Genomic DNA, 100,081 nt, shown 5'->3' with positions numbered 1-100,081 from the left:
TCGCGATGGAAGAGAAGCTGCGCTTCGCCATCCGTGAAGGCGGCCGGACCGTCGGCTCGGGCGTGGTGTCGAAAATTCTTAAATAAGAATTTTCGACCGGTGAGCGGCAGGTGAATTGGCGAAGCCAGATCACCGGGAGCTCACACGGCTGCATATAGGGCGCGGCCCCGGCCGCCCCTCCCGAGACCGGCACGCAAGAGCCGGGCGAGGGTTCAAGAAATACGGGTTCGACGAAGGGGCAGGGTGGTCCTGCCTCTTCCTCTCAACTCAAACGCCGAAGAAGGCTGAATTGACATGTCAGGTCAAACCATTCGCATCCGGCTGAAGGCATTCGATTACCGCGTCCTGGATTCCAGCACGCAGGAAATCGTCAACACGGCGAAGCGCACCGGCGCAACCGTCCGTGGCCCGATCCCGCTGCCGAACAAGATCGAGAAGTTCACGGTTCTCCGTGGGCCGCACATCGACAAGAAATCCCGCGATCAGTTCGAGATCCGGACGCACAAGCGCCTGCTCGACATCGTGGATCCGACCCCGCAGACGGTGGACGCGCTGATGAAGCTCGACCTCGCCGCCGGCGTGGATGTCGAGATCAAGGTTTAAGGAGGGTCACCAGATGCTCCGTTCCGGTATCATCGCCAAGAAGGTGGGCATGACCCGCCTGTTCATGGAAGACGGCCGCCAGGTGCCCGTCACCGTGCTGCAACTCGACGGTCTTCAGGTGCTCGCACAGCGCACCGCCGACAAGGATGGCTATTCGGCAGTTCAGCTCGGCGCCGGCGCTGCCAAAGCCAAGCGGACCTCCAAGGCCATGCGCGGCCACTTCGCAGCCGCGAAGGTGGAACCCAAGCGCAAGGTCGCCGAGTTCCGCGTGGACGCCGACAACCTGATCGCCGTCGGTGAGGAAATCACCGCCGACCATTACTTCGAAGGCCAGTTCGTGGATGTCTCCGGCACCTCGATCGGTAAGGGCTTTGCCGGTGGCATGAAGCGCCACAACTTCGGCGGGCTGCGCGCCTCGCACGGTGTCTCGATCTCTCACCGGTCGCATGGTTCGACCGGTCAGTGTCAGGATCCGGGCAAGGTCTTCAAAGGCAAGAAGATGGCCGGCCACATGGGTGCCGTTCGTGTCACCACGCAGAACCTGCAGGTTGTGCGCACCGACAGCGAGCGCGGCCTGATCATGGTCAAGGGCGCCGTTCCGGGTTCCAAGGGTGGCTGGGTCACGGTGAAAGACGCCGTGAAGAAGCCGTTCCCCGAGAACGCGATCCTGCCCGCCGCTCTGAAATCCGCAGCCGAAGAGGCCCGCAAGGCCGCTGAAGCCGCAGCTGCCGAAGCCGCAGCCGCCGAGGAAGAAGCACGCAAGGCCGCCGAGGCCGAAGCTGCTGCAGCCGAGGAAGCCGCGCTGAAGGCCGCTGAAGCGGAAATCGCAGCCGACAAAGAAGGTGATGCCGGCGACGCCGCAGCACCCGAGAAGAAGGAAGGCGAGGAATGAAACTCGACGTGATCAATCTGGACGGCGGCAAAGCCGGGTCCGTCGATCTCGGCGACGAGATCTTCGGCCTCGAACCCCGCGCCGACATCCTGCACCGCGTTGTGCGGTGGCAGCGTGCCAAGGCACAGGCCGGCACCCACTCCACGCTGGGTCGCTCGGACGTGTCCTACTCGACCAAGAAGATCTATCGCCAGAAGGGCACCGGCGGCGCACGCCACGGCTCCAAGAAGGCACCGATCTTCCGTCACGGCGGCACCTACAAGGGTCCGGTTCCGCGCAGCCACGCCCACGACCTGCCCAAGAAGTTCCGGGCACTGGGTCTGAAGCACGCGCTGTCGGCCAAGGCCAAGGAAGGCGCACTCGTGATCATCGAGTCCGCGGAATCCGAAGGCAAGACCGCAGCCCTGGCCAAGCAGATCAAGGATCTGGGCTGGAAGCGCGCGCTGATCATCGACGGCGCATCGGTGAACGAGGGCTTTGCCCGCGCCGCCGCCAACATCGAGGGTCTCGATGTGCTTCCGTCGATGGGCGCCAACGTCTATGACATCCTCAAGCGTGACACGCTCGTGATCACGAAGGCGGGTGTCGAAGCACTGGAGGCTCGACTGAAATGAGTGCCAAGGCAGAACATTACGACGTGATCCGCAAGCCGGTCATCACCGAGAAGGCAACCATGGCGTCCGAAACGAACGCCGTCGTCTTCGAAGTGGCGATCGACGCGAACAAGCCGCAGATCAAGGAAGCCGTAGAGGCGCTCTTTGGTGTCAAGGTGAAGGCCGTGAACACGACCATCACCAAGGGCAAGGTCAAGCGGTTCCGCGGTCAGCTCGGCTCGCGCAAGGACGTCAAGAAGGCCTACGTGACGCTCGAAGAGGGCAACACGATCGACGTGTCGACCGGCCTCTGAGCGGGCGGCGGGTGCTCCCCGCGCTAAAGAAATCGTAAAGCCCCGGCGGGAAACGGCCGGGGCTTTTCTTTGTCTTCCGGTCCGCCCGGTTTAGGATGGGTGCAAGCTCACACCGCGACAGGGGACGACCCATGGCGAAACACCGCATCTACACGACGAGCTTCGGCAGCGTCTATCCGCACTACGTCAACAAGGTCGAACGCAAGGGCCGCAGCAAGGACGAGCTGCACGAGGTGATCGGCTGGCTGACCGGCTATGACGAGCCCGGGCTGGAGCGCGTGATCGGAGACGGTACGGATTTCGAGACCTTCTTCGACGAGGCGCCGGGGATGAACCCCAGGCGGTCCGAGATCAAGGGCGTGATCTGCGGTGTCCGCGTCGAGGAGATCGAAGAGCCGGTGATGCGCGAGATCCGCTATCTCGACAAGCTGGTGGACGAGCTGGCGCGCGGCAAGAAGATGGAGAAGATCCTGCGAGACTAGGCCGGGGCCGATCCCGGCTGCGCCTTCGGCGGACCCTGTGCGCGTCGGTGCGCCGGTGTGGTCTTGGGCCCGCGCGCCAACCGGCGATGACGCCTGCCAAGAAATGGGGCCGTAGGGACGTCGGGTGTCCCGAATTGCGATCCGCAATGCTCCGTCTCCGGATGCCCCAGGACGCCGCTATGCTCAGAGGCTCTCGGCGTAGGACTTGTAGTTGTTCAGGATCGCCTGCCAGCCGTCGCGCTGCATCTCGATCGGGTGCTCGGTCTCCGGATCGAAGCGGGTGCTCACGAGGGTCCCGTCAGCCTCTGGCGCGAAGGTTGTCGTGACCTGCCGACCGTTCTCCATCGTCGAGGTGAAGCTCTCGCCCGTCTCGACGGCGTCATAGATCATGACGAGGTCGAAACCAAAGCTGCCGTCCTTCGCCTCCATACGGGCCTTGTAGGTCCCGCCCACTCTCAGATCATTGCTCGCCGAGGGACAGCACCAGTCGTCCGAGGCAAAGTTCCAGCGGGTGATGTGTTTGGGGCGCGTATACGCCTCCCACGCAGTGTCCGGAGAGGCGTTGACGAAGGCGGTTACGGTGATCTGTTCGGGCGGCACGGGCGGATCCTTTGCTGCGGTTGAGGTCGTCTGCCCGGTGTGCATCTGATCGGCGAGCGGGCACGGTTCGGGCCGTGACCCGTCGTGCGCCGGAGATTTGCGGTGTCCGTCCGACTTGTCAAAGGATATGAGGTGTTTGCCAACGGGTGGGCCGACTTTGGCGCACGCGCTCCGCAGTGCCTCGTCTGGGGGGCGGTGCGCAAGCGCCGGCAAGGATTGATCCGTCCGCGCTGGCGGCTGAATGACCATGTCCCGGTCGGTCTGGGCCCTTGACCTCGTTCGCCGGCTGCCCTAAACGACCCCATCCGCAAAGCCCCGGATTCGTCCGGGGCTCTGCTTTTGGCGCGGCGGTGCGTGCAAGCACACACCCTACCGCACCACTCCACCGGGGACCTTCGGGGCCCTTCATACCGGTCACCTACGGGGGGCCACACCACATAGGCCGAGGCCGTCCGCAAGGACGGAAGAGGCCATCTGCTAAACGGAAGACAGAAAGCATGGCACTCAAGTCGTACAAGCCGACGACGCCGGGCCAGCGCGGGCTGGTGCTGATCGACCGTTCGGAGCTGTACAAAGGACGTCCCGTCAAGGCCCTCACCCAGGGTCTGACCAAGTCGGGCGGCCGGAACAACACCGGACGGATCACGATGCGCCGCACGGGCGGCGGGGCGAAACGCCTCTATCGGATCGTCGATTTCAAACGCAACAAGCGTGACGTCGAAGCCGTCGTCGTTCGGATCGAATATGACCCGAACCGCACCGCCTTCATCGCGCTGATCCAGTACACCGACGGCGAACAGGCCTACATCCTCGCCCCCCAGCGTCTCGGCGTGGGCGACAAGGTCATCTCCGCCGCCAAGGCCGACATCAAGCCGGGCAACGCGATGCCGTTCTCGGGCCTGCCGATCGGTACCATCGTTCACAACGTCGAACTGAAGCCCGGCAAGGGTGGCCAGATCGCACGCGCCGCGGGCACCTACGCTCAGTTCGTCGGCCGTGACGGCGGCTACGCCCAGATCCGCCTCAGCTCCGGCGAACTGCGTCTCGTGCGTCAGGAATGCATGGCCACCGTCGGTGCCGTGTCGAACCCCGACAACTCGAACCAGAACTACGGCAAGGCCGGTCGCATGCGGCACAAGGGCATCCGCCCGAGCGTCCGCGGCGTCGTCATGAACCCGATCGACCACCCCCACGGCGGTGGTGAAGGCCGGACCTCCGGTGGTCGTCACCCGGTTACCCCCTGGGGCAAGCCGACCAAGGGTGCCAAGACCCGCGATCGCAACAAGGCGTCGTCCAAGCTCATCATCCGCTCGCGTCACGCCAAGAAGAAGGGCCGTTAATTCATGAGCCGCTCAGTCTGGAAGGGCCCCTTCGTCGACGCCTACGTGCTGAAAAAAGCCGAGGCCGTCCGCGAGTCGGGCCGCAATGAAGTCATCAAGATCTGGTCGCGTCGTTCGACGATCCTGCCGCAGTTCGTGGGTCTCACGTTCGGCGTCTACAACGGCCAGAAGCATATCCCCGTCAACGTCAGCGAAGACATGATCGGTCAGAAGTTCGGTGAATATTCGCCGACCCGGACCTACTACGGTCATGCCGCCGACAAGAAAGCGAAGCGGAAGTAAGTCATGGGCAAGGAAAAGAACCCCCGCCGCGTGGCCGACAACGAAGCTATGGCGAAACTTCGCATGCTTCGCACCAGCCCGCAGAAACTGAACCTCGTCGCGCAACTGATCCGCGGCAAGAAGGTCGAAAAGGCCCTGTCGGACCTGACCTTCTCGAAAAAGCGGATCGCCGAGGACGTGAAGAAATGCCTTCAGTCCGCGATTGCCAACGCCGAGAACAACCACAACCTCGACGTCGATGAGCTGATCGTGGCCGAGGCCTATGTTGGCAAGAACCTCATCATGAAGCGTGGTCGTCCGCGGGCACGTGGCCGCTATGGCAAGATCATGAAGCCGTTTTCGGAGCTGACCATCAAGGTCCGCCAAGTCGAGGAGCAAGCCTGATGGGTCAGAAAGTCAATCCGATCGGCATGCGCCTGCAGGTGAACCGCACCTGGGACAGCCGCTGGTACGCCGATACGAAGGATTACGGCGATCTTCTGCTCGAAGACGTCAAGATCCGTGAGTTCATCAAGGAAGAGTGCAAGCAGGCGGGCGTTGCCCGGATCATCATCGAACGGCCGCACAAGAAGTGCCGGGTGACGATCCACACCGCACGTCCGGGTGTCATCATCGGCAAGAAAGGCGCCGATATCGAGACCCTGCGCAAGAAGCTGGCCCGCATGACGGACAGCGAACTGCACCTCAACATCGTCGAAGTCCGCAAGCCCGAGATGGATGCGCAGCTGGTGGCCGAGTCCATCGCGCAGCAGCTCGAGCGCCGGGTGTCCTTCCGCCGCGCCATGAAGCGTGGCGTGCAGAACGCCATGCGCATGGGGGCCCTCGGCATCCGCGTGAACGTCGCCGGCCGTCTGGGCGGTGCCGAGATCGCACGGACCGAATGGTACCGCGAGGGCCGCGTGCCCCTGCACACCCTGCGTGCCGACATCGACTATGCCCTGGCCGAAGCCATGACGCCCTACGGGATCATCGGGATCAAGGTCTGGATCTTCAAAGGCGAGATCATGGAACATGATCCGCAGGCACGCGATCGTCGCGCGCAGGAGATCCAGGACGGTCCCGCCCCGCGCGGCGCCGGTGGCGGCCGCCGCGGCGACCGGTAAGGAGTCAGAAAAATGCTTCAACCGAAACGCACAAAGTTCCGGAAACAGTTCAAGGGTCGCATCCATGGTGAGGCCAAGGGCGGTTCCGATCTGAACTTCGGCACCTACGGCCTCAAGGCCACGCAACCCGAGCGCGTCACCGCGCGTCAGATTGAGGCAGCACGCCGCGCCCTGACCCGCCACATGAAGCGTCAGGGCCGTGTCTGGATCCGTATCTTCCCGGACACCCCGGTCACCTCCAAGCCGACCGAGGTTCGGATGGGTAAAGGTAAGGGTTCCGTGGATTACTGGGCCTGCAAGGTGAAACCCGGCCGCGTCATGTTCGAGATCGACGGCGTGGGCGAGGACATCGCGCGTGAAGCGCTGCGTCTGGCGTCCATGAAACTGCCGATCAAGACCCGCATCGTGGTTCGCGAAGACTGGTAAGTCTTTCCTGAGTGCGCGGCAGTCGCTTTTGCCTGCAAAAGCGATGAGAGCGGCACCCGGTGGAGGTCTCCCGTCAATTCCGCAGGAATTGATGGAGCTAGGGGGAGGCGATTGGCACCGCCAATTGCTGCCCCGCACAGCCGAGGTCTTCACGACGTCTAGAATTAGCGATAGGGCGGGGTTCAACCCCGCCCTACGCCGTTTCAGCCCCCCGGACCCCGCCATGCCCGAGATCACCAATCTCTTCGTCACCCCCCTCTACCGCGCCGCCCTGTCCGAGCACGGCCCCAAAATCGACGCCGAGGAACTGGCCAACTCCTGCTATTCCATCGCCGAGGACGACGAGGCCGGCCAGGAATGGTGCGAAGAGAACGGCTATCCCGGCTACACCTCCTATGCCTCGCTGACGGACCTCCCCTGGCGCTTCCCGATCTTCGCCGACCTCGTGGCCTCGCTCGACAAGCATGTCGCCGCCTTCGCCGAGGAACTGGAGTTCGACCTCGGCGACAAGGAGCTGAAGCTCGAGGATCTCTGGATCAACATCCTGCCCGAGGGCGGCACCCATGCCAGCCACATCCACCCGCATTCGGTGATCTCGGGCACCACCTATGTCCTGATGCCCGAAGGGGCAGGGGCCCTGAAGCTGGAAGACCCCCGCCTGCCGATGATGATGGCCGCCCCCCCGCGACGCCGCAAAGCGCGTGAGGAACTGCGGACGTTCCACTACGTCGCGCCCAAGGTCGGGGACGTGCTGCTCTGGGAAAGCTGGCTGCGGCACGAGGTGCCGATGAACATGGCCGAGGACGAGCGGATTTCGGTGAGCTTCAACTATGGGTGGGGGTAATGAAAACAGGCGAATAGCAGAAGGAACTATGCCAGAACCCACAATTATGTTTTCCTGACCATTGAATTGGGAGGGCAATAATATGTTTAAGATATTTCTGGCCGCGGTGCTTTCGACCGGCTTTCTGGCAGGAATGACGGATGCTCAGGTGCTTTCGGACAATGGACAGCCCCTGAAATACGGCGCGCGTTCGGTGCCGCGCGGGCTCGACCTGTGCAACGATTACCTGTCGCCGCGCAATTATGCGGGGGAGCCATATCGGATCGTCGAAAAGGACCGGATCGTGACCCGGCACGAGGGCATGGACTTTTGCGCCCCTGCTGGCACCCCGGTCATCGCGCCGGTATCGGGGGCGATCATCTGGAGCGTTCAGGATCATCCGCTTCGGGGTGGTCAGGTCCTGATCAAGACCGATTTCCGGGTCCGCCTGAAAGCGGGATCGAATGAAAGCCGTCCGGTCTATATCGGGCTGGTTCACATGACGCCGAAACGCGGGCTGGCGCGGGGGCAGCGCGTGCGCGCAGGCGATCCGATCGGCGTGGTGCAGGCGGCTGGCCTGCCGGAGATCGGTTCGCGTTCGCATATTCACTACACCGCCCGGATCTGCGAGTCCCACACCTGCCATATCGATCCGAACATGTTCTGGAACGACGGTCCGGGCAGGGTATCATGCCTGGGCGGGGCGTTGCCCAAGGGCAAGATCGTCGCGCCCTATCGCTGCTGAAGGCCGCGCAGCTCGAAGGCCGTTCCGGTATGGTATGATCCGCCTTGCGGGCCAGCGGGCCGGGAGGGCTTGATACCCCCTTGCCAACCCCCCGGATCCCCCCTATACGGCCCCCTCATCACTGACCTCCGCCGGAATCAGGGTGACCCGTCGCGCGCATCGCGCGGACAAGGGGCCTTCCGGCGATGTTGAAAAAGGAACATAGAGCATGAGCGCTCAAGAGCTCCGGGACAAGACCCCGGATCAGCTCCGCGAGGAGCTGACCAACCTGAAGAAAGAGCAGTTCAACCTGCGCTTTCAGCAGGCCACCGGCCAACTGGAAAACCCCGCACGCATGCGCGCCGCGCGCCGCCAGGCCGCCCGCGTCCTGACCGTGCTGAACCAAAAAGCCAAAGCGGCTTCGGAATAAGGGGAACCCAGATGCCCAAACGTATCCTGCAAGGCACCGTCACTTCGGACGCCAACGCACAGACTGTTACCGTGTCGGTCGAACGTCGCTTCACCCACCCGGTTCTCAAGAAGACCGTCCGTAAGTCCAAGAAGTACCGGGCCCACGACGAGAACAACACCTTCAAGGTGGGCGACGCCGTCCGTATCCAGGAATGCGCGCCGAAGTCCAAGACGAAACGCTGGGAAGTGATCGCCGAATAAGGCACACGACCCGGTTCAATCGAAACCCTGGGGGGCTGAACAAGAACAACCCCCAAAGGTCGGGAGAAACCACATGATCCAGATGCAGACCAATCTGGATGTCGCTGACAACTCCGGCGCTCGCCGGGTGCAGTGCATCAAGGTCCTGGGTGGTTCCAAGCGTAAATACGCTTCGGTGGGCGACATCATCGTCGTCTCCGTCAAGGAAGCCATCCCGCGCGGCCGCGTGAAGAAGGGGGACGTCCGCAAGGCCGTCGTCGTTCGCACCGCGAAGGAAGTCCGCCGCGAAGACGGCACCGCGATCCGCTTCGATCGCAACGCAGCCGTCATCCTGAACAACAACAACGAGCCGGTCGGCACCCGTATCTTCGGGCCGGTGGTTCGTGAGCTGCGCGCGAAGAACTTCATGAAGATCATCTCGCTCGCGCCGGAGGTGCTGTAATGGCTGCGAAACTCCGCAAAGGTGACAAGGTCGTCGTCCTGTCCGGCAAGGACAAGGGCAAGACCGGCGAGATCGAAAGCGTCGATCCGAAGGGCGGCAAGGCCGTCGTCGGCGGCGTGAACATGGCGATCCGCCACACCCGTCAGAGCCAGACCGCACAGGGCGGCCGCATCCCCAAGGCGATGCCGATCGACCTGTCGAACCTCGCCATCGTCGATGGCAACGGCAAGGCGTCCCGCGTCGGCTTCCGCATGGAAGACGGCAAGAAGGTCCGCTTCGCCAAGACCACGGGAGACGCGATCTGATGCTCGACGCTGCCAACTACACCCCGCGCCTCAAGAAAGCGTATGCGGAGACCGTCCGCGCCGCGCTGAAAGAGGAATTCGGCTACACCAACGACATGCAGATCCCGCGTCTGGACAAGATCGTCCTGAACATCGGCTGCGGTGCAGAAGCCGTCCGCGACAGCAAGAAGGCCAAATCGGCTCAGGAAGACCTGACGTCGATCGCCGGCCAGAAAGCCGTCATCACCAAGGCCAAGAAGTCCATCGCAGGCTTCCGCGTGCGTGAAGAGATGCCGCTCGGCGCCAAGGTCACGCTCCGCGGCGACCGGATGTACGACTTCCTGGACCGCATGATCACCGTGGCGATGCCCCGTATCCGCGACTTCCGCGGCGTGCCGGGTTCCTCCTTCGACGGCCGTGGCAACTACGCCATGGGCATCAAGGAACACATCGTTTTCCCCGAGATCAACTTCGACAAGGTCGACGAGGTCTGGGGGATGGACGTCATCATCTGCACAAACGCCAAGACGGATGCAGAGGCGAAGTCGCTGCTCAAGCACTTCAACATGCCGTTCAACAGCTGATCGCGCCGAGGAGATACGACCAATGGCCAAAAAATCCATGATCGAGCGCGAAAAGAAGCGTGAGCGGCTGGTGAAACAGTATGCCGCGAAGCGTGAAGCGCTGAAGGAAATCATCAACGACCAGTCGAAGCCGATGGAAGAGCGTTTCCGCGCCACCCTGAAGCTGGCCGAGCTGCCCCGCAACTCGTCCGCGACCCGTCTTCACAACCGCTGCCAGCTGACCGGCCGCCCCCACGCTTACTACCGTAAGCTCAAGGTGTCCCGGATCATGCTGCGGGAGCTTGGCTCGAACGGCCAGATCCCCGGCCTCGTGAAATCGAGCTGGTAAGGAGGGCATAGATATGAACGATCCTATCGGCGATATGCTCACCCGGATCCGCAACGCGCAGCTGCGCGGCAAGTCCACCGTCTCCACCCCGGCGTCCAAGCTGCGGGCATGGGTCCTGGACGTGCTGGCGGACGAAGGCTACATCCGCGGCTACGAAAAGGGGACCGGCAAAGACGGTCACCCGACGCTGGAAATCAGCCTGAAATACTTCGACGGCACCCCCGTCATTCGCGAAGTGAAGCGGGTCTCCAAACCCGGTCGCCGCGTTTACATGGGCGTCAAGGACATCCCGCAGGTCCGTCAGGGCCTGGGTGTGTCGATTGTCAGCACGCCGAAGGGCGTGATGTCTGATGCAGCAGCCCGCGCCGCCAATGTTGGTGGCGAGGTCATCTGCACGGTGTTCTAAGGAGAAGACGATGTCTCGTATTGGGAAAAAACCGGTCGAGCTGCCGTCGGGCGTTACTGCGTCCCTCTCCGGCCAGACCATCGAGGTGAAGGGGCCGAAAGCGACCCACAGCTTCACCGCGACCGACGACGTGACGATCGCGATCGAGGACAATGCCGTGACGGTGACCCCGCGCGGCAAGTCCAAGCGCGCGCTCCAGCAGTGGGGCATGTCCCGCACGATGGTTGCGAACCTCGTTCAGGGCGTCACCACCGGCTTCAAGCGCGAGCTTGAAATCCAGGGCGTCGGCTACCGTGCCGCGGCCCAGGGTCAGACCCTGAAGCTGAACCTCGGCTACAGCCATGACGTCGACTTCCCGGTTCCGGCAGGGGTCACCGTGACCACGCCGAAGCCGACCGAAGTGATCATCGAAGGCACCGATCCGCAGCTGGTCGGCCAGGTTGCCGCCAACATCCGCGAGTGGCGTGCGCCCGAGCCGTACAAAGGCAAGGGCATCCGTTACAAGGGCGAGTTCATCTTCCGTAAGGAAGGCAAGAAGAAGTAAGGACCAGACAGATGGCACTTTCCAAAAGGGAACTGTTCCTGAAGCGCCGCGTGCGGGTCCGGAACAAGCTTCGCAAGGTGAATGCAGGCCGCGTGCGGCTCTCCGTCCACCGCTCGAACAAGAACATCAGCGCTCAGCTGATCGACGATGTGAACGGCGTCACGATCGCCTCGGCCTCCTCGCTGGAGAAGGACCTGGGCGTTGTCGGCAAGAACAACATCGAAGCGGCGACCAAGGTCGGCGCGGCGATTGCCGAGCGCGCCAAGAAGGCTGGTGTGGAAGAAGCGTACTTCGACCGCGGTGGCTTCCTGTTCCACGGCAAGGTGAAGGCTCTGGCCGACGCCGCGCGCGAGGGCGGGCTCCGCATCTGACGGGCCGGTGCGTGCACAGCACGCACCCTACCGCAGCTCCGTAGGGTGCGTGCTTGTCACGCACCTTGCGCAACCCGAGGGCGCGACACGCGCCCCGATGATCCGGGAGGTTCCGCCGCTGGCGGAGGGCCTCACCAAGGATCGACCCAACCGGGCGCCACCGCCCATGTCGAGAAGGAGAGCCAATGGCTCGTGAAGACAACCGCCGGGACCGTCGCGACCGCGACGAAGCACCCGAATTCGCCGATCGCCTCGTCGCGATCAACCGCGTGTCCAAGACCGTCAAGGGTGGTAAGCGCTTCGGCTTCGCAGCCCTCGTCGTCGTGGGCGACCAGAAGGGCCGTGTCGGCTTCGGCAAGGGCAAGGCCAAGGAAGTCCCCGAGGCGATCCGCAAGGCAACGGAACAGGCCAAGCGCCAGATGATCCGTGTTCCGCTGCGCGAAGGCCGCACCCTGCACCACGACGTCGAAGGCCGTCATGGCGCCGGCAAGGTCGTGATGCGCACCGCACCGCACGGCACCGGGATCATCGCCGGTGGTCCGATGCGCGCCGTGTTCGAAATGCTGGGCGTGCACGACGTGGTCGCCAAGTCGATCGGCTCGCAGAACCCCTACAACATGATCCGCGCCACCCTGGAAGGCCTGCAGAAGCAGTACTCCCCGCGCACCGTCGCTCAGCGCCGGGGCAAGAAAGTGGCCGACATCCTTCCCAAGCGTGACGAGGCTCCGGCCGAGTCTTCGCAGGTTGCCGAGGAGGCCTGATAGATGGCTACGATCGTCGTGAAACAGATCGGTTCGCCGATCCGTCGCCCCGCCAAGCAGCGCCAGACGCTGATCGGCCTGGGCCTGAACAAGATGCACAAGACCCGCGAGCTCGAGGATACGCCCTCGGTCCGCGGCATGGTCGCCAAGATTCCGCACCTGGTCGAGATCATCGAGGAAAAGGCGTAAGCCTTTTTTCGGAAACGGATTGATGAACGCCCCCGGTGAAAATCGGGGGTTTTTCTTTACCCGTGGCCTGCGAGGCAATCTCGTTAACACGGTTAGTTCCGGGACATCGTGAGTTAATCCCTTTCCATCCTTCTGACCGCAATTTCTGTCGTCGCCTCGCCCAGCCTGGCCGCGGTCAGGGCCGCCCCACAGGTGATCGCTGGTCCAGAGGCGACGGGGCACGGTGGCGGTTGCCGCAAGTCCTCACCCCGAGGGCAGTGCTGTCACATGGAGAAACCTGTGGGCAAGGTGCATTGCCACTAGCCCGTCGATCGTCCCGGCGTGCCCTCTGACGGGTCCAGCCGTCCGATCACCGGGCATCCCAGCGTCGCCTTCAGCGCGTCCACCAGTTCCTCCACCGTCTCGGTCGTGACGTAGAGCCCGCCCGTCCGCTCGGCGAGGCAGCGTGCCACGCTCCGGTCATGGGCGGAGTTCTCCTGCTCCGGGTTGTTCCAGGTCCAGAAGTCGACCTCGACCCGAAATCCGATCACGTGCACCGTCAGGTCGGCCGCGTCCCGCGCCAGCGCATCGCCGAGCGCGCAGGGGCGTCCGCCACAGGTCTCATTGCCATCCGTCACAAGCACGACGACCCCCGGCTGCGTGCGGTAGCCCAGCGTTTCGGCTGCGACCGTCACGGAGGCGGCCAGCGGAGTCAGCCCGCCGGGCGCGAGGGCGTCGATCGCGGTAATGATCGGGGGGGCGGCATCGGCGCGCGGGACAAAGTGCCGGGTGATCCCCGAACAGCTGTCCACGCCCTCCGGGCCATAGGTGACGAGCCCGACGCGGCGGTAGGCCGCGATATCCGGCATGGCCCGTCGCACCGCCTCGCGCGCTTCGTCGATGCGGGTCAGGGCGGAGGCCTCGAACCCGATCTCGGCCATCGAGGCGGAGCCGTCGAAGACCAGCATCGCATCGACCGAACAATCACTTGCAGAGAGGGGAGAGGCAAATTGTCCTGCCAGCGCCATCGCGGCGGTCAGTCCGATCAGGCGGCGGACACGTGGCAGGGCAGGGGGGGCGGGCGCGGTCATGTCGCCATGACACACCGCGCCCGCACCAAAAGCAATCGTCAGCCGATCATGCGGCGCGGGCGTTCGCCTTGCCACGGTTGGGACGCGACCGGCGCGGCTTGTGCTTGGCGGGTGCGCCGCCCGGCGCCGCGCTGGCCGACTGGCCCGGCTTGCCGCCGCCACGACGGCCCGGCTTGCCGCGTCCGCCGCCACCGGCGCCGCCACGGTTTCCGCCCGGCTTGCCGCCGCCACGGCCCTGACGCTTGGGCTCCTCGCCCGGCTGCGGCTCCCACGGGGTGCCGCCGGCCACGGGGATCTCGCGGCCCATCACCTTCTGGATGTCGCGCAGTTCCGACATCTCGGCCGGTGCGCAATAGGCGATGGCCGTGCCGTCACGGCCCGCACGCGCGGTCCGGCCGATGCGGTGGACGTAGTTGTCCGGCACGTTCGGCAGGTCGTAGTTGTAGACGTAGCGGACATCGGGAATGTCGATCCCGCGCGCGGCGACGTCGGTGGCCACCAGCACCTTGATCTCGCCGTCCTTGAAGGCCTTCAGCGCCCGGTCCCGCTGGCCCTGGCTCTTGTTGCCGTGGATCGACGCCGCGCCGAAGCCCGCGTTGACCAGCGACTTCATCAGTCGCTCGGCCCCGTGCTTGGTGCGGGCAAAGACCAGCGCGGCCTCTTGCGTGTGTTCGCCCAGATGCTCGATCAGCAGGCCGGACTTCGCGGCCTGCGCCACGAAGTGCACGTGCTGGTCGATCTTGTCGGCAGGCTTGCCCGGCGGGTTGGTCTCGATCCGGACCGGGTTGGTCAGGTAGTCGCGCGACAGATCGGCCATCAGCTTGGGCATGGTGGCCGAGAACAGCATCGTCTGCCGTTCCTTGGGCAGCAGCGGCGCGATCCGGCGCAGGGCGTGGATGAAGCCCATGTCCAGCATCTGGTCGGCCTCGTCGAGCACGAGGAAAACGGTTTCGTCCAGCCGCACGGCATTGCGGTCGATCAGGTCGATCAGCCGTCCGGGCGTGGCGACCAGCACGTCGGTGCCGCGCTGCATCCGCTGGACCTGCGCGTTGATCGACCCGCCGCCGACGATCAGCTCGATCCGGACCGAGGTGCCCTTGGCGAACCCGCGCAGGCTGTCGAGGATCTGCTTGGCCAGTTCCCGCGTGGGGGCGAGGATCAGGCTGCGCGCGCTGCGCGGCGCGGGCTTGCCCTCGGCGCGCATCAGCGCGGTCAGGATGGGCAGGCCGAAGGCCGCGGTCTTGCCGGTGCCGGTCTGGGCCAGGCCCATGACATCGCGGCCGTTCATCGCGTGCGGGATCGCCTGGCGCTGGATGGGGGTGGGGTCGGTGATGCCAAGCTCGGTGAGGTTGGCGGAGAGGCGGGACGGAAGTCCCAGCATGTCGAAATCCAAAATACGTCCTTGCTGCGGATGACATTTGCCATCCGCGAAAAGCGGGCAGGCCCCGTCCGGGGGCCATGCGTCACGCTCGGGTTCAACCCTGAACGGGCCTGCGGGCCGAATGCCGCGCCAGCCGTCCGGGCGTCTGACCCCCCGCGTGATGTGGGAACCATGTTAGAGTGGGGCCGTGTTCCGCGCTCTCGGGCGGAAAGGCTGCTCACGCGGCAGCGACGGCTCGGGCGGCATATGCGCGCAGATGGCGCTCCTGTCAATGGTTCTGCCCACCTGTCCGCCATGCGCTCCGCGCAGAGGTGCAGATTGTCTCCAGCTTCATCTTGCCCCAAATATGCCCGCCGGAGGCTGCGCTGACAGGGGTCGATCCCCTGTCAGCGCACTCCACGGGCGACGCCTTCAGGCGGCGCTTGATCCCGCAGGCCACAGAGTCTATACGCCCCCGGTGGCCCGGCACGGGCCCGACTCATCAACCAAGAAACGCCGTGTCCGCCCAATACGCTTCGGGGGCGGTTCCGGCTCAGGAGAAGCGACATGAAACTCAACGAACTGCGCGACAATCCCGGCGCGGCCCCCAAGAAAAAGCGCGTGGCGCGCGGCCCCGGCTCCGGCAAGGGCAAGACCGCCGGTCGCGGTATCAAGGGTCAGAAATCCCGTTCGGGCGTGGCGATCGCCGGCTACGAGGGCGGTCAGATGCCGCTCTACCAGCGTCTGCCCAAGCGTGGCTTCAACAAGCCGAACAAGAAACACTTCGCCGTCATCAACCTCGGCATCATCGCGAAATTCGTCGAAGCGGGCAAGCTCGACGGGAAATCCGCGATCACCGAGGACGCGCTGGTCGCCTCCGGCGCCATCCGCCGCAAGCTGGACGGCATCCGGGTTCTGGCCAAGGGTGACATCGGCACCGCGCTGAACATCGAAGTGACCGGCGCCTCCAAAGCGGCCATCGACGCCGTCGAAAAGGCGGGCGGTTCGCTCAAGGTCACGAACGCCGCGGCCGAATAACAGGTTGTGGGCGCCCGCACGGGCGCTTACATAGCCTTCAGTTTTCCATAAACGCCGCCGGACCGGGAAACGGACCCGGCGGCGTTTCCGCTTCGAAAGAGACATCAGCGCAATGGTATCTGCAGCAGAACAGATGGCGGCCAACACCAGCTGGGCCGCGCTCGGCAAGGCCACCGAACTGCGCCAACGCATCTTCTTCACAATCCTGCTCCTCATCGTCTACCGCCTCGGGACCTTCATTCCGGTCCCCGGCATCGACGGCGCGGCGCTGCGCGAGTTCATGGAAGGCGCGGCGTCCGGGCTGGGCGGCATCCTCACCATGTTCACGGGCGGTGCGCTCGGGCGGATGGGGATCTTCGCGCTCGGGATCATGCCCTACATCTCGGCCTCGATCATCGTGCAGCTTCTCGCCTCCATGGTTCCGTCGATGGAGCAGCTCAAGAAAGAGGGCGAGCAGGGCCGCAAGAAGATGAACCAGTACACCCGCTACGGCACCGTGGCGCTGGCGACGATGCAGGCCTACGGCCTTGCCGTGTCGCTGGAGGCGGGCGATCTGGTCACCGATCCCGGCATGTTCTTCCGCATGTCCTGCCTGATCACGCTGGTCGGCGGCACCATGTTCCTGATGTGGCTGGGTGAACAGATCACCGCACGCGGCGTCGGCAACGGCATCTCGCTGATCATCTTCGTCGGCATCATCGCCGAAATCCCCGCAGCGCTCGCGCAGTTCTTCAGCCAGGGCCGGTCCGGCGCGATCAGCCCGGTGGTCATCGTCGGCGTCATGATCATGGTGGTCGCCGTGATCGCGCTGGTGGTGTTCATGGAACGCGCGCTGCGCAAGATCCACATCCAGTATCCCCGCCGCCAGGTCGGGATGAAGGTCTATGACGGCGGCTCCAGCCACCTGCCGGTCAAGGTCAACCCGGCGGGCGTGATCCCGGCGATCTTCGCCTCGTCGCTGCTGCTGCTGCCGGTCACGATCTCGACCTTCTCGGGTCAGCAGACCGGGCCGATCATGTCCACGATCCTCGCCTATTTCGGTCCGGGACAGCCGCTCTACCTGCTGTTCTTCACCGGCATGATCGTGTTCTTCGCCTACTTCTACACGCACAACGTGGCGTTCAAGACCGAAGACGTGGCGGACAACCTCAAGAACCAGAACGGCTTTGTCCCCGGTATCCGTCCGGGCAAGCGGACGGCGGAATACCTCGAATACGTGGTGAACCGCATCCTCGTCCTCGGCTCCTTCTACCTCGCCATGGTCTGCATGCTGCCCGAGGTCCTGCGCAGCCAGCTGGCGATCCCGTTCTACTTCGGCGGCACCTCGGTGCTGATCGTGGTCTCGGTGACCATGGACACGATCGAACAGGTCCATTCGCATCTTCAGGCCCACCAGTATGAAAGCCTGATCGAGAAATCGCGTCTGCGCGGCAAGGGCAAACGCCGCGCTCGGAAAGGAACGGCTCGCAGATGAACATCATCCTTCTCGGACCGCCGGGTGCCGGCAAAGGCACCCAGGCCCGTACGCTCGTGGACAAGCGGGACATGATCCAGCTGTCGACCGGCGACATGCTCCGCGAGGCGCGGACCTCGGGCACCGAGATGGGCCAGAAGGTCGCCGAGGTGATGGATTCCGGCGGGCTCGTGACCGACGAGATCGTCATCGGCCTGATCCGCGAAAAGCTCGAGGGCGACAAGCAGGGCGGCTTCATCTTCGACGGTTTCCCCCGGACGCTGCCGCAGGCCGACGCGCTGGCGGACCTGCTGGCCGAGAAGGGCGAAACGCTGGATGCCGTGATCGAGATGCAGGTGGATGACGCCGCACTCGTCAGCCGCATCGCGGGCCGCGCGACCTGCGGGTCCTGCGGCGAGGTCTATAACGACGTGACCAAGCCGATCCCTGCGGATGGCGTCTGCCCCGTCTGCGGCGGCAAGGAATTCAAGCGCCGGGCCGACGACAACGAGGAAAGCCTCAAGGTCCGGCTGATGGAATACTACAAGAAGACCTCTCCGCTGATCGGCTATTACTATGCCAAGGGTCAGCTCGCCTCGGTCAACGGCCTGGCCGAGATCGACGAGGTCGAAGGCGCGATTGCGCGGGTTCTGGACAAAACCTGAATCTGCCCTTGACCATCAGGGCAAATCTCCATAGTCAGCCCTATCCCGAACCCCGGCGGCGATTCCCATTGCCGCCGGGGTCCGTTTGGACCACCAAAATTCGACAGGATCCCCGGCACGCCGCCCGTGATCCGATGTTGTGAAAAAAGGTTCTGGAGCTACGGAACCGCAACCAAAGGAAAGTGACACGTGGCACGTATCGCCGGCGTTAACATCCCGACCGCCAAGAGGGTTCCGATTGCCCTCACCTACATCACCGGAATTGGCCACACCTCGGCCAAGGCAATCTGCGACGCCGTCGGCATCGAGCAGACCCGCCGGGTGAACGAACTCTCCGACGCGGAAGTCCTCTCCATCCGCGAGCACATCGACGCGAACTACACCGTCGAAGGCGACCTGCGCCGCGAGACCCAGATGAACATCAAGCGCCTGATGGACCTCGGCTGCTACCGCGGCCTGCGTCATCGCCGCAACCTCCCTGTCCGCGGTCAGCGGACTCACACCAACGCTCGCACGCGCAAAGGCCCCGCAAAGGCCATCGCCGGCAAGAAGAAGTAAGGGGAGAACGGACCAATGGCACGCGATACCCGCCGCGCGAGCGGCAAGAAGAAGGTCTCCAAGAACATCGCCGCTGGCGTTGCTCATGTGAACTCTTCGTTCAACAACACCAAGATCCTGATCTCCGACGTGCAGGGCAACGCGATCTCGTGGTCGTCCGCCGGCACCATGGGCTTCAAGGGCTCGCGCAAGTCGACCCCCTATGCCGCGCAGATGGCCGCCGAAGACGCGGGCCGCAAGGCACAGGAACACGGCGTCAAGACGCTGGAAGTCGAAGTTCAGGGCCCCGGTTCGGGCCGTGAATCGGCGCTCCGCGCGCTGGCCGCTGTCGGCTTCAACATCACGTCGATCCGCGACGTGACGCCGATCGCCCACAACGGCTGCCGCCCGCCGAAACGGCGCCGCGTCTGACCCCGGTCAACGGCTTTCGGGAGGCTGCGCCAAGGCGCGGCCTCCCATACGTCATTCAACCTCGGGCGTCTGATCCTTTGGACATGGGGACCGGACAGGAATTGAGGAGACACGCATGATCCACAAGAACTGGGCCGAACTGATCAAGCCGACGCAGCTTGAAGTGAAGCCGGGCAACGATCCGCACAAACAGGCCACCGTCATCGCAGAACCGCTCGAGCGCGGCTTTGGCCTGACGCTGGGCAACGCGCTGCGCCGCGTGCTGATGTCCTCGCTCCAGGGCGGGGCAATCACGAGCGTGCAGATCGACAACGTCCTGCACGAGTTCTCGTCCGTCGCGGGCGTCCGTGAAGACGTGACCGACATCGTCCTGAACCTCAAGGGTATCGCGATCCGCATGGACGTCGAGGGGCCGAAGCGCCTTTCGGTCAATGCAAAGGGTCCGGGCGTCGTGACCGGTGCCGACATCGCCGAAACCGCCGGTATCGAGATCCTGAACAAGGATCACGTGATCTGCCACCTCGACGAAGGCGCGGACCTGTTCATGGAACTGACCGTGAACACCGGCAAGGGCTATGTCGCCGCCGACAAGAACAAGCCCGAGGACGCACCGATCGGCCTGATCCCGATCGACGCGATCTATTCGCCGATCCGCAAGGTCTCCTACGACGTCCAGCCAACCCGCGAAGGTCAGGTTCTGGACTACGACAAGCTGACCATGAAGATCGAAACCGACGGCTCACTGACGCCGGATGACGCCGTGGCCTATGCCGCGCGCATCCTGCAGGACCAGCTGTCGATCTTCGTCAACTTCGAAGAGCCGGAATCGGCGTCCCGCCAGGACGACGACGACGGGCTGGAGTTCAACCCGCTCCTCCTCAAGAAGGTGGACGAGCTGGAACTGTCGGTCCGTTCGGCGAACTGCCTGAAGAACGACAACATCGTCTATATCGGCGACCTGATCCAGAAAACCGAAGCCGAGATGCTGCGCACCCCGAACTTCGGCCGCAAGTCGCTGAACGAGATCAAGGAAGTGCTGTCCGGCATGGGCCTGCACCTCGGCATGGATGTCGAGGACTGGCCGCCCGACAACATCGAGGATCTGGCGAAGAAGTTCGAAGACCAGTTCTGAGAAATGGAGGGTGCGTGAGATCACGCACCCTGCCGCAACGATGGGTCGCGCGGTGCGTGCTTGCCACGCACCGCGCGACCCCAAGGAGAGCCGGGAGACACGCATCCCCGGCCGGACAAAGCAAAAACGCCCGTAGAGGGCACATATTGGAGAAACGAAAATGCGTCACGCACGTGGCTATCGCCGCCTGAACCGCACCCATGAGCACCGCAAGGCCCTGTGGGCCAACATGGCCGGCTCGCTCATCGAACACGAACAGATCAAGACGACCCTGCCCAAGGCAAAAGAACTGCGTCCGATCGTCGAAAAGCTGATCACCCTCGGCAAGCGCGGCGATCTGCATGCCCGCCGTCAGGCCGCATCGCAGCTCAAGCAGGACGCCTACGTGGCGAAACTGTTCGACATCCTCGGCCCGCGCTACAAGGACCGTCAGGGTGGCTACATCCGCATCATGAAAGCCGGCTTCCGCTACGGCGACATGGCGCCGATGGCGATCATCGAATTCGTCGACCGTGACGTCGACGCGAAAGGCGCAGGCGACAAGGCCCGCGTCGCCGCCGAAGAGTCGCTGGAAGACTGATAGAAGAATCCCCAAGGGGACAGTGATGGCCTCCGCCCCGGAAAGGGCGGGGGCCTTTTCTTTGCGCTCACGCGATCGTGGCGGCTGTGCGCGGGTGCGCCGGACCATCCGCTTGCATTCCCGTCCGCCGCTCCGCATATCCGTTTGCACCATGCAGATGCTCAGACCTCTCGCCCCCGTCCTCGCCCTGATCCTCGCCGCGACCGGCCCCGGCGCGGCGCTGGCGCAGACCGCCGTCCCGGAAAGCAAGGCCCAGATCGCGCTGAGTTTTGCGCCCGTGGTCAAGCATGCGGCGCCCGCCGTGGTGAACATCTACGCCAGCCGCGTTGTGGAATCGCAGCGCTCGGCCTTTGCCGAGGATCCGTTCTTCCGCGATTTCTTCCGCAATTACGGCCCCGCGCGACCACAGGTGCAGAACTCGCTCGGGTCCGGCGTGATCCTGTCCGGCGACGGGATCGTGGTGTCGAACTACCACGTAGTCGGACAAGCCGACGACATCCGCGTCGTGCTGCAGGACCGGCGCGAATACCGGGCCGACATCCTGCTGGCGGATGCCGAGGCCGACCTTGCCATCCTCAAGCTGCGCGATGTCGGCGACCTGCCGCACCTCGACGTGCGCGACAGCGACGGGGTCGAGGTGGGCGAGCTGGTGCTGGCCATCGGCAACCCCTTCGGCGTGGGCCAGACCGTCAGCAGCGGCATCGTCTCGGGCCTTGCCCGGTCCGGCACCGCCACGGGCAACGCGCGCGGCTACTTCATCCAGACCGACGCGCCGATCAATCCCGGCAACTCGGGCGGGGCGCTGGTCGATCTGAACGGCGACCTGATCGGCATCAACACCTCGATCCTGACCAAGTCCGGCGGGTCGAACGGGATCGGCTTCGCCATCCCGTCCTCGCTCGTCCGCCAGTTCGTGAAACAGGCGCGCAACGGCGAGACCTCGTTCCGCCGCCCATGGGCCGGTCTGAACGGTCAGCCGGTGGATGCCGCCATGGCCGAGGGGCTTGGGCTGGACCGCCCCGGCGGCATCGTGATTTCCGACCTGCACCCCGAGAGCGCGTTTCACCGCGCCGGGGTCGAGGCGGGGGACGTGGTGCTCGAGGTCGGCGGCCAGCCTGTGAACACGGCGGCCGAGATGGTCTATCGCATGTCGGTGGCGGGCGAGGGCTCGGACGTCGGCGTCAGGGTCGTCCAGCGCGGCGAGGTCCGCGACCTGACCGTCCGCCTGAGCGAGCCGCCCGACACGCCCGCGCGCAACGCGCTGACCACCGGCGACCGGTCGCCCATTCCGGGTCTCGGGCTGTCGGGCATCAACCCGGCGGTTCTGGCGGAATACGGCCTGCCGCTGACGGCTGCGGGGGCGGTCGTGACCGATCCCGGCCCCATCGGCCTGCGTGCCGGGTTGCGGCGGGGCGACGTGATCACGGGCGTGAACGGCACCGAGATCACGGCCAGCAGTGACGCCGACGAGGCGCTGGCGGCCACGGGCCGCTGGCTGACCATCGACCTGCAGCGCGGGCTGGAGCGGATGTCGCTCCGCTTCCGGCTCTAGCGATGACCGATCTCTTCGACAGCGATCCCCAGTCGGAGGAACCCGGCCCCGGCGCACCCCGTCCGCTGGCCGACCGGCTGCGGCCGCAGGCACTGGCCGAGGTCATCGGGCAGGAACAGGTTCTGGGCCCCGACGCGCCGCTCGGGGTGATGCTGGCCTCCGGCTCGCTGTCGTCGCTGGTGTTCTGGGGCCCGCCGGGGGTCGGCAAGACCACTATCGCCCGCCTGCTGGCACGCGAGACGGACCTGCATTTCGTCCAGATCAGCGCGATCTTCACCGGCGTGCCGGAGCTGCGGAAGGTCTTCGAGGCGGCCAGGATCCGGCGGCAGAACGGGCAGGGGACGCTGTTGTTCGTGGACGAGATCCACCGCTTCAACAAGGCGCAGCAGGACGGCTTCCTGCCGCATATGGAGGACGGGACGATCCTGCTGGTCGGCGCCACGACCGAGAACCCGTCGTTCGAACTGAACGCGGCACTTCTGTCGCGTGCGCAGGTGCTGGTGCTGGAACGTCTCACGCCCGCCGAGCTGGAGCGGCTGACCCAGCGGGCGGAAAAGGAACTGGACCGCGCGCTGCCACTCGACGGCCATGCCCGCGAGGCGCTGCAGGAGATGGCGGATGGCGATGGCCGGGCGCTTCTGAACCTCGTCGAGCAGGTCGCGGCATGGCGGGTCGAGGGCAAGCTCGACACCGAGGCGCTGACCAAGCGGCTGATGCGGCGGGCGACGAAATACGACAAGTCGGGCGACGAACATTACAACCTGATCTCGGCGCTGCACAAATCCGTCCGCGGCTCGGACCCCGACGCGGCGGTCTACTGGCTGGCGCGGATGCTGGCGGGCGGCGAGGACCCGCGTTTCCTTGCCCGCCGGATCACCCGCATGGCGATCGAGGACATCGGTCTGGCCGATCCGCAGGCGCAGGGCATCTGCCTGGAGGCCTGGCAGGTCTACGAGCGCCTCGGCTCGCCCGAGGGCGAACTGGCGCTGGCGCAGGCGGTGCTCTACCTCGCGCTCGCCCCGAAATCCAACGCGGGCTACGTGGCCTACAAGGGCGCGATGGCGGCCGCCCGCAAGACCGGCAGCACGCCGCCGCCCAAGCATATCCTGAACGCGCCGACGCGGCTGATGAAGGATCAGGGCTATGGCGCGGGCTATGCCTATGACCACGACGCCGAGGACGGGTTTTCCGGTCAGAACTACTTTCCCGACGACATGCGGCGCGAAGCGTTCTACCAGCCCGTCGAGCGCGGGTTCGAGCGGGAGTTAAAAAAGCGGCTCGACTGGTTTGAAAAGCTCAGGGCCAAGCGGGGCTGAGGCTTCAGCCGCGTCCGCGATAGGGCGGGACGCCCTGATCCGGGATCCACACGCCGCCGGGCACCGGGCCGGTCTGCCAGAACACATCGATCGGTATCCCGCCGCGCGGATACCAGTAGCCGCCGATGCGCAGCCAGCGCGGGGACAGCAGGTCGACCAGCCGCCGGGCGATCATGATCGTGCAGTCCTCGTGGAACGCGCCGTGGTTGCGGAACGCGCCGAGGAAGGCTTGAGCGACTTGCTTTCGACCAGCCACGCGTCCGGGACGTAGTCGATGACGATATGCGCGAAATCCGGCTGCCCGGTCATGGGGCAGAGCGACGTGAACTCGGGCGCGGTGAAGCGGACGCAGTAATCGACGTCAGCCTGCGAATTCTCGACCCGCTCCAGCACCGCCTCGTCGGGCGAGGCGGGCAGGCCGGTGGCCTGTCCCAGCTGGGTGAGGCTGTCATACTTGCTTTCCATCTGGCCGCTCCCGCGATGTTGCGATGTTTCGGCTTACTCCAGCGGGGGCCAGCCCACAACGCCGAGGCCGCGAACCTTGACAAAACCCGGTCTCCGGGCGAGAGACCGGCCATGTTCACCACCGTCATCCAGGTCGCACTCGGCGGCGCGCTCGGCGCCGCGCTCCGGTATCTGTCCGGGGTCGGGATCGCGCGGATGTTCGGCACCGGGGGTTTCCCGCTGGGGGTGATCTTCGTCAATATTCTGGGCTCCGGGATCATGGGCGCACTGGTCGTCGTCTTTGCCCACAAGGGGCTGACGTATCTCAACCCGCTGGTGATGACCGGTGTGCTGGGCGGGTTCACGACGTTTTCGGCCTTTTCGCTGGAAGCCTTCACGCTCTGGGAACGTGGCGCGACGGGGCAGGCGGCGGTCTATGTCGGGGCCTCGGTCATCCTGTCGCTCGCCGCGCTCGTCGCGGGGGCACATATCGCAAGGACTGCATTGGCATGAGCCAGGTTCAGACTGTCACCGTGGGCCCCGGCGATGCGGGCCAGAGGCTCGACCGCTGGCTGCGCCGGATGTTTCCGCATGTTCCGCAGGGCCGGATCGAGAAGATGTGCCGCAAGGGCGAGCTGCGCGTCGATGGCGCGCGGGTCAAGGCCAACGCCCGGCTGGAGCCGGGGCAGGACGTCCGCATTCCCCCGCTGCCCGAGGTCGCGGCCCCCACGGTGCGCAAGCCCCGCGTGTCCGAGGCCGATGCGCGCTTCATCCGGTCCTGCATCCTCTGGCAGGACGATCACATCATCGCGCTGAACAAGCCGCCGGGTCTGCCCGTGCAGGGCGGCAGCAAGCTGACCCGCCACGTCGATCAGCTGGTCGAGGCGCTACGGCCCGAAGGTGGCGAGAAACCCCGGCTGGTGCATCGGCTGGACAAGGACACCTCGGGCCTGCTGCTGCTCGCGCGGACACGTGAGGCGGCGGCGGGGCTGACCGAGGCGTTCCGCGACCGCACGACCCGCAAGATATACTGGGCCGCCGTCGCCGGCGTCCCGTCGCCCCGGATGGGCACGATCCGCTTCGGTCTGGTCAAGGCGCCGGGGCATGGCGCGGGCGGCGAGGGCGAAAAGATGCTCTGCATCCACCCGAACGACGTCGCCAAGACCGAGGGCGCCAAGCACGCGGTCAGCGACTACGCGGTGCTGACAGCGCTCGGCAGAAGGGCCTCGTGGTGTGCGCTCGTGCCGGTGACGGGCCGGACGCATCAGCTGAGGGCGCATATGGCCGAGATCGGGCATCCGGTGATCGGCGACGGCAAATACGGCGGCTCCGGGCAGGAGAACCTCGGCGACGGCTGGGGCGCGCAACTGGGCGGCGAGCTGAGCCGCAAGCTGCACCTGCATGCCCGGTCGCTCAAACTGACGCATCCGGTGACCGGCAAGCCGCTGGAGCTGACCGCGCCGCTGCCCGAGCACATGCTGAGGACGTGGGAAGCCGTCGGCTGGCATCAGGACGAGGTGCTGGCGGACCCGTTCGAGGACGAGGAATGACCGGCGCACGGCTGGTGATATTCGACGTGGACGGCACGCTGTCCGATAGCCAGGGGCATATCCTGGCGTCGATGCGGGACGCTTTCGACGCGGTCGGCGCGCCGCTGCCCCCGCGCGAGGTGGTGCTGTCGATCGTCGGTCTGTCGCTGGAGGTCGCGATACCGCGCCTTGCGCCACAGCTGGACGCGGCGGCGCATCAGGCGATGGTGGACGGCTACCGCGCCGGATTCCGGCGGCGGCGTGAGGCGGGGGGCGTGTCGGCCACGCCGCTCTACGACGGGATGGCCCAACTGGTGACCGAACTGGCGGCCGAGCCCGAGACGCTGCTGGCCGTCGCCACCGGCAAGTCGATGCGCGGATTGCGGGCGCTGCTGGAAGGCAACGGGCTGGAGAAGCATTTCGTGTCGCTGCAGACTGCGGACAATCACCCCTCGAAACCGCATCCGGCGATGCTGTTGTCGGCGATGGCCGATGCGGGCGTCGGGCCGGAGCGGTCGGTGATGATCGGCGACACCTCGTTCGACATGGACATGGCGCGCGCGGCGGGAATGCGGGGCATCGCGGTCGGCTGGGGCTATCATCCTGAAACGGAGCTGGCGTCCGCGACGACGCTGGCGCGAAGCGCTGCCGAACTGCGCAACGCGATCGACACCCTGCTGCCAAGGGCGGAGGCGACGGCGTGACCGAGTGGAAGGCGAAACGGTTCTGGAAATCGGCGGGCGTCGTGCCGGCTGGCGACGGGTTCACCGTGGAACTGGACGGGCGACCGGTCCGCACGCCGGGCAAGTCGCCGCTGATCCTGCCGAGCCGCGCGATGGCCGAGCTGATCGCGGCGGAATGGGACGCGCAGGACACCACCATCGACCCGAACTCCATGCCCGCCACCCGCGCGGCAAACTCCGCGATTGAAAAGGTCGCGACCCAGTTCGACGCGGTGGCGGAGATGCTGGCGGCCTACGGCGATGCGGACCTGCTGTGCTACCGCGCCGAGGCCCCGCATGAGCTTGTGCAGCGGCAGGCCGAGGCGTGGGATCCGCTGCTCGACTGGGCGGCCGAGGTCTATGGCGCCCGGCTGGAGGCGCGGACAGGCCTGATGCACGAACCGCAGGACCCCGAGGCGCTGGCGCGGCTGGATGCCGAGGTCAGGCGGCTGAGCAGCTTTGAACTCACCGCCTTTCACGACCTCGTCAGCCTCTCCGGTTCCTTGGTCATCGGCCTTGCCGCCGCCCGCGATCACCGCCCGGCCGACGACCTCTGGACCCTCTCGCGACTGGACGAGCTATGGCAGGAAGAGCTTTGGGGCGCTGACGAAGAGGCGGCGGAGGTCGCCGAGATCAAACGGCAGGCGTTTCTGAATGCGAAACAGTTTTTCGATCTGAGCCGGATTGACCCCTGATCGAAGCCCCCGAAGGGCAAAAGCATGGTTAGTGTTCACATCGCGTTTGAACAGTATGACCAAACCTTGACCTGACCATACGGAAAGGCCCGGTCGGGGTCATTGATTTTGGTGATGATACCCTTGACCAACCGGAATGAATCCGACCACACTCCTGCAATGCAGACGGGGGGGAGCGCCCTTGTCGCAGTATCGCAGCCGGTCCGGACGGATCGGACCTAAACCGCCAGAACTGAAGGGCGGGAACTCAGGAAGAGGTAAAAATGAAAAAAACCGCTATTTTCGGAGCGCTGACAGTGGCCGGCCTGATGGCTGGCGCAGCTGGCGCCGCCACGCTTGACGATGTCAAAGCGCGCGGCAAGCTGAACTGCGGCGTGTCCACCGGTCTCGCGGGTTTCTCGAACCCGGACGCAAACGGCAACTGGGAAGGCTTCGACGTCGCGGTCTGCCGCGCTGTCGCGGGTGCCGTTCTGGGTGACGCAAACGCGGTCGAATTCGTGCCGACCACCGGCAAGACGCGCTTCACCGCGCTGGCGTCCGGCGAAATCGACATGCTGGCCCGGAACACCACCTGGACCCTGTCGCGCGACGCGGACCTCAAGTTCACCTTCGTGGGCGTCAACTACTACGACGGCCAGGGCTTCATGGCTCCGAAGGAACTGGGCGTGAGCTCGGCCAAGGAACTGGACGGTGCGACCGTCTGCATCCAGACCGGCACCACGACCGAGCTCAACCTTGCCGACTACTTCCGCAAGAACAACATGAGCTACGAGCCGGTTCCGATCGAAACCAACGCCGAAGCGCAGCAGCAGTACCTTGCCGGTGCCTGCGACGTCTACACGACGGACGCCTCGGGCCTCGCATCGACCCGTGCGACCTTCGAGGATCCGTCGGCACACGTCATCCTGCCCGAGATCATCTCGAAAGAGCCGCTCGGCCCGCTCGTCCGCCATGGCGACGACGAATGGGGTGACATCGTCCGCTGGTCGCTGAACGCGCTGATCGCGGCGGAGGAGTTCGGCATCACCTCGGCCAACGTGGCCGACATGGCAGCGGCAGCGGGCGACAGCCCCGAGATCAACCGCATGCTCGGCACCGAAGGCAACCTGGGCGAAATGCTCGGCCTCGACGCCAACTGGGCGGTCAACGCGATTTCGGCCGGTGGCAACTACGGCGAGGTGTTCGAGAAGAACATCGGCGAGTCCACCCCGATCGGGCTGGCGCGCGGCCTGAACGCGCAGTGGACCGAAGGCGGCCTGCTCTACTCGCCGCCGTTCCGCTAAGACAACGGATGGGGGCGCGGGATGAAACCCGCGCCCCCACTCCTTTCACCGTCACCGCGGGTTCAACGGCGGGACGGGCAATTTCCGGCCGGGGCGCACAAGACCCCAGATCACAGGGCCGGGGCAACGGGGAACATTCAGGATGACCACATTAACCGACCCGCCGGCGGAGTCGTTCAAGCTGTCGATGCTGATCTACGATACGCGGTATCGGTCGATCACATTCCAGACGATTGCCTTGATCGCCTTCCTGCTTCTGATCGGATGGCTGATCAACAACACGGCGCAGAACCTTGTCGATCTGGGCAAGGAGCCGTCGTTCGGCTTCATGAACGAACCGGCCGGCTATGACATCAACCAGCGGCTGATCGAATACAACTCTCAGTCCTCGCACCTGCGGGCGGCCTTTGTCGGGTTGCTGAACACGCTGCTGGTGGCCGTGCTCGGCTGTATCACGGCGACGGTCGTGGGTGTCATCGTCGGCGTGCTGCGCCTGTCGGGCAACTGGCTGGTCGCGCGTCTGATGACGGTCTACGTGGAAATGTTCCGCAACGTGCCGGTGCTGATGTGGATCGTCCTTGCCATGGCCATCCTGATCGAGGGCCTGCCATCGCCACGGGATTTCCGGGGCGAGGATGCCGTGGCTTCGATGTCCGTCTTTGACAGCGTCGCGGTCACCAACCGCGGTGTCTACGTGCCCGAGCCGCTGTTCGCACGCGGGCTCGGCGACGTGTCGGTCGGCGGCCTGTTCGAAATCAGCCTCGACCTGATCGCGATCCTCGTGGTGCTGGGCGGCGGCCTGTTCGTGTCGAACCTCATCAAGAAGCGGGCGGACGTCACACAGAACGCCACCGGCGTCCGGCCCCGGACGTGGCACCTGCGGACCGGTGTCATCGTGGTCCCGCTGCTGATCCTTCTGGTGATCCTCGGCTTCCATCTCGGCTACCCGGAGCTGTCTGGCTTCAACTTCTCGGGGGGCATCCACCTGAGGAACTCGCTCATCGCGCTCTGGCTGGCGCTGTCGCTCTATACCGCCGCCTTCATCGCCGAGATCGTGCGGGCGGGGATCATGGCGATCTCCAAGGGCCAGACCGAGGCGGCGGCCGCGCTCGGCATCCGGCCGCGCCGGATCATGAGCTTGGTGATCCTGCCGCAGGCGCTGCGGGTCATCATTCCGCCGCTGATCTCGCAATACCTGAACCTGACCAAGAACTCCTCGCTGGCCATCGCGGTCGGCTACATGGACATCACCGGCACCCTGATGGGGATCACCCTGAACCAGACGGGTCGCGAGCTCGAGACGGTTCTGCTGGGCATGCTCATCTACCTGTCGATCTCGCTGATCATCTCTTCGGCGATGAACTGGTACAACTCTCGCGTCAAACTGGTGGAGCGGTAAGATGTCCAACACACATGCTGATACCGTCCTGTTTGTCCGGGACACCATGCTGCCCCAGCAGGAGCCGCCGGCCTCGACCGTCGGGGCGCTCGGCTGGGCCAAGGCGAACCTGTTCTCGGGCTGGTTCAACACCACGCTGACGATCCTGTCGGCGCTGTTCATCCTGTATCTCCTTTCCGGGCTGGTCCCGTGGTTTGCCTCTCCGACGTGGTACGCGGCCTCCCTGACCGAGTGCCGCGAGATACTGGCGGGCCACGAAGGCGCCTGCTGGGGGGTGATCCGCGAACGCTGGCTGCAGCTGATGTTCGGCTTCTACCCGTCCGAGCTGTACTGGCGGCCGGTTCTGGCGCTGGTGCTGCTCTTCGTGGCCGTCGCGCCGGTGCTGTTCGCCGACTACGTCCCGTCCAAACTGCTGGGCTTTACGGCGCTCTATCCGTTCATCGCGGTCTGGCTGCTGTGGGGCGGCACGATCTGGGCGCCGGTCATGGCCCTGCTGGGCTTTGTCGTGGCGTTCTTCGTGTTCCGCTACGCATCCAAGCAGATCTCGCCGGCGCTGGCGCTGATCGCGGGTGTCATCGCGGCATTGCTGTGGTGGATGGTGATCACCCCGGCGATCACGCCCGACCTGTCCCGCCTCCTGCCGATCGGCATCGAAGCGGTGCAGTCCCGCCAGTTCGGTGGCTTCATGCTGTCGATCACCATCGGCGTCACGGCGATCATGTGCTCTCTGCCGATCGGCATCCTGCTGGCGCTCGGGCGTCAGTCGGACCTCGTGCTGGTCAAGGCGATCTGCGTCGGCTTCATCGAGTTCATCCGCGGCGTGCCGCTGATCACGCTGCTGTTCGTGGCCTCGACCCTGCTGAACATCTTCATGCCGCCGGGCACCAACTTCGACATCATCCTGCGGGTGATGATCATGGTGACGCTGTTCGCCTCGGCCTACATGGCCGAAGTGATCCGCGGCGGTTTGGCGGCGCTGCCCAAGGGCCAGTATGAAGGGGCGGACAGCCTCGGGCTGGACTACTGGCAGTCGCAGCGGCTGATCATCATGCCGCAGGCGCTCAAGATCTCGATCCCGGGCATCGTGTCGACCTTCATCGGGGTGTTCAAGGACACCACGCTGGTGTCGATCATCTCGATGTTCGACCCGCTGGGCCTGTCGAACGCCATCCGCGCCGACACCGCCTGGAACGGCGTCTACTGGGAGCTGTTCATCTTCATCGGCGCCGTCTTCTTCATCTTCTGTTTCTCCATGTCCCGCTACTCGATGTATCTGGAGCGCAAGCTTCAGACCGGGCACCGCTAAGAGGTAATCCATCATGTCCGATCTGGCTGTAGACCGCGAAGTCGACCGCTCGCAGATGAAGGTGTCCGACGAGGTCGCCATCGACATCGTCAACATGAACAAGTGGTACGGCTCGTTCCACGTGCTGCGTGACATCAACCTGACCGTGAACCGGGGCGAACGGATCGTCATTGCCGGGCCTTCAGGCTCGGGCAAGTCGACGATGATCCGCTGCATCAACCGGCTGGAGGAACACCAGTCCGGAAAGATCGTCGTGGACGGAACCGAACTGACCAGCGACCTCAAGAACATCGACAAGGTGCGGTCCGAGGTCGGGATGTGCTTTCAGCACTTCAACCTGTTCCCGCACCTGACGATCCTCGAGAACTGCACCCTCGCGCCGATCTGGGTCCGCAAGGTCCCGCGCAAGGAAGCCGTGGATACGGCGATGTACTTCCTCGAAAAGGTGAAGATCCCCGAGCAGGCCAACAAGTATCCCGGCCAGCTTTCGGGCGGTCAGCAGCAGCGTGTGGCGATCGCCCGCTCGCTCTGCATGCGGCCGCGGATCATGCTGTTCGACGAACCGACCTCGGCGCTCGACCCCGAGATGATCAAGGAGGTTCTCGACACCATGATCGAGCTGGCGCAGGAGGGCATGACCATGCTCTGCGTCACGCACGAGATGGGCTTTGCCCGTCAGGTCGCGAACCGCGTGATCTTCATGGACCAGGGCCAGATCGTCGAACAGAACGAGCCGGAGGAGTTCTTTAACAACCCGCGCTCGGAACGGACCAAGCTGTTCCTGTCGCAGATCCTCGGCCACTGAGATACCCGCGCTTGCGGACGAAAGGGCGGCTTCGGGCCGCCCTTTCTGCGTTCAGTCCCCGATCAGTTCGCGCGGGGTGATGAAGTTGACGAAGCGCCCCGTGCCGAAGCTTACGTCGGGCCAGTCGTCGGCATCGAAATCCGCGACCAGCGTCGCGCAGGTCGGATAGTCGAAGAACCGCCCGTGCGGCGGGGCCGCGTCCAGCAGGTCGGCCGCAAAGCCGCCGATGCCGGGGTTGTGACCGATCACCGCCACCGTCGCGCCTTGTGCGCCCTGCACAAGCGACATGATCCGGTCCGGCGAGGCCTCGTACAGCGCGTCCTCGTGGCGGACGGGCACGTCCAGTCCGAGGCTCTGCGCGGTTTCCCGCGTCCGCTGCGCCGAGGAGCACAGGATCAGATCGGGCAGATAGCCCATCCGCGCCAGCCATGCGCCGATCGCCTCGGCCGAGCGCTGGCCGCGCTTGTTCAGGGTGCGGTCGAAATCGCGCAGGGCGGGCGTGCCGGGCACCGCCTTGGCGTGGCGGATCACGATAAGTCGCTTTGTCATGCTGGTCCGGTCGGAAATTAAAGAAATCGGGACATATGATATGCAGAATGCGACGGAACTCTGCCATGCCTCTGGCTGACAGGGCAAGCGGAACGCACTGCGCAGCCGCCGGACATGCAGGGGGCGCCCGCGGGCGATGCAAGGTGGTCGCGGCAGGCGGGGACGTCATAGCCCGTGCCGGTCAGTGCACCGGCGGGGCAGGCGGTCAGGCAGGGGCGGTCGGCGCAGGTTGAACAGGGCGACGGCGGCGGCGGGGGCAGGGCGATCCGCTGGCGCAGGGCCAGCGCGCCGCGGAACGACACCCACAGGCCGGCATCCGGATGCACCAGCAGGGTGACGGGCGAGGCGTGCACCCAGCCACTGCCGCAGGCCCAACTGAAGAACGGCAGGAACGGCGGGCCGTCAAAGGGGTAGAGCGGGGTCGCCCCGATCGCGCCGGCCCAGTCCCCGATCACCCTGCGGGACCAGCGGTCCATCGGATCGGGCGCGCCGTCCAGCCATTCCGGCCCTGCGGTGACATGCGGCCAGAAACCGGGCGAGGCTGGTCCAAGCAGCAGCAGTGTCCCGGTGCCGTCGGGCAGGTCCGGCCCGGCGGGTGGATGGAAGGCGGCAAAGATCGTGAGGTGCCTCTCTGCCGCAGCGCGCGCCAGAGAGGCAAAGTGAGGTGCCGGGGGCTCAGGCGTCATCGCAGCCCGCGGTCCCGTCAGCCCTTGCGGATGATCGAACCGGCGCCGTGTTCCGTGAACAGCTCCAGCAGGGTCGCGTTCGGCGCGCGCCCGTCGAGGATCACGGCGGCACGCACGCCGCCCTCGATCGCCATCAGCGCGGTCTCGGTCTTGGGGATCATGCCGCCCGCGATGGTGCCGTCCGCCGTCCATTCGCGGATCTGGCTGGCCGTCAGTTCCGTCATCACCTCGCCATTGGCGTTCTTCACGCCCGCCACGTCGGTCAGCAGCAGCAGCCGGTCGGCCTTGAGCGCCGCCGCGATGGCGCCCGCCGCCGTGTCGCCGTTGACGTTGAACGTCTCGCCGTTGCGGCCCATGCCGAGCGGCGCGATGACCGGAATGATGTCGGCGGCGAACATGGCGCGCAGGATCGTCGTGTCGCAATCCACCGGCGTGCCGACGAGGCCCAGCGACGGGTCGGTCGGCTCGCAGATCATCAGGTTCGCATCCTTGCCCGACAGGCCGACGCCCTTGCCGCCCTGGCTGGAAATCGCCTGTACGATGCGCTTGTTGATCCGGCCCGAGAGCACCATCTCGACCACCTCGACCGTGGCCTCGTCGGTGACGCGCTTGCCCTTCACGAACTCGGACTTGATGTCCAGCCGGTCCAGCATCTCGTTGATCATCGGCCCGCCGCCGTGGACGATCACCGGGTTCCCCCCGACCTGCCGCATCAGCACGATGTCGCGGGCAAATGTCTCCATCGCCTCGTCGTCGCCCATGGCATGGCCGCCGAACTTCACGACGACAACCGCGCCCTCGTAGCGTTGCAGATAGGGCAGGGCCTGGCTCAGGGTTCTGGCGGTGGCGATCCAGTCGCGATTCATATTCTGTGTTCTCATCGGGAATTTCCTGTGGCTGACATGTTTGTTACGCGCGATGGCGGCACGTGTGAAGCCCTTCCTGACCAAGCGAATTGAAACACTTCGGACATCTTCGTGAGCGGTCTGTTGCCCAATCGGCACGGTTTGGCCGGTTTCCTTCCTTTCTGCGCGCGCGCTGGAAACCCTTCGCCCGTTGTAGTTGTTGAGACTTCGATGCCGCGGTGAGGAATGCCGGGCAGGGAGGGTTGAGGCGACGAAGTCGGGACCCTTGGAAAACAACAGGACGCCAAGTCCAAAAGTATCAGGAGAACTTAATGTTCCGTACACTTGCTATCTCCGCCGCCGCGGCGGGCTTTGTTGCTGCGCCCGTTTTCGCCGGGAGCATGGCCCCGCCCGCAGCCGATCCGGTCCCCTACACCCCGGCGCCCGTCGTCATGGACACCGGCTGGACCGGCCCCTACGGCGGTATCCAGCTGGGCTACGGCTCGATGGATCTCGGCGGCGCGGGCGACGAAGGCTGGATCTACGGCGCCCAGCTTGGCTACGACTACCAGATGGGCAACAACTTCGTGGTCGGTGCCGAACTTGACTGGGTCGGCTCCGACATGAGCTTCGGCGGCACCGATCTGGACAGCCTGCAGCACGCCAAGCTGCGTGCCGGTTACGGCATGGGCGACGCGCTGGTCTATGCAACGGGCGGTCTGGCCCGCGCGGACACCACCATCGGCGACGACCTCGGCTGGGCCATCGGCGCCGGTCTTGAATACAAGGTCACCCCGAGCATCGGTGTGGGCGCCGAGTACCTCTACAACAAGTTCGACAACTTCAATGGCACCGGCAACGATCTGGACGGCTCGACCGTCGCGATGCGCGTGAACTTCCGGTTCTGATGAACAGGTGCGGTCCGGGTTGCCGGGCCGCGCACTCCGCCGGGGTCAGCCGATCCCGGCGATTACGGCGCGAAGGGTGGCGATACCGTCACCCTTTTCGCTTGAGGTCATGATGATCTCGGGGAAGGCCGCCGGATGGGTGGCCAGTTTCGCCCGCACCTGCGCAAGGATTTTCTCCTGCTCGGCCGCCTTGACCTTGTCCGCCTTGGTCAGCACGCACTGGAAGGTGACGGCGGCGGTGTCCAGCAGCTTCATGATTTCCTCGTCCACCGCCTTGATGCCGTGGCGCGTGTCGATCAGCACGAAGGCCCGGCGCAGCGTGGCGCGGCCCTGCAGGTACTGTTTCAGCAGCTTCTGCCACTGCTCGACCACCTTCACCGGCGCGTTGGCATAGCCATAGCCCGGCAGGTCGACGAGGTAGTGGCTGTCGGCCAGCGTGAAGAAGTTGATCTCCTGCGTCCGGCCCGGCGTGTTCGACGCGCGGGCCAGCCCCTTACGGCCGGTCAGCGCGTTGATCAGCGTCGACTTCCCGACGTTGGAGCGGCCCGCAAAGCAGACCTCGGTCCGGTCGTCGGGCGGCAGGCCCGACATCGCGACGACGCCCTTCAGGAAATCGGTCTGGCCCGCGAACAGCAGGCGGCCTTTTTCGACCTCGGCCTCGGTCACGTCGGCAAGGGGGAAGGGCAGGGTGCTCATGCGAAAGCCACCGTATCGCCGGTCGCGATCTGCCCGCCGGTGACGACCCGCGCCTTCACGCCGAAATCCACGTGACCGAAGTTGTCCCGCAGGACGGCCAGCGTGTTGACGTTGCGCTGGCCGGTTTCCGGATCGGCCTCGGTCGCGCGGCAGCGGTCGATGCGTTCGGTCACTTCGAGCTCGGCCCCGCCGATGCGGATGCGCTTGCCGACCCAGTCGAATTCCTCGAACGGGCTCAGCCCGTCGAGCCAGAGGTTGCCGCGGAACCGGCGCGGATCCATCGGCACGCCGGCGGCAAGGCTCAGCGCGTCCAGCGCGGCCAGGCCGAGGATCGAGATCGAGGGATAGTTCGCGTCCGACAGCCCGATCGACGGCGCCTTGACCAGCTCGCGCGGGGCGGGGCGTTCGTCGGGATACATGGCGGCGGTCCATGCGACCAGCCGCGCGCCCTCGGTTTCGGGGTCCAGCGTGATCTCGGGCCGGTCGGGATGGCGGAATGTGATCCGGCCGTCGGCCTGCGTCTCGGCCGTGACCGCCATCAGCGCGGGGCCGTAGCAGCCGCGGGCGAAGTAGCGGCAGGACTGCCAGTCGCCGGTGTCCTGCGTGTCGCCGGTCAGGATCCCGTAGGCGCGGTCGCCGGGCAGGGGACGGTCCGGGGCCAGCATGGCCCCGTCCAGAGTTTCGCAGCCCACGCCCTTGACGGGATGCCGCCAGATCCGGGCGAGGGTGGCCATGTCACTTCTTCCCTTCGGTGGCTTTCTTGCGGCTGAAGCCCTTGCGGATATTGCCGAAGACGTCCGGCTTGTACCCGTGGCTGCGCATGATCGCATACTGCTGGATGAAGGTGATCGTGTTGTTCGTGATCCAGTAGACCACCAGGCCGCTGGCGAAGTTGCCCAGCATGAACATGAACACCCAGGGCATCCAGGCAAAGATCATCGCCTGCGTCGGATCGGTGGGTGCCGGGTTCAGTTTCTGCTGCAGCCACATCGAGATGCCGAGGAGGATCGGCAGGATGCCGAGGCTGATGATCGCCAGGAACGAGGTCGGATCGGGCGGCGCGAAGGGCAGCAGGCCGAACAGGTTCAGGATCGACGACGGGTCCGGCGCGCTGAGGTCGCGGATCCAGCCGATCCACGGTGCGTGCCGCAGTTCCAGCGTGACGAAGATCACCTTGTAGAGCGAGAAGAAGATCGGGATCTGCAGCAGGATCGGCAGACAGCCGGCGGCCGGGTTCACCTTTTCCTTGCGATAGAGCTCCATCATCTCCTTCTGGAGCTTCTGGCGGTCGTCGCCGGCGCGTTCCTTCAGCCGTTCCATTTCCGGCTGCAGTTCCTTCATCCGCGCCATCGAGGCGTAGGATTTGTAGGCCAGCGGGAAGAGGATGATTTTCAGCAGGAAAGTCAGGGCGATGATCGACCAGCCCATGTTGCCGATAAAGCTGTGCAGCCAGTGCAGGACCGAAAAGATCGGCTTGGTCAGGAAGAAGAACCAGCCCCAGTCGATCGCGTCGACGAAGCGGTCGACGCCTTTCTCGTTCTGGTATTCGCGGATGGTTTCCCATTCCTTGGCGCCCGCGAACATACGCGTCTGCGTCGTCACGGTTGCGCCCGGCTCGATCTCCATCAGCGGCAGCACGGCCTCGGCCTGGAAGATGTCCTGGTTCGGGAAATACTTGGCGGTGGAGCGGAAGGGATCGCCCTGTTCGGGGATCAGCATGGCCATCCAGTAGTGGTCGGTGAAGCCGATCCAGCCATTCTGGGCCACGTCGAGACGGTCGGCGGGCACGCCTTCGCGGTCGTCGACGTCGAGGTCTTCCATGTCGCCGTAGTCTGCTTCCTGCAGTTCGCCATCCGACATGCGGATCATGCCTTCGTGCAGGACGAAGAACTTCTTGAGGTCAGATGGCGTGCCGTGGCGGCGCAGCAGGCCATAGGGGCGCAGACCGACGGTGGCGTCGCCGCCGTTCGAGACCGACTGCGACAGGTTGAACATGTAGTCGCGATCGACCGTGATGGTGCGGGTGAAGGTCAGGCCCGAGGGGCTGGTCCAGGTCAGGGTGACCGGGCTGTCGGGGGTCAGAACCGAGTCGCCCTCGGCCTGCCACATGGTGTCGGGGCCGGGCACGTCGTCGGTGCTGGCGCCGGTGCCCGCGATCCAGCCGAACAGCGCGTAATAGGGGTCGCGTTCGCCGACCGGGCGCAGCACGGTCACTTCGGGCGAGTCAGGTGCCAGCGTTTCGCGGTAATCCTTCAGCCGCAGGTCGTCCAGGCGCCCGCCGCGCAGCGAGATCGAGCCGGCCATGCGCGGGGTGTCGATGGCAACGCGGGGCACGGCGGTTTCGGCCGTTTCGCCACCGGCCGCGCTGGCCCCGCCGCCCGATGTGTCGCCCGAGCCGGGGACCATGTTGCCGTCGCCCGAGGCCGCGCCGCCGGTTTCCGTCGACGCGTTTTCGACCGGCGCGTTCGGGTCGGCCGGTTTGTCGGGCGGTGGAAACAGCACGAACCAGATCACGATGACGACAAAGCTCAGCAGCGTTGCCAGCAGCAGGTTCTTGTTCTGATCGTCCATTTGGCCTTGCCATCCGTCCGTGAGAGTCACGGCGGTTCAACAGGCCATGGCGTCAAAGGTCAAGGGTCTTTCCCCTGCTGACGCCGGCGGGGCGGATTTGCCGCTGCGTTGGCGGTGTGGTGCAGGTCCGGCCCGACACTGCGGATGCCCTTGCATCCGCCGGCGGGGCCCCGGACATCTCGCGGATCCCGGCGCCGGTCCGGTCGTCGAACAGCGTCTGGCGTCGGGGTACATCACGGCCCGGTGCGCCGTTCGACCCGTGGCATCTCGTCCACGGTGGCATCATGGGCGCGGACCCAGTCCACGGTCTGTTCCATCGGCATCGGCCGGGCGATGCCGAAGCCCTGCACGTTCTGACAGCCGAGCTGTGCCAGCATCGCATGTTCGCCCCGCGTCTCGACCCCCTCGGCCAACGTGTCGAGACCCAGCCGTTCCGCCATGGTCAGGATGGCCGAAACCATCTTTTGCTGTTCCGAATCCCGGTCGACCTTCATCACGAAACTGCGGTCGATCTTGATCCGCGCCACCGCGAACCGCCGAATCGAGGAGATGGAGGCATGACCGGTGCCGAAATCGTCCAGGTCTATGCGGCAGCCCATGCGTGCCAGCCCGTTGATGTTGCGCGATACCACATCCTCGGGCGAGGCGGCGACGACGGTTTCCAGCACCTCGACCGTCAGCCGTTCGGGCGCGAGGTCGTAGCGGTCGAGCTGCCACTGGACCTTTTCCATCAGCTTGGGATCCAGCAGTTCGCCCGCGGCAAAGTTCACGCCGATCTGTGGCACGCTGAGTCCCGCCCGGTCCCAGTCACGCAGCGCGGCGAGCGCGCTTTCCAGCATCTTCTCGCCCAGCCTCTGCATCATGCCCATCCGTTCGACCACCGGCAGGAATTCGGCCGGGGAAATCACGCCGCGTTCCGGATGGCACCACCTTGCCAGCGCCTCGAACCCCGTGACCCGTCCGGTGTCGGTTGAAATCTGGGGCTGGAAGAAGGGCCGGATATGCCCCGTCTCCAGCGCGCTTTCCAGCTCGGACGTGGGCATGGCCAGCGCGGGCCGCCGCTTGCCCAGTTCGGCCGAAAACGACCGGATCGCGGAGGGTGCATTGCGCCGCGCCTCTTCCAGCGCGTCTTCGGCGGCGACGATGATGCCCAGCCCGGTCCGTTCCGGCGTGCGGCTGGACAGGCAGAACCCGACGGAACACGAGATGTAGATCGAGGTGGCGCCAAGGGCGATCGGTTCCTCGACCGCGGATTGCAGGCGGGCGGCCAGCTGGATCGCCACCTCGAGGTCCAGATAGGACACCGCGGCCAGCCCAATGCCATAGCTGTCCTCGCCCAGGCGGGCGACCATGTCGTCGCCGCGCACGGCCGCCCGGATCCGGTCGGCGGTGCGGGCCAGAACCTCCTCGGCCGCGCTGCGTCCGTAGCGTTCCGCTAGCTCGCCGAAATCGTCGATGCAGAGCGTGAAACACGCGGTGGTCCGACCACGGGTAAAGGCGGTGGTCAGCCGGTCGTCCATCACCTCTTCCAGTGCCTTGCGCAGGGGCAGCCCCGTGGTGCTGTCGCGCGGATGCAGATCCGGCGGCTGCACCGCCAGCCTGAAGGTCCCGGTCATCGAGTAGAGCGCGGGGATCGCGAGGGCCACGATGATCAGCCAGACCTCGCCCCCGATCCAGAAGGCCGCCAGTACAGTGGCAGGAAAAAAGGCCAGCACCTGCGGCCCCAGCACGATCTGTCGCCACAGGGCGCGCAGTTCCCTGATCCGTCTTGAGGACAGTCTGGGCATCGTCATTCCCCTCGAGAGTTCGGGGGGAGCTTAGGCACAGACCTTTGAACGGCCCCTTAACGGAGCTTGGGAATTCCGTCCTCGGCCCGCTCGGCCCGGCCGGGATCGCGCATCAGGCCCTTGAAATCGAACAGCGCGGGGTCGAGCAGGTGCGAGGGCCGGGTGTTCATCAGCGCCCGGAACATCTTCTGCCGCCGCCCCGGCGCGTTGCGTTCCCACTGGTCGAGGATGCCCTTGACCTGCTGGCGCTGCAGCCCGTCCTGCGAGCCGCAGAGGTCGCAGGGAATGATGGGATAGTTCATGTCGCGGGCGAACTTCTCGCAATCGGCCTCGGCCACGTAGGCCAGCGGGCGATAGACGAAGAGATCGCCGTCCTCGTTCACCAGCTTGGGCGGCATCGTGGCCAGCCGCGCGCCGTGGAACAGGTTCATGAAGAACGTTTCCAGGATGTCGTCGCGATGATGGCCGAGGACGACCGCGGAACAGCCCTCCTCGCGCGCGATGCGGTAGAGGTTGCCGCGGCGCAGGCGCGAGCAGAGCGCGCAGTAGGTGCGGCCCGCGGGGACCTTGTCGACGACGATGGAATAGGTGTCCTGATACTCGATCCGGTGCGGCACGCGCATCCGTTCGAGGAACTCGGGCAGCACCGTCGCGGGAAAGCCCGGCTGGCCCTGGTCGAGGTTGCAGGCGAGAATGTCGACCGGCAGCAGACCGCGCCACTGCAGCTCGTGCAGGACGGCGAGCAGGGTGTAGCTGTCCTTGCCGCCGGAGAGGCAGACCAGCCATTTCGGCCGCGCGTCGCCCTCCAGCCGTTCGACCATGCCGAAATCCTCCACCGCTTCGCGCACCTGCCGCACGATCCTTTTGCGCAGCTTGCGGAATTCGGTGGTGGAGGGGGCGCCCGAAAAGAGCGGGTGGATGTCGTCGCCATCGTCCAGCATGTGCGCCTATTGCCAGATCGCGGGGCGGCAGGGAAGGGGGCGTGTGGCCGAGGGTCTTGCCAGCGGGGGGCGGTCTTGGCAGGTTTCGGCAGGCGCAGAGGCAACGGAGGCGCGTTTGGCTGAGAACACCCCCGAGGGCGGCCGCCCGCTGCTGTCGATGCCCGAGGTGACGCCGGACCCGAAAGGGCTGGGCGCGGCGATGTCGCTGATGGTCTTCCTGTTCGGGATCGCGGCGGGCGTGCTGATGGCCTTCTCGGGCTACGCCGTCCTTCGCGAGAGCGCCAACCTGCTGGTCGTGGTGTTCCTGACCGCGATCTTCTTCGTGACCTTCGTCGGGGCCATCGCCTTCCTGATCCGCCGTCCCGTGCTGCGGCGTGTGTTCGGCACGGCGAACACGCAGCTTGAGACCTTGTCCAAGCCGCTCGGCGAGGTGGCCGAGGGGGCGATGCTGCGCGATGCGGCACGAGTGACGGCGGCGACGCGGCTGCTGGTGCAGCTGAAGCTGGCGCGGTTCGCGTGGACCTCGACCCGCAGGTGGATCGTGGCGGCGCTGACCGGGCTGATCGCGGCGATGGCAGCGCTTGCGGGCACGGCGCTGCTGTTCGAGCAGAACGCGCTGATCCTCGAGCAGTCCGCGCTGTTGCGGGATCAGAACGAGAAGATCGAGCTGCAAAATGAGCTGCTGATCCAGGACGTGCAGTTGTCCGAGGCCGAGCGGAACGCGCAGATCGCGGTGGAGATCACGGCGATCGCGGAAATGCTGGGTGACGCGATGCTGCGTGCCGAGGAGCGGGAACAGGCGCAGGCCGCCGCGACGGGGCAGCCTGTGCGGGGCGGGATCAACGCCTTCGTGCCGAACGTGAACCCCTGGCTCGATCTGGGCAAGCCTCTGGTGATGCGCATCGCCTCGGCCTCGCGCGCGGCCAAGCCCTATCGGTTTCTGGATGCGCGGTATCGGGCGCATGACAACGAGGACAAGCTGCGGGTGGCGATGGAGCGGCGGCGCGAGGACCTGCCGACGGCCTATGCCGCGATGTCCCGCACCTGGGGATGGGAGCAGCCGCCCGAGGTGGATCGGCTGATCGACCGCCCCGCCAGTCCCGAACGGGCACAGCTGCTGCAGGTGCTGATCAGCGCGGGGATCCGGAACTTCGAATTCCTGAACCACTTCGGTCTGGACCTGTCCTTCGCCCATGCCGAGGACACCAACCTGATCGGGCTGACCCTGCAGGGCGCGCAGCTGAGCTTCTCGACCTTCGACCGCTCGCAGATCGGGGATACGGATTTCGCCGGGGCCCAGCTGGAAAACACGCGGTTCCGCAAGGCGCGGCTGGAGGGGGTGGCGTTCCGGGGGCTGCCCTTCCGGCAGGTGCGTCCGCCCTACCAGGCGGATCGGGCCGAGGTGTTCACCACGGCAGTCAACGGCGCGGATTTCTCGGGATCGCTATTGATGGGGGTGGATTTCCGCGAAGTCCACGGCAGCGCGGCCCGGTTCGATGGGGCGACGCTGGTGGACGTGGACTACAGCGGTTCCGATTTTTCGGGCGCGACGTGGCTGGGCAGCGTGATCGTCGCGGCGGATTTCGACGGGGCGGAACTGCTGTCGGTGGATTTCGATGGCGCTTATGTGTTCCGGGAGGATTTCCTCGATCACCTGGCCGAGGTCGCCGCGCCCGAGACGTTCCGCGCGGACCGGTTCCGGCTGGTCGAGGTGGGACTGGACGAGGTCTTTGCGACCGTGTCCGCCTTCACGATGTACGGGCGGCAGGCGGCCATCGAGGCGGCGGGCAGCGAACGGGCCTTCCGGGTGGAGCGCATCGCGCCGTTCGAGGCGCCGGTTGCCGAAGAGGCCGACGGTCCGGACGCAGAGGCGCAGCCGGATTAATCCGGCACGTCGTCCACGCCCATGCCGCCCCACGGGTGGCAGCGCGACACACGGCGGATCGTCAGCCACAGCCCCTTGATCCCGCCGTGCTTGCGGAGCGCCTCCAGCGCATAGGCCGAACAAGTCGGGTCATAGCGGCAGTTGTGCCCGACCCAGGGCGAGAAGGTCGCCCGGTAGAGATGGAAGGGCAGGGCGAAGAGACGGGCGAGCGGCGTCATCCCCGTGCCCCGTGGACCCGCCGCAGGGCATGGCGCAGGTCGGCCTTGAGGTCTTCGAAGGGGCGTTCGGCCGTGATCTCCTTGCGGCCGATCAGGACGTAGTCCCAGCCGGGCCGCCCCTCGGCGGCGATCACCGCGCGGGCGGCTTCGCGCAGGCGGCGCTTGGCGCGGTTGCGGGCGACGGCGTTGCCGACCTTCTTGGAACAGGTGAAGCCGACGCGGATGCCCTCGGCCTCTTCGTCTTTGCGGCGTTCCCGCCCCTGAAGGCTCAGCGAGGTCGCCCCGGCCCGTGCGGCGCGGGCGGCGGCGAGGAAGTCGCGGCGGTGGCGCAGCACGGTCATGCTGCCCGGCGCGCAAACGGAAGCCGCCGGTGGCACCGCCGCCTCATGCGCATTCGCGCCTGTTGCGGGGGCCTCCGGCGGCACCATGTCGTCAGCGTTCGGGCTGGCGCGAATTACGCGCTCAGTTCCTTGCGGCCACGCGCGCGGCGGGCGTTCAGGATCTTGCGGCCAGCCTTGGTGGCCATGCGCGCGCGGAAGCCGTGGCGCCGCTTGCGGACCAGGTTCGAGGGTTGGTAGGTGCGCTTCATCGCTCCGTCTCCGTCTGTTCGGGCCCGCGTTGCGGCAGCGCCCTTGGCCAAGCGGGTGCAATCCGGGAATCGCCCCGCGGCCCGCATATCTCTATTGGAGGCCGGGCTATACCGCCGCCCTGTAGACAAGTCAAACCCGTGCGGGCCCTTGCCGAAGTTTTTTCCAGTCAGGGCGGATCGGCGCAGGATACCGGCCGGATCCGGGTGGGCAGGATGCCGCGCACCTCGCAAATTCGTGTAGTCTGCCCTATTTTCTGTAATACATCACAGCAACAAGGCCGGGCAGCCGAAACAAGGACCATGCTGAACTCTCTCTCAGGCCGATTCCTGATTCTGACGACGCTGTTCGTCATGCTGGCCGAGATCTTCATCTTCGCGCCGTCGGTGGCCCGATTCCGCGAGGAATACCTGCTGTCCCGCCTCGAACGGGCGCAGATCGCCTCGCTCGCGCTGCTGTCGAACGACCAGATCGACCCGGATGTCGAAGAGGAACTGCTGCGCAACGCCGAGGTGTTCAACGTCGTGCTGCGCCGGAACGAGGCGCGGGAACTGATCCTGTCCTCGCCCGTGCCGCGCCCGATCGCGGCCACCTTCGACCTGCGCGACGCGTCGGCATGGGAACTGATCCGCGATGCGCTGGTGCGGCTGGCCGATCCCGATCCCAAGGTGATCCGCGTCATCGGCAACCCGGTGAACGAGGCCGGGCTGCTGATCGAAGTGTCGATGGAAAGCCAGCCGATGCGCAAGGCGATGATCGCCTATGGCCTGCGCATCCTGATGATGTCTGCGGTGATCTCGGTCTTTACCGCGCTGCTGCTGTTCCTGTCCGTCCGGCAGCTGCTGGTGAAGCCGATCAAGGGCGTGATCCGGTCGATGCAGCTCTATGCCGAGGCGCCCGAGGACGCGCGCCGGATCATCGAGCCGAACGCGGGCATCCGCGAACTGCGCGACGCCGAGGAGGCGCTGCAGAAGCTGGAAACGCAGCTCACCGCCTCGCTCAAGCAGAAGGAACGGCTCGCCCAGCTCGGCGGCGCGGTCGCCAAGATCAGCCACGACCTGCGCAACATCCTGACCTCGGCGCAGCTGTTCACCGACCGGATCGAGGCGTCCGAGGACCCGTCGGTCAAGCGGCTGGCGCCCAAGCTGGTGAACTCGATCACCCGTGCGGTGAACCTGTGCGAAAGCACGCTCGCCTTCGGCCGTGCCGAGGAACCCGCGCCGCGCCTCGGGCTGGTGCGGCTGGCCGACATCGTGTCGGACGTGATCGACGGTGAACGGCTGGCCGTCGGGGACGGCGAGGTGAACTTTTCCGAGGACATCCCCGCGACGATGACCGTGCGGGCGGATTCGGAACAGCTGTACCGCGTTCTGGCCAACCTCGTGCGCAACGCGCGGCAGGCCATCGTGGCGACGGGCGAGGAGGGCGAGATCTCGGTCGCCGCCGTGGAGGAAGACGCGCAGTGGGTCATCACCGTGACCGACACCGGCCCCGGTCTGCCGCCCAAGGCGCAGGCCAACCTCTTCACCCCGTTCCAGGGCGGGGCCCGCAAGGGCGGGGCTGGGCTGGGCCTCGTGATCTCGGCGGAACTGGTGCGCGGACACGGCGGCCAGCTGGTGCTGGAGAGCACCGGCCCCGAGGGCACCCGGTTCCGTATCCTGCTGCCGCGCCTGATGGCCGGGCTCGAGGAGGCGGCCCAGTAGCCTTTCGCCGCGGCAGGTCAGGTTTCCGGGAATTTCCCCCTTGCACCTCTCTGCGCTGACCGTTACATGCCCACACCACGGACCGATAGCTCAGCTGGATAGAGTACTTGACTACGAATCAAGGGGTCGGGGGTTCGAATCCTCCTCGGTCCGCCACTTGCCTCGTAACGCATTGAACAAAAACGGACTTCATTGCCGTTTTGCACTTAGTTCGATGTGTTTTGCAACGTCCTGTTCTGGCTCTATCCCTAGAACCGCCCGCCTCCGATCAGCCTGACGCGTGTAATGCTCTATTCCTTTTAGGGACTCGTGGCCCGTTCAGGCGCCGACTTGGTGCGTTGTGCCTCCGGCGTCGGCCAGTGCTACGGCTGTTGCCTTTCTCAGTCCGTGAGCTGACTTTTCGATCTTCGCTTCCCGCGCTGCTTCACGGATCGTCGTTCCGAGTGCCGTGTTGGAGCCTGTGCGCCCTGTCGCGGTGGCGAGGAATGTCATATGGCGGCTGGTCGCCGCAGCCAACGCAGCGCGCATCAGGTCTCTGTCGGCACCTAACGAGCCCCCGCAGGAAGGCAAAGGGCACGTCCAGGGGACATAGGCCATTCCGCCGGTCTTGACCTGCTTGTATGCCAGCACGCCGCCTCTTCCGACCATGCCAAGGCCTATCAACACCGCGTCGCTGATCCGCGCGCCTGTTCAGAACAACACCTCGAAGACGAGCCGCTTCGTGGTATTGGGCGACCGCATGTCCCGAAAGGTGTCCATCTCGTCATGCGTCCACGGCGGGTGGCCTTCTGTCGGACGCGGATCGAACGTCTTTCTGAATATGCCGGGGATGGACTGCCCGAAAGCTGACATGCCCGTGGTCGGCAACCATTTCTTTTACGTGACGCAGCAGGATCGCTTGATATCCCTTTGATGCAGCGGAGAACTTGGCGGACTTCGCGCAAGCGAGTCACAGGGCGGCGATGCTGTTCGGACCGTGGCGCTCGGTTGGTGGAGCCGGTGCCCTACGCGCCTCGGAATATGCGGCCAGAAACTCCGGGTCATCACCCGTCGCGCACCGGCGAGGCGATGATCAAGTTCGGCCGGGGCCTGACAGCGCAAGAGCTGGTTGACCACATCGATCTGCACCTCGAGGCGGCACGGGACGACGCGCATTCGCATGGCGGGCTGGCTGATGGTCGACCAGACGGGCCGGATTGAGCGCTTCAGCCGGGCCGAGGTTGCGGCCTGGGGCGCTCGCAAAGACAAGTCCAGATAGGAGGGTTTGGCTCATAATGAGGAATTGACTCTCTAACCTATTGAGAAGGCCAAATTAAAAAGCGAGATTCGGATTTGGCTTAATCCAAATCTTTTCCTGTGGCGCTTCCGGCCTATATTCAAATAGCGGAGCATATTGCTCTATGGTTAATGGGGTGAGACACTCAAGAAAAAGGCTGAGATCAACATGAGAGAGTACGATGCTCGTGATCCGGTTGTTTCCTTGCATATTCCGAAAATGGGCGGGACGTCTTTTCGGCCGGGGCTCAAAGAGAATTTTCGAAAAGGTTTGCTAACTCATTACAATAAGGGGATTGATGTTCCTGGCGGCTTGGTTCGGGAACTGGCTGCTCGCTACATCTGGCGAGATCTGGTCAATGCTGCAAAAACTTCACCGATTTGTGTTCACGGGCACTTTCGCCATTCGGAGAACACGAGCGCGGAGCAATACTATCCTGAAGCCAGGCAGTTCATGACGGTCTTGCGAGATCCTTTTGAGGCGGTGATATCGAACTACTTCTATAGCAAGAAGATGATTGAAAACGGGTTGCGCGCGCCGTTCCCGTTCGAGTCCTTAGATGACTACTTGATGAAGAATGACTCTCAGGTTTGGGACCATCTACCGCTTGAGATGAGGGACGATCCTGAAAAATTCATTCACAATAGCTGTGTCTTCATCGGCTGTCTCGAGGATCCCGCGGCACTTGAAGGGCAGTTCCAGCGCGTGTTCGACGTATCGCTTGAACTCCCTCACCTGAACTCAGCAGAAAGGACGGAGGAGGTTAGCGAAGCTGTTCGAGCGCGATGGCTTCGGAGGAACCAAGAGGCCGTTGACCTGTATAGCTATGTTGCCGAACTTACGAGGCAGAGCAACTCATCGCGCGGAACAGATTGAGGTCTTTGCCAGGCACCGGGATCCCCTCCCTGGTCGTCGCCAAAACACTGATGTTAAGCCTTTGTCGATCGGCCTCTGCGTCCGGCTTGGAGCGACAAGATGAGCAAGACACAATTTGAACTGCTCCGGGACATGGCAGCGGAGGCCAAGCCCTACGATCAGTTCCCTGCCGATTGCGGTGCCGCGCCCGGAAAAGACTAGCGCTATCAACGCTGATCGGTGTGTTCCCCGGTCCGCCACTTGCACCGGAATGATCCGAAGAGACCTTCCGGCAGCGGCCAGCAAACCGGCCCTCAAGCATATGACCGACGCCCGGCGTGCCCGCGTTCCTCCACCTGTGATCTGCGGCACCGGTGTCGCGCGTCCGGCATCGAAACCCTAGACTTGCCTTTCAATACCGGCGCCGATCATGGCCCGGACGGGAGCAAGGCCGCAGGCGCGGCAGGGGAGAGACCGCATGATCCGCAATTCCAAATTCCGCGTGGGCTATCTTGAACGCCCGATGCATCCCGATTTCCTGACGGCGATCGAAGCGGCCCAGACCTGCGAGCTGGTGCAACTCAAGCTTGCCGACGGGATCGACGAAATTATCCGCGAGCTATCGGAATGCGACGGCTACTATGTCCGCGCCTCGCGCGATGAACTGCCGCTGCCCCTGCATCTGGGGCAGGAGCTGCTCGACAAGCTGCCGAACCTCAAGGTGGCCGCGACCTATGGTGCCGGCTACGACACCATCGACGTCCCCGCCTGTTCCAGCGCCGGGGTGGCCGTCTGCAACCAGGCCGGCGGCAATGCCGAGGCGGTGGCGGAGCATGCGCTGGCCTTCATGCTGGCGATTCTCAAGCGCATCCCGGAATGCAGTGCCGCCATCGGCTCCGGCACGGCCGCGGACCGCAGCGCCTTCATGGGGCGGGAACTGCATGGGCGGACGGTGGGCATCGTCGGCCTTGGCCATGTGGGCACGCGGACTGCGGCCTACATGCGGGCCTTCGACTGCAATGTGCTGGCCTACGATCCCAATATAGACGCGGAGACAGCGCAGGAACGCGGTGCCGAGAAGGTCGAACTGGACGATCTGCTGGCTCGGTCGGACATACTGAGCCTGCATTGCCCGCTGACCTCCGAAACGCGGGGCATGATCGGGACCGAGGCGCTGGCGAAGCTGCCGAAGGGTGCCGTGCTGGTCACGACGGCGCGGGGCAGCATCCATGACGAGGACGCGGTTCTGGCCGCGCTGCAAAGCGGGCACCTGTCGGGGGCCGGGCTGGATGTCTGGGAGAAGGAGCCGCCGGCGGCGGACCATCCGCTCTACCGGCACCCGCTGGTGATCTCGACCAACCACGCAGCCGGGGTGACCGGCGAAAGCCGCGCCCGCGTGGCGCGGATGGCGGCCGAGGTGTTCTGCGAAGCGGGCGCGGGCCGTGTGCCGCCGCGCCTGCTGAACCCCGAGATTGCTGAGCGCGTCGCCGCAGCGTTGAAGGACAGCGCGGCGGCGCGGGTGTGAACCGCGCCGCGCGGGTCCGGGGCGATCAGGCCTCGGACCGGCGGGGACGGCGGCGGACGGTCTTGTAGATCGCCCAGCCGATCAGCAGCGCGGTGAGGGCAAGGAACACGCCCGAGACCGGCTGCTTGACGAGATAGGTGAAGTCACCCCGTCCAAAGATCATCGCCCGCTTGAAGTTCTCCTCGATCATCGGGCCTAGGATGAAACCGATCAGAACGGGCGCAAGCTGGAACCTGAGCTTGCGCAGGACAAAGCCGATCATGCCGAAGGTCAGCACGAGGAAGATGTCGAACACGTTCGACCGGATCGTGTAGGTGCCCACGCAGATCAGGATCAGGATCGCCGGGTAGAGCAGGTGATAGGGGATCTGCAGCAGCCGCACCCAGATGCCGATCAGCGGGATGTTCAGGATCAGCAGGAACACATTGCCGATCCAGAAACTGGCGGCGAGGCCCCAGAAGATCTCGGGGTTCGAGTTGATCAGGTTCGGCCCCGGCGCCACCCCGTTCATCATCAGCGCGCCCAGCATGATCGCCATGGTCGCACTGCCCGGAACGCCCAGTGTCAGCGTCGGGATGAAGGCGGTCTGGACGGCGGCGTTGTTCGCCGTCTCGGGCGACACAATGCCCTCGATCGCGCCCTTGCCGAAGATCGACGGATCCTTGTGCAGCCGCTGTTCCAGCGTGTAGCCGATGAAGGTGCCGATGGTCGGCCCGGTGCCGGGCAATGCGCCGAAGACGCCGCCGATGCCCGCGCCGCGCAGCGCGGGTTTGACGCTGCGCCGCCATTCGTCGCGGGTCGGCAGCATGCCCCGCAGGGTGACGCGCTGCTTGACGTTGCGCTGGTCCATGGTCGACAGGGACAGGATCACCTCGCTCACCCCGAACAGGCCCATGGCCAGCGCGATGAAGCTGATCCCGTCGCGCAGCTCCAGCATGTCCCAGTGGAACCGGGCGACGCCGCTGTCGATATCCGTGCCGACGGTGCCGAGCGCGAGGCCGAATACGACCATGGCCAGCCCCTTGAGCGGCTCTTCCTGCGTGACGGCGGCGGCGGCCACCAGCCCGGCCACCATGAGCGAGAAGTAATCCGCCGGTCCCATGGCGATGGCCGCATCGGCCAGCAGGGGCGAAATGGTGTAGAGCGCGATGATCCCGACCGAGCCACCGAAGAACGACGCGATGGTCGTCGTGAACAGCGCCACGCCAGCGCGGCCCTGCTGGGCCATCGGGTAGCCGTCGAGGCAGGTGATCGCGTTCGAAGGTGTGCCCGGCAGGTTCAGCAGGATCGACGAGGTCGAGCCGCCGTATTCCGCCCCATAATAGACCCCGGCCAGCATCACCAGCGCGGTGGTCGGGTCGAGCGAGAAGGTGAGCGGCAGCAGGATCGATACGGCGGCAAGCGATCCGATGCCGGGCAGGGCGCCGAGGAGGGTGCCGAAGAACACGCCGATGAAGCAGTACAGCAGGTTTACCGGGCTGATCGCCGTGCTGAACCCGAGGATGATGTTGTCATAAAGGCCCATCAGAATGCGAACCTGAAAGCGGGAATGGGAAGGCCGAGGATCAGGACGAAGACCGCCCATGTGCCGACGGCCACGCAGACCGCCAGCACGAGGTTGCTGACGGGCCGCGTGACGGGCAGTGCCGCCGAAGCGGTCAGAACCGAGAGGAAGGCCGCGGGGATCAGCCCCAGACGTTCCAGCAGCAGCGCGAAGACGACGATGGTGCCCAGCACGAACAGCGTCTGACGCAGGTCGATCTCGGGCAGCGCCCCGGCGCGGCGGAACGCGGCGAGGCAGATGCCTGCGCCGAGGATGACCGCCAGCACACCGAGGCTTACGGGGACGAAGCCCGGTCCCATGCGGACCACGGTGCCCATCCGGTATTCAAGGCCGCCGATGGCGAAGTAGAGCCCCATGGCGATCACGAAGAGGCCCGCCAGCAGGTCGGTCCGGTCCAGTCGGTTCACTTAAGTCCTCCGCTCGGTTTCAGCCCGGCAGCTTGGCCGGGAGGTCTGCGATATGGGCGCCGGACTTGACCGCTTCGATCTTGATGTCCTCCAGCGCCTTCTGGCCTTCGGCGATCTTGAGGATCGCATCGGCATGTTCGGGCGGCACCACGCAGACGCCGGTGTCGTCGGCCACGATCAGGTCGCCCGCCCGCACCCGCACGCCGTCGAGGTTGATGGTGCCGTTGATCTCGACCGTCTCGATCCGCCATTTGCCTGTGATCGGGCTGACCTCGGTCGCCCAGATCGGAAAACCTTCGCCGCGCGAATGCGCCACGTCGCGGATGCCGCCCTTGATGACGGCGCCTGCGATGCCGCGCACCTTGGCGATCAGGGCCGAGATGCCGCCCATGTTCGACAGGCCCGGCACGCCCTCGATCACGATGATGTCGCCGGGGCTGGCGAGGTTGTGCGCCTCCATCTCGGCCATGCCGTTCTGCTTGGCGCGGGCGCGGTCCAGCGGGGTCGGGTGCTTCTCGGCCGGAATGTTGCGGACGGTGACGGCGGGGCCGACCGTCGCCGCACCCGGCAGTGTCGGGCGGTAGTCCGACGCGTTCAGCGCCCCGGCGATGCCGAGGTCGTCCATAGCGTCGCTCAGCAGGCTCGTGTCGCAGCCGATGGCGCGGATGCGGTCGATGATGCCATCGGGCGGACGCGGCGTGTCCATCAGCCGGATGCGGTCTTCGGCGATCTTGCCGGTCAGTCTTTTCATGTCGGTCATCCTGTCGGGGTGGACGCGGCCGGTCCCGGCCGCGCCGCAAGAGTGGCGATCAGTTCGCTTCGATCCCGCGTTCCTCGGCCAGCTTCTTCCATTCCTCGAGGTCCTTCTTGATGAAGTCCTGGAACTCTTCGACCGACAGGTTGTTCAGGGCGGCGGAATTCGAGGCGAGGTATTCCTGCCCCACATCGCTTTCCAGCACCGTCATCATGTCGTCGTGGATCTTCTTGACGATGTCATCCGGCGTGCCGGCCGGGGCAAAGACGCCCCACCAGAAGGTCACGTCGGCGTCGATCCCGGCCTCTGCCGCGGTGGGCGTGTCGGGGAACTTGGCCGCCGGGGTGTTGCCCAGCACGACCAGCGGTTTCATCTTGCCCGCCTCGACGTTGCCCAGAACGGCCAGCACCGAACCGACATAGGTGTCGGCCCGTCCGCCGATCACGTCGACCTGCGCGGGCGATCCGCCCTTGTAGTGCACCGGGATCGCGTCGGGCAGGCCCGCGGCGCGGGCAAAGAGTTCGGACACGAAGTGCCCCGACGACCCGAGGCCGGACGTCGACATGAAGATCTGCCGGCTCTGCGCCTCTTCGATGAAGCCTTCGAGCGTATCGGATTTCACGCTCGGCCCGGCGGCGACGACGAACTGGGTGAACCCGGTCTGCGCGACGGGCACGAGGTCATTGAGCGGATCGTAGGGCAGATCCTTGTAGACCGACGGGGCCGTCGTATAGGCGGGGGTCGTCAGCAGGACGGTGTAGCCATCCGCGGGCTGGGTCGCGACATAGGCGGTGCCGATGGTCGCGCCCGCGCCGGGCTTGCTTTCGATCAGGACGTTGACGCCCCACATCTTCTGCAGCTCGCCGCCGATGAAGCGCGCGACCGGGTCGGTCGAGCCCGCCGGGCTGTAGGGCACGACGATCGTGACGTCGCGGTTCGGAAAGTCCTGCGCCATCGCGCCGAACGGCAGTGCGGCCAGTGCGGCCGTGAGGCCAAGTGCCTTCAGTTTCATTTTTGACTCCTCCCTTGATGTTTCAGGTTTTCGCTGCGCTGGCCCCTCCGGGCTGTTGGCGTCTGAGTGGCGAACTCTGGGTCTGGCGCCGCATCGTGGGGGCCATGACCTGATCGGAAACGTGGAAATCCCACAGCATCGGCCCGTCACCCGCCTCGAAATCCTTCACGAGATCGGGCAGTTGCGACAGGTCGTCCACGCGGGTGCCGGATATCCCGAAGCCCCGCGCCAGCGCGGCAAGGTCGCGGTGTCCGAAGACGGCGCCGTGGTCGGTCAGCCCGTCAGCGCGCAGCTTGTGGATCTCGGACCCGTAGGCGCCGTCGTTGAAGATGCAGAACAGGATCTTCATGTTGTAGCGGGCGACCGTCTCCAGCTCCTGCACGTGCATCAGGAAGCCGCCGTCGCCCTCGGTCATCATCACCGGCTGGCCGCCGCCCGCGGCCCAGCGACCGGCGGCATAGCAGATGCCGTTCCCGATCGCGCCGAATTCGCGGATGGTCAGGGTGTTGTCCGCGTCGCGGCCGTGGATATGCGCGGTGAACCACGCGCAGTGGCCTGCCGCACCGACATGGGCCCAGTGCGACGGGGCCGCTTTCGACAGCGCGGCGGCGACGTCCATCGGGTCGTGATAGCCGTTGAGCGCGGGGCGCGGGGTGGCGTCCGGGGCCTCGGTCATCACGCGTTTCGCGTGCGTGGCGACGTCCCAGCCGGACTGCGGGCTGCGGGGCGCGTCGTTGCGCACCCATTCCGCGATCTCGGCCAGCGCCAGCGCCGCATCTGCGGTGACATGTTGGCGGGCCGGGGTCTGGCCGTGTTTCAGCATAGGCGGGGTCGGGTCGATCTGGATCACGTCCTCGGGCGAGAACAGCGCGTTGGCGTCGCTGGTGTGCGACGACAGGCTGGCCCCGACGGCCAGCACGAGATCCGCCTGTTCCATCACCGCCCGTGTCGCCACATGCGCAAAGCCGCCGGTCACGCCGATGTAGCGCGGATTGCCCTCGAACAGGCCCTTGGCGGGCAGGGTGACGGTTAGCGCGGCGTCCCAGGCTTCCGCCAGCTCCTCGCAGATCGCGCGGCAACCAGAGGCATGGGCCCCCCGTCCGCCGAGGATCACGATGCGTTTCGCGGCACGGATCCGTTCCACCGCGCGCTCGATCTGGGCGGGATCGGGGCGCCGGGGCGAGTCTTCGGGCATCAGGACGTGTGACGGGATGTAGGTGCCCGTCGGGATCGCCTGCTTCTGCAGGTCGAGGGGCGCGGCCAGAACCACCGGGCGCCGTTCGCTGCGCGCGATGGTGAAGGCCTCCATGACGTGGTGGTCGATCAGCTTGGCCGAGCGCGCGGCGACGTAAGCGGCGCCGCAGCCCAGCACCAGCGGTTCCTGGTCGATGCGCTGGTTGTACCATGTGGAATCGATCGGATCCTCGCCCGAGAACACCACCAGCGGGATGCGGGCATGCGCAGCGGTGGCCAGGGCGGTCATGATCTGCGTCAGGCCCGGTCCGCAGGTGACCGAGGCCACGCCGACCTCGCCCGTCTTGCGCGCCCAGGCAGAGGCCATGGCGACCGCCGCATGTTCGTGGCGGACGTGATAGCTGTGAACGCCCGGCATCGCGGCCAGCGCCGCTTCCCAGTGCATGTTGCCGTCGCCGGTCAGGCTGAACGCGGTGCGCACGCCCTCGGCATGAAAGGCTTCGGCAATGGCCTGATAAATCCTGCGGGTTTCCACGGGGCCTCCTCGCTCCTGTCGCATGTCCCGCGGCTCCGGCGCTGCCGAAGTCTCCTCCCGCCTGTGGAACATGCTGATGTCGCGCTCAATCTTCGTGCGGCCCGGTATCGCGTCAAGCGGGTCATCCGGGCCGTGTCGGCCCGACATATCCCCATTTCCGGTGATTTCCCGATGGGCGAGGTTTTTTCCTCTTGCGATCACAGAGGGTTAGGCCGGGGTTCCGCCCTGCGGACTGACTTTCCGCAAGCGTCTGGAACCATTGACTTTTCTCATATGCAGCGTTGGGGATGGTTGCGGTCGCAAATTCGGCACCGCAAACTCAGCTTATCCCCGCGCGCGGCAGCCGTCCCGGCGGCCATGGCCGGACCCGACCGGCGCGCGCAAAGTCCAGGCACCACAAGGAAATGTCGCTCATGCACTATGGAAAAGACCGGCCCGCGATCCTCAGCCATGACCCGTTCAAGGCAATCATCGCACCCCGCCCGATCGGCTGGATCGGCACGCTCAATGCGGACGGCGTTCCGAACCTGGGGCCCTATTCCTTCTTTTGCGGGGTCGGGTCCAACCCGAACATGATCGGCTTCAGCAGCGAGGGGGCGAAACATTCCTACGTGAATGCCAAGGCCACCGGAGAGTTCACGTTTTCACTGTCCACCGAGGCGCTGATCACGGCCATGAACATCTCGTCCTCCGCGCATCCGGATGGCGTGGACGAGTTCGCCAAGGCGGGCGTGACCATAGGCAAGTCGGTCGAGATTGCCGCCCCCTTCGTCGCCGAGAGCCCGGCGGCGCTGGAATGCGTGACGTTGTCGGCGGAGCAGATGCGTGACCGCCACGGGACCTTGCTGAACAAGTATTTCGTGATCGGAGATTTCGTCCGGACGCACATCAACGACGATTACATCCGCGAGGGCCGGTTCGACGTGGAAAAGGCGCGACCGATCTCGCGCCTTGGCTATCGCGACTACGCGACGGTCACCGAGTTGTGGGAACTGGCGCGGCCCGACGACTGAGCGTGGGGCCAGCGGGTCACTTGACCCCTGCGAGGTCGCGCTGGCGCATCTGCTGCGTGACCTCGGCGAAACCGGAGAGCAGCGCGTCGAAGGCCTGCGGGGGCAGGGCGCCGATGCAGCCGACGCGGAACGTCTCGGTCTGCGTCAGCTTGCCGGGGTAGATGCAGCAGCCCCGCTCGGCCAGCGCGTCATAGAGGCGGGTGAAGTCGAACCAGCCGCCCTCGGGGCTGTCGAAGGTCAGGATCACCGCCGAGCGCAGTGCCTCGGGCAGGGTCGCGCGGTAGCCGAGCGCCTCCAGCCCCTTCGTCACCCGCGCGGCGTTGGCCTGATAGGTCGTCAGCCGTCCGGCGCAGCCGCCTTCGGCCGCATGTTCCTCCAGCGCGCAGTGTAGCGCGGCGAGAACGTGGGTCGGCGGTGTGAACCGCCACTGGCCATTCGCCTCGAAGCCGCGCAGTTGGTCCTGCAGGTCGAGCGACAGCGAGGGCGAGACCCCGGCGCGTGCGGCCAGCAGCGCGCGGTCGGCGATGACGAAGCCGATGCCGGGCGTGCCGTGCAGCCCCTTGTTGGACGATGCGATGACGGCGGCGCAGGGCAGGGCGGCGACGTCGATGTCATATGCGCCGAAGCTGGCCATCGCGTCGAGCAGGAGCAGCGCGCCGGCGTCTGCCACGGTCGCGGCAATCTCGGGCAGCGGGTTGAGCAGGCCGGTCGTGGTTTCCAGGTGGACGACGGCGACCATGGTGATGCCGGGGTTCGCGGCCAGATGCGTGGCGAGGCGGGCGGGATCGACCGCTTCGGTCTCGCCGAATTCCAGCGTTTCCACCGATTTGCCCATCCGGGCCGCGATGGTGCGGATGCGCTTGCCGTATTCGCCGTTGATGACCACCAGCAGGCGATCCTCCGGGCCGACCAGCGTGGCGATCGCCGCTTCGACCGCGAATGTCCCGCTGCCCTGCATCAGCACCGCCGCGTGGCTGTCGCCCGCGTTGACCAGCGCCTCCAGACGGGTGCGCACCTCGGAGGTCAGCGCGATGAAGCGCTTGTCGCGGGAGCCCCAGTCGGTCGTCATCGCCTGACGCACGGCGTCGGAGGTGGTCAGCGGGCCGGGGGTGAAGAGGTAGGCGCTCATGCGGTGGCCTCCAAGGTCGGGAAATCGAAGCGGGTGCGCAGGCGCGACAGCACCTCGCGCGGGGTCTTGTCGGGGCGGGGCAGGTCGTCCATCGAGCCGGGCAGGATCGGCATGTGGATCATGACCGGCCCCTCCTGGTTCCCCGCGAGCGCGCGGTCCAGCCCGGCGAGGTCGTCGACCCGGTAGGAACTGGCATAGCCGCAGGCGGCGGCGACCTTGGCGAACGGCGTGTTGAGCGAGATCGTCGCCTGCCCGCCGGTGGAATCGTAGGCGCCGTTGTCCAGCACGAGGTGGATCAGGTTGGCGGGCGCATAGCTCGCGATCATCGGGATCGCGCCCATGTGCATCAGCGCCGCGCCGTCGCCGTCGATGACCAGCACCTTTTCCTTGGTCGACAGCGCCATGCCCAGCCCGATGGACGAGGCGAGGCCCATGGAGCCGACCACGTAGAGGTTGCTGTCCAGATCGGCGGTCGCGAACATCTCGCGCCCGGTCTTGCCGGTGGTGGCGAGGCGGATCGCGGCGGGGTCGAACCCGTGGGTGATGTGGCGCAGGACCTCGATCCGGGGCAACAGCGCGCCGCCGGTGGTGAGGTCGGCGTAATCGCCTTCGTCGCGGCGGCTGACCGGCTTTTCCTCGGCCTTGATCTTGTCGAAGGTCTTGTCGGGCACGACGATGGCGATGCAGCGCTGTTCGGTCTCGATCCGCGCCAGCACCTCGGCCAGTTGCGCCAGCGCCGTGTCCTCGTCATCCGACAGCGTGACCCACGGGATCTCCATCGCGTCCAGCAGGGGGTGCGTGGCGTGGCCCATGCGTTCGTGCTGAGGCTCGTCCTTCATGCCCGGCTTGCCGCGCCACGAGGTGATCAGCAGCAGCGGCAGTCCGAAGGGTTCGATCAGCGATGTCAGCGGGTTGACGGCGTTTCCCAACCCGGAGTTCTGCATCAGAACGACCGACCGCCGCCCGGCCATGACGGCCCCGGCGGCGGCGGCGACGGCCTGACCTTCGTTCGTCGCGGCGACATAGTCGACACGCGGGGAGGACAGGAAGAACGTCTGGAGCGCGGCAAGGCTGGAGCAGGGCACGCCCGAGGCGAAGCCGTAACCGGCTTCGACCAGCGCGGTGGCCCAACGTGCGGTGGACACCATGACGGGACTCAGGCGCTGACCTTGCGGACGAAATCGTCAAAGACGTTCTCGCCGGTCAGGTCGAAGACCTCGGTCAGCGTGGCGACCTTCTGCTCGACCGCCGAGATCGACTGCGTGCGGTAGATCTCTTCGCAGACCTCGGAAATCGCGACGATGGCGGCGCGCATGGCGTGGTTCGCCCAGATCGTGGTCGAGACGCCCAGATCGCGGAACACGTCCATCGGGGTCTGGTGATACTTGGTCGGCACGATGACGACGGGGCAGGCGTTGTCCCACTGGCGGCAGAACTCCTCGATCTCTTTCGAGTCCGCCTTCTTGGAGTGAATCAGGATCGCGTCGGCCCCGGCCTGCCGGTAGGCCCCGGCACGGTCCAGCGCCTCCTGCATCGACCGCCCGGCGATCAGCGCCTCGACCCGTGCCACGAAGATGAAGTCGGGATCGGACTGCGCATCCTTGGCCGCCCGGATCTTGGCGGTGAAGTCGGGGATCGTCAGCAGCGGCTGCGCGTCGCCGAGGAAGGAGTTCTGCTTGGGGAACAGCTTGTCCTCGATGCAGACGCCGGCCACGTCGCGCTGGCACAGCTTCTTGACCAGCCGCGCCACGTTGTTGAAGTCGCCATAGCCGGTGTCGCCGTCCAGCAGGATCGGCACATCGGTCGCGTCCGCCATGAACTCCACGGTCTCCAGAACCTGCGTCCACGACGCCTCGTTCCGGTCGCGGATGCCGTAGGAGGTCGACAGGCACAGGCCCGACGCCCAGAGGCCCTTGAACCCCGTCCGTTCGGCGATCTTGGCGCTGACGCCGTTATGCGCCTCCATCAGGAATTCCAGTTCGCTGCTCTGGATCATGTCCCGCAGCTGGCGTGCCTTGGTTTTCGTCATGGTCGTCCCGTTCCTTGTGCGGCCGGTGCGCCGCTTCGTTGCAATCCGGGCCTTGGTCCGGCCCGTTCCCGTCTGGTCGATTGCGTCAAGGAAAGCTCTCGGGGCGGTCCCGTCAATGCGGGCGGGGCCCGTTCGGGCGTGTCGGAGTCCGTGTCGCAACGCGAATGCGCGAGCTTATGCTGAAAAGCGCGCGCATCTGCAACACTTATGAAATCATCTGTGAAACTTATAGGTCGAGGCGCGGACAAGGCCGCGCCCCGGCCTGCGGGCTCAGCGTCCCTTGAACACCGGCGACCGCTTTTCGAGGAACGCCTTGCGGGCCTCCTTCGCATCCTCGCTGGCAAAGGCCATGCGGATGTTCTGCACCTCGTAGCGCAGCTGCTGTTCCATGTCGGTGGACTCGTAGGACTTCACGATGCCCCGTTTCAGCAGGCGCATGGTGATCGGCGACCAGTTGCACAGGGTCTGGCAATACTCCTGCAACCGGCCCGCCAGCGCGTCGTCGGCCACGGCTTCGCCCGCCATGCCCCACTCGACCGCCTCCGCCCCGGTGACGGTGCGGTTTTCCATCATGAAGCGCATCGCCTTCTCGTAGCCCATGGCCTGCGGCAGCGTGATCGTCAGCCCCGCATCCGGCGACCCGCCGATCCGCGTGTAGCCCGCCATCAGCCGCGCGCTGTCGGCCACGATCCGCACGTCGGCGGCCATGGCGAGGCCCAGCCCCGCGCCGACCGCCACGCCGTTGACCCCGGCCACCACGGGCTTGTCGCAGCGCTTGCGCAGAGCGAGGACGAAGTTGCCGACCCAGCCCACATCGTCGAGCTGCGCGTCCATCGGGGACTTGGGCGAATAGTCCGCCGATCCGGTCAGGTCGAGCCCGGCGCAGAATGCCTTGCCCGAGCCTGTCAGCGCGACGACCCAGACGTTGTCATCCTTGGCGGCGGCATCCACCGCCTCGATCACGCCCCAGGCCAGTTCGCGGCTGAGCGCGTTCATCTTGTCCGGCCGGTTCAGCGTGATCGTGCGCACGTGCCCGCTATCGGATGTGGTCACCAGTTCGGTCATGTCCGGCCCTCCTCATATCGCGCCCGTCCCTCGGCGCCGCCAGTCGCGGCATCTTGGGGCAGGGGCGGTGGCCGTCCAACCTGCGGGGCGCGAATTCAGGGACGTGCATTGCCGGGGATTGGATTTAATCAAACGATTGATTAAGATTGAGCCATGACCGAGTCGCCCCGATCCTCCACCGACACCCGCACCCGCCTGATCGAGGCGGCGCTCAAGCTGTTCGGCCGCGACGGCTATGACGGTGCGTCGACCCGCGCCATCGCGGGGCAGGCTGACACCAACGTCGCCTCCATCGCCTACCACTTCGGCGGCAAGGAAGGTCTGCGCGACGCCTGTATCGAAGCCCTGGCCGCCCGGATCACCGAGGCGTGGGGTGACGCCGGCGAGGCGCCCCGCGCCGCCACGCCCGAGACCGCCGCACGCATGCTGGAGCGGATCCTGAGGGGCATGGCCTCGGTCATGGCGACGGCGCCGGAGGCCCGCGACCTGGTGGCTTTCGTCGTCCGGGACATCACCGGCGCGGGCAGCATGTCCGACAGGTTCTATGCGCAGGTGATCGAGCCGCGTCACAAGGCGCTCTGTAGCCTCTGGGCCATGGCCACCGGGCAGAACGCGGAGGCGGACGAGGTCCGCCTGACCGTCTTCGCGATGGTGGGGCAGGTCCTTTACTTCAACGTCGCGTCGCCGCTGGTCGCCCGTCGCATGGGCTGGTCCGCCATCGGCCCCGCCGAGGCCGGGGTCATCGCCGACACCGTCGTCGCCAACCTGCATGCCGCCATCGAAAGGCACCGTGTATGATGAGTCTCTGTTCTCTGCCGCTCGCGGCCTCGCTCTTTGCCTCCTGCGCCGCGCCATCCCCTTTCGCGACCGGCTATGTCGAGGGCGAATATACCCTCGTCGCCCCGGTCGAGACCGCGCAGATCCGCGCGGTGAACGTCGAACGCGGCGACCGGGTGGAGGCCGGGGCGGTGCTGGTCGCCATGGAGCGCGAGGATGCCGAGATCGCGCTGGCGCAGGCCGAGGCACAGCTGGCGCAGGCGGACAGCGAGCTTGCGAACCTGCTGCAGGGCGCGCGGCAGGAGGAGATCAGCGTCATCGAAGCGAACCTCGCCTCCGCACGGCTTCAGGCCGAGGAGGCCGAGCGGCAGCGCGAACGGATCGTGCGGCTGGCCGAGCGCGGCGTGACCACCGACGCACAGCGCGAGGATGCCGTGACCGCCGCGCAGGTCGCCGCCGCCAAGGTGGCCGAGATCGAGGCGCAGCTGACCGTCGCGCGCCTGCCCGCGCGCGAGCAGGAGATCGCCCGCGCCCGCGCCGCCGTCAGCGCGGCAAAGGCGGCTCGCGATCAGGTCAAGTGGAAGCTGACGCAGCGCGAACTGAAGCTGGACGAGCCGGTGACGGTGGTCGACGTGATCCGCACGGGCGGCGAGATCGCTGGCCCCTCCGCCCCGGTTCTGTCGGTGCTGGGCGCGAATGCCGTCAAGCTGCGGCTCTACGTCCCCGAACGGTCGTTTGCCGAGATCGCGGTCGGCGATGCGCTCAGGGTCGGCTGCGACGGCTGCGCGGCGGGGCTGACGGCGCGGATCATCTACATCTCAGACGAGCCGGAGTTCACGCCGCCAGTGATCTACTCGCTCGAGAACCGGCAGAAGCTGGTCTACCTGATCGAGGCCCGGCCCGAGGGCGAAAGCCGTTTGAAGCCGGGCCAGATCGTCGATGTCACCCTGCCGGGGGCCGCGCGGTGACCGAGCCCGCGATCCGCGTCACCGACCTGACCAAGCGGTTCGGGGACAAGACCGTCGTGAACGGCGTGTCGCTGGATGTGCGCAAGGGCGAGATCATGGGCTTTCTCGGCCCGAACGGGTCGGGCAAGACCACCACCATCCGCATGATGTGCGGCCTGCTGGAACCGACCGAGGGCGAGGGCAGGGTGCTGGGCCACGACATCCGGCGCGAGAGGCGGGCGATCAAGCGGCGGGTCGGCTACATGACGCAGAAGTTCTCCTTCTACGAGGACCTCACGATCGCCGAGAACCTGCGTTTCGTCGCCGGCCTCTACGGGATGACGCCGGCTCGGAAGGTCGTCGCGGACACGCTCGAGGACCTCGGCCTGACCTCGCGCCGCAACCAGCTGGCGGGATCGCTGTCGGGCGGGTGGAAACAGCGCCTGGCCCTGGCGGCCTGCATCATGCACAAACCCGACCTGCTGATGCTGGACGAACCGACGGCGGGTGTGGACCCCAAGGCGCGGCGCGATTTCTGGGACGAGATCCACCGGCTGGCGGCGGACGGGCTGACCGTCCTCGTTTCGACCCACTACATGGACGAGGCCGAGCGCTGTCACCGGATCGCCTATATCTCCTACGGCCAACTGATCGCGCATGGCACCGTGGCGCAGGTCGTGCGTGAAGCCGGGCTGACGACCATGGTGCTGGAGGGGCAGGGGCTGTCCGAGGCCGCCCGCAGGCTGCGCGGCGCGAAAGGTGTGTCGCAGGTCGCACCTTTCGGGGCCACTCTTCACGTGGTGGGTGAAGATGCGGCGGCGCTGAAGGCTAGTGTGGAGGCGGTGGCGAAAGAGGTCGGCGCAACCACGTCGGTGGCCGAAACGAGCCTCGAGGACGTGTTCATCGAACTTATGTCGACGGCAGAGGACAACATGGCATGAGCCGCTTCTTCTCGTTCCTCCGCCTGCGCGCGCTGCTGACCAAGGAAACGATCCAGATGCGGCGCGACCGGCTGACCTTCGGGATGATGCTGGGCATTCCGCTGCTGCAGCTCGTCCTGTTCGGCTATGCCATCAACACCGACCCCAAGGAACTGCCCGCGGCCCTCGTCGCGCCCACTCAGGACCGGTTCACCCGCGCCATGGTCTCGGCGCTGGAGCTGACCGGCTACTACCGCTTCGTCGCCCCGAACGCGACGGCGGGCGAGGCCGAGGCGATGATCGAACGGGGCGACGTCGCCTTCGTCGTGACCGTGCCCTCGGATTTCGGGCGCCGGATCGAGCGGGGCGAGGCCGCGCCGATGCTGATCGAGGCGGACGCGACCGATCCTTCGGTCGCCTCGGGGGCGATTTCCACCCTCTCGACTGTTGCGGCCGAGGCGCTGGAGCGCGAGGCGGGTTCCTCCCCCGCCGCGCCACACGGCGTCGCGATCACCGTGCACAAGCGGTTCAATCCCGAGGGCGTTACGCAATACAACATCGTCCCGGCCCTGCTGGGGGTGATCCTGCAACTCACGATGGTGATGATGACCGCCATGGCCCTGACGCGCGAGACCGAGCGGGGGACGATGGAGAACCTGCTGTCGATGCCCGCCACGCCGCTGGAGATCATGCTGGGCAAGATCGTCCCCTACCTCGCCGTCGGCGCGGTGCAGGTGACGGTGGTCCTGATCGCGGCGCGGCTGCTGTTCGCGATCCCCTTTGTCGGAAGCCTGCCGCTGATCCTTGCGGGGGTCTTTGTCTTCGTTCTGGCGCTGGTGATCCTCGGCTACCTGATCTCGACCGTCGCGCGGACACAGATGCAGGCGATGCAACTGACGTTCTTCTTCTTTCTGCCGTCGCTCCTGCTGTCGGGATTCATGTTTCCCTACAGGGGCATGCCGGCCTGGGCTCAGGTTCTGGGCGAAGTGTTTCCGCTGACGCATTTCCTGCGGTTGATCCGGTCCGTCATGCTGAAAGGCGCGGATGTGGCCATCGTCGCGGGGCCCTTCATCTCGCTCGGAATTTTCGTTCTGGCGCTGACGGCGGTCACGCTGCTGAGGTTCCGCCGGACTCTGGACTGAAGCCGGGATATAACCGCCGTGGCCACCCGCAAAAAAAGTTGAATGGGCGTGGAACCTTCCCGCCTGCGCTGCGTTTGACAGCTTAGAACCAGAACACTTTCTGACAGGGTTGAGTCGTTGAACGCACATGCCGGGGCCGGTCGACTTGGCCCGATACAAGACCCGCGCAGGGGTTTCCGTTTTTATCTGCGCGATGCAACCCGCCCCGCCCACGACCGCGCAGAAGAGGTGCTGGGATCTGTGTTGACGGATCCCAAGGGCCACATGGCGGCGTTTCTCTCAACTCACCTGACAGCTTTCAGCGCGCTGGCCCGTGTGTCGCTGGGCGGTCTGCCGTCCGGCACGGACGAGGCGCTGGCGGCGGCCGTTTCGGCGTTGCGGACGGACTGTGCGGCGTGGGGGATACCGGCGACGGACAACATGATCGCGCCGCGTGGGCTGGACCCGTTGGCGGTGGCCTATGTCGTGCTCGGCTCCGGACTGGGGACCGAGGTGATCCGCAGGAAACTGCTCGCCGGCGGAATCGACCCGCTGCCGTCCTATTTCACGAACCGCTCGGGGGGCGACTGGCGCGATCTGTGCGCGCGGCTGGACGCAATAGACCCGGAGTCGGAACGCGCGATCCGCATCGTGATGGACACCGACTGCTGCTTTGACATCTTCATCCGGGCCTCTGCCATATCGGCAACGTCCACTGGCGGGTTCGTGTGACTTCCCACCCTTCTGCAGGTCAGTCCGCCGAACAGGCTGTCGACCTGACGAACTGCGATCGTGAACCGATCCACCTTCTGGGCCGTGTCCAGTCCTATGGCGCCCTTCTGGCGCTTTCGTCCGACTGGCTAGTGCAGCACGCTTCCGACAACCTGCCCGCGGTGCTGGGCTTCGAGGTGGAAGAGGCGCTTGGCCGTCCCCTGTCCGAGCTGATCGTGTCCGATGCGATGGACCGCATCCGCCGCAACATGGGCGCGCTGGAAGGCCGTGACGGGGCGGTGCGGCTGTTCGGCATCGTCCTGCGCGGACAGGACAAGCTGTTCGACGTGTCCGTGCACCAGAGCGGGCGTCACCTGATCATCGAGTTCGAGCCCAAGGCCGGCCCCCGCGAAGCCGACGTCATGTCCGAGGTCTATCCCTGCCTGAACAGGCTGAAGGGGCTGAACGAGCTGCCGGACCTCGCCCGAGAGGCCGCGCGCGGGCTGCGGATGCTGTCGGGTTTCGACAGCGTGATGGTCTACCAGTTTCAACCCGACAAGTCCGGACGTGTCATCGCCGAGGACCGGGCGGACGGGCAGTCGCGTTATATGGGGCTGAACTTTCCCGCGTCGGACATCCCCGCGCAGGCGCGCGAGCTTTATCGCCGGTCCCTGCTGCGGCTGATCGCCGATGTCGAGGACGACGGTTCGATGATCGAGCCGCAACTCAGCCTGGACGGCAGCCCGATCGACCTGTCTCTGGCCGTCACCCGCGCCGTTTCGCCCATCCATATTGAATACCTCAAGAACATGGGCGTCGGCGCGTCGATGTCCGTCTCTATCCTCCGAAACGGCGAGTTGTGGGGGCTGTTCGCCTGCCACCACGACAGTTCGCGCTACATCGACTACGAGCGCCGCACGGCGATCGAGATGTTCGGGCACATGTTCTCCTACGAGATCAGCCGGCAGGAGGAGTCGTTCCGACTGAAGGCGCAGGACGAAAGCGGCCGGATGCAGACCGCGCTGATGGCGAATCTGGCCGAGGGGCGGGGTCTGTCGGAGACCCTGTTCTCCGTCTCGCGCGACATTGGCCGGTCCGTAAGCCATGACGGGATGGTCCTTTATCTGGACGAGACCTTTACCGCCACCGGCAGCGTCCCGACCGAGGAAGAGTTCCGCAAGATCGCTCGGATGCTGGATACACGCGCCGGTCCGTCGGTGTTCGCCAGCGACAGCCTGTCCCGGCTGCTGCCGGATGCCCGCGATTACATGAACCGGGCGTCCGGGATGCTGGCGATCCCGATCTCGCGCCGGCCGCGCGACTACCTGATCCTGTTCCGCAAGCCGATTGCGTCCAAGGTCAACTGGGCCGGCGATCCGGCCAAGCCCGCGACCCTCGGTCCGAACGGCACCCGCCTGACCCCGCGCAAGAGCTTCGAGGTCTGGACCGAGACGGTCGAGGGCAGGTCGGCCCCCTGGTCGGTCCAGGACAACCACGTCGCCGAGCGGCTGCGCATCGTCCTGCTGGAGATCTTCCTGAAGATCACCGATGCCGCCAACGGCGAACGCAAGCGGGCGCAGGAACAGCAGCAGCTGCTGATTTCCGAACTCAACCACCGGGTTCGCAACATCCTGAACCTGATGCGGGGGCTGGTGTCCCAGTCCAGCAGCGGCGCGCGCAGCCTGACGGATTTCACCGACAGCCTTGACGGACGCATCCAGTCGCTGGCCCGCGCCCACGACCAGCTGACCAGCGAGAAGTGGGAACCGTCCTCGCTCAAGGCGCTGATCCACTGCGAATTCGAAGCCTACGCCCAGGCAAAATCAGCACGGGTCCTGATCGACGGTCCGGATGCGATGATCTCTCCGGCGGCCTATACGACGATGGCGCTGGTCCTGCACGAGATGGCGACCAACTCGCTGAAATACGGCGCGCTCTGCGATCAGGCGGGGCGGGTCGAGATCAGCCTGCGGCAGGACCGCAGCGGCGGGCTGAATATCGACTGGGTGGAAAAGGGCGGCCCGCCCGTCCGCCCGCCGAGCCGCAGGGGCTTTGGCACGACGATTCTCGAACGTTCGATTCCGCATGAACTGCAGGGGGATGCCGAGGTGTCTTACAAGACCACCGGGGTCGAGGCGCATTTCCGCATCCCGCCGCGCCATATCGACCGGATTCGCCGCGAGGACGACGACTCGCGGGATGCCACCCCCCAGCCGGCACTGTCGAACATGATCCGTCTCAGCGGCAACGGGCTGGTGCTGGAGGATGCGCTGATCATCGCGATGGATGCGGCGGCGATGCTCGAGGAAATGGGTGCCTCCAAGGTCGCCATCGCCTCGTCCGTCGAGCAGGCCATGCAGGAAATCGACCGCGATCCCCCGGCTTTCGCCCTGCTGGACATCAACCTCGGGGCCGAGCAGTCGGTGACCGTGGCCGAGCGGCTTCATGCGCTTGGCATCCCGTTCGTGCTGGCGACGGGCTATGGCGAGACATCCGAGATCGTGGAGAGCTATCCGCCCGCGCGGATGGTGCAGAAGCCGTTCAGCATCGAAACGCTGGCCGTCGCATTCAGCGCAGGCCCCGACTAGGGGGCGGTCACTCGGTCAATGAAGAAAAAGAGACGGCCCTCGGGCCGTCTTTTTCGTTTTCAGGAGTCTGAAAAAAGGAAAACGGCGGTGCCAGGGAGGAGGAGAGGCACCGCCGTTCCATTTCTCGGTGCCCAGGGAGGAGGAGAGGGTCACCGATCCTTGCGAGCGTAACGCTCTTTTCGCCTGCAAGTTCCGACGGTGCCAGGGAGGAGGAGAGGCACCGCCGGTCTTGCAGCAACCGGCCCAGGGAGGAGGAGAGGACCGGCGCATTCTGTCTGAGGCATGACCCTGCCTCGGGGATAAGATGCGGCGACACCAGGGAGGAGGAGAGGTGCCGCCGCGAGTTCACAGAAGACCCAGGGAGGAGGAGAGGGCCTTCTGATCCCGGAATTTACATCGAGCGGTAGGCCTGCTCGTAAGCCATGGAGCGGATCATCGAGCGGTTGGCGCCGAAGTCCCGCAGTTCGCGGTCGTTGAGCATCGACAGCTCGGCCACGGTGCGTTTGTAGGTTGCGTAGCGGCTGTAGCCTGCAACGAATTTCTCTGCCAGGCGCGCGAACAGACCCTGTTCGGAAGAGACACCTGCGTGGGTTTCAGTGATCATTGCCATTTGGTCGTCTAGCCTTCATGTCTTCTCTGCGGCGGCCGGAGCGTGCTCCGTTGTGCCGTCTGTTGAGACTGAAGATAGCAAATTGCTGCGCCTGCACAATGAACGGTTCGTCAATGCCGCCATGCAGCAAATGCATACGCAATGTTGACCTAACGGTAGTTGAAATCGCTGGATTTTCCGCTTTCCGTTCGGAAACAGCCCATGGTCTGTGCAAGTCGTCTGCCGGTTGCACAATGAGGAGTCGGAACCATGACCAAGGATCAGATTTACGCCACGTTATCGAAGGTCGGGCTGCCCGACGGCGGCGACCTCGTTTCGCGTGACATGATCCGGGCGCTTGCGGTCGAGGGCGACTCGGTTCGTTTCGTGATCGAGGCGCCGACCCCCGAGTCGGCCCGTGCGATGGAGCCGGTCCGCGCCGCAGCCGAGGCGGCGATTGCCGCGATGCCGGGTGTCGGCAGGGTGCAGGTGGCGCTGACGGCGCATGGACCCGCCGCGCAGAAGGCGCCGCCGCAGGGGCTCAAGATCGGCGGCCATCCGACGCCTCAGGCCGGGCCGATGCGACCGGCCGGCGTTGACCGTATCCTCGCCGTTGCCTCCGGCAAGGGCGGGGTCGGCAAATCGACGGTCAGCGCGAACCTTGCCGTGGCGCTGGCCAAGGCCGGGCGCAAGGTCGGTCTGCTGGACGCCGATATATACGGTCCGTCGCAACCGCGCATGATGGGTGTCTCGGGGCGGCCCGCGTCTCCCGACGGCAAGATCATCGAACCCAAGCACGCGCATGGCGTCACCATGATGTCGATCGGCCTTATGGTGGACGAGGGCAAGGCGGTGGTCTGGCGCGGGCCGATGCTGATGGGGGCGCTCCAGCAGATGCTGGGGCAGGTGGCCTGGGGCGAACTGGACGTGCTGATCGTCGACCTGCCTCCGGGGACCGGTGACGTGCAGCTTACATTATGCCAGCGCGCGGCGATGACCGGGGCGCTGGTCGTTTCGACCCCGCAGGACGTGGCCTTGATCGACGCGCGCAAGGCCATCGACATGTTCAACACGCTCAAGACCCCGGTGCTGGGGCTGATCGAGAACATGGCGAGCTTCGTCTGCCCGAACTGCGGACACGAAAGCCACCCCTTCGGTCACGGCGGTGTCGCGGCCGAGGCCGAGCGGATCGGCGTGCCGTTCCTCGGGGCGCTGCCGCTCGATCTCGACACCCGGCTGGCGGGCGATGCCGGCACGCCGATCGCCGCGGGGGACGGGCCGATGGCGCAGGCCTATGCGCAACTGGCCGACCGGCTGGTGAAGGGCGGGATGGCCTGAGCCATGGCGCTGGTGATCCGCAGGGCAGGGAGCGGCGACCTCAGGGCGCTGTCCGACTTGTGCCTGCGGTCCAAGGCGGCATGGGGCTATGACGATGCCTTCATGCAGGGCTGCGTCGCCGAACTCACGGTGACGCGGGCCGATCTGCGCGGGGCGGATGTCGTGATGCTTGAAAAGGCGGGCAGGGCGGTGGCGATGGCGCAGGTCGGCGCTGGCCCCACACCGGACGAGGCCGAACTGGACCGCCTTTTCGTCGCGCCCGAGGCGATGCGGCAGGGCTTTGGCCGGGCTCTGATGGTCTGGGCGCGTGCGGCGGCGCGCGCGCGGGGTGCCTCGCGGCTGCGGATCGACAGCGATCCGAATGCCGAAGCCTTCTATCTGTCCGAAGGCGCGCAGCGCGTGGGGCTCAGCCCCTCGGGCAGCATTCCGGGGCGAAACCTGCCGCAACTGGTCATCAACCTGGCCTGAAGCGCGCCCTAGCTTCCGATTCACTGCAGTTTGCCGACTCGTGGGATTTGCCTCCACCGGCATGCCCTGACGGCTCGCATTGCCGGGAATGGCCGTGATTCAGGAATCACGGCGGTGTGATTCGTGCGGATTCGAGGCTCGATTTATCCTCGTGGCAGCCACGCAGCCCCTCAGATCGGCATCCGGGAAACTTTTTTCGGGATCAGGTGGAACTGCATGGGAATGCCGCCGGGACGGCTCTCGGCACAACATCTGGTGTGGATGTTGTTGGATGTGACCATATGGGCTGGCCGAGCGGTCAGTTGGGCCGGACGATCCCAGTCTGTCCCATCCCTCGGTGGCATGCTTTCCCAAAAATAACCGTTGCCCCCCGTCATTTCCCAAGTCATAACTGAATGCACAAGATGAGGACGGGAAACGGGGCGCAACAAAGACCCCAAACAAAACTTCCCAAGGCAGTGTTCATACAGGCAACCCGCTTCATCACACGAAGAGATCCGTAGCGCGAGCGAGCAGACATCCCCCCAGGTGGCGCGCGCTAAACGGACCACCCCCGGAGACGGGACGAGGGCGGCGGATAGGGCAGTGGCAGCAGCACCTATCCGCCGTTTTCCCGTTTAAGGGTGCCCTATAAGGGATTGTGAAACAAGGGGGATGTGGGACGGTAATCGAGCGTGGACCTGGGACGGTTCAGAGGCGAACACCATCTGAAGATGGACAGCAAGGGACGCGTGTCGATCCCTGCAGAGTTCCGCCGTGTGCTCGAAGCCGGTGATCCGACCTGGAGTGAAGGTGCGGCCCCCACGATGTTCATCAACTACGGCGACCACCTTCTGCCCGGCTGTCTCGAGGTCTATTCCGTCGCCGCCCTGCGCGAGATCGAGGATCTGATCGACGACATGGACATGGGATCGGAAGAGCAGGAAGAGATGATCACGCTCTACACCTCGCAGTCCGAGATGGTCCGCCTCGACGACACCGGTCGTGCGGTGATGCCGCAGAAGCTGCGCGACAAGATGGGCGCCGCCGACGGGATGCAGATGTTCGTCCGTGGCCGTGGCAAGACCTTCGAGCTGTGGAACCCCGAAGCCTACCGCGAAGCCTTCCCCGAACAGGACGATACCGCCCGCCGCGAACGGCTGCGTGGTCTCAACCCGAAACAGCGCCTCAACGACATCCGGCAACGCCGGGACGCGCGGGAGTAGGTGATGGGGCAGGGTGAACCATCGGTCGACCAGCCCCATGTCCCGGTCCTGCTGCGCCCGCTTCTGAAGGCCGTGGCGCCGGTGCGTGGCGTCTGGCTGGACGGCACGTTCGGCGCAGGCGGCTACACGCGCGGACTGCTGGAGGCGGGGGCGGACAAGGTGATCGGCCTCGACCGCGATCCGATGGTCTTTGTCATGGCCCGCGACTGGTCCGGCGACTACGGCAGCCGGCTGGAACTGGTGCAGGGCGTCTTTTCCCGCCTCGACGAGGCCACGTCCGAACCGCTCGACGGCATCGTGCTGGATCTCGGCGTGTCGTCCATGCAGCTCGATCTGGCCGAGCGGGGCTTCTCCTTCATGAAGGACGGCCCCCTCGACATGCGGATGAGCAGCGACGGGATGAGCGCGGCGGATATCGTCAACACGGCGTCCGAGGCGGAGCTGGCCGACATCCTGTTCCTGTTCGGCGAGGAGCGGGCCAGCCGCCGCATCGCCCGCGCCATCGTCAAGCAGCGCGAGGCGCAGCCGTTCGAGCGGACGCTGCAGCTGGCGCAGGTGATCGAGGGCTGCCTGCCCCGTCAGAAGCCAGGCCAGTCGCATCCGGCGACCCGCAGCTTTCAGGCGCTCAGGATCGCGGTGAACGACGAATACGGCGAACTGGCGGGCGGTCTGCAGGCCGCCGAACGGGCGCTGAAGCCCGGCGGGATGCTGGCGGTGGTGACCTTCCATTCGGTCGAGGACCGGATGGTCAAACGGTTCCTGCAGCTGCGGTCCGGCGGGATGGGGCGGGCCAACCGCTACGCGCCCGAGACGGAACAGGACGCGCCGCGGTTCGAGGTCGTGACCCGCAAGGCGGTCGGCCCGGACGATGATGAATTGGCGCAGAACCCGCGGGCCCGCTCGGCCCGGCTGCGGGTCGCGCGCCGCACCGATGCACCGGCGGGTCCGGTGGATGAAGGGGCACTGGGGATGCCCAAGCTCAGGGGGAAACGATGAAGGGATTTCTGTATATCGTATCGGCACTTGCCGTGATCGGTCTGGCCTTCTGGGCCTACCACGAGAACTACGAGACCCAGCATGCCATGAACCAGGTGGAGCGGGTGCAGAAGGACATCGGTCAATCGCGCGCACGGCTGGCGATGCTCAAGGCCGAATGGGCCTATCTGAACCGCCCCGACCGCCTGCGCGATCTGGCCGAGATGAATTTCGAGAGCCTCGGCCTGCTGCCGCTGCGCCCCGACCAGTTCGGCCGTATCGACCAGGTCGCCTATCCGCAGACTGAAAAGCTGCTTGTGACCGAACCCGTGTCCGTATCCAGCGACGGAGACAAACCATGATCCGCACCCCCCTACGCCCGCTCGCCCGCGTGATCGACGCCCGCGCGAAAGGCGAGAACCCCGACGCCATCGAACGCGAGAACCTGCGCCTGCGCCACGAGGAAATGCGCGACCGCGACCGCAATCGTGCCGAGGGGCGGCTGCTGGTGCTTGGCGCGATGTTCTTCTGCGCCTTCACGGTCATCGGCTTCCGGATGGGCGCGATGGCGGGCTCCGAACCGGCCGAACCGATCTCTTCTGTCGGCGGCGCGTCGATCCAGGCCGAACGGGCCGACATCGTCGACCGCAACGGCCGTATCCTCGCCACCAATATCGAGACCCACGCGCTTTACGCGCATCCCCAGCAGATGGTGGACCCGCTGCGCGCGGCTGAAAAGCTGTCGGCTATATTCCCCGAACTGGACGGCGACCGCCTGCTGCGCGACCTGACCGGCAAGCGGAAATTCCTGTGGATCAAGAAACAGTTGTCGCCTGAACAGCAGCAGGCTGTGATGGACATCGGCGAACCGGGCCTGCTGCTCGGCCCGCGTGAGCTGCGGCTTTATCCCAACGGGCGGATCGCGGCGCATATCCTTGGCGGCGCGTCCTTCGGCAACGAAGGCGTGCACAGCGCCGAGGTGATCGGCACGGCGGGCGTCGAGCGGCAGTTCGACAGCCAGCTGCGCGATCCGGCCAAGATCGACCATCCCTTGGAGCTGTCGCTGGACTTGCGCGTGCAGGCGGCGACGGAACGGGTGCTTTATGGCGGCATGAAGCTGATGAACGCCAAGGGTGCCGCGGCAGTCCTGATGGACGCGAAGACGGGCGAGATCATCGCGATGTCCTCGCTGCCGGATTTCGACCCCAACAACCGGCCCGCCCCCCCGACCGAGGGGCATCCCGACGACAGCCCGCTGTTCAACCGCGCGGCGCAGGGGCTTTATGAACTGGGTTCGACCTTCAAGATCTTCACCGCGGCGCAGGCGCTTGACCTCGGGCTGGTCGCGCCGACGACCATGATCGACATCCGTGGCCCGATCGCCTTCGGCCGGTTCCGGATCCGCGACTTCCACTACTATGGCAAGGAACTCTCGGTCGAGAAGATCATCGTCAAGAGCTCCAACATCGGCACGGCACGTCTGGTGCAGATGATCGGCATCGACCGGCAGAAGGCCTTTCTGGCCGATCTGGGTCTGACCACGGTCAGCGGTCTGGAACTGCCCGAAGCCGCGCAGGCGCAGCCGCTGCTGCCCGCGAAGTGGTCGGAACTGTCTTCGATGACGATTTCCTATGGTCACGGCATGTCCGCTAGCCCGCTGCACCTTGCCGCCGCCTATGCGACCATCGCCAACGACGGGATCAAGGTCACGCCGACGCTGCTGAAACGCGACCCGTCCGTGGCACTGCCGCAGGAAGAGGTGATGTCGACCATCGCCGCCCGCCGGGCGCGCGCGATGCTGCGCAAGGTGGTCACCGAGGGCACCGCGAGTTTTGGCGAGGTCGAGGGCTATGCGGTCGCAGGCAAGACCGGGACCGCGGACAAGCCCAAGCCGACCGGCGGCTATTATGATGACAAGGTGATCGCCACCTTCGCGTCCATGTTCCCGGCGCACGATCCGAAGTACGTGCTGATCGTCAGCCTCGACGAACCGGTGGAAACCTCGGGCCCGCAGCCCCGCCGCACCGCGGGCTGGACCGCCGTTCCGGTCGCCGCCGAGATGATCCGTCGCGTCGCGCCGCTGCTTGGCCTGCGCCCGCAGATTGAACCCGCCAAGCTGGCTGATATAACCCTGACATCCTCGAACTGACGAAGGGCAGGGTCACGATGGCGGCACGGGCGGCAGGCAAGGTGGCAACACTGGACGAGCTGGGCCTGACCGCCACGGCGGGCGGACAGGCGCGGATCACGGGTATCTGCGTGGACAGCCGGTTCGTCGAAAAGGGCAATCTTTTCGCGGCGCTTCCGGGCACGGCGGTCCACGGTGGCCGCTTCATTCCGCAGGCGCTGGAGGCCGGTGCGGCGGCGATCCTGACGGATCAGGACGGCGCCTACATGCACGCGGCGCTGCTGCGCGCATCGGACGCCGCGCTGATCGTGGCCGAGGATCCCCGGCAGGTTCTCGCCTATGCCGCGGCGCTCTGGTCGGGCGCCCAGCCCGAGGTGATGGCGGCGGTGACCGGGACCAACGGCAAGACCTCGGTCGCCACCTTCACCCGCCAGATCTGGACGCATCTGGGCCACGCGGCCTGCAATTTCGGCACCACCGGTGTCGAAGGCGCCTATGAGGCGCCGCTGCAGCACACCACGCCCGAACCGATCACCCTGCACCGGGTTCTGGCCGAGGCCGCCCGCGCGGGTGTCACCCATGGCTGCATGGAGGCGTCGAGCCACGGCCTCGCGCAGCGGCGGCTGGACGGTGTGCAGCTGAAGACGGCGGGGTTCACGAACTTCACGCAGGATCACCTCGATTACCACGCGACCTTCGAGGAGTATTTCGAGGCCAAGGCCGGCCTGTTCCGCCGCCTGTTGTCGCCCGAGGGTGTCGCGGTGGTGAACCTCGACGGCCACCGCGGCAAGGACATGGCGCAGATCGCGGTGGATCGCGGCATCCAGGTGCTGGGCGTCGGGCGAAGCGAGCGTGCGCAGCTGCGGGTTCTCAGCCACCGATATGAACCGGACGGGCAAATCCTGCGCTTTGGCTGGGACGGCAGGCACTATCAGGTCCGCCTGTCGCTGCTTGGCGGGTTCCAGTCCGAAAACGTGCTGGTCGCGGCGGGCCTTGCCATCGGATCGGGCGACGCGCCCGAGGATGTCTTTGCCACGCTGCCCGACCTGACGACGGTGCGCGGGCGGATGCAGCTTGTCGCGCGGCGCGAGAACGGGGCGACGGTCTATGTCGATTACGCCCACACCCCGGATGCCGTCTCGACAGCACTCAAGGCGATGCGTCCGCATGTCATGGGCCGGCTGATCGCCGTCATCGGCGCGGGCGGGGACCGCGATGCCACCAAGCGGCCCCTCATGGGGCAGGCGGCGGCCGAGAATGCCGATCTGGTCTTCGTCACCGATGACAACCCCCGGTCCGAGGACCCGGCGGCGATCCGTCAGGCCGTCCTGCTGGGCTGCCCCGACGCCATCGAAGTGGGCGACCGGGCCGAGGCGATCCTGCGCGCGGTCGACGCCCTCGGCCCCGGCGACACCTTGCTGATCGCGGGCAAGGGACACGAGACCGGGCAGATCATCGGCTCCAGCACCTATCCGTTCGACGATGCGGAACAGGCCTCCGTCGCCGTTGCCGCGCTTGACGGGAGGCTCGCATGAGCCTCTGGACCGCCGCAGAGGCGGTCGCGGCCACGGGTGGCGAAGCGCGCGGCGACTGGTCGGTCGGCGGCGTGTCGATCGACACCCGCACCATCCAGCCCGGCGACCTGTTCGTCGCCCTGCGCGCGGCGCGGGACGGACATGATTTCGTGGCGCAGGCGCTCGACAAGGGCGCGGCCGCCGCGCTGGTCGATCACGTGCCGCAGGGCGTGTCGCCTGACGCGCCGCTGCTGATCGTGCCCGACGTGCTAAAGGCGCTCGAAGACCTCGGGCGGGCGGCACGGACGCGGATGAAGGGCAAGGTCGTCGCGGTGACCGGATCGGTCGGCAAGACATCGACCAAGGAGATGCTGCGTGTGGTTCTCGGCCACCAGCGGCGGACTCATGTCGCCGAAGCCTCCTACAACAACCACTGGGGCGTGCCGCTGACGCTGGCGCGGATGCCGCGCGACGCCGAGCTGGCGGTGATCGAGATCGGGATGAACCATCCGGGCGAGATCGCGCCGCTGGCCAAGCTCGCCCGACCGCATGTCGCGATGATCACCACCATCGCCGCCGCGCATCTGGAAGCCTTCGACGACCTGTCCGGCATCGCGCGGGAAAAGGCGAGCATATTCGAGGGGTTGGAGCCCAAAGGTGTTGCGGTCATCAACGGCGATCTCAGCACCTCGGCGCTGATGATCGAGACGGCGAAAGCCGCCGGTGCGCGGGTGCTGACCTTTGGCGAGGCGCCGTCGAACCACCATCGGCTGGTGACCCTGCGGATCGCGGACGAGACCACGATTTCCGAGGGCCGCGCATGGCGCGCGCCGGTGCTGTTCAAGCTGGCCGCCGCCGGGCGCCACTTCGCGGTCAATGCGCTTGGCGTGATCGGCGTCGTCTCGGCGCTTGGCCTCGACCGGGCGCTGGCCGCCGCCGACCTTGCCCGCTGGATGCCGCCCGCGGGGCGGGGGATGCGGGAACGGCTGCTGCTCGATACGTTGGACGAGGGGCTGAGTTTCGAGCTGATCGACGACGCCTTCAACGCCAACCCGACCTCGATGGCCGCCGCGCTCGAGGTGCTGGCGGCGGCGACCCCGCGCGACAACGTGGGCCGCCACGCACACGGTCGCCGCGTGGCGGTGCTGGGCGAGATGCTGGAACTGGGCCCGGACGAGGCGGCGATGCACCTCGGGCTGGCCGACCTGCCGTCTATGAAGGCCCTGGACCTGATCCATTGCGTCGGCGCACGCATGCAGCCCTTCTACGAGGCGCTGCCGGAGGCCAAGCGGGGCCGCTATTCGCGTTCGGCGGAAAAGCTGGCGGACAAGGCGGCGCGGCTGGTGGACGCCGGCGATGTCGTGCTGGTCAAGGGATCGAAGGGCAGCAAAGTCAGCCTTGTTGTTGACGCGCTCAGGAAATTGGGACATCCGGCTGCGGAATAATGGGGACCCACTGAAATGCTCTACTGGCTGACCGCGCTGTCGGATGGCGGCGACGTCTTCAACCTTTTCCGCTACATCACTTTCCGGGCGGGCGGCGCATTCATGACGGCGCTGATCTTCGGCTTCCTGTTCGGGCCGCCGCTGATCGCCGTGCTGCGCCGCCGTCAGGGCAAGGGCCAGCCGATCCGCACCGATGGCCCCGAAGGTCACTTCGCCAAGGCCGGCACACCGACCATGGGCGGGCTGCTGATCGTGGGCGCGCTGCTCACGTCGACGCTGCTCTGGGCGCGGCTGGACAACCCCTTCGTCTGGCTGGTGCTGTTCGTCACGCTGTCCTTCGGCCTGATCGGTTTCGCGGACGACTACGCCAAGGTGTCCAAGCAGAACGTGGCGGGGGTGTCGGGCAAGGTCCGTTTGCTGATCGGGTTCGTCATCGCGGCCATCGCCGCCGCCTGGGCCGCCTATTTCCATCCGCCGGAACTGACGGGCCAGCTGGCCTTTCCGGTCTTCAAGAACGCCCTGCTGGACCTCGGTTGGCTGTTCATCCCGTTCGCGATGATCGTGATCGTGGGTTCGGCCAACGCCGTGAACCTGACCGACGGGCTGGACGGGCTGGCGATCATGCCGGTGATGATCGCGGCCTCGGCGCTCGGCGCGATTGCCTACACCGTGGGGCGGGTCGACTTCACCGACTATCTGGAGGTGCACTACGTCCCCGGCACCGGCGAGATCCTGATCTTCGTCGCGGGGCTGGTCGGCGGCGGCCTCGGCTTCCTGTGGTACAACGCCCCGCCTGCCGCCGTCTTCATGGGCGACACCGGTTCGCTGGCCCTTGGCGGCGCGCTCGGCGCGATCGCGGTGGCCACCAAGCACGAACTGGTGCTGGCGATCATCGGCGGGCTTTTCGTGGTCGAGGCGCTGTCGGTCATCATCCAGGTGCTCTACTTCAAGCGGACCGGCAAGCGGGTGTTCCTGATGGCCCCGATCCATCATCACTACGAGAAGAAGGGCTGGGCCGAGCCGACCATCGTGATCCGGTTCTGGATCATCTCGCTGATCCTCGCCATGATCGGGCTTGCTACCCTGAAACTGCGCTAGGGCCATCATGTCGCTCGAAAGCCTCGTCCAGACGCTGGGACTGCCCGGCGTCTTCGTCGGCGCGGTGCTGGAGGGCGAGGTGATCGTCATGCTGGGCGGCGCGATGGCGCATCGCGGCGTCTTCAGCTTCGAGGCGGCGGCGCTGGTCGCGACGGCGGGGGCGGCGCTGGCGGATCAGGCGCTGTTCCTGTTCGGGCGGTTCTTCCGGAATGCGCGGCTGGTGCAGCGGGTCATCACGCACCGCAGGGCAGGGCGGCTGATGCGGCTGGTCCATGAGCACCCGAACCGGACGATCTTTTTGCTGCGGTTCATCTACGGGGCCCGGACGGTCGGGCTGATGCTGGTCGGGTCCTCGCAGATCCGCTGGCACGTCTTCGCCCCGATCAGCCTGCTGTCGGTGGCCATCTGGGCGCATGTCATGACCGCGCTCGGCTATGGCGCGGGGCTGTGGCTGGAGCAGATGTTCGGGCAGCGCGGGCTGCTGCTGCATCTCGCGATCGTCGCGGCAATCGGGGGTGTTGTGTGGGTCGCTGTGCGCTGGATCCGCGCGCGGCGGCAGGCGCCTTGCAACGGCGCGTCGGAGACGGAAGAGTCGGATACGGAGGGCAGATTGCCATGATACCTGTCACGGGATTCGAAGGGGCGCACATCGGTGTGCTGGGTCTGGGCCGGTCCGGTCTCGCCACCGCGCGGGCGCTGGCGGCGGGCGGTGCGGAGCCGGTGTGCTGGGACGACAACCCGGCCGCGCGCGAAAAGGCCGAGGCCGAGGGCTTCGCCTGCCTCGACCTGTCGCGGCAGGGTGCTTTCGACGGCATCGCGCGGCTGGTGGTCAGTCCGGGCATCCCGCACCTCTATCCCGCGCCGAACCCGGTGATCGCGGCGGCCTATGCGGCAGGCGTGCCGGTCGACAACGACATCGGGCTGTTCTTCCGCTCGGTCGCCACCTCCGCCTGGGACGGGTTCGACACCGCGCCGCGCGTGATCGCGGTGACCGGGTCGAACGGCAAGTCCACCACCTCGGCCCTGATCCATCACGTGCTGACCGAGGCCGGGTTCTCCAGCCAACTGGCCGGCAACATCGGACGCGGGGTTCTGGACATCGACCCGCCGAGCGATGGCGGCGTCGTGGTGCTGGAGCTGTCGTCCTACCAGACCGACCTCGCCCGCGCGCTGACGCCGGATGTGGCCGTCTTCACGAACTTTTCCCCCGATCACCTCGACCGGCATGGCGGCATCGGTGGCTATTTCGCCGCCAAGCGCCGGCTGTTCGCCGAGGGCGGGCCGGAGCGGGCGGTGATCGGGATCGACGAGGCCGAAGGGCTGTACCTGGCCGACCAGCTTGGCGAGGGCGAGGCGGACGACCGGGTGATCCGTGTCTCCGTGACGCGCAAGCCCGCGGGCGCAGGATGGCAGGTCTTTGCCCGCAAGGGATTCCTGACCGAATGGCGCAAGGGGCGTCAGGTGGCCTCCATCGACCTGCGGGGCGTGTCGGGTCTGCCGGGGGCACACAACCATCAGAACGCCTGCGCCGCCTATTCCGCCGTGCGGACGCTGGGCGTGTCGCCCAAGGTGATAGAGACGGCGCTGCATTCCTACGCAGGCCTGCCGCATCGCAGCCAGCTGATCGCGGAAAAGGACGGCGTGCGCTACGTCAACGACAGCAAGGCCACGAACGTCGACAGCGCGGCCAAGGCGCTGGCGGCTTTCGACCGGATCCGCTGGATATGCGGCGGGCTTGAGAAGGAAGGCACGCTGGACCCGGTGCTGGAGGCTGCCGGATCGGTCGTCCGCGCCTATGTCATCGGGCGTGAGGCGGCCGCCTTTGCCGTCAAGCTGCGCGGGGTGGAGACCGAGGTCTGTACCGACATGGAAACCGCCGTCCGTCGCGCGGTCGAGGATGCCCAGCCGGGCGAGACCGTCCTGCTGGCCCCGGCCTGCGCGAGCTTCGATCAATACGACAGTTTCGAACGGCGGGGCGAGGATTTCGTGGCGCGTGTGACGGCTGCGCTCCGGTGAAATAATGCGTCGGGTGACGCAACGGAACTTTCGTGGTAGGATTTTTGCCGGAGCTATTGGCTCCGTCATTACGAGTGATTTCTTCGAAGGATTCCAATATGATTTGTCGTTCTCTCGCGCTTGTCGGCGCGTTTACCGTCGCTTCGATGGCCCATGCAGCAGAGTTCACCTGGAGCGGCGCGGCACCGACAAGCCAGACGGCAGGAAACCTCGCGGGGCACAACGAATACATGTCCCGCCAGTTCGACGACCGCTACGGCATGACCGGTATCCAGATGCGCGAACATCAGGACGATCCGATCTACATCCAGATTTTCGCCGAGCGCCTCTGCGCGACCGTCGAGGACGGACCCTGTCCCGGTCGCGGGTCGCGAGAGTTCACGCTGCGTGCGGGGGTATCTGGCAATTTCGCGTCCTCCAAGGACGTCTTCGTCGCAGAGGGCCATTTTGTTACCGGCATCTCGGTCTGCATGAACCGGCGCGAAGACAAGATCAAAGGCATCCGCCTGATCGCCCGTCCGATCAATCCTGACGGCACGATCGACAACAGCACGAACCCTTACGTCGACTCTTTTGCCCGACCGAATTGCGCGACGAACCACTGGTCGAACCAGGTCGATTGTCCGGCCAACAATGTCGTGGTGGGACTTAGGGCTGTGTACAGCCACGATTCAGGGGCCAAGGGCATCCAGCCCGTCTGTGCGCAGATCAATCGCCCTATGGGGGCCAGCCGCCCCGGCATCGCGTCGAACTAGCAAGCCGCCGCGGCCGGTCTTGAGTATCGAGCGGGCGCCGAGCCGGTAATTCGCCGCGTTCGCCGATACTTCTGGCCCTGAGTCGCAAAACCCGCTAGAATTGTGCGCGAGACCCCGCAAAGGGGCGGACAGAGGCAAAATCGGCGGTTTCCCATGACGGATATGGTGCATGGCGTGGTTCCCCTTCAGGCGGGGGAGCCGGTTCTACCCAAATGGTGGCGGACACTGGACAAATGGACGATGTCCTGCGTCCTTCTGCTATTCTCTATCGGCATCCTGCTGGGGCTGGCCGCTTCGCCGCCGCTGGCCGCGCGCAACGGCTATGCGCCGTTCCACTACGTCCAGAAACAGGCCGTGTTCGGCGCGATGGCGATGGTGGCGCTGTTCGTGACCTCCATGCTGACGCCCAACATGGTGCGGCGGCTGTCGGTGCTGGGCTTTGCCGGGGCCTTCCTCGCGATCATGCTGCTGCCGTTCTTCGGCACCGATTTCGGCAAGGGGGCGGTGCGCTGGTTCTCGCTCGGGTTCGGGTCGGTCCAGCCGTCGGAATTCCTGAAGCCGGTCTTCGTGGTCTTCGTCGCATGGCTGATGGCTGCGGAACACGATCTGAACGGCCCTCCGGGGCGGACATGGTCCTTCGGGATCACGGTGATCGTCGTCCTGCTGCTGGTCATGCAGCCCGACTTCGGCCAGGCCTGCCTGATCCTGTTCGGCTGGGGCGTGATGTATTTCATCGCCGGCGCGCCGATGCTGTTGCTGGCGGGGATGGCCGGGCTGACCGTCTTCGGCGGTGTGGTGGCCTATAACTCGTCGGAACACTTCGCCCGCCGGATCGACGGCTTCCTGAACGCGGAGGTCGATCCGACCACCCAGATCGGTTACGCCACCAACGCCATTCGCGAAGGCGGCTTCTTCGGCGTCGGCGTGGGCGAAGGGCAGGTCAAGATGAACCTGCCGGACGCGCATACCGACTTCATCATCGCCGTTGCCGCCGAGGAATACGGGCTGTTCCTTGTCCTCTGCATCATCGCGCTGTATGCGACCGTCGTGATCCGGTCGCTCATCCGTCTGATGCGCGAACGCGATCCCTTCACCCGGCTGGCCGGCAGCGGTCTGGCCGCCATGTTCGGGGTGCAGGCCATGATCAACATGGGCGTCGCGGTCCGGCTTCTGCCGGCCAAGGGCATGACGCTGCCCTTCGTGAGCTACGGCGGCTCCTCCGTCATCGCGAGCGGCATTGCCATCGGGATGCTTCTGGCCTTCACCCGCACGCGCCCGCAGGGCGAAATAGGCGAGATCCTCGGACGGGGACGATGAACGACAATGCACCGCTTCTGATCATCGCGGCCGGCGGCACCGGGGGGCACATGTTCCCCGCGCAGGCGCTGGCCGAGGTCATGCTGCGCCGGGGATGGCGGGTCAAGCTGTCCACCGATGCCCGTGGCGCGCGCTATACCGGCGGGTTTCCGCACGCGGTGGAGATCGAACAGGTCTCCAGCGCGACCTTCGCGCGCGGCGGGGTGCTGGCCAAGGTGGCCGTGGCGCCGCGCATCGCGGGCGGTGTCGCCTCGATGATCTGGCGGATGCGCCGCGACCGGCCACGCGCTGTCGTGGGCTTCGGCGGCTATCCCGCGATCCCGGCGATGGCGGCGGCGACCGCGCTCAAGCTGCCGCGTATGATCCACGAACAGAACGGTGTGCTGGGGCGGGTGAACCAGATATTCGCCAAGCGCGTCCACTGCGTCGCCTGCGGCACCTGGCCGACCGAGATGCCCGAAGGCGTCGAGGGCGTGCACACCGGCAACCCGGTGCGGATGTCGATCTTCGACAAGGCCGGAGCCCCCTACATTCCCCCCGGCGACTACCCGATGTCGATCCTTGTCATGGGCGGCAGCCAGGGCGCGCGGATCCTGTCGGACGTGGTGCCCGGCGCGGTCGCCGCCGTGCCCGAGGACCTGCGCCGCAACCTGCGCGTCAGCCACCAGGCGCGGGAAGAGGACATGGACCGCGTGGCCCATGCCTATGCCGATGCCGGGATCGACGCGGACGTTCAGCCCTTCTTTCACGACGTGCCCCGCCGGATGAGCGAGGCGCAGCTGGTGATCACCCGCTCCGGCGCCTCGACGGTCGCGGACCTGACGGTGATCGGCCGCCCGTCGATCCTCGTGCCGCTGGCGGCGTCCATCCGGGACGAGCAGACGGCTAATGCGCGCGGGCTGGTCGAGGCGGGTGCGGCGATCCTCATGCCGGAAAGACAGTTCACCGAAGGGAACCTTGCGGAGCAGATCGCGCTTGTGCTTGAGAGCCCGGAAGGTGCAGTGCAGATGGCCAACGCGGCCCTGTCGCTGGGCAAGCCGGAAGCGGCGGAAACTTTGGCGGACATGGTCGAGGACCTGGCCGGAATGAGAGCGGTGACAGAATGAACGCAGCAACCAAACTGCCGGGCGACGTGGGGCCGATCCACTTCGTCGGGATCGGGGGCATCGGCATGTCGGGGATCGCCGAGGTGCTGCTGAACCACGGCTACGTGGTGCAGGGGTCGGACCTGAAGGCATCGAAGATCACCGACCGGCTGGCCGAACTGGGCGCGACTGTGTTCGAAGGCCAGCGGGCCGAGAACCTCGATGCGGCGCAGGTCGTGGTTATTTCCTCGGCCATCAAGCCGGGCAACCCGGAACTGGACGAGGCGCGGCGGCGCGGTCTGCCGGTGGTGCGCCGGGCCGAGATGCTGGCCGAGCTGATGCGGCTCAAGTCGAACGTCGCGGTGGCGGGCACCCATGGCAAGACGACGACGACCACGATGGTCGCGACGCTGCTGGATGCGGGCGGGCTGGACCCGACTGTCATCAACGGCGGGATCATCCACGCCTACGGCTCCAACGCGCGCGTGGGTCTGGGCGAATGGATGGTGGTCGAGGCGGACGAGAGCGACGGCACCTTCAACCGCCTGCCCGCGACGATCGCCATCGTCACCAACATCGACCCCGAGCATATGGAGCACTGGGGCACGATCGAGAACCTGCGCAAGGGGTTCTACGATTTCGTCTCCAACATCCCGTTCTACGGTGTGGCGGTCTGCTGCACCGATCACCCCGAGGTGCAGGCGCTGGTCGGCAAGATCACCGACCGCCGGGTCGTGACCTTCGGCTTCAACGCGCAGGCGGACGTCCGCGCGGTGAACCTGCGCTATGAAAAGGGCGTCGCGCATTTCGACATCGCGCTGCAGGGCGAGGGGATGCGGATCGACGGCTGCACCCTGCCGATGCCCGGCGATCACAACGTCTCGAATGCGCTGTCGGCCGTGGCCGTGGCCCGGCATCTGGGCATGAAGGCCGACGAGATCCGCGCGGCGCTGGCCGCCTTCGGTGGCGTGAACCGGCGCTTCACCCGCGTGGGCGAGGCGAACGGCGTGACCATCATCGACGATTACGGCCACCACCCGGTCGAGATCGCAGCGGTGCTGAAAGCGGCCCGTCAGGCGACCGAGGGCCGCGTCATCGCGGTCCACCAGCCGCACCGCTATTCGCGGCTGCATTCGCTGTTCGACGATTTCTGTTCCTGCTTCAACGAGGCCGACGTGGTCGGCATCGGCGACGTCTACGCGGCGGGTGAAGACCCGATCCCCGGCGCGACCCGCGACGATCTGGTGGCGGGGCTGATCCAGCACGGCCACCGCCACGCGCGGGCGATCCAGTCCGAGGACGACCTCGAACGGCTGGTCCGCGAACAGGCGGTGCCGGGCGATATGGTGGTCTGCCTCGGGGCCGGGACGATTTCGGCCTGGGCCAATGGCCTGCCGGAGCGGCTGAAGGGTTGGGAGACCGGGACGGTCAAGCTGCGGTCGGTCTGAGCGGCCTGCAGGTCTTTGAACATGGGCACCCGGTCTGTCAGGCCGGGTGTCTTTCGTTTGAGGACAGCGATGCGTCGCGCTTGGCGGGCACATGACCCCGATCAAATGCGGACCACCTGACAGCCTGTATGGTGGGGCTGACGCCGAAGCAGGAGCGCCCCCATGTCCGACACCCTGAAACGCCGTATCGGCCTGCCCCTGCTTGTCGCCTATGGCGTCGGCGTGATGGTCGGCGCGGGGATATACGTCCTCGTTGGTGCGGTGGCCGCGCAGGCGGGGATCTGGGCGCCGCTCGCCTTCCTGATCGCGGGCTGCGTCGCGCTGCCCTCGGCGCTGAGCTACGCGGAGCTTGCCTCGCGCATGCCGGAGGCGGCGGGGGAGGTGGCCTATGTCGAGTCCGGCTTGGGCAGTCGCGCGCTGGCCGAGGTGGTGGGCCTTGCCATCGTGATCGCCGGAATGATCTCGGCCGCCGCCGTCCTGCGGGGCGGGGCGGGGTATTTCATCGCGCTCGTGCCGATCGACATGACGGTCGCCATAGTGATCGCGGGTGTTGCCCTGACGGCCATCGCCATTGCAGGCGTGCTTGAAAGCATGGCTTTCGCGGCCCTTTTCACTCTGGCCGAGGCGACCGGTCTGGTGCTGGTGGCCTGGGCCGGGTTTTCGGGCGCGCCGGTGCCGGACTGGACGGCCCCGGCGGCGCCCTATCTGCCGGGCATCGCGGCGGCGGTCGCTCTGTGTTTCTTCGCCTTCATCGGGTTCGAGGACCTCGTGAACATGGCCGAGGAGGTGCGCGACCCGACCCGCATCATGCCGCGCGGCATCCTGATCGCGCTGGCGATCACGGCGGTGCTCTATGCGCTCGTGTCGCTGGCCGCCGTCCGGGCCGTGCCGCTGGAGGAGCTGGCGGCCAGCGAACAGCCGCTGGCGCTGGTCTGGGAGGAGGGGACGGGGCGGTCCGCAGGCTTCCTGTCGGCCATCGCCGTGATGGCGGCGGTGAACGGGGTGCTTGCGCAAATCGTCATGGCGGCGCGGGTGATGCTGGGACTGGGGCGGCGTGCGCGCTGGCTGCAGGTCTTTGCCGAGGTGCATCCGCGCTATGGCACGCCGCTGAGGGCCAGCGTGCTGGCGGGGGCGGTCGTGATCCTCGCCGCGCTGGCGCTGCCTGTTGCAGTTTTGGCCGAGGCGACGGCCTATGTGCTCTTCGCGGTCTTCATTCTGGTGAACCTGTCGTTGATCCGCCTTAAGCTGCGCCTGCCTGCCGCGCCGTTCCGGACGCCGCTCTGGGTGCCGGTCGCGGGGCTGGCGCTGGCGGTGGCGGCATTGTTGGCGAGCCTGTGGGGGACGATGAGTTGAGCTGGGTTCTGATAGCCGGGGCCGTCTGGGTGCTGGTGGCGACGGCGACGGCCTTTCTGCCGATGCGCCGGCAATACGCGCCGGGCATGGCCTTGCTGATCTGCGCCCCGCTGCTGATCGGCGGCATCTGGTGGGTTCACGGATGGATGTGGGGCGTCGCGGCGCTGGCGGGGTTCCTGTCCATGTTCCGGCGTCCGCTGGTCTATTTCTGGGGGCGGCTGAACGGTGCGCCCGCGATGCGGCCCGAGGATTTCGAATGACCCTGTCGCTGATCCTCGCCTGTGTCTGGGGGCTGGCCGCTACGGTGGCCGCCATGGTCCCCAGCCGGGATGATCATTGGACTCGGGCCTATGTATTGATCGCTGTCGGCGTTCCGATCCTGCTCGCCGTTTTCTGGCAGCACGGCCCGGTGATCGGCGGACTGGTCCTGGCGGGCGGGCTGTCGGTGCTGCGGTGGCCGGTGATCTACCTTGGCCGGTGGCTGAGGCGAAAGCTGGGACCCGACGGGGCGAGGTGATCCCTGCGCAACGAAGCTGCGGCGGGGTCGCATTATGGCACTGACCTCCGTGCGGAGCCGTGCTAACCGGTGCGGACCAGACGACCGGAGCCGCCCATGACACCCGACCAGATCGAGACCCGAGGCCGCCTGACCCCGAACCGCGACCTGTCGGAGCTGACATGGCTGCGTGTCGGCGGACCGGCGGACTGGCTGTTCCAGCCGGCGGACGAGGCCGACCTTGCCGCCTTCCTCGCGGCACTAGACCCCGAAGTGCCGGTTTTCCCGATGGGCGTGGGCTCGAACCTGATCGTGCGCGACGGCGGCATCCGCGGCGTGGTGATCCGGCTGGGCCGTGGCTTCAACGGAATCGACTGCACCGGGGGCCGGGTGACGGCGGGGGCGGCGGCGCTGGACGCGCATGTGGCGCGGAAAGCGGCCGAAGCGGGGATCGACCTGACGTTCCTGCGGACCATTCCCGGCAGCATCGGCGGCGCGGCGCGCATGAACGCGGGCTGCTACGGCAGCTATACGGCGGATCATTTCGTCTCGGCCCGCGCGGTGACGCGGGGCGGCGAGGTCGTGACGCTGGGGCGCGATGACATGGGGTTCGCCTATCGCCAGACGGCCCTGGCCCCGGACATGATCGTGACCGAGGTGGTGCTGGAGGGCGACGCGGGCGATCCGGCGGAACTGGACGCCCGCATGACCGAACAGCTTACCAAGCGGGACGAGACCCAGCCGGTCAAGGACCGGACGGCCGGATCGACCTTCCGCAACCCGGCGGGATATTCCAGTACCGGGCGGGCCGACGACACGCACGAGTTGAAGGCCTGGAAGCTGATACAGGACGCCGGTATGCAGGGCGTTCCCATGGGCGGGGCGGTGATGAATGCCAAACACGCCAACTTTCTCACCAATGCTGGTGGCGCGACGGCGGCGGAACTCGAGAACTTGGGTGAGGAAGTCCGAAAAAGGGTTTTCCAAGCCACCGGAATACAGCTAGAGTGGGAAATCATGCGCATCGGAGATCCGGCTTAACCGAACGACGCGCGTGGTGCGGCCGAGGCAAGGCCGCGCAGACAGAACAAGGGTCGGAAAAGACCCGGAAATGAGGCACGGAAGTGGGTTCGTCGAGCAGGACAACCCCGACAGTTGCGGTGCTATTGGGCGGCCCCTCGGCAGAACGCGAGGTCTCGCTGTCCAGCGGAAAAGAATGCGCTGCCGCGCTGCGGGATGAAGGATTCGAAGTGGTCGAGGTCGATGCCGGCCCCGACCTGCCTGCACGTCTGAAGGACATCGCCCCCGACGTCGTCTTCAATGCGCTCCACGGTCGCTGGGGCGAGGATGGCTGCGTGCAGGGGCTGCTGGAATGGCTGCGCATTCCCTATACGCATTCGGGCGTTCTGGCCTCGGCCCTGGCGATGGACAAGACCCGCTCCAAGGACACTTACCGCGCCGCCGGACTGCCCGTCGTCGACAGCGTGATCGCCTCGCGCGCCGAGGTCGAGGCCGCGCATGTCATGGCGCCGCCCTACGTGGTCAAGCCGAACAACGAAGGCTCATCCGTCGGCATCTACCTCGTGCACGAAGAGGCGAACGGCCCGCCGGTCCTGTCCGATGCGATGCCCGCCGAGGTGATGGTCGAGCAATATGTGAAGGGCCGGGAACTGACCACCACGGTCATGGGCGACAGGCCGCTGGCCGTTACGGATATCATCACCACCGGCTGGTATGACTACGACGCGAAATACAAGCCCGGCGGATCGCGGCACGTGGTGCCTGCCGAACTGCCCGAAGAGATCACCGCGGCCTGCCTCGATTACGCGCTGCGCGCGCACCGGGCGCTCGGCTGCCGGGGGATCAGCCGCACCGATTTCCGCTGGGACGAGGAGCGCGGGTTGAACGGGCTGGTCCTGCTGGAGACGAACACACAGCCCGGCATGACCCCGACCTCGCTCGCGCCCGAACAGGCTGCGGCGGCGGGGATGAGTTTCGGCCAGCTCTGTCGCTGGCTGGTGGAGGATGCGTCATGCGCAAGGTGACACCCAAGGCCGATCCGGCCCCGTCCCGCTGGGCCTACCGGATGCAGCGGATCATGCTGACCCCGACCTACCGGATGGGCCTGCGCATCGGGCTGCCATTCGTGCTGTCGGCGGGGATCGTCACGGCCTACCTGTCCAGTCAGGACCGGCAGGACGCGATCCGCATGCAGGTCGCCGAAATCCGCAACTACTTCGAAACGCGCCCCCAGTTCATGGTCAAGCTGATGTCGGTCGAAGGTGTCTCGCGCACCGTCGAGGAAGACATCCGCGAGGTCTCGTCGATCGACTTCCCCGTCTCGTCCTTCGACCTCGACCTCGACGCGCTGCACAACACCATCGCCTCGATCCCCGCGATCGCCTCGGTCAGCCTGCGGGTCCGGGCCGGCGGCGTGCTGGACGTCCAGGTGACGGAGCGGCAGCCGGTCATGCTGTGGCGCTCGGCCGACGGGCTGGCGCTGATCGACCGCGAGGGCGTGATCGTCGGCGGGCTGAACAACCGGCTGGAACGCCCCGACCTGCCGCTGGTGGTGGGCGAGGGGGCCGACAAGGCCGTGCCCGAGGCGCTGCTGCTGATGGCGGCGGCGGAACCGATCCTCGACCGCGTGCGCGGCCTGGTCCGTGTCGGCGACCGTCGCTGGGACGTGGCGCTGGACCGTGACCAGCGGATCATGCTGCCGGAACAGGCGCCGGTGACGGCGCTCGAAAGTGTTATCGCGCTCAATCAGGCGCAGGACGTGCTGGACAGGGATCTGGCCGCCGTGGACATGCGGCTCGCGTCGCGGCCGACCATCCGGATGAACGAGGATGCCGTTCAGATGTGGTGGAAGATCAAGGATATCGTGGTGGAGACGAACAGGTAATGAGCAGCCTTTACGAAGCCCAGCGGTCGATGCGCAACCTGCGCAAGGCGGCAATGCAGCGCGGTGTGGTGGCGGTTCTGGACGTGGGGACGTCCAAGATTGCCTGCCTGGTCCTGCGGTTCGACGGCACGGAACGCCGGGCCGGGACCGATGGTGTCGGTTCTCTGGCCGGGCAGGCCGGGTTCAGGGTGATCGGCGCCGCGACCACGCGGTCGCGTGGCGTCCGCTTCGGCGAGATCGAGGGGATGCAGGAAACCGAACGCGCCATCCGCACTGCCGTTCAGGCCGCGCAGAAGATGGCCAACATCCGCGTCGACCACGTGATCGCCTGTTTCTCGGGCGCCGGGCCGCGCAGCTACGGGCTGGCCGGGCAGGTCGAGGTCGAGGGGCAGGTGGTGTCCGAACACGACGTGAGCCGCGCGCTCGCCTCGTGCGATCTGCCGGACTACGGCGACGGGCGCGAGGTGCTGCATGCGCATCCGGTGAACTTCGCGCTGGATCACCGGTCCGGCATGACCGACCCGCGCGGCCAGATCGGCCAGAGCCTGTCGACCGACCTGCACATGCTGACGGTCGAGGCCGCGGCGATCCAGAACCTCGCGCATTGCGTGCGCCGTTGCGACCTTGAACTCGCGGGCGTCGCATCCTCGGCTTATGTGTCGGGCCTCGCCTCGCTGGTCGAGGACGAACAGGAACTGGGCGCCGCCTGCATCGACATCGGTGGCGGCACCACCGGCATCTCGATCTTCTGGCGCAAGCACATGATCTATGCCGATGCCGTCCGGATGGGCGGCGATCACGTGACCGGCGACATCTCGATGGCGCTGCAGATCGCCACGCCGATCGCCGAGCGGATCAAGACGTTCTACGGCGGCCTGATCGCAACCGGGATGGACGACCGCGAAAAGATCGAACTGGGCGGCGAGACCGGCGACTGGGACCACGACCGCCGCACGGTGACGCGGGCCGAACTGATCGGCATCATGCGCCCAAGGGTCGAAGAGATCCTCGAGGAAGTGCGCTATCGGCTGGATGCCGCCGGGTTCGACCACCTGCCGAGCCAGCAGATCGTCCTGACCGGCGGGTCGAGCCAGATCCCCGGCCTCGACGCGCTCGCCTCGCGCATCCTTGGCCAGCAGGTGCGCCTCGGGCGGCCGCTGCGGGTCCATGGCCTGCCGCAGGCGGCGACGGGGGCGGCCTTCGCCAGCTCGGTCGGGATGTGCCTGTTCTCGGCCCATCCGCAGGACGAGTGGTGGGATTTCGACCTGCCGATGGACCGCTATCCCGCGCGGTCGCTCAAACGTGCGATGCGGTGGTTCAAGGACAACTGGTGACGGCCACCACACCGGCCTGACCGACCGCGCGCCGCGCCCTTGCGCGCGCGTCTCGCGGCGTCGGCGCGAAAGGGCCGGTCGGGCTTTTATCCATGATCCGCACGTGACTCATCCACAGGGAGTCGCTAGCCTGTGGATAACGGGCGACTCAACAGTCCGGGGCGGCACGGGCAGTGCTTCCTGATTCCCTCTAAACGGTTCGCGCGGAGCGAGAATTCGCGCAATTTCCGATCCGAAAAGCCGCTCCTCAAGCGCATTGCGACTTGAGGTTTTGCCGTCATGCCCTTGTTACAACGCAATATCTTGTGGATCCGCCCAAATCGCGGAAACCGTGATCATTTTCTTGCCATATTTTGTGGTTCGCCCTGATTTCTGGGGTGACGTCAATCGAAGGTTTCGCTAAGATCAAAGGCGATCAGGCGACATAAACCCGCCCATCGGTGGGGCAAGAACAGGCGGATATAACCATGACATTGAACTTGACCATACCCGGTGTAGAAGACCTCAAGCCAAGGATAACCGTATTCGGTGTTGGCGGTGCGGGCGGCAATGCCGTCAACAACATGATCGAGAAGGCTCTCGAGGGTGTGGACTTCGTCGTGGCCAACACAGACGCGCAGGCGCTGCAGCAGTCGAATGCGCAGAACCGCATCCAGCTCGGCGTGAAGGTGACCGAGGGTCTGGGCGCAGGCGCCAAGGCCGCCGTCGGCGCTGCCGCCGCAGAAGAATCCATCGAACAGATCGTCGATCATCTGGCGGGCGCGCACATGTGCTTCATCACCGCCGGCATGGGCGGCGGCACCGGCACCGGCGCGGCCCCGATCATCGCGCAGGCCGCGCGTGAACTCGGCGTCCTGACCGTCGGCGTCGTGACCAAGCCGTTCCAGTTCGAAGGCGCCAAGCGCATGCGTCAGGCCGAGGAGGGTGTCGAAACCCTTCAAAAGATGGTCGACACGCTGATCATCATTCCGAACCAGAACCTGTTCCGCCTCGCCAATGAAAAGACCACGTTCACCGAAGCCTTCTCGATGGCGGATGACGTGCTCTATCAGGGCGTCAAGGGCGTGACCGACCTGATGGTCCGTCCGGGCCTGATCAACCTCGACTTCGCCGACGTCCGTGCGGTGATGGACGAGATGGGCAAGGCGATGATGGGCACCGGCGAGGCCGAGGGCGAATCCCGCGCCGTTCAGGCCGCCGAGAAGGCGATCGCGAACCCGCTGCTGGACGAGATCAGCCTGAAAGGCGCCAAGGGCGTGCTGATCAACATCACCGGCGGCACCGACCTGACCCTGTTCGAACTGGACGAAGCAGCGAACCGCATCCGCGAGGAAGTGGACCCGGATGCGAACATCATCGTCGGTTCGACCATGGACCCGGACATGAACGGCAAGATGCGCGTTTCGGTCGTCGCGACCGGCATCGACGCGGCCGAGAACCACGCCGACGTCCCGCTGCCGCGCCGTTCGCTGCAGGCACCGCTGAAGCAGCCCGAAAAGGTTGCGCACCACGTGGAAAAGGCACCGGCCGCTGCGGCAATGACCGTCGCGCCCGCGCCGAAACCCACGCCGGTTGCCGAAGTCGTCTATGAGGCGGAAGAGGCCGAGGTCGAGACTTACGAGACCTATGAAGCCGACGAAGAGCCCTCGTTCTTCAGCGACCTGGAAGCCGGTGCCGAGACCGAAGACGACGCGCGCTACGGCTACCAGGAAGCCGCCTCTGACGATCTGCCGCCGCCGGCCTACCGCCCGGCACCGCAGCAGGCCCGCCAGCCCGAGGCCCATTCCGACGAATTCGTCGCGCCGCGCGCCCCCAAGGCCGGGACCCCGTCCCCCGAGGCTCTGGCCCGCCTGCAGGCTGCCGTGAACCGCGCGCCGCGCCCGGCGTCGCAATCCGCCGCCGCCGAGGGTGAGCGTCCCCGTTTCGGGATCAACTCGCTGATCAACCGGATGACCGGCCACGGCGAAGAGCGGACCCAGCCCGCGGCGCAGCGTGTCCAGCCGCGCGTGCAGGCACAGCCGGCGCCGAGCGCCGAGCCGCGCCAGCAGCCCTCCGCACGTCAGCAGGACCCGGATCAGGAACGGATCGAAATCCCCGCCTTCCTGCGGCGTCAGGCCAACTGAGCCACTCCACCTCGTACTGAACAGGAACCGGTCGCCCCGAAACGGGCGGCCGGTTTCCGTTTCGGCGCGATTCCGCCTCGATTCATCGGGGCCAGCGCGGTGGCGGGGCAGGGCGGACTCAGGTATTTCATTCGGTTGCAAAGCGTGAATTGCCGCGTCCGGCTCCAGCCCGGATACTTCGCGGACCCCGGTTCCGCCGGGTGCTTGCGAATTGAACTTCGAAACCGCCCCCAAAACCGGCAGATCCAGAAACCGACGGTCGCGTGCAGCAGACACTCAGATCCCCGATCTCCTTTTCCGGCATCGGCCTGCATTCCGGCAGGCCGGTCCGTGCCGTCGTGCGTCCCGCGGCGGCCGAACATGGCGTCTGGTTCCGCCGTCTCGATTTCCGGCAGGGCGACCAGATGATTCCCGCCCGGTGGGATTCGGTCGCGGACACGCCGCTTTGCACACGCCTGGCCAATGCCGCCGGTGCCTCGGTCGGGCTGGTCGAACATCTGATGGCCGCGCTGGCGGGCTGCGGCATCCACAATGCGCTGGTCGAGGTGAACGGACCCGAGATACCGATTCTCGACGGCTCGGCCGCGCCCTTCGTGCGGGGCTTTCTGACCCGCGGCCTGCGGGCGCAGGCGGCGCCGGTCCGGGTTCTGGAAATCCTCCGCCGTATCGAAGCCTCCGACGGTGACGCCCTCGCGGTTCTGGAACCCTCAGACCGGCCGGAAATCGCCTTTTCCATCGACTTCGACGCCCCGGCCATCGGGCAGCAGTCGCGCCGGGCCTGCATGGCGAACGGGTCCTTCATCCGGGATCTGAGCGACAGCCGGACCTTCTGCTGCGCCGGGGACATCGCGGCGATGCAGGCGCGGGGGCTGGCGCTTGGCGGGCGGCTGGACAACGCGGTGGTGGTCGATGGTACACAGGTGCTGACGCCGGGCGGCCTGCGCCATCCGGACGAACCGGTCCGGCACAAGATGCTGGACGCCTTCGGCGATCTGGCTCTGGCGGGTGCGCCGGTCATCGGGCGCTACACCGGCATCCGGGCCGGGCATACTGTGACAAACAGCCTGCTGCGCAAGGTTTTTTCAGACCTGACGGCGTTCCGCATGGTTGTCTGCGACGCCGACACGATGCAACATCTGCCAGGCACCGGTCTGCGCCCCGAAGAGATTCCCGCCGTCGCCTGACGGAGGATCGAGCGGAACCCGATTTGGGGCGTAAAGGCGTTTTGCACCGCAATTTTCTGTGCTAGACCCTGCCGAAAGCATGGTCATCCAGGCCAGCATATCAGGAAGACGGACGAGAGGGTGAGGCGAGCAATGGCAGGCGGTTTCCCGGTTAAGCTTGCGGGTCCCCTTTTGATCGCCGCATTCGTCGCGGCCTGCGGGACGGGCGACAAGTCGGCGAAGGAACTGCCGCTCGAAAACTATACCGCCGAACAGATCTATGATCGCGGCGAGTATGAGCTGAACCGCGCCCGTTTCGAACAGGCTGCTGAATTCTTTGAGGAAATCGAGCGTCTGTATCCCTATACCGACTGGGCAAAGCGGGCGCTCATCATGAACGCCTTCGCCAACCACCGGGGCCAGAACTACGAGGAGAGCCGCGCCGCCGCGCAGCGGTTCCTCGACGTTTACCCGGCGGATGACGACGCGGCCTATGCGGCCTACCTGCTGGCGCTCAGCTATTACGACCAGATCGACGAGATCGGCCGCGACCAGGGTCTGACCTTCCAGGCGCTGCAGGCGCTGCGCACGGTGATCGAGGATTACCCGGACAGCGAATATGCCAAGTCGGCGGTGCTGAAGTTCGACCTCGCCTTCGACCACCTGGCGGCGAAGGAGATGGAGATCGGGCGCTACTACCTGCGCCGCGAGAACTACGCCGCCGCCGTCAACCGCTTCCGCGTCGTGGTTGAGGATTTCCAGACCACGACCCACACCGCCGAGGCGCTGCATCGTCTGGTGGAGGCTTACCTGAGCCTCGGCCTGAACGAAGAGGCGCAGACGGCGGGCGCGATCCTCGGCTACAACTTCCAGTCCACTCGTTGGTACGAAGACAGCTACAAGCTGCTGACCGGACGCGGGCTGGAGCTGAGGGCGGCGGGCGACAACTGGCTGCGCCAGGTCTATCGCCAGATGATCCAGGGCAAGTGGCTGTAAGGGGTGGTGGGGTAAGGCCCCACCCTGTGCGTCATGCTGCGAACGCTTGAAGTTCGGGACATGCTTATCATCGACCGGCTGGAACTGGAGTTCCGGCCGGGTCTGAACGTGCTGACCGGTGAAACCGGGGCCGGCAAATCCATCCTGCTCGACTCGCTTGGCTTCGTGCTGGGCTGGCGTGGCCGGGCCGAACTGGTCCGGCAGGGCGCCGAGCAGGGCGAGGTGACAGCGGTGTTCGATCTGGCTGGGGACCATCCGGCGCAGGCGGTGCTGGCCGAGGCCGGGCTGCCTTCGGGCGGAGAGCTGATCCTGCGGCGGGTCAACACGTCGGACGGGCGCAAGACCGCGTGGATCAACGACCGCCGCGCCTCGGGCGAGGTGCTGCGGGCGCTGTCGGACACGCTGGTGGAACTGCACGGTCAGCACGACGATCGCGGCCTCCTGAACCCGCGCGGGCACCGGGCGCTGCTGGACCTGTTCGCGGGAATCGGGGCGCAGCGCGATGCGGTGCGGGCGGCATGGCGCGACCGGTCGCGGGCGGATGCGGCACTGGACACGGCGCGGCAGGCACTGGCCGAGGTTCAGGCCGAAGAGGAATTCCTGCGCCACGCGGTGGCCGAGCTGGACAAGCTGGCGCCCGAACCGGGCGAGGAGGACAGCCTCGACGCGCGGCGGCGGATGATGCAGGGGGCAGAGAAGGTCAAGGCGGATGTCGCCCGCGCGCATTCGGCGCTTGGCCCGGACGGTGTGGATGGTCCGCTGAACGACGCCCTGCGCTGGCTGGAAGGCGCGGCCGAAGGCGTCGAGGGGCGGCTGGACGGCGCGATCGCCGCGCTCGGGCGGGCGATGGCCGAACTGGGCGAGGCGGCGGACGAGGTGGAACGCTGCCTCGACGCGCTGGACTTCGATCCGTTGGAGCTGGAGGCGGTCGAGGAACGGCTGTTCGCCATTCGGGGTCTGGCGCGCAAGCACGGCGTGACGCCCGAGGAGCTGCCGGCTCTGGCCGAGGAGTTGCGCGGCAAGCTGGGCCGCATCGACGGCGGCGCACGCGATATCGCCGCGCTGGAACGGGCCGCGCGCGAGGCGGGGGCGGCCTATGCCGCGACGGCGGCGGAGCTGAGCGCGGTCCGGCGGGATGCGGCGGGACGGCTTGACCGCGCGGTCGAGGCGGAACTGGCCCCGCTCAAGATGGAACGCGCGCGCTTCGTCACCGCCGTGACGCAGGCCGATCCGGGGCCGGAAGGCGTGGACGAGGTGACCTTCACCGTCGCCACCAACCCCGGCGCCCCGGCGGGGCCGCTGGCGCGGATCGCCTCGGGCGGGGAACTGTCTCGGTTCCTGCTGGCGCTCAAGGTCTGCCTGACGGGCGAGTCGCGGGACCTGACCATGATCTTCGACGAGATCGACCGTGGTGTCGGCGGGGCGACGGCCGATGCCGTGGGGCGGCGTCTGCTGGCGCTCTCCGAGGGCGGGCAGGTGCTGGTGGTGACGCATTCCCCGCAGGTGGCGGCGCTGGCCGACCATCACTGGCGCGTGGAGAAACGGGTCTCGGGCGATCAGACGCTGTCGACGGTGGTGCCGCTGGCCACGGATGCTCGGGTGGATGAAATCGCGCGGATGCTGTCCGGCGACAGCATCACCAGCGAAGCCCGCGCCGCCGCGCGCAGCCTGATGGGCTGACGCGCCGCAGGGCCTGCGCATTACCCGGAAACACGAACACCGGCCGAAGCCGGTGCCGTGAACGGTTTCAACAAGATTACAACCACTGAGAAACGGCGCGTCGCGGACCTGGTGGCACTTAAGCCCGGGGTCGCAGATCCGCGACGGCCACATTGCACCGTTTACAAGATCGATCAGAGCATTGAGTCGGCACCTGAGTCATACCCCAATTTGGTTAGTCAGCGCGGAACACTCGGCGTCCACGAGGTCGAGCGCCACCTGCCAGTGCTGGAACAGCAGCAACGCCCCCCCGGACTCGAGCCGCCGGAAGTTGACCCACGGATAGATGCGCGCGAGTTCGGCCAGCGTTTCGGGCGGGGCGCGGGGGTCGTCCGGCCCGTGGAGCAACGTCACCGGCAGGCGGTCGCGCAGACCGGTCAGCAGCGCGGGCAGGTCAATCTCGTGCATTGTCCGGAATTCCGCGGTAGTCGCCTCGGTCGCCGCAAAGCGGCCGGACAGGGTGATTTCCGACCCGACCTCCAGCGCCTCGAGCACTGCGGGGTCCTTTAACAGTGCCTCATCGGCCCCGGCCTTGTTCAGCACCTTGAGCAGGAACCCCAGTTTGCCGATCCGTTGCACCATCACAAAGCCGGTGCGGACGAGGAAGGGCACGAGCGAGGGTGTGAACTGGACGCTCGAATAAAGGAACCGGTGCCACCGCAGCATCCGGTCGAACTGATGGGCCCGGTCCACCGGCACCGAGGCGCCGAATCCGAAGATCGCGGTCGCACGGCCCGGATGGGCGGCAGCCAGTGCCGCGGCATAGGCCAGGTCGTCCTGGATCACGATGACCGGGAACTGTCCCGCGCCTTCTTGGTCCGCGATTGCCGCGATGTCGTCGGCATGGGCCGACAGCCGGTCCGCGGCGGCGGGCAGGGGGCCCGAACCGCCATAGCCGGGGCGCACCGGAACGATGATCCTCATGCCGCGCCGGGCGGCCTCGGCTTCGGCCGCTGTGGGCAGCCGGGCGAGCCCGAGGAAGCCGGGCAGGTACATGACCGGGCGTCCACGCGGATCGCCAAGCAGCAAGTAGTCGACGCGCCGGTCGTCAGGGCGCCGGATGCTCTTGAAGGCCCGCGCCGCAAGCCCGTTTCCGCGACCCCCGCTCCAGCGCCGGGCCGCGGTATGATCCGCCTGAGCAGGATCCGCGACGTCCATCGCCGAAAGTGCGAACCGGACAAGGTCGCCCTGGCTGCGCGTTTCGGTCTTGAGCAGCAGGGACTTGATCTGCGCACGGACGGTTTCCACGGACCGTTCCCGACGCTCGGCGATGTCGCGCGGTGCGAGGCTGCGGGTCAGGCCCTGCAGCACTTCGATTTCGGACGAAGTCAGGCCGAAACTGCGCGTCAGGATTTCGTTCAATCCGTCCGGCCAGCGGATTTCCGATGTGACCATGACCACGAAGGGCGACCCGCCTGCGCTCTCCACCCGGCGCAGGCGCACCAGCATAGGATGCAGCTCGGCCTGTCCCGCCGATTCGCGCACCGTAAGGCGCAGAAGCGAAGTGGGGTGCTTGGTGGACGTCAGGTGCCGCCGCAGCGCATCGGCCAGCGTTTCATGATCCTCTGGCAGGAGCGGCAGTTGCGTCATCGGATCGCCGCGCACTATGCCGAACAGGTCCGCCGCCGCGTCGTTGAGCTCTGAAATCTTGAGCGCGCCATTGATGCAGAGCGCGGCCACGCGGCGGTATCCGGCCAGTTCCGCCGATTGGGCGCGGATTTGCCCGGCTGGCTGTGTCCGGTCCAGAATATCGGCCAGCCGTTTGAAATGATGGCCGAAGTTTGGGCCCTGCAGTGCCAGCGGGCCGATCTTTTTCGCGTTGCGGCGATGCGGACCGATCAGGTCTTCCCACGGGTCCAGGAGGTCGTCGAATTTGGCGGGGTCCAACGCGACATCATAGATGCGGTTGACCACTTCGTCGCCGAGCCGGTCCTGGTTCGCCATCGCGCTGTCCTGCGTGACCCGTGTCATCCCGCCTCCGTTTGGCGAATGGTGCGCCGCGGTCGCTTCTTTGACAACCGAACGTGTTGAGCCGGCGGTAAAAAAAAGTGGAACAGACCGTTTCAGCGGTCGCCCTGCATCTTATGGGCGATCAAATCTCGTCTGGAACAATCTTTCCGGGATTGAGCAGGTTTGCCGGATCGAGGCTCTGCTTCAGCGCCCCCATCACCTGCCAGCCGTCCCCGTGTTCCCGCGCCATGTAGCCGCGTTTCCCCAGACCGATTCCATGTTCGCCGGTCGAGGTGCCGCCCATGGCCAGCGCCCGGTCGACCATGCGCCCGGCAGCCTCCATCGCGCGGCTTTCCTCCGCCGGATCGGCGGGATCGAACATCAGGATGGCGTGGAAGTTGCCGTCGCCGACGTGACCGAGGATCGGCCCGGTGACCTGATGGGCGTCGAGATCCGCGATGGTCTCCTCGATCGCCTCGGCCAGACGCGAGATCGGGACGCAGACATCGGTGACGATGGACCGGCAGCCGGGGCGCAGGGCGAGGATGGCGTAGAAGGCGTTGTGCCGCATCGTCCACAGCGCCTTGCGGTCGGCGGGGTCCGAGGCCCAGTCGAACCCGAGGCCGCCGTGATCCTGCACGATCTCGCCAAACGTGCGGGCCTGTTCCTCGACCCCGGCGGCGGAGCCGTGGAATTCCACCAGCAGATGCGGCAGTTCGGGCAGGGACATCCCCGCATAGGCGTTCACGGCCCGGACCGTGGCCGGATCGACGATCTCGATCCGCGCCATGGGGACACCGATCTGGATGGTGTCGATCACCGCGCGCACGGCCTGACCGATGCTGTCGAAGGCGCAGACGGCGGCGCTGACCGCCTCGGGCTGGCCATGCAGGCGCAATGTCAGTTCGGTGATCAGGCCAAGCGTGCCTTCTGAGCCGACGAAGAGCCCGGTCAGGTCGTAGCCCGCCGACGATTTGCGCGCCCGCGTGCCGGTGCGGATCACGCGCCCGTCGGCCAGCACGACCTCCAGCCCCAGCACGTTGTCGCGCATCGTGCCGTAGCGGACCGCCGTGGTCCCCGAGGCCCGCGTCGCGGCCATGCCGCCGAGCGATGCGTTGGCACCGGGATCGACCGGAAAGAACAGGCCGGTCGCGCGCAGGTCCTCGTTCAGCGCCTCGCGGGTCACGCCGGGCTGGATGCGGACGTCCATGTCGGCCTGGTTGACCTCCAGCACCCGGTTCATCCGGCTGAAGTCGACGACCACGCCACCCCGGACCGCCTGGCTCTGCCCTTCGAGCGAGGTGCCGGTGCCCCAAGCGGTCACAGGGCAGCCGTGGCGGGCACAGATGCGCATGATTTCCGCAACTTCGGCGGTGGTGCTCGGGTAAGCGACCGCATCCGGCGGCGTCGGGGGGAAATGGCTTTCGCTCCGGCCGTGCAGGTCCAGATCCGACTTGGACCGGGTGAATGCTTGGCCTAAGAGGTCAGCAAGATCGTTCAACGCAGCGTCATTGGCCATGGCTTATCCCCCCAGGATCGCTTCGGGCCGTCATATGACAAGGCGCGGCGGGGCGGAAGAGCGGGATGGGAGAAGCCCTTATGGCCGGGGGCGGGGACGGAATATTTCGGGCGATGTCGGGCCACGCGGTCCAGCATATCGCGCGCGCATGGTCGGTGCTGCTCAGCCGGGGGCCCAGCCAGTTCCAGTTCTGGCTGATCGCGCTGGTCATCGGGATCGCCGCGGGGTTCGCCGCGCTCGGCTTCCGACTGGCGATCAACGGC

Annotated in this window: 107 protein-coding genes, 1 tRNA gene and 1 pseudogene (1 of these 109 cut by a window edge); 82 read left to right on the top strand and 27 right to left on the bottom strand. The window is 66.3% G+C overall.

What is annotated here, in order from left to right; all coding sequences use genetic code 11:
• From ATO6_RS25615 to ATO6_RS16800, 6 genes are all read left to right on the top strand, one after another.
• Positions 1 to 86, top strand: an 86-nt coding sequence (locus ATO6_RS25615; RefSeq protein WP_141102013.1) for a hypothetical protein, incomplete at its 5' end; no start/stop codon positions are given.
• Between the two features lie 208 nt (positions 87 to 294).
• The gene (gene rpsJ, locus ATO6_RS16820) at positions 295 to 603 is read left to right on the top strand and encodes a 30S ribosomal protein S10 (protein WP_088625177.1); all 309 of its coding nucleotides are present in this window, start codon (positions 295 to 297) and stop codon (positions 601 to 603) included.
• Positions 604 to 616: 13 nt separating this feature from the next.
• Positions 617 to 1,495 (top strand): 50S ribosomal protein L3, encoded by an 879-nt coding sequence (rplC, locus tag ATO6_RS16815; protein ID WP_088625176.1) that lies wholly within the window; start codon positions 617 to 619, stop codon positions 1,493 to 1,495.
• The gene (gene rplD, locus ATO6_RS16810) at positions 1,492 to 2,109 is read left to right on the top strand and encodes a 50S ribosomal protein L4 (RefSeq protein ID WP_088625175.1); all 618 of its coding nucleotides are present in this window, start codon (positions 1,492 to 1,494) and stop codon (positions 2,107 to 2,109) included. The genes rplC and rplD overlap by 4 nt, the downstream gene beginning before the upstream one ends.
• The gene (locus ATO6_RS16805) at positions 2,106 to 2,402 is read left to right on the top strand and encodes a 50S ribosomal protein L23 (RefSeq protein WP_088625174.1); all 297 of its coding nucleotides are present in this window, start codon (positions 2,106 to 2,108) and stop codon (positions 2,400 to 2,402) included. The genes rplD and ATO6_RS16805 overlap by 4 nt, the downstream gene beginning before the upstream one ends.
• A 131-nt stretch (positions 2,403 to 2,533) precedes the next feature.
• Positions 2,534 to 2,884 (top strand): DUF2200 domain-containing protein, encoded by a 351-nt coding sequence (locus tag ATO6_RS16800; protein ID WP_088625173.1) that lies wholly within the window; start codon positions 2,534 to 2,536, stop codon positions 2,882 to 2,884.
• A 183-nt stretch (positions 2,885 to 3,067) separates the two neighbouring features.
• Here ATO6_RS16800 and ATO6_RS16795 read toward each other — a convergent pair whose 3' ends face one another.
• Positions 3,068 to 3,484 carry an SRPBCC family protein gene (locus tag ATO6_RS16795; RefSeq protein ID WP_217899023.1) on the bottom strand — a complete coding sequence of 139 codons (417 nt, stop codon included), beginning with the start codon at positions 3,482 to 3,484 and terminating at the stop codon, positions 3,068 to 3,070.
• Between the two features lie 497 nt (positions 3,485 to 3,981).
• Between ATO6_RS16795 and rplB the strand changes: the two genes are divergently transcribed.
• The 18 genes from rplB to rpmD all read left to right on the top strand — a co-directional run bounded on the left by rplB (position 3,982) and on the right by rpmD (position 12,763).
• Positions 3,982 to 4,824: a 50S ribosomal protein L2 gene (rplB, locus tag ATO6_RS16790; protein ID WP_088625171.1), complete on the top strand. Its 843-nt coding sequence runs from the start codon at positions 3,982 to 3,984 to the stop codon at positions 4,822 to 4,824.
• Positions 4,825 to 4,827: 3 nt separating this feature from the next.
• Positions 4,828 to 5,106 (top strand): 30S ribosomal protein S19, encoded by a 279-nt coding sequence (rpsS, locus tag ATO6_RS16785; RefSeq protein ID WP_088625170.1) that lies wholly within the window; start codon positions 4,828 to 4,830, stop codon positions 5,104 to 5,106.
• A 3-nt stretch (positions 5,107 to 5,109) separates the two neighbouring features.
• A complete protein-coding gene (gene rplV, locus ATO6_RS16780; protein WP_088625169.1) occupies positions 5,110 to 5,490 on the top strand; it encodes a 50S ribosomal protein L22 in 381 nt (126 codons plus the stop codon).
• Entirely contained in the window at positions 5,490 to 6,209 is a 720-nt protein-coding gene (rpsC, locus tag ATO6_RS16775) for a 30S ribosomal protein S3 (protein WP_088625168.1), read from the top strand. The genes rplV and rpsC overlap by 1 nt, the downstream gene beginning before the upstream one ends.
• Before the next feature lie 12 nt (positions 6,210 to 6,221).
• Positions 6,222 to 6,635 carry a 50S ribosomal protein L16 gene (gene rplP, locus ATO6_RS16770; RefSeq protein WP_088625167.1) on the top strand — a complete coding sequence of 138 codons (414 nt, stop codon included), beginning with the start codon at positions 6,222 to 6,224 and terminating at the stop codon, positions 6,633 to 6,635.
• Between the two features lie 223 nt (positions 6,636 to 6,858).
• Complete coding sequence (locus tag ATO6_RS16765) at positions 6,859 to 7,479, top strand: 2OG-Fe(II) oxygenase family protein (protein ID WP_088625166.1); 621 nt, start codon at positions 6,859 to 6,861, stop codon at positions 7,477 to 7,479.
• Positions 7,480 to 7,561: 82 nt separating this feature from the next.
• Complete coding sequence (locus ATO6_RS16760; protein ID WP_088625165.1) at positions 7,562 to 8,203, top strand: M23 family metallopeptidase; 642 nt, start codon at positions 7,562 to 7,564, stop codon at positions 8,201 to 8,203.
• Positions 8,204 to 8,411: 208 nt separating this feature from the next.
• Positions 8,412 to 8,612, top strand: coding sequence for a 50S ribosomal protein L29 (gene rpmC, locus ATO6_RS16755; protein ID WP_088625164.1), 201 nt, complete (start codon positions 8,412 to 8,414; stop codon positions 8,610 to 8,612).
• Positions 8,613 to 8,623: 11 nt separating this feature from the next.
• Positions 8,624 to 8,854, top strand: a complete 231-nt coding sequence (gene rpsQ / locus ATO6_RS16750; RefSeq protein WP_088625163.1) for a 30S ribosomal protein S17 — start codon at positions 8,624 to 8,626, stop codon at positions 8,852 to 8,854.
• Positions 8,855 to 8,927: 73 nt separating this feature from the next.
• Positions 8,928 to 9,296, top strand: coding sequence for a 50S ribosomal protein L14 (gene rplN, locus ATO6_RS16745; protein WP_005621870.1), 369 nt, complete (start codon positions 8,928 to 8,930; stop codon positions 9,294 to 9,296).
• Complete coding sequence (gene rplX / locus ATO6_RS16740) at positions 9,296 to 9,601, top strand: 50S ribosomal protein L24 (RefSeq protein WP_088625162.1); 306 nt, start codon at positions 9,296 to 9,298, stop codon at positions 9,599 to 9,601. The genes rplN and rplX overlap by 1 nt, the downstream gene beginning before the upstream one ends.
• Entirely contained in the window at positions 9,601 to 10,164 is a 564-nt protein-coding gene (gene rplE / locus ATO6_RS16735; RefSeq protein ID WP_088625161.1) for a 50S ribosomal protein L5, read from the top strand. The genes rplX and rplE overlap by 1 nt, the downstream gene beginning before the upstream one ends.
• A 22-nt stretch (positions 10,165 to 10,186) precedes the next feature.
• Positions 10,187 to 10,492: a 30S ribosomal protein S14 gene (rpsN, locus tag ATO6_RS16730; protein ID WP_088625160.1), complete on the top strand. Its 306-nt coding sequence runs from the start codon at positions 10,187 to 10,189 to the stop codon at positions 10,490 to 10,492.
• A gap of 13 nt (positions 10,493 to 10,505) precedes the next feature.
• Positions 10,506 to 10,898, top strand: coding sequence for a 30S ribosomal protein S8 (rpsH, locus tag ATO6_RS16725; protein WP_088625159.1), 393 nt, complete (start codon positions 10,506 to 10,508; stop codon positions 10,896 to 10,898).
• A 10-nt stretch (positions 10,899 to 10,908) separates the two neighbouring features.
• Entirely contained in the window at positions 10,909 to 11,442 is a 534-nt protein-coding gene (rplF, locus tag ATO6_RS16720; RefSeq protein ID WP_088625158.1) for a 50S ribosomal protein L6, read from the top strand.
• A gap of 11 nt (positions 11,443 to 11,453) precedes the next feature.
• Complete coding sequence (gene rplR, locus ATO6_RS16715) at positions 11,454 to 11,813, top strand: 50S ribosomal protein L18 (protein WP_088625157.1); 360 nt, start codon at positions 11,454 to 11,456, stop codon at positions 11,811 to 11,813.
• A 185-nt stretch (positions 11,814 to 11,998) separates the two neighbouring features.
• On the top strand, positions 11,999 to 12,574 hold the full coding sequence (rpsE, locus tag ATO6_RS16710) for a 30S ribosomal protein S5 (RefSeq protein WP_088625156.1): 576 nt from the start codon (positions 11,999 to 12,001) through the stop codon (positions 12,572 to 12,574).
• 3 nt (positions 12,575 to 12,577) lie between these two features.
• The gene (gene rpmD, locus ATO6_RS16705) at positions 12,578 to 12,763 is read left to right on the top strand and encodes a 50S ribosomal protein L30 (protein ID WP_088625155.1); all 186 of its coding nucleotides are present in this window, start codon (positions 12,578 to 12,580) and stop codon (positions 12,761 to 12,763) included.
• 299 nt (positions 12,764 to 13,062) lie between these two features.
• On the opposite strand, the gene ATO6_RS16700 is transcribed toward rpmD, so the two are convergent.
• Together ATO6_RS16700 and ATO6_RS16695 are read right to left on the bottom strand one after the other, a co-directional pair.
• Positions 13,063 to 13,833: a VWA domain-containing protein gene (locus ATO6_RS16700; RefSeq protein WP_254919185.1), complete on the bottom strand. Its 771-nt coding sequence runs from the start codon at positions 13,831 to 13,833 to the stop codon at positions 13,063 to 13,065.
• A gap of 46 nt (positions 13,834 to 13,879) precedes the next feature.
• On the bottom strand, positions 13,880 to 15,214 hold the full coding sequence (locus ATO6_RS16695; protein ID WP_088625201.1) for a DEAD/DEAH box helicase: 1,335 nt from the start codon (positions 15,212 to 15,214) through the stop codon (positions 13,880 to 13,882).
• A gap of 546 nt (positions 15,215 to 15,760) precedes the next feature.
• On the opposite strand from ATO6_RS16695, the gene rplO reads away from it, so the two are divergent.
• The 9 genes from rplO (at position 15,761) to ATO6_RS16650 (ending at position 23,898) form a co-directional block, all read left to right on the top strand.
• Positions 15,761 to 16,231, top strand: a complete 471-nt coding sequence (gene rplO / locus ATO6_RS16690) for a 50S ribosomal protein L15 (protein ID WP_088625153.1) — start codon at positions 15,761 to 15,763, stop codon at positions 16,229 to 16,231.
• Positions 16,232 to 16,343: 112 nt separating this feature from the next.
• Positions 16,344 to 17,705, top strand: coding sequence for a preprotein translocase subunit SecY (secY, locus tag ATO6_RS16685; protein WP_088625152.1), 1,362 nt, complete (start codon positions 16,344 to 16,346; stop codon positions 17,703 to 17,705).
• A complete protein-coding gene (locus ATO6_RS16680; RefSeq protein WP_088625151.1) occupies positions 17,702 to 18,349 on the top strand; it encodes an adenylate kinase in 648 nt (215 codons plus the stop codon). Before secY ends, ATO6_RS16680 begins: the two co-directional genes overlap by 4 nt.
• Before the next feature lie 189 nt (positions 18,350 to 18,538).
• The gene (gene rpsM / locus ATO6_RS16675) at positions 18,539 to 18,907 is read left to right on the top strand and encodes a 30S ribosomal protein S13 (protein WP_088625150.1); all 369 of its coding nucleotides are present in this window, start codon (positions 18,539 to 18,541) and stop codon (positions 18,905 to 18,907) included.
• A gap of 15 nt (positions 18,908 to 18,922) precedes the next feature.
• Positions 18,923 to 19,318 (top strand): 30S ribosomal protein S11, encoded by a 396-nt coding sequence (gene rpsK, locus ATO6_RS16670; RefSeq protein WP_088625149.1) that lies wholly within the window; start codon positions 18,923 to 18,925, stop codon positions 19,316 to 19,318.
• Between the two features lie 115 nt (positions 19,319 to 19,433).
• The gene (locus ATO6_RS16665) at positions 19,434 to 20,450 is read left to right on the top strand and encodes a DNA-directed RNA polymerase subunit alpha (protein WP_088625148.1); all 1,017 of its coding nucleotides are present in this window, start codon (positions 19,434 to 19,436) and stop codon (positions 20,448 to 20,450) included.
• A gap of 160 nt (positions 20,451 to 20,610) precedes the next feature.
• Positions 20,611 to 21,030 carry a 50S ribosomal protein L17 gene (gene rplQ, locus ATO6_RS16660; protein ID WP_088625147.1) on the top strand — a complete coding sequence of 140 codons (420 nt, stop codon included), beginning with the start codon at positions 20,611 to 20,613 and terminating at the stop codon, positions 21,028 to 21,030.
• Between the two features lie 157 nt (positions 21,031 to 21,187).
• Positions 21,188 to 22,582 carry a trypsin-like peptidase domain-containing protein gene (locus ATO6_RS16655; RefSeq protein WP_088625200.1) on the top strand — a complete coding sequence of 465 codons (1,395 nt, stop codon included), beginning with the start codon at positions 21,188 to 21,190 and terminating at the stop codon, positions 22,580 to 22,582.
• 2 nt (positions 22,583 to 22,584) lie between these two features.
• Positions 22,585 to 23,898 carry a replication-associated recombination protein A gene (locus tag ATO6_RS16650; protein WP_088625146.1) on the top strand — a complete coding sequence of 438 codons (1,314 nt, stop codon included), beginning with the start codon at positions 22,585 to 22,587 and terminating at the stop codon, positions 23,896 to 23,898.
• 4 nt (positions 23,899 to 23,902) lie between these two features.
• On the opposite strand, the pseudogene queF reads toward ATO6_RS16650, so the two are convergent.
• Positions 23,903 to 24,363 (bottom strand): annotated as a pseudogene (gene queF / locus ATO6_RS16645) (preQ(1) synthase).
• A 111-nt stretch (positions 24,364 to 24,474) separates the two neighbouring features.
• Here queF and crcB point away from each other — a divergent pair.
• The 8 genes from crcB to ATO6_RS16605 all read left to right on the top strand — a co-directional run bounded on the left by crcB (position 24,475) and on the right by ATO6_RS16605 (position 32,081).
• Positions 24,475 to 24,855, top strand: a complete 381-nt coding sequence (crcB, locus tag ATO6_RS16640) for a fluoride efflux transporter CrcB (RefSeq protein WP_088625145.1) — start codon at positions 24,475 to 24,477, stop codon at positions 24,853 to 24,855.
• Entirely contained in the window at positions 24,852 to 25,892 is a 1,041-nt protein-coding gene (locus ATO6_RS16635) for an RluA family pseudouridine synthase (protein WP_088625144.1), read from the top strand. The genes crcB and ATO6_RS16635 overlap by 4 nt, the downstream gene beginning before the upstream one ends.
• Entirely contained in the window at positions 25,889 to 26,575 is a 687-nt protein-coding gene (locus tag ATO6_RS16630; protein WP_088625143.1) for an HAD-IA family hydrolase, read from the top strand. Before ATO6_RS16635 ends, ATO6_RS16630 begins: the two co-directional genes overlap by 4 nt.
• Entirely contained in the window at positions 26,572 to 27,288 is a 717-nt protein-coding gene (locus tag ATO6_RS16625) for an ATP12 family chaperone protein (protein ID WP_088625142.1), read from the top strand. Before ATO6_RS16630 ends, ATO6_RS16625 begins: the two co-directional genes overlap by 4 nt.
• A 263-nt stretch (positions 27,289 to 27,551) precedes the next feature.
• On the top strand, positions 27,552 to 28,571 hold the full coding sequence (locus ATO6_RS16620) for an amino acid ABC transporter substrate-binding protein (RefSeq protein ID WP_088625141.1): 1,020 nt from the start codon (positions 27,552 to 27,554) through the stop codon (positions 28,569 to 28,571).
• Between the two features lie 142 nt (positions 28,572 to 28,713).
• A complete protein-coding gene (locus tag ATO6_RS16615; protein ID WP_088625140.1) occupies positions 28,714 to 29,970 on the top strand; it encodes an amino acid ABC transporter permease in 1,257 nt (418 codons plus the stop codon).
• Position 29,971: 1 nt separating this feature from the next.
• The gene (locus ATO6_RS16610) at positions 29,972 to 31,276 is read left to right on the top strand and encodes an amino acid ABC transporter permease (protein WP_088625139.1); all 1,305 of its coding nucleotides are present in this window, start codon (positions 29,972 to 29,974) and stop codon (positions 31,274 to 31,276) included.
• A gap of 13 nt (positions 31,277 to 31,289) precedes the next feature.
• Positions 31,290 to 32,081, top strand: coding sequence for an amino acid ABC transporter ATP-binding protein (locus ATO6_RS16605; RefSeq protein WP_088625138.1), 792 nt, complete (start codon positions 31,290 to 31,292; stop codon positions 32,079 to 32,081).
• 51 nt (positions 32,082 to 32,132) lie between these two features.
• On the opposite strand, the gene ATO6_RS16600 is transcribed toward ATO6_RS16605, so the two are convergent.
• Genes ATO6_RS16600 through argB form a run of 3 tightly spaced genes read right to left on the bottom strand, consistent with a single transcriptional unit; the run spans position 32,133 to position 34,197 of the window.
• The gene (locus ATO6_RS16600; protein ID WP_088625137.1) at positions 32,133 to 32,630 is read right to left on the bottom strand and encodes a histidine phosphatase family protein; all 498 of its coding nucleotides are present in this window, start codon (positions 32,628 to 32,630) and stop codon (positions 32,133 to 32,135) included.
• Between the two features lie 17 nt (positions 32,631 to 32,647).
• Positions 32,648 to 33,316, bottom strand: a complete 669-nt coding sequence (locus tag ATO6_RS16595; RefSeq protein WP_088625136.1) for a ferredoxin — start codon at positions 33,314 to 33,316, stop codon at positions 32,648 to 32,650.
• Positions 33,317 to 33,333: 17 nt separating this feature from the next.
• Positions 33,334 to 34,197, bottom strand: a complete 864-nt coding sequence (gene argB / locus ATO6_RS16590) for an acetylglutamate kinase (protein WP_088625135.1) — start codon at positions 34,195 to 34,197, stop codon at positions 33,334 to 33,336.
• Between the two features lie 296 nt (positions 34,198 to 34,493).
• Between argB and ATO6_RS16585 the strand changes: the two genes are divergently transcribed.
• Positions 34,494 to 35,069 carry an outer membrane protein gene (locus ATO6_RS16585; protein WP_088625134.1) on the top strand — a complete coding sequence of 192 codons (576 nt, stop codon included), beginning with the start codon at positions 34,494 to 34,496 and terminating at the stop codon, positions 35,067 to 35,069.
• A 45-nt stretch (positions 35,070 to 35,114) separates the two neighbouring features.
• Here ATO6_RS16585 and yihA read toward each other — a convergent pair whose 3' ends face one another.
• The 5 genes from yihA to ttcA form a co-directional block, all read right to left on the bottom strand.
• Positions 35,115 to 35,765 carry a ribosome biogenesis GTP-binding protein YihA/YsxC gene (yihA, locus tag ATO6_RS16580; protein WP_088625133.1) on the bottom strand — a complete coding sequence of 217 codons (651 nt, stop codon included), beginning with the start codon at positions 35,763 to 35,765 and terminating at the stop codon, positions 35,115 to 35,117.
• Positions 35,762 to 36,499, bottom strand: a complete 738-nt coding sequence (locus ATO6_RS16575; protein WP_088625132.1) for an MOSC domain-containing protein — start codon at positions 36,497 to 36,499, stop codon at positions 35,762 to 35,764. Before ATO6_RS16575 ends, yihA begins: the two co-directional genes overlap by 4 nt.
• A gap of 1 nt (position 36,500) precedes the next feature.
• Positions 36,501 to 38,336, bottom strand: a complete 1,836-nt coding sequence (yidC, locus tag ATO6_RS16570; RefSeq protein WP_088625131.1) for a membrane protein insertase YidC — start codon at positions 38,334 to 38,336, stop codon at positions 36,501 to 36,503.
• A gap of 233 nt (positions 38,337 to 38,569) precedes the next feature.
• Positions 38,570 to 40,123, bottom strand: a complete 1,554-nt coding sequence (locus ATO6_RS16565; protein WP_088625199.1) for a bifunctional diguanylate cyclase/phosphodiesterase — start codon at positions 40,121 to 40,123, stop codon at positions 38,570 to 38,572.
• A 56-nt stretch (positions 40,124 to 40,179) separates the two neighbouring features.
• Entirely contained in the window at positions 40,180 to 41,064 is an 885-nt protein-coding gene (gene ttcA, locus ATO6_RS16560) for a tRNA 2-thiocytidine(32) synthetase TtcA (RefSeq protein WP_088625130.1), read from the bottom strand.
• Positions 41,065 to 41,179: 115 nt separating this feature from the next.
• On the opposite strand from ttcA, the gene ATO6_RS16555 reads away from it, so the two are divergent.
• Positions 41,180 to 42,949: a pentapeptide repeat-containing protein gene (locus ATO6_RS16555; protein ID WP_088625129.1), complete on the top strand. Its 1,770-nt coding sequence runs from the start codon at positions 41,180 to 41,182 to the stop codon at positions 42,947 to 42,949.
• On the opposite strand, the gene yidD is transcribed toward ATO6_RS16555, so the two are convergent.
• Genes yidD through rpmH form a run of 3 tightly spaced genes read right to left on the bottom strand, consistent with a single transcriptional unit; the run spans position 42,946 to position 43,756 of the window.
• Positions 42,946 to 43,167, bottom strand: coding sequence for a membrane protein insertion efficiency factor YidD (gene yidD, locus ATO6_RS16550; protein ID WP_088625128.1), 222 nt, complete (start codon positions 43,165 to 43,167; stop codon positions 42,946 to 42,948). The two genes, ATO6_RS16555 and yidD, sit on opposite strands and share 4 nt — an antisense overlap.
• Positions 43,164 to 43,595: a ribonuclease P protein component gene (gene rnpA / locus ATO6_RS16545; RefSeq protein ID WP_088625127.1), complete on the bottom strand. Its 432-nt coding sequence runs from the start codon at positions 43,593 to 43,595 to the stop codon at positions 43,164 to 43,166. Before rnpA ends, yidD begins: the two co-directional genes overlap by 4 nt.
• Positions 43,596 to 43,621: 26 nt before the next feature.
• Complete coding sequence (gene rpmH, locus ATO6_RS16540; RefSeq protein ID WP_008554144.1) at positions 43,622 to 43,756, bottom strand: 50S ribosomal protein L34; 135 nt, start codon at positions 43,754 to 43,756, stop codon at positions 43,622 to 43,624.
• 300 nt (positions 43,757 to 44,056) lie between these two features.
• Between rpmH and ATO6_RS16535 the strand changes: the two genes are divergently transcribed.
• The 5 genes from ATO6_RS16535 to ATO6_RS16520 all read left to right on the top strand — a co-directional run bounded on the left by ATO6_RS16535 (position 44,057) and on the right by ATO6_RS16520 (position 49,113).
• Positions 44,057 to 45,457: a HAMP domain-containing sensor histidine kinase gene (locus ATO6_RS16535; RefSeq protein WP_088625126.1), complete on the top strand. Its 1,401-nt coding sequence runs from the start codon at positions 44,057 to 44,059 to the stop codon at positions 45,455 to 45,457.
• Between the two features lie 79 nt (positions 45,458 to 45,536).
• A tRNA-Arg gene (locus tag ATO6_RS16530) sits at positions 45,537 to 45,613 on the top strand.
• A 912-nt stretch (positions 45,614 to 46,525) separates the two neighbouring features.
• On the top strand, positions 46,526 to 46,657 hold the full coding sequence (locus ATO6_RS25490) for a hypothetical protein (protein ID WP_254919184.1): 132 nt from the start codon (positions 46,526 to 46,528) through the stop codon (positions 46,655 to 46,657).
• Between the two features lie 244 nt (positions 46,658 to 46,901).
• Positions 46,902 to 47,609, top strand: coding sequence for a hypothetical protein (locus ATO6_RS24865; protein ID WP_141102027.1), 708 nt, complete (start codon positions 46,902 to 46,904; stop codon positions 47,607 to 47,609).
• Positions 47,610 to 48,066: 457 nt separating this feature from the next.
• On the top strand, positions 48,067 to 49,113 hold the full coding sequence (locus ATO6_RS16520; protein ID WP_217899022.1) for a D-isomer specific 2-hydroxyacid dehydrogenase family protein: 1,047 nt from the start codon (positions 48,067 to 48,069) through the stop codon (positions 49,111 to 49,113).
• A 25-nt stretch (positions 49,114 to 49,138) separates the two neighbouring features.
• Here ATO6_RS16520 and ATO6_RS16515 read toward each other — a convergent pair whose 3' ends face one another.
• The 5 genes from ATO6_RS16515 to ATO6_RS16495 are packed head-to-tail and all read right to left on the bottom strand — an operon-like array spanning position 49,139 to position 54,579.
• Entirely contained in the window at positions 49,139 to 50,638 is a 1,500-nt protein-coding gene (locus ATO6_RS16515; protein ID WP_088625124.1) for a tripartite tricarboxylate transporter permease, read from the bottom strand.
• On the bottom strand, positions 50,638 to 51,084 hold the full coding sequence (locus ATO6_RS16510; RefSeq protein WP_088625123.1) for a tripartite tricarboxylate transporter TctB family protein: 447 nt from the start codon (positions 51,082 to 51,084) through the stop codon (positions 50,638 to 50,640). The genes ATO6_RS16515 and ATO6_RS16510 overlap by 1 nt, the downstream gene beginning before the upstream one ends.
• Positions 51,085 to 51,103: 19 nt before the next feature.
• Positions 51,104 to 51,835, bottom strand: a complete 732-nt coding sequence (locus ATO6_RS16505; RefSeq protein WP_217899021.1) for an RraA family protein — start codon at positions 51,833 to 51,835, stop codon at positions 51,104 to 51,106.
• Between the two features lie 58 nt (positions 51,836 to 51,893).
• The gene (locus tag ATO6_RS16500; protein ID WP_088625121.1) at positions 51,894 to 52,850 is read right to left on the bottom strand and encodes a tripartite tricarboxylate transporter substrate binding protein; all 957 of its coding nucleotides are present in this window, start codon (positions 52,848 to 52,850) and stop codon (positions 51,894 to 51,896) included.
• Positions 52,851 to 52,872: 22 nt separating this feature from the next.
• Positions 52,873 to 54,579, bottom strand: coding sequence for a thiamine pyrophosphate-binding protein (locus ATO6_RS16495; RefSeq protein WP_176440973.1), 1,707 nt, complete (start codon positions 54,577 to 54,579; stop codon positions 52,873 to 52,875).
• A gap of 413 nt (positions 54,580 to 54,992) precedes the next feature.
• On the opposite strand from ATO6_RS16495, the gene ATO6_RS16490 reads away from it, so the two are divergent.
• Positions 54,993 to 55,592 carry a flavin reductase family protein gene (locus ATO6_RS16490; protein ID WP_088625197.1) on the top strand — a complete coding sequence of 200 codons (600 nt, stop codon included), beginning with the start codon at positions 54,993 to 54,995 and terminating at the stop codon, positions 55,590 to 55,592.
• A gap of 16 nt (positions 55,593 to 55,608) precedes the next feature.
• Here the strand turns inward: ATO6_RS16490 and ATO6_RS16485 are convergent, their stop codons facing one another.
• The 4 genes from ATO6_RS16485 to ATO6_RS16470 form a co-directional block, all read right to left on the bottom strand.
• The gene (locus ATO6_RS16485) at positions 55,609 to 56,721 is read right to left on the bottom strand and encodes a 2-aminoethylphosphonate--pyruvate transaminase (RefSeq protein WP_088625119.1); all 1,113 of its coding nucleotides are present in this window, start codon (positions 56,719 to 56,721) and stop codon (positions 55,609 to 55,611) included.
• Positions 56,718 to 57,869 carry a phosphonopyruvate decarboxylase gene (gene aepY / locus ATO6_RS16480; RefSeq protein WP_088625118.1) on the bottom strand — a complete coding sequence of 384 codons (1,152 nt, stop codon included), beginning with the start codon at positions 57,867 to 57,869 and terminating at the stop codon, positions 56,718 to 56,720. Before aepY ends, ATO6_RS16485 begins: the two co-directional genes overlap by 4 nt.
• An 8-nt stretch (positions 57,870 to 57,877) precedes the next feature.
• Positions 57,878 to 58,750: a phosphoenolpyruvate mutase gene (aepX, locus tag ATO6_RS16475; protein ID WP_088625117.1), complete on the bottom strand. Its 873-nt coding sequence runs from the start codon at positions 58,748 to 58,750 to the stop codon at positions 57,878 to 57,880.
• A gap of 270 nt (positions 58,751 to 59,020) precedes the next feature.
• Complete coding sequence (locus ATO6_RS16470) at positions 59,021 to 59,815, bottom strand: enoyl-CoA hydratase/isomerase family protein (protein WP_088625116.1); 795 nt, start codon at positions 59,813 to 59,815, stop codon at positions 59,021 to 59,023.
• Between the two features lie 153 nt (positions 59,816 to 59,968).
• On the opposite strand from ATO6_RS16470, the gene ATO6_RS16465 reads away from it, so the two are divergent.
• The 6 genes from ATO6_RS16465 (at position 59,969) to ATO6_RS16440 (ending at position 66,879) form a co-directional block, all read left to right on the top strand.
• The gene (locus ATO6_RS16465) at positions 59,969 to 60,613 is read left to right on the top strand and encodes a CerR family C-terminal domain-containing protein (RefSeq protein ID WP_088625115.1); all 645 of its coding nucleotides are present in this window, start codon (positions 59,969 to 59,971) and stop codon (positions 60,611 to 60,613) included.
• The gene (locus ATO6_RS16460; protein ID WP_217899020.1) at positions 60,613 to 61,560 is read left to right on the top strand and encodes an HlyD family secretion protein; all 948 of its coding nucleotides are present in this window, start codon (positions 60,613 to 60,615) and stop codon (positions 61,558 to 61,560) included. Before ATO6_RS16465 ends, ATO6_RS16460 begins: the two co-directional genes overlap by 1 nt.
• Positions 61,557 to 62,480 carry an ABC transporter ATP-binding protein gene (locus ATO6_RS16455; RefSeq protein ID WP_088625113.1) on the top strand — a complete coding sequence of 308 codons (924 nt, stop codon included), beginning with the start codon at positions 61,557 to 61,559 and terminating at the stop codon, positions 62,478 to 62,480. Before ATO6_RS16460 ends, ATO6_RS16455 begins: the two co-directional genes overlap by 4 nt.
• A complete protein-coding gene (locus ATO6_RS16450) occupies positions 62,477 to 63,601 on the top strand; it encodes an ABC transporter permease (RefSeq protein WP_088625112.1) in 1,125 nt (374 codons plus the stop codon). The genes ATO6_RS16455 and ATO6_RS16450 overlap by 4 nt, the downstream gene beginning before the upstream one ends.
• 243 nt (positions 63,602 to 63,844) lie before the next feature.
• The gene (locus tag ATO6_RS16445) at positions 63,845 to 64,312 is read left to right on the top strand and encodes a biliverdin-producing heme oxygenase (RefSeq protein WP_141102026.1); all 468 of its coding nucleotides are present in this window, start codon (positions 63,845 to 63,847) and stop codon (positions 64,310 to 64,312) included.
• A complete protein-coding gene (locus tag ATO6_RS16440) occupies positions 64,309 to 66,879 on the top strand; it encodes an HWE histidine kinase domain-containing protein (protein ID WP_088625110.1) in 2,571 nt (856 codons plus the stop codon). The genes ATO6_RS16445 and ATO6_RS16440 overlap by 4 nt, the downstream gene beginning before the upstream one ends.
• Before the next feature lie 391 nt (positions 66,880 to 67,270).
• On the opposite strand, the gene ATO6_RS16435 is transcribed toward ATO6_RS16440, so the two are convergent.
• Positions 67,271 to 67,489, bottom strand: coding sequence for a DUF1127 domain-containing protein (locus tag ATO6_RS16435; RefSeq protein WP_088625109.1), 219 nt, complete (start codon positions 67,487 to 67,489; stop codon positions 67,271 to 67,273).
• 249 nt (positions 67,490 to 67,738) lie between these two features.
• Here ATO6_RS16435 and ATO6_RS16430 point away from each other — a divergent pair, with 249 nt between their 5' ends.
• From ATO6_RS16430 to recN, 26 genes are all read left to right on the top strand, one after another.
• A complete protein-coding gene (locus ATO6_RS16430; protein ID WP_088625108.1) occupies positions 67,739 to 68,806 on the top strand; it encodes an Mrp/NBP35 family ATP-binding protein in 1,068 nt (355 codons plus the stop codon).
• A 3-nt stretch (positions 68,807 to 68,809) separates the two neighbouring features.
• A complete protein-coding gene (locus ATO6_RS16425) occupies positions 68,810 to 69,274 on the top strand; it encodes a GNAT family N-acetyltransferase (RefSeq protein ID WP_088625107.1) in 465 nt (154 codons plus the stop codon).
• A 674-nt stretch (positions 69,275 to 69,948) separates the two neighbouring features.
• Complete coding sequence (locus tag ATO6_RS16420) at positions 69,949 to 70,479, top strand: division/cell wall cluster transcriptional repressor MraZ (protein WP_088625106.1); 531 nt, start codon at positions 69,949 to 69,951, stop codon at positions 70,477 to 70,479.
• 3 nt (positions 70,480 to 70,482) lie between these two features.
• Positions 70,483 to 71,475 carry a 16S rRNA (cytosine(1402)-N(4))-methyltransferase RsmH gene (rsmH, locus tag ATO6_RS16415; RefSeq protein ID WP_088625105.1) on the top strand — a complete coding sequence of 331 codons (993 nt, stop codon included), beginning with the start codon at positions 70,483 to 70,485 and terminating at the stop codon, positions 71,473 to 71,475.
• Positions 71,472 to 71,816, top strand: a complete 345-nt coding sequence (locus ATO6_RS16410) for a cell division protein FtsL (RefSeq protein ID WP_088625104.1) — start codon at positions 71,472 to 71,474, stop codon at positions 71,814 to 71,816. The genes rsmH and ATO6_RS16410 overlap by 4 nt, the downstream gene beginning before the upstream one ends.
• Positions 71,813 to 73,603 carry a penicillin-binding protein 2 gene (locus ATO6_RS16405; protein ID WP_088625103.1) on the top strand — a complete coding sequence of 597 codons (1,791 nt, stop codon included), beginning with the start codon at positions 71,813 to 71,815 and terminating at the stop codon, positions 73,601 to 73,603. The genes ATO6_RS16410 and ATO6_RS16405 overlap by 4 nt, the downstream gene beginning before the upstream one ends.
• Before the next feature lie 17 nt (positions 73,604 to 73,620).
• Positions 73,621 to 75,117 carry a UDP-N-acetylmuramoyl-L-alanyl-D-glutamate--2,6-diaminopimelate ligase gene (locus ATO6_RS16400; RefSeq protein WP_088625102.1) on the top strand — a complete coding sequence of 499 codons (1,497 nt, stop codon included), beginning with the start codon at positions 73,621 to 73,623 and terminating at the stop codon, positions 75,115 to 75,117.
• The gene (gene murF / locus ATO6_RS16395) at positions 75,114 to 76,541 is read left to right on the top strand and encodes a UDP-N-acetylmuramoyl-tripeptide--D-alanyl-D-alanine ligase (protein ID WP_088625101.1); all 1,428 of its coding nucleotides are present in this window, start codon (positions 75,114 to 75,116) and stop codon (positions 76,539 to 76,541) included. The genes ATO6_RS16400 and murF overlap by 4 nt, the downstream gene beginning before the upstream one ends.
• A 15-nt stretch (positions 76,542 to 76,556) precedes the next feature.
• A complete protein-coding gene (mraY, locus tag ATO6_RS16390) occupies positions 76,557 to 77,639 on the top strand; it encodes a phospho-N-acetylmuramoyl-pentapeptide-transferase (protein WP_088625100.1) in 1,083 nt (360 codons plus the stop codon).
• A 7-nt stretch (positions 77,640 to 77,646) separates the two neighbouring features.
• A complete protein-coding gene (locus ATO6_RS16385; RefSeq protein WP_088625099.1) occupies positions 77,647 to 78,258 on the top strand; it encodes a DedA family protein in 612 nt (203 codons plus the stop codon).
• Positions 78,255 to 79,655, top strand: coding sequence for a UDP-N-acetylmuramoyl-L-alanine--D-glutamate ligase (murD, locus tag ATO6_RS16380; protein WP_088625098.1), 1,401 nt, complete (start codon positions 78,255 to 78,257; stop codon positions 79,653 to 79,655). The genes ATO6_RS16385 and murD overlap by 4 nt, the downstream gene beginning before the upstream one ends.
• Positions 79,656 to 79,753: 98 nt before the next feature.
• On the top strand, positions 79,754 to 80,410 hold the full coding sequence (locus ATO6_RS16375) for a hypothetical protein (protein WP_088625097.1): 657 nt from the start codon (positions 79,754 to 79,756) through the stop codon (positions 80,408 to 80,410).
• A gap of 153 nt (positions 80,411 to 80,563) precedes the next feature.
• Entirely contained in the window at positions 80,564 to 81,727 is a 1,164-nt protein-coding gene (gene ftsW, locus ATO6_RS16370; protein WP_088625096.1) for a putative lipid II flippase FtsW, read from the top strand.
• Positions 81,724 to 82,833 carry a UDP-N-acetylglucosamine--N-acetylmuramyl-(pentapeptide) pyrophosphoryl-undecaprenol N-acetylglucosamine transferase gene (locus ATO6_RS16365; protein WP_088625095.1) on the top strand — a complete coding sequence of 370 codons (1,110 nt, stop codon included), beginning with the start codon at positions 81,724 to 81,726 and terminating at the stop codon, positions 82,831 to 82,833. Before ftsW ends, ATO6_RS16365 begins: the two co-directional genes overlap by 4 nt.
• Entirely contained in the window at positions 82,830 to 84,260 is a 1,431-nt protein-coding gene (murC, locus tag ATO6_RS16360; RefSeq protein ID WP_088625094.1) for a UDP-N-acetylmuramate--L-alanine ligase, read from the top strand. Before ATO6_RS16365 ends, murC begins: the two co-directional genes overlap by 4 nt.
• A gap of 162 nt (positions 84,261 to 84,422) precedes the next feature.
• Positions 84,423 to 85,613: an APC family permease gene (locus ATO6_RS16355; RefSeq protein ID WP_088625093.1), complete on the top strand. Its 1,191-nt coding sequence runs from the start codon at positions 84,423 to 84,425 to the stop codon at positions 85,611 to 85,613.
• Positions 85,610 to 85,873 (top strand): DUF2484 family protein, encoded by a 264-nt coding sequence (locus tag ATO6_RS16350; RefSeq protein WP_088625092.1) that lies wholly within the window; start codon positions 85,610 to 85,612, stop codon positions 85,871 to 85,873. The genes ATO6_RS16355 and ATO6_RS16350 overlap by 4 nt, the downstream gene beginning before the upstream one ends.
• Positions 85,870 to 86,130, top strand: coding sequence for a DUF2484 family protein (locus tag ATO6_RS16345; protein ID WP_088625091.1), 261 nt, complete (start codon positions 85,870 to 85,872; stop codon positions 86,128 to 86,130). Before ATO6_RS16350 ends, ATO6_RS16345 begins: the two co-directional genes overlap by 4 nt.
• A 96-nt stretch (positions 86,131 to 86,226) precedes the next feature.
• Positions 86,227 to 87,150 carry a UDP-N-acetylmuramate dehydrogenase gene (murB, locus tag ATO6_RS16340; RefSeq protein ID WP_088625090.1) on the top strand — a complete coding sequence of 308 codons (924 nt, stop codon included), beginning with the start codon at positions 86,227 to 86,229 and terminating at the stop codon, positions 87,148 to 87,150.
• An 83-nt stretch (positions 87,151 to 87,233) separates the two neighbouring features.
• Positions 87,234 to 88,154 carry a D-alanine--D-alanine ligase gene (locus ATO6_RS16335; RefSeq protein ID WP_088625089.1) on the top strand — a complete coding sequence of 307 codons (921 nt, stop codon included), beginning with the start codon at positions 87,234 to 87,236 and terminating at the stop codon, positions 88,152 to 88,154.
• On the top strand, positions 88,142 to 89,014 hold the full coding sequence (locus tag ATO6_RS16330) for a cell division protein FtsQ/DivIB (protein ID WP_088625088.1): 873 nt from the start codon (positions 88,142 to 88,144) through the stop codon (positions 89,012 to 89,014). Before ATO6_RS16335 ends, ATO6_RS16330 begins: the two co-directional genes overlap by 13 nt.
• A complete protein-coding gene (ftsA, locus tag ATO6_RS16325; protein WP_088625087.1) occupies positions 89,014 to 90,348 on the top strand; it encodes a cell division protein FtsA in 1,335 nt (444 codons plus the stop codon). The genes ATO6_RS16330 and ftsA overlap by 1 nt, the downstream gene beginning before the upstream one ends.
• Before the next feature lie 467 nt (positions 90,349 to 90,815).
• Positions 90,816 to 92,471 (top strand): cell division protein FtsZ, encoded by a 1,656-nt coding sequence (ftsZ, locus tag ATO6_RS16320; RefSeq protein WP_088625086.1) that lies wholly within the window; start codon positions 90,816 to 90,818, stop codon positions 92,469 to 92,471.
• 263 nt (positions 92,472 to 92,734) lie between these two features.
• A complete protein-coding gene (lpxC, locus tag ATO6_RS16315; protein WP_088625085.1) occupies positions 92,735 to 93,655 on the top strand; it encodes a UDP-3-O-acyl-N-acetylglucosamine deacetylase in 921 nt (306 codons plus the stop codon).
• Positions 93,656 to 93,787: 132 nt separating this feature from the next.
• A complete protein-coding gene (locus ATO6_RS16310) occupies positions 93,788 to 94,630 on the top strand; it encodes an outer membrane protein assembly factor BamD (RefSeq protein ID WP_088625084.1) in 843 nt (280 codons plus the stop codon).
• Between the two features lie 33 nt (positions 94,631 to 94,663).
• Positions 94,664 to 96,310 carry a DNA repair protein RecN gene (recN, locus tag ATO6_RS16305; protein ID WP_088625083.1) on the top strand — a complete coding sequence of 549 codons (1,647 nt, stop codon included), beginning with the start codon at positions 94,664 to 94,666 and terminating at the stop codon, positions 96,308 to 96,310.
• A 198-nt stretch (positions 96,311 to 96,508) separates the two neighbouring features.
• Here recN and ATO6_RS16300 read toward each other — a convergent pair whose 3' ends face one another.
• Both ATO6_RS16300 and ATO6_RS16295 read right to left on the bottom strand, forming a co-directional pair.
• On the bottom strand, positions 96,509 to 98,320 hold the full coding sequence (locus tag ATO6_RS16300) for a helix-turn-helix transcriptional regulator (protein WP_088625082.1): 1,812 nt from the start codon (positions 98,318 to 98,320) through the stop codon (positions 96,509 to 96,511).
• Positions 98,321 to 98,441: 121 nt separating this feature from the next.
• Positions 98,442 to 99,818, bottom strand: coding sequence for an FAD-binding oxidoreductase (locus ATO6_RS16295; RefSeq protein ID WP_088625081.1), 1,377 nt, complete (start codon positions 99,816 to 99,818; stop codon positions 98,442 to 98,444).
• A gap of 113 nt (positions 99,819 to 99,931) precedes the next feature.
• On the opposite strand from ATO6_RS16295, the gene ATO6_RS16290 reads away from it, so the two are divergent.
• Positions 99,932 to 100,081, top strand: partial view of a chloride channel protein gene (locus ATO6_RS16290; protein WP_254919187.1) — the beginning only. The gene runs 1,506 nt beyond the window's last position; only the first 150 of its 1,656 coding nucleotides appear in the window; the start codon lies at positions 99,932 to 99,934; its stop codon lies off the right edge, out of view.

Origin of the sequence: Oceanicola sp. 22II-s10i, from assembly GCF_002210105.1 — a bacterium.
Classification (GTDB): Bacteria; Pseudomonadota; Alphaproteobacteria; order Rhodobacterales; family Rhodobacteraceae; genus Pseudooceanicola.
Note: the sequence above shows the minus strand (reverse complement) of the source record. Positions and strands in the feature narration are given on the sequence as shown.

What these genes read in the sequence shown, in the direction of transcription:
- rpsJ (WP_088625177.1), top strand. Translation starts at nt 295, where the DNA reads ATGTCAGGTCAAACCATTCGCATCCGGCTGAAGGCATTCGATTACCGC.
- rplC (WP_088625176.1), top strand. Translation starts at nt 617, where the DNA reads ATGCTCCGTTCCGGTATCATCGCCAAGAAGGTGGGCATGACCCGCCTG.
- rplD (WP_088625175.1), top strand. Translation starts at nt 1,492, where the DNA reads ATGAAACTCGACGTGATCAATCTGGACGGCGGCAAAGCCGGGTCCGTC.
- ATO6_RS16805 (WP_088625174.1), top strand. Translation starts at nt 2,106, where the DNA reads ATGAGTGCCAAGGCAGAACATTACGACGTGATCCGCAAGCCGGTCATC.
- ATO6_RS16800 (WP_088625173.1), top strand. Translation starts at nt 2,534, where the DNA reads ATGGCGAAACACCGCATCTACACGACGAGCTTCGGCAGCGTCTATCCG.
- rplB (WP_088625171.1), top strand. Translation starts at nt 3,982, where the DNA reads ATGGCACTCAAGTCGTACAAGCCGACGACGCCGGGCCAGCGCGGGCTG.
- rpsS (WP_088625170.1), top strand. Translation starts at nt 4,828, where the DNA reads ATGAGCCGCTCAGTCTGGAAGGGCCCCTTCGTCGACGCCTACGTGCTG.
- rplV (WP_088625169.1), top strand. Translation starts at nt 5,110, where the DNA reads ATGGGCAAGGAAAAGAACCCCCGCCGCGTGGCCGACAACGAAGCTATG.
- rpsC (WP_088625168.1), top strand. Translation starts at nt 5,490, where the DNA reads ATGGGTCAGAAAGTCAATCCGATCGGCATGCGCCTGCAGGTGAACCGC.
- rplP (WP_088625167.1), top strand. Translation starts at nt 6,222, where the DNA reads ATGCTTCAACCGAAACGCACAAAGTTCCGGAAACAGTTCAAGGGTCGC.
- ATO6_RS16765 (WP_088625166.1), top strand. Translation starts at nt 6,859, where the DNA reads ATGCCCGAGATCACCAATCTCTTCGTCACCCCCCTCTACCGCGCCGCC.
- ATO6_RS16760 (WP_088625165.1), top strand. Translation starts at nt 7,562, where the DNA reads ATGTTTAAGATATTTCTGGCCGCGGTGCTTTCGACCGGCTTTCTGGCA.
- rpmC (WP_088625164.1), top strand. Translation starts at nt 8,412, where the DNA reads ATGAGCGCTCAAGAGCTCCGGGACAAGACCCCGGATCAGCTCCGCGAG.
- rpsQ (WP_088625163.1), top strand. Translation starts at nt 8,624, where the DNA reads ATGCCCAAACGTATCCTGCAAGGCACCGTCACTTCGGACGCCAACGCA.
- rplN (WP_005621870.1), top strand. Translation starts at nt 8,928, where the DNA reads ATGATCCAGATGCAGACCAATCTGGATGTCGCTGACAACTCCGGCGCT.
- rplX (WP_088625162.1), top strand. Translation starts at nt 9,296, where the DNA reads ATGGCTGCGAAACTCCGCAAAGGTGACAAGGTCGTCGTCCTGTCCGGC.
- rplE (WP_088625161.1), top strand. Translation starts at nt 9,601, where the DNA reads ATGCTCGACGCTGCCAACTACACCCCGCGCCTCAAGAAAGCGTATGCG.
- rpsN (WP_088625160.1), top strand. Translation starts at nt 10,187, where the DNA reads ATGGCCAAAAAATCCATGATCGAGCGCGAAAAGAAGCGTGAGCGGCTG.
- rpsH (WP_088625159.1), top strand. Translation starts at nt 10,506, where the DNA reads ATGAACGATCCTATCGGCGATATGCTCACCCGGATCCGCAACGCGCAG.
- rplF (WP_088625158.1), top strand. Translation starts at nt 10,909, where the DNA reads ATGTCTCGTATTGGGAAAAAACCGGTCGAGCTGCCGTCGGGCGTTACT.
- rplR (WP_088625157.1), top strand. Translation starts at nt 11,454, where the DNA reads ATGGCACTTTCCAAAAGGGAACTGTTCCTGAAGCGCCGCGTGCGGGTC.
- rpsE (WP_088625156.1), top strand. Translation starts at nt 11,999, where the DNA reads ATGGCTCGTGAAGACAACCGCCGGGACCGTCGCGACCGCGACGAAGCA.
- rpmD (WP_088625155.1), top strand. Translation starts at nt 12,578, where the DNA reads ATGGCTACGATCGTCGTGAAACAGATCGGTTCGCCGATCCGTCGCCCC.
- ATO6_RS16700 (WP_254919185.1), bottom strand. Translation starts at nt 13,833, where the DNA reads ATGACCGCGCCCGCCCCCCCTGCCCTGCCACGTGTCCGCCGCCTGATC.
- ATO6_RS16695 (WP_088625201.1), bottom strand. Translation starts at nt 15,214, where the DNA reads ATGCTGGGACTTCCGTCCCGCCTCTCCGCCAACCTCACCGAGCTTGGC.
- rplO (WP_088625153.1), top strand. Translation starts at nt 15,761, where the DNA reads ATGAAACTCAACGAACTGCGCGACAATCCCGGCGCGGCCCCCAAGAAA.
- secY (WP_088625152.1), top strand. Translation starts at nt 16,344, where the DNA reads ATGGTATCTGCAGCAGAACAGATGGCGGCCAACACCAGCTGGGCCGCG.
- ATO6_RS16680 (WP_088625151.1), top strand. Translation starts at nt 17,702, where the DNA reads ATGAACATCATCCTTCTCGGACCGCCGGGTGCCGGCAAAGGCACCCAG.
- rpsK (WP_088625149.1), top strand. Translation starts at nt 18,923, where the DNA reads ATGGCACGCGATACCCGCCGCGCGAGCGGCAAGAAGAAGGTCTCCAAG.
- ATO6_RS16665 (WP_088625148.1), top strand. Translation starts at nt 19,434, where the DNA reads ATGATCCACAAGAACTGGGCCGAACTGATCAAGCCGACGCAGCTTGAA.
- rplQ (WP_088625147.1), top strand. Translation starts at nt 20,611, where the DNA reads ATGCGTCACGCACGTGGCTATCGCCGCCTGAACCGCACCCATGAGCAC.
- ATO6_RS16655 (WP_088625200.1), top strand. Translation starts at nt 21,188, where the DNA reads ATGCTCAGACCTCTCGCCCCCGTCCTCGCCCTGATCCTCGCCGCGACC.
- ATO6_RS16650 (WP_088625146.1), top strand. Translation starts at nt 22,585, where the DNA reads ATGACCGATCTCTTCGACAGCGATCCCCAGTCGGAGGAACCCGGCCCC.
- crcB (WP_088625145.1), top strand. Translation starts at nt 24,475, where the DNA reads ATGTTCACCACCGTCATCCAGGTCGCACTCGGCGGCGCGCTCGGCGCC.
- ATO6_RS16635 (WP_088625144.1), top strand. Translation starts at nt 24,852, where the DNA reads ATGAGCCAGGTTCAGACTGTCACCGTGGGCCCCGGCGATGCGGGCCAG.
- ATO6_RS16630 (WP_088625143.1), top strand. Translation starts at nt 25,889, where the DNA reads ATGACCGGCGCACGGCTGGTGATATTCGACGTGGACGGCACGCTGTCC.
- ATO6_RS16620 (WP_088625141.1), top strand. Translation starts at nt 27,552, where the DNA reads ATGAAAAAAACCGCTATTTTCGGAGCGCTGACAGTGGCCGGCCTGATG.
- ATO6_RS16615 (WP_088625140.1), top strand. Translation starts at nt 28,714, where the DNA reads ATGACCACATTAACCGACCCGCCGGCGGAGTCGTTCAAGCTGTCGATG.
- ATO6_RS16610 (WP_088625139.1), top strand. Translation starts at nt 29,972, where the DNA reads ATGTCCAACACACATGCTGATACCGTCCTGTTTGTCCGGGACACCATG.
- ATO6_RS16605 (WP_088625138.1), top strand. Translation starts at nt 31,290, where the DNA reads ATGTCCGATCTGGCTGTAGACCGCGAAGTCGACCGCTCGCAGATGAAG.
- ATO6_RS16600 (WP_088625137.1), bottom strand. Translation starts at nt 32,630, where the DNA reads ATGACAAAGCGACTTATCGTGATCCGCCACGCCAAGGCGGTGCCCGGC.
- ATO6_RS16595 (WP_088625136.1), bottom strand. Translation starts at nt 33,316, where the DNA reads ATGACGCCTGAGCCCCCGGCACCTCACTTTGCCTCTCTGGCGCGCGCT.
- argB (WP_088625135.1), bottom strand. Translation starts at nt 34,197, where the DNA reads ATGAGAACACAGAATATGAATCGCGACTGGATCGCCACCGCCAGAACC.
- ATO6_RS16585 (WP_088625134.1), top strand. Translation starts at nt 34,494, where the DNA reads ATGTTCCGTACACTTGCTATCTCCGCCGCCGCGGCGGGCTTTGTTGCT.
- yihA (WP_088625133.1), bottom strand. Translation starts at nt 35,765, where the DNA reads ATGAGCACCCTGCCCTTCCCCCTTGCCGACGTGACCGAGGCCGAGGTC.
- ATO6_RS16575 (WP_088625132.1), bottom strand. Translation starts at nt 36,499, where the DNA reads ATGGCCACCCTCGCCCGGATCTGGCGGCATCCCGTCAAGGGCGTGGGC.
- yidC (WP_088625131.1), bottom strand. Translation starts at nt 38,336, where the DNA reads ATGGACGATCAGAACAAGAACCTGCTGCTGGCAACGCTGCTGAGCTTT.
- ATO6_RS16565 (WP_088625199.1), bottom strand. Translation starts at nt 40,123, where the DNA reads ATGCCCAGACTGTCCTCAAGACGGATCAGGGAACTGCGCGCCCTGTGG.
- ttcA (WP_088625130.1), bottom strand. Translation starts at nt 41,064, where the DNA reads ATGCTGGACGATGGCGACGACATCCACCCGCTCTTTTCGGGCGCCCCC.
- yidD (WP_088625128.1), bottom strand. Translation starts at nt 43,167, where the DNA reads ATGACGCCGCTCGCCCGTCTCTTCGCCCTGCCCTTCCATCTCTACCGG.
- rnpA (WP_088625127.1), bottom strand. Translation starts at nt 43,595, where the DNA reads ATGGTGCCGCCGGAGGCCCCCGCAACAGGCGCGAATGCGCATGAGGCG.
- rpmH (WP_008554144.1), bottom strand. Translation starts at nt 43,756, where the DNA reads ATGAAGCGCACCTACCAACCCTCGAACCTGGTCCGCAAGCGGCGCCAC.
- ATO6_RS16535 (WP_088625126.1), top strand. Translation starts at nt 44,057, where the DNA reads ATGCTGAACTCTCTCTCAGGCCGATTCCTGATTCTGACGACGCTGTTC.
- ATO6_RS25490 (WP_254919184.1), top strand. Translation starts at nt 46,526, where the DNA reads ATGATCAAGTTCGGCCGGGGCCTGACAGCGCAAGAGCTGGTTGACCAC.
- ATO6_RS24865 (WP_141102027.1), top strand. Translation starts at nt 46,902, where the DNA reads ATGAGAGAGTACGATGCTCGTGATCCGGTTGTTTCCTTGCATATTCCG.
- ATO6_RS16520 (WP_217899022.1), top strand. Translation starts at nt 48,067, where the DNA reads ATGATCCGCAATTCCAAATTCCGCGTGGGCTATCTTGAACGCCCGATG.
- ATO6_RS16515 (WP_088625124.1), bottom strand. Translation starts at nt 50,638, where the DNA reads ATGGGCCTTTATGACAACATCATCCTCGGGTTCAGCACGGCGATCAGC.
- ATO6_RS16505 (WP_217899021.1), bottom strand. Translation starts at nt 51,835, where the DNA reads ATGAAAAGACTGACCGGCAAGATCGCCGAAGACCGCATCCGGCTGATG.
- ATO6_RS16500 (WP_088625121.1), bottom strand. Translation starts at nt 52,850, where the DNA reads ATGAAACTGAAGGCACTTGGCCTCACGGCCGCACTGGCCGCACTGCCG.
- ATO6_RS16490 (WP_088625197.1), top strand. Translation starts at nt 54,993, where the DNA reads ATGCACTATGGAAAAGACCGGCCCGCGATCCTCAGCCATGACCCGTTC.
- ATO6_RS16485 (WP_088625119.1), bottom strand. Translation starts at nt 56,721, where the DNA reads ATGAGCGCCTACCTCTTCACCCCCGGCCCGCTGACCACCTCCGACGCC.
- aepY (WP_088625118.1), bottom strand. Translation starts at nt 57,869, where the DNA reads ATGGTGTCCACCGCACGTTGGGCCACCGCGCTGGTCGAAGCCGGTTAC.
- aepX (WP_088625117.1), bottom strand. Translation starts at nt 58,750, where the DNA reads ATGACGAAAACCAAGGCACGCCAGCTGCGGGACATGATCCAGAGCAGC.
- ATO6_RS16470 (WP_088625116.1), bottom strand. Translation starts at nt 59,815, where the DNA reads ATGACCGAACTGGTGACCACATCCGATAGCGGGCACGTGCGCACGATC.
- ATO6_RS16465 (WP_088625115.1), top strand. Translation starts at nt 59,969, where the DNA reads ATGACCGAGTCGCCCCGATCCTCCACCGACACCCGCACCCGCCTGATC.
- ATO6_RS16460 (WP_217899020.1), top strand. Translation starts at nt 60,613, where the DNA reads ATGAGTCTCTGTTCTCTGCCGCTCGCGGCCTCGCTCTTTGCCTCCTGC.
- ATO6_RS16450 (WP_088625112.1), top strand. Translation starts at nt 62,477, where the DNA reads ATGAGCCGCTTCTTCTCGTTCCTCCGCCTGCGCGCGCTGCTGACCAAG.
- ATO6_RS16435 (WP_088625109.1), bottom strand. Translation starts at nt 67,489, where the DNA reads ATGGCAATGATCACTGAAACCCACGCAGGTGTCTCTTCCGAACAGGGT.
- ATO6_RS16430 (WP_088625108.1), top strand. Translation starts at nt 67,739, where the DNA reads ATGACCAAGGATCAGATTTACGCCACGTTATCGAAGGTCGGGCTGCCC.
- ATO6_RS16425 (WP_088625107.1), top strand. Translation starts at nt 68,810, where the DNA reads ATGGCGCTGGTGATCCGCAGGGCAGGGAGCGGCGACCTCAGGGCGCTG.
- rsmH (WP_088625105.1), top strand. Translation starts at nt 70,483, where the DNA reads ATGGGGCAGGGTGAACCATCGGTCGACCAGCCCCATGTCCCGGTCCTG.
- ATO6_RS16410 (WP_088625104.1), top strand. Translation starts at nt 71,472, where the DNA reads ATGAAGGGATTTCTGTATATCGTATCGGCACTTGCCGTGATCGGTCTG.
- ATO6_RS16405 (WP_088625103.1), top strand. Translation starts at nt 71,813, where the DNA reads ATGATCCGCACCCCCCTACGCCCGCTCGCCCGCGTGATCGACGCCCGC.
- ATO6_RS16400 (WP_088625102.1), top strand. Translation starts at nt 73,621, where the DNA reads ATGGCGGCACGGGCGGCAGGCAAGGTGGCAACACTGGACGAGCTGGGC.
- murF (WP_088625101.1), top strand. Translation starts at nt 75,114, where the DNA reads ATGAGCCTCTGGACCGCCGCAGAGGCGGTCGCGGCCACGGGTGGCGAA.
- mraY (WP_088625100.1), top strand. Translation starts at nt 76,557, where the DNA reads ATGCTCTACTGGCTGACCGCGCTGTCGGATGGCGGCGACGTCTTCAAC.
- ATO6_RS16385 (WP_088625099.1), top strand. Translation starts at nt 77,647, where the DNA reads ATGTCGCTCGAAAGCCTCGTCCAGACGCTGGGACTGCCCGGCGTCTTC.
- murD (WP_088625098.1), top strand. Translation starts at nt 78,255, where the DNA reads ATGATACCTGTCACGGGATTCGAAGGGGCGCACATCGGTGTGCTGGGT.
- ATO6_RS16375 (WP_088625097.1), top strand. Translation starts at nt 79,754, where the DNA reads ATGATTTGTCGTTCTCTCGCGCTTGTCGGCGCGTTTACCGTCGCTTCG.
- ftsW (WP_088625096.1), top strand. Translation starts at nt 80,564, where the DNA reads ATGACGGATATGGTGCATGGCGTGGTTCCCCTTCAGGCGGGGGAGCCG.
- ATO6_RS16365 (WP_088625095.1), top strand. Translation starts at nt 81,724, where the DNA reads ATGAACGACAATGCACCGCTTCTGATCATCGCGGCCGGCGGCACCGGG.
- murC (WP_088625094.1), top strand. Translation starts at nt 82,830, where the DNA reads ATGAACGCAGCAACCAAACTGCCGGGCGACGTGGGGCCGATCCACTTC.
- ATO6_RS16355 (WP_088625093.1), top strand. Translation starts at nt 84,423, where the DNA reads ATGTCCGACACCCTGAAACGCCGTATCGGCCTGCCCCTGCTTGTCGCC.
- ATO6_RS16345 (WP_088625091.1), top strand. Translation starts at nt 85,870, where the DNA reads ATGACCCTGTCGCTGATCCTCGCCTGTGTCTGGGGGCTGGCCGCTACG.
- murB (WP_088625090.1), top strand. Translation starts at nt 86,227, where the DNA reads ATGACACCCGACCAGATCGAGACCCGAGGCCGCCTGACCCCGAACCGC.
- ATO6_RS16330 (WP_088625088.1), top strand. Translation starts at nt 88,142, where the DNA reads ATGCGCAAGGTGACACCCAAGGCCGATCCGGCCCCGTCCCGCTGGGCC.
- ftsA (WP_088625087.1), top strand. Translation starts at nt 89,014, where the DNA reads ATGAGCAGCCTTTACGAAGCCCAGCGGTCGATGCGCAACCTGCGCAAG.
- ftsZ (WP_088625086.1), top strand. Translation starts at nt 90,816, where the DNA reads ATGACATTGAACTTGACCATACCCGGTGTAGAAGACCTCAAGCCAAGG.
- ATO6_RS16310 (WP_088625084.1), top strand. Translation starts at nt 93,788, where the DNA reads ATGGCAGGCGGTTTCCCGGTTAAGCTTGCGGGTCCCCTTTTGATCGCC.
- recN (WP_088625083.1), top strand. Translation starts at nt 94,664, where the DNA reads ATGCTGCGAACGCTTGAAGTTCGGGACATGCTTATCATCGACCGGCTG.
- ATO6_RS16300 (WP_088625082.1), bottom strand. Translation starts at nt 98,320, where the DNA reads ATGACACGGGTCACGCAGGACAGCGCGATGGCGAACCAGGACCGGCTC.
- ATO6_RS16295 (WP_088625081.1), bottom strand. Translation starts at nt 99,818, where the DNA reads ATGGCCAATGACGCTGCGTTGAACGATCTTGCTGACCTCTTAGGCCAA.